Origin of the sequence: Vibrio sp. 1CM2L (genome assembly GCF_023161695.1) — a bacterium.
Lineage (GTDB): Bacteria > Pseudomonadota > Gammaproteobacteria > Enterobacterales > Vibrionaceae > Vibrio > Vibrio coralliirubri.
The window spans coordinates 196,776-312,118 of the sequence record NZ_JALNTT010000003.1 but is presented as its reverse complement, the minus strand read 5'-3'; the positions used below and the strand labels follow the sequence as shown (position 1 = coordinate 312,118).

Annotated in this window: 113 protein-coding genes and 1 other RNA gene (1 of these 114 only partly in view); 46 read left to right on the top strand and 68 right to left on the bottom strand. The window is 44.5% G+C overall.

Annotated features, from left to right (window positions below):
* Positions 1-358: the end of a BamA/TamA family outer membrane protein gene (locus MSG34_RS11475; protein ID WP_248337489.1), read on the top strand. 785 nt of this gene lie to the left of the window's left edge; the window shows 358 of its 1,143 coding nt (coding positions 786-1,143); the start codon falls outside the window, past its left edge; its stop codon occupies positions 356-358.
* A 72-nt stretch (positions 359-430) separates the two neighbouring features.
* Here the strand turns inward: MSG34_RS11475 and MSG34_RS11470 are convergent, their stop codons facing one another.
* The gene (locus MSG34_RS11470; protein WP_248337487.1) at positions 431-868 is read right to left on the bottom strand and encodes a cytochrome c; all 438 of its coding nucleotides are present in this window, start codon (positions 866-868) and stop codon (positions 431-433) included.
* A 208-nt stretch (positions 869-1,076) separates the two neighbouring features.
* On the opposite strand from MSG34_RS11470, the gene MSG34_RS11465 reads away from it, so the two are divergent.
* Positions 1,077-1,721, top strand: a complete 645-nt coding sequence (locus MSG34_RS11465; RefSeq protein ID WP_248337485.1) for a cytochrome b/b6 domain-containing protein — start codon at positions 1,077-1,079, stop codon at positions 1,719-1,721.
* 16 nt (positions 1,722-1,737) lie between these two features.
* Complete coding sequence (locus MSG34_RS11460; RefSeq protein WP_248337483.1) at positions 1,738-2,166, top strand: MarR family transcriptional regulator; 429 nt, start codon at positions 1,738-1,740, stop codon at positions 2,164-2,166.
* A gap of 100 nt (positions 2,167-2,266) precedes the next feature.
* Here the strand turns inward: MSG34_RS11460 and MSG34_RS11455 are convergent, their stop codons facing one another.
* The 4 genes from MSG34_RS11455 to MSG34_RS11440 all read right to left on the bottom strand — a co-directional run bounded on the left by MSG34_RS11455 (position 2,267) and on the right by MSG34_RS11440 (position 5,905).
* A complete protein-coding gene (locus MSG34_RS11455) occupies positions 2,267-3,133 on the bottom strand; it encodes a DMT family transporter (RefSeq protein WP_248337481.1) in 867 nt (288 codons plus the stop codon).
* A gap of 110 nt (positions 3,134-3,243) precedes the next feature.
* Entirely contained in the window at positions 3,244-4,341 is a 1,098-nt protein-coding gene (locus MSG34_RS11450; RefSeq protein ID WP_248337479.1) for an alkene reductase, read from the bottom strand.
* 14 nt (positions 4,342-4,355) lie between these two features.
* On the bottom strand, positions 4,356-4,733 hold the full coding sequence (gene gloA / locus MSG34_RS11445; protein WP_017084654.1) for a lactoylglutathione lyase: 378 nt from the start codon (positions 4,731-4,733) through the stop codon (positions 4,356-4,358).
* Between the two features lie 236 nt (positions 4,734-4,969).
* The gene (locus MSG34_RS11440) at positions 4,970-5,905 is read right to left on the bottom strand and encodes a LysR family transcriptional regulator (protein WP_048609348.1); all 936 of its coding nucleotides are present in this window, start codon (positions 5,903-5,905) and stop codon (positions 4,970-4,972) included.
* Positions 5,906-6,039: 134 nt separating this feature from the next.
* Here MSG34_RS11440 and MSG34_RS11435 point away from each other — a divergent pair, with 134 nt between their 5' ends.
* The 5 genes from MSG34_RS11435 to MSG34_RS11415 all read left to right on the top strand — a co-directional run bounded on the left by MSG34_RS11435 (position 6,040) and on the right by MSG34_RS11415 (position 12,800).
* The gene (locus MSG34_RS11435) at positions 6,040-7,266 is read left to right on the top strand and encodes an outer membrane protein transport protein (RefSeq protein WP_248337477.1); all 1,227 of its coding nucleotides are present in this window, start codon (positions 6,040-6,042) and stop codon (positions 7,264-7,266) included.
* Between the two features lie 1,001 nt (positions 7,267-8,267).
* Positions 8,268-8,879, top strand: a complete 612-nt coding sequence (locus tag MSG34_RS11430; RefSeq protein WP_248337476.1) for a magnesium transporter — start codon at positions 8,268-8,270, stop codon at positions 8,877-8,879.
* Complete coding sequence (locus tag MSG34_RS11425) at positions 8,879-9,868, top strand: biotin/lipoyl-binding protein (protein WP_048614593.1); 990 nt, start codon at positions 8,879-8,881, stop codon at positions 9,866-9,868. Before MSG34_RS11430 ends, MSG34_RS11425 begins: the two co-directional genes overlap by 1 nt.
* Before the next feature lie 328 nt (positions 9,869-10,196).
* The gene (locus MSG34_RS11420; protein WP_248337475.1) at positions 10,197-12,173 is read left to right on the top strand and encodes an alkyl sulfatase dimerization domain-containing protein; all 1,977 of its coding nucleotides are present in this window, start codon (positions 10,197-10,199) and stop codon (positions 12,171-12,173) included.
* 138 nt (positions 12,174-12,311) lie between these two features.
* Entirely contained in the window at positions 12,312-12,800 is a 489-nt protein-coding gene (locus MSG34_RS11415) for a hypothetical protein (protein WP_248337474.1), read from the top strand.
* A gap of 77 nt (positions 12,801-12,877) precedes the next feature.
* Here the strand turns inward: MSG34_RS11415 and cyoE are convergent, their stop codons facing one another.
* From cyoE to MSG34_RS11380, 7 genes are all read right to left on the bottom strand, one after another.
* Positions 12,878-13,750, bottom strand: coding sequence for a heme o synthase (gene cyoE, locus MSG34_RS11410; RefSeq protein WP_248337473.1), 873 nt, complete (start codon positions 13,748-13,750; stop codon positions 12,878-12,880).
* 8 nt (positions 13,751-13,758) lie between these two features.
* Positions 13,759-14,070: a cytochrome o ubiquinol oxidase subunit IV gene (gene cyoD / locus MSG34_RS11405; protein ID WP_016786088.1), complete on the bottom strand. Its 312-nt coding sequence runs from the start codon at positions 14,068-14,070 to the stop codon at positions 13,759-13,761.
* The gene (gene cyoC / locus MSG34_RS11400) at positions 14,070-14,687 is read right to left on the bottom strand and encodes a cytochrome o ubiquinol oxidase subunit III (protein ID WP_016786087.1); all 618 of its coding nucleotides are present in this window, start codon (positions 14,685-14,687) and stop codon (positions 14,070-14,072) included. The genes cyoD and cyoC overlap by 1 nt, the downstream gene beginning before the upstream one ends.
* Positions 14,677-16,764 carry a cytochrome o ubiquinol oxidase subunit I gene (cyoB, locus tag MSG34_RS11395; protein WP_248337472.1) on the bottom strand — a complete coding sequence of 696 codons (2,088 nt, stop codon included), beginning with the start codon at positions 16,762-16,764 and terminating at the stop codon, positions 14,677-14,679. The genes cyoC and cyoB overlap by 11 nt, the downstream gene beginning before the upstream one ends.
* 5 nt (positions 16,765-16,769) lie before the next feature.
* A complete protein-coding gene (cyoA, locus tag MSG34_RS11390) occupies positions 16,770-17,666 on the bottom strand; it encodes a ubiquinol oxidase subunit II (RefSeq protein ID WP_081228834.1) in 897 nt (298 codons plus the stop codon).
* Positions 17,667-18,420: 754 nt separating this feature from the next.
* On the bottom strand, positions 18,421-21,519 hold the full coding sequence (locus MSG34_RS11385) for an efflux RND transporter permease subunit (protein ID WP_248337471.1): 3,099 nt from the start codon (positions 21,517-21,519) through the stop codon (positions 18,421-18,423).
* Positions 21,520-21,527: 8 nt separating this feature from the next.
* Positions 21,528-22,649, bottom strand: a complete 1,122-nt coding sequence (locus MSG34_RS11380) for an efflux RND transporter periplasmic adaptor subunit (protein ID WP_048616648.1) — start codon at positions 22,647-22,649, stop codon at positions 21,528-21,530.
* Positions 22,650-22,885: 236 nt separating this feature from the next.
* Between MSG34_RS11380 and MSG34_RS11375 the strand changes: the two genes are divergently transcribed.
* Positions 22,886-23,500, top strand: coding sequence for a TetR/AcrR family transcriptional regulator (locus MSG34_RS11375; protein WP_248337470.1), 615 nt, complete (start codon positions 22,886-22,888; stop codon positions 23,498-23,500).
* Between the two features lie 18 nt (positions 23,501-23,518).
* Here the strand turns inward: MSG34_RS11375 and MSG34_RS11370 are convergent, their stop codons facing one another.
* Positions 23,519-24,430 (bottom strand): LysR family transcriptional regulator, encoded by a 912-nt coding sequence (locus MSG34_RS11370; RefSeq protein WP_248337469.1) that lies wholly within the window; start codon positions 24,428-24,430, stop codon positions 23,519-23,521.
* 148 nt (positions 24,431-24,578) lie between these two features.
* Here MSG34_RS11370 and MSG34_RS11365 point away from each other — a divergent pair, with 148 nt between their 5' ends.
* Positions 24,579-24,884, top strand: a complete 306-nt coding sequence (locus MSG34_RS11365) for a monooxygenase (RefSeq protein WP_248337468.1) — start codon at positions 24,579-24,581, stop codon at positions 24,882-24,884.
* Between the two features lie 73 nt (positions 24,885-24,957).
* A complete protein-coding gene (locus MSG34_RS11360; protein WP_248337467.1) occupies positions 24,958-25,332 on the top strand; it encodes a hypothetical protein in 375 nt (124 codons plus the stop codon).
* An 88-nt stretch (positions 25,333-25,420) separates the two neighbouring features.
* Here the strand turns inward: MSG34_RS11360 and MSG34_RS11355 are convergent, their stop codons facing one another.
* From MSG34_RS11355 to MSG34_RS11345, 3 genes are all read right to left on the bottom strand, one after another.
* Entirely contained in the window at positions 25,421-25,948 is a 528-nt protein-coding gene (locus MSG34_RS11355; protein WP_248337466.1) for a cytochrome b, read from the bottom strand.
* A gap of 108 nt (positions 25,949-26,056) precedes the next feature.
* Entirely contained in the window at positions 26,057-26,575 is a 519-nt protein-coding gene (locus MSG34_RS11350) for a lipocalin family protein (RefSeq protein WP_050645693.1), read from the bottom strand.
* Positions 26,576-26,725: 150 nt separating this feature from the next.
* Positions 26,726-27,586 carry an AraC family transcriptional regulator gene (locus MSG34_RS11345; RefSeq protein ID WP_248337465.1) on the bottom strand — a complete coding sequence of 287 codons (861 nt, stop codon included), beginning with the start codon at positions 27,584-27,586 and terminating at the stop codon, positions 26,726-26,728.
* A 154-nt stretch (positions 27,587-27,740) separates the two neighbouring features.
* Between MSG34_RS11345 and MSG34_RS11340 the strand changes: the two genes are divergently transcribed.
* The gene (locus MSG34_RS11340; protein WP_248337463.1) at positions 27,741-27,917 is read left to right on the top strand and encodes a hypothetical protein; all 177 of its coding nucleotides are present in this window, start codon (positions 27,741-27,743) and stop codon (positions 27,915-27,917) included.
* Positions 27,918-28,042: 125 nt separating this feature from the next.
* Positions 28,043-29,791 carry an amidohydrolase gene (locus tag MSG34_RS11335; protein ID WP_248337461.1) on the top strand — a complete coding sequence of 583 codons (1,749 nt, stop codon included), beginning with the start codon at positions 28,043-28,045 and terminating at the stop codon, positions 29,789-29,791.
* Between the two features lie 100 nt (positions 29,792-29,891).
* On the opposite strand, the gene MSG34_RS11330 is transcribed toward MSG34_RS11335, so the two are convergent.
* Complete coding sequence (locus MSG34_RS11330) at positions 29,892-30,380, bottom strand: hypothetical protein (RefSeq protein ID WP_248337459.1); 489 nt, start codon at positions 30,378-30,380, stop codon at positions 29,892-29,894.
* A 266-nt stretch (positions 30,381-30,646) separates the two neighbouring features.
* On the opposite strand from MSG34_RS11330, the gene MSG34_RS11325 reads away from it, so the two are divergent.
* Positions 30,647-31,909: an amidohydrolase family protein gene (locus tag MSG34_RS11325; protein WP_050645690.1), complete on the top strand. Its 1,263-nt coding sequence runs from the start codon at positions 30,647-30,649 to the stop codon at positions 31,907-31,909.
* A 714-nt stretch (positions 31,910-32,623) separates the two neighbouring features.
* On the opposite strand, the gene MSG34_RS11320 is transcribed toward MSG34_RS11325, so the two are convergent.
* Genes MSG34_RS11320 through MSG34_RS11310 form a run of 3 tightly spaced genes read right to left on the bottom strand, consistent with a single transcriptional unit; the run spans position 32,624 to position 35,980 of the window.
* Positions 32,624-33,349: a DsbA family protein gene (locus MSG34_RS11320; RefSeq protein WP_048614638.1), complete on the bottom strand. Its 726-nt coding sequence runs from the start codon at positions 33,347-33,349 to the stop codon at positions 32,624-32,626.
* Between the two features lie 10 nt (positions 33,350-33,359).
* Positions 33,360-33,887, bottom strand: coding sequence for a protein disulfide oxidoreductase (locus MSG34_RS11315; RefSeq protein ID WP_248337457.1), 528 nt, complete (start codon positions 33,885-33,887; stop codon positions 33,360-33,362).
* A complete protein-coding gene (locus MSG34_RS11310; protein WP_248337455.1) occupies positions 33,884-35,980 on the bottom strand; it encodes a protein-disulfide reductase DsbD domain-containing protein in 2,097 nt (698 codons plus the stop codon). Before MSG34_RS11310 ends, MSG34_RS11315 begins: the two co-directional genes overlap by 4 nt.
* A gap of 834 nt (positions 35,981-36,814) precedes the next feature.
* Between MSG34_RS11310 and MSG34_RS11305 the strand changes: the two genes are divergently transcribed.
* The 5 genes from MSG34_RS11305 to MSG34_RS11285 all read left to right on the top strand — a co-directional run bounded on the left by MSG34_RS11305 (position 36,815) and on the right by MSG34_RS11285 (position 43,028).
* Positions 36,815-38,059 (top strand): alpha/beta fold hydrolase, encoded by a 1,245-nt coding sequence (locus MSG34_RS11305; protein WP_248337453.1) that lies wholly within the window; start codon positions 36,815-36,817, stop codon positions 38,057-38,059.
* A 186-nt stretch (positions 38,060-38,245) separates the two neighbouring features.
* Positions 38,246-39,817, top strand: coding sequence for an amidase (locus MSG34_RS11300; protein WP_248337451.1), 1,572 nt, complete (start codon positions 38,246-38,248; stop codon positions 39,815-39,817).
* A 59-nt stretch (positions 39,818-39,876) separates the two neighbouring features.
* Complete coding sequence (locus MSG34_RS11295) at positions 39,877-40,875, top strand: DUF2860 family protein (RefSeq protein WP_248337449.1); 999 nt, start codon at positions 39,877-39,879, stop codon at positions 40,873-40,875.
* Between the two features lie 104 nt (positions 40,876-40,979).
* Positions 40,980-41,999 carry a helix-turn-helix transcriptional regulator gene (locus MSG34_RS11290; RefSeq protein WP_048614650.1) on the top strand — a complete coding sequence of 340 codons (1,020 nt, stop codon included), beginning with the start codon at positions 40,980-40,982 and terminating at the stop codon, positions 41,997-41,999.
* Between the two features lie 135 nt (positions 42,000-42,134).
* The gene (locus MSG34_RS11285; RefSeq protein ID WP_248337447.1) at positions 42,135-43,028 is read left to right on the top strand and encodes a DMT family transporter; all 894 of its coding nucleotides are present in this window, start codon (positions 42,135-42,137) and stop codon (positions 43,026-43,028) included.
* A gap of 111 nt (positions 43,029-43,139) precedes the next feature.
* On the opposite strand, the gene MSG34_RS11280 is transcribed toward MSG34_RS11285, so the two are convergent.
* Positions 43,140-44,024 (bottom strand): SMP-30/gluconolactonase/LRE family protein, encoded by an 885-nt coding sequence (locus tag MSG34_RS11280; protein WP_248337445.1) that lies wholly within the window; start codon positions 44,022-44,024, stop codon positions 43,140-43,142.
* Between the two features lie 99 nt (positions 44,025-44,123).
* Between MSG34_RS11280 and MSG34_RS11275 the strand changes: the two genes are divergently transcribed.
* Together MSG34_RS11275 and MSG34_RS11270 are read left to right on the top strand one after the other, a co-directional pair.
* On the top strand, positions 44,124-45,020 hold the full coding sequence (locus MSG34_RS11275) for a LysR family transcriptional regulator (protein WP_248337443.1): 897 nt from the start codon (positions 44,124-44,126) through the stop codon (positions 45,018-45,020).
* 491 nt (positions 45,021-45,511) lie between these two features.
* Positions 45,512-45,733 (top strand): hypothetical protein, encoded by a 222-nt coding sequence (locus tag MSG34_RS11270; protein ID WP_248337441.1) that lies wholly within the window; start codon positions 45,512-45,514, stop codon positions 45,731-45,733.
* 145 nt (positions 45,734-45,878) lie between these two features.
* Here the strand turns inward: MSG34_RS11270 and MSG34_RS11265 are convergent, their stop codons facing one another.
* The 5 genes from MSG34_RS11265 to MSG34_RS11245 form a co-directional block, all read right to left on the bottom strand.
* Positions 45,879-46,892 (bottom strand): manganese-dependent inorganic pyrophosphatase, encoded by a 1,014-nt coding sequence (locus tag MSG34_RS11265; RefSeq protein WP_248337439.1) that lies wholly within the window; start codon positions 46,890-46,892, stop codon positions 45,879-45,881.
* 440 nt (positions 46,893-47,332) lie between these two features.
* Positions 47,333-47,782 (bottom strand): septal ring lytic transglycosylase RlpA family protein, encoded by a 450-nt coding sequence (locus MSG34_RS11260; protein WP_248337437.1) that lies wholly within the window; start codon positions 47,780-47,782, stop codon positions 47,333-47,335.
* Positions 47,783-48,093: 311 nt separating this feature from the next.
* Entirely contained in the window at positions 48,094-48,585 is a 492-nt protein-coding gene (locus MSG34_RS11255) for a VOC family protein (protein ID WP_048609315.1), read from the bottom strand.
* A gap of 246 nt (positions 48,586-48,831) precedes the next feature.
* Positions 48,832-50,208, bottom strand: coding sequence for a nucleobase:cation symporter-2 family protein (locus MSG34_RS11250; RefSeq protein ID WP_172380111.1), 1,377 nt, complete (start codon positions 50,206-50,208; stop codon positions 48,832-48,834).
* A gap of 299 nt (positions 50,209-50,507) precedes the next feature.
* The gene (locus tag MSG34_RS11245) at positions 50,508-51,377 is read right to left on the bottom strand and encodes a patatin-like phospholipase family protein (protein ID WP_050622070.1); all 870 of its coding nucleotides are present in this window, start codon (positions 51,375-51,377) and stop codon (positions 50,508-50,510) included.
* Positions 51,378-51,608: 231 nt separating this feature from the next.
* Here MSG34_RS11245 and MSG34_RS11240 point away from each other — a divergent pair, with 231 nt between their 5' ends.
* Both MSG34_RS11240 and MSG34_RS11235 read left to right on the top strand, forming a co-directional pair.
* Positions 51,609-52,499 carry an AraC family transcriptional regulator gene (locus MSG34_RS11240; RefSeq protein ID WP_082242300.1) on the top strand — a complete coding sequence of 297 codons (891 nt, stop codon included), beginning with the start codon at positions 51,609-51,611 and terminating at the stop codon, positions 52,497-52,499.
* A 171-nt stretch (positions 52,500-52,670) separates the two neighbouring features.
* The gene (locus MSG34_RS11235; RefSeq protein WP_050652334.1) at positions 52,671-53,345 is read left to right on the top strand and encodes a fibrobacter succinogenes major paralogous domain-containing protein; all 675 of its coding nucleotides are present in this window, start codon (positions 52,671-52,673) and stop codon (positions 53,343-53,345) included.
* A gap of 142 nt (positions 53,346-53,487) precedes the next feature.
* Here the strand turns inward: MSG34_RS11235 and MSG34_RS11230 are convergent, their stop codons facing one another.
* Positions 53,488-53,979: a VOC family protein gene (locus MSG34_RS11230; protein WP_016798106.1), complete on the bottom strand. Its 492-nt coding sequence runs from the start codon at positions 53,977-53,979 to the stop codon at positions 53,488-53,490.
* A gap of 472 nt (positions 53,980-54,451) precedes the next feature.
* Here MSG34_RS11230 and ahpC point away from each other — a divergent pair, with 472 nt between their 5' ends.
* Both ahpC and ahpF read left to right on the top strand, forming a co-directional pair.
* Positions 54,452-55,009: an alkyl hydroperoxide reductase subunit C gene (gene ahpC / locus MSG34_RS11225; protein WP_016798107.1), complete on the top strand. Its 558-nt coding sequence runs from the start codon at positions 54,452-54,454 to the stop codon at positions 55,007-55,009.
* 198 nt (positions 55,010-55,207) lie between these two features.
* Complete coding sequence (gene ahpF / locus MSG34_RS11220; protein WP_248337435.1) at positions 55,208-56,800, top strand: alkyl hydroperoxide reductase subunit F; 1,593 nt, start codon at positions 55,208-55,210, stop codon at positions 56,798-56,800.
* A 137-nt stretch (positions 56,801-56,937) separates the two neighbouring features.
* On the opposite strand, the gene MSG34_RS11215 is transcribed toward ahpF, so the two are convergent.
* Positions 56,938-57,537, bottom strand: coding sequence for a LysE family translocator (locus MSG34_RS11215; RefSeq protein WP_248337433.1), 600 nt, complete (start codon positions 57,535-57,537; stop codon positions 56,938-56,940).
* 122 nt (positions 57,538-57,659) lie between these two features.
* On the opposite strand from MSG34_RS11215, the gene MSG34_RS11210 reads away from it, so the two are divergent.
* Entirely contained in the window at positions 57,660-58,145 is a 486-nt protein-coding gene (locus MSG34_RS11210; RefSeq protein ID WP_248337431.1) for an Lrp/AsnC family transcriptional regulator, read from the top strand.
* A 99-nt stretch (positions 58,146-58,244) separates the two neighbouring features.
* On the opposite strand, the gene MSG34_RS11205 is transcribed toward MSG34_RS11210, so the two are convergent.
* Both MSG34_RS11205 and MSG34_RS11200 read right to left on the bottom strand, forming a co-directional pair.
* Positions 58,245-59,615 (bottom strand): L-serine ammonia-lyase, encoded by a 1,371-nt coding sequence (locus MSG34_RS11205; protein ID WP_248337429.1) that lies wholly within the window; start codon positions 59,613-59,615, stop codon positions 58,245-58,247.
* A 26-nt stretch (positions 59,616-59,641) separates the two neighbouring features.
* Positions 59,642-61,183 (bottom strand): sodium/solute symporter, encoded by a 1,542-nt coding sequence (locus tag MSG34_RS11200; protein WP_248337427.1) that lies wholly within the window; start codon positions 61,181-61,183, stop codon positions 59,642-59,644.
* 348 nt (positions 61,184-61,531) lie between these two features.
* On the opposite strand from MSG34_RS11200, the gene MSG34_RS11195 reads away from it, so the two are divergent.
* From MSG34_RS11195 to MSG34_RS11180, 4 genes are all read left to right on the top strand, one after another.
* Positions 61,532-62,836, top strand: a complete 1,305-nt coding sequence (locus MSG34_RS11195) for an MFS transporter (RefSeq protein WP_017104144.1) — start codon at positions 61,532-61,534, stop codon at positions 62,834-62,836.
* Positions 62,837-62,961: 125 nt separating this feature from the next.
* Positions 62,962-63,978, top strand: coding sequence for a nuclear transport factor 2 family protein (locus MSG34_RS11190; RefSeq protein WP_048616719.1), 1,017 nt, complete (start codon positions 62,962-62,964; stop codon positions 63,976-63,978).
* Between the two features lie 248 nt (positions 63,979-64,226).
* Positions 64,227-65,348 carry a porin gene (locus MSG34_RS11185; protein WP_102332992.1) on the top strand — a complete coding sequence of 374 codons (1,122 nt, stop codon included), beginning with the start codon at positions 64,227-64,229 and terminating at the stop codon, positions 65,346-65,348.
* A 198-nt stretch (positions 65,349-65,546) separates the two neighbouring features.
* Positions 65,547-66,572, top strand: coding sequence for a LacI family DNA-binding transcriptional regulator (locus tag MSG34_RS11180; RefSeq protein WP_248337425.1), 1,026 nt, complete (start codon positions 65,547-65,549; stop codon positions 66,570-66,572).
* 68 nt (positions 66,573-66,640) lie between these two features.
* Here the strand turns inward: MSG34_RS11180 and MSG34_RS11175 are convergent, their stop codons facing one another.
* Together MSG34_RS11175 and MSG34_RS11170 are read right to left on the bottom strand one after the other, a co-directional pair.
* Positions 66,641-68,143, bottom strand: a complete 1,503-nt coding sequence (locus MSG34_RS11175; protein WP_248337424.1) for an arylsulfatase — start codon at positions 68,141-68,143, stop codon at positions 66,641-66,643.
* A gap of 9 nt (positions 68,144-68,152) precedes the next feature.
* Positions 68,153-68,542, bottom strand: coding sequence for a DUF4345 domain-containing protein (locus tag MSG34_RS11170; protein ID WP_248337422.1), 390 nt, complete (start codon positions 68,540-68,542; stop codon positions 68,153-68,155).
* A 139-nt stretch (positions 68,543-68,681) separates the two neighbouring features.
* Here MSG34_RS11170 and MSG34_RS11165 point away from each other — a divergent pair, with 139 nt between their 5' ends.
* Positions 68,682-69,452, top strand: coding sequence for a DUF481 domain-containing protein (locus tag MSG34_RS11165; RefSeq protein ID WP_248337420.1), 771 nt, complete (start codon positions 68,682-68,684; stop codon positions 69,450-69,452).
* Between the two features lie 364 nt (positions 69,453-69,816).
* Positions 69,817-70,377, top strand: a complete 561-nt coding sequence (locus MSG34_RS11160; protein ID WP_248337418.1) for a hypothetical protein — start codon at positions 69,817-69,819, stop codon at positions 70,375-70,377.
* 61 nt (positions 70,378-70,438) lie between these two features.
* Here the strand turns inward: MSG34_RS11160 and MSG34_RS11155 are convergent, their stop codons facing one another.
* The 3 genes from MSG34_RS11155 to MSG34_RS11145 all read right to left on the bottom strand — a co-directional run bounded on the left by MSG34_RS11155 (position 70,439) and on the right by MSG34_RS11145 (position 72,352).
* Positions 70,439-70,840, bottom strand: a complete 402-nt coding sequence (locus tag MSG34_RS11155) for a globin (RefSeq protein ID WP_248337416.1) — start codon at positions 70,838-70,840, stop codon at positions 70,439-70,441.
* A 170-nt stretch (positions 70,841-71,010) separates the two neighbouring features.
* A complete protein-coding gene (locus MSG34_RS11150; protein ID WP_050634750.1) occupies positions 71,011-71,391 on the bottom strand; it encodes a VOC family protein in 381 nt (126 codons plus the stop codon).
* Between the two features lie 76 nt (positions 71,392-71,467).
* Positions 71,468-72,352 carry a LysR substrate-binding domain-containing protein gene (locus MSG34_RS11145; protein WP_248337414.1) on the bottom strand — a complete coding sequence of 295 codons (885 nt, stop codon included), beginning with the start codon at positions 72,350-72,352 and terminating at the stop codon, positions 71,468-71,470.
* Between the two features lie 104 nt (positions 72,353-72,456).
* On the opposite strand from MSG34_RS11145, the gene MSG34_RS11140 reads away from it, so the two are divergent.
* A complete protein-coding gene (locus MSG34_RS11140; protein WP_050622083.1) occupies positions 72,457-73,785 on the top strand; it encodes a 6-phospho-beta-glucosidase in 1,329 nt (442 codons plus the stop codon).
* 87 nt (positions 73,786-73,872) lie between these two features.
* A complete protein-coding gene (locus tag MSG34_RS11135) occupies positions 73,873-74,637 on the top strand; it encodes a carbohydrate deacetylase (RefSeq protein WP_248338160.1) in 765 nt (254 codons plus the stop codon).
* Positions 74,638-74,653: 16 nt separating this feature from the next.
* On the opposite strand, the gene soxR is transcribed toward MSG34_RS11135, so the two are convergent.
* A complete protein-coding gene (gene soxR, locus MSG34_RS11130; RefSeq protein ID WP_146491775.1) occupies positions 74,654-75,094 on the bottom strand; it encodes a redox-sensitive transcriptional activator SoxR in 441 nt (146 codons plus the stop codon).
* Between the two features lie 152 nt (positions 75,095-75,246).
* Positions 75,247-76,206 (bottom strand): LysR family transcriptional regulator, encoded by a 960-nt coding sequence (locus MSG34_RS11125; protein ID WP_248337412.1) that lies wholly within the window; start codon positions 76,204-76,206, stop codon positions 75,247-75,249.
* A gap of 130 nt (positions 76,207-76,336) precedes the next feature.
* Here MSG34_RS11125 and MSG34_RS11120 point away from each other — a divergent pair, with 130 nt between their 5' ends.
* On the top strand, positions 76,337-77,149 hold the full coding sequence (locus MSG34_RS11120) for an enoyl-CoA hydratase/isomerase family protein (RefSeq protein WP_081228861.1): 813 nt from the start codon (positions 76,337-76,339) through the stop codon (positions 77,147-77,149).
* Positions 77,150-77,259: 110 nt separating this feature from the next.
* Here the strand turns inward: MSG34_RS11120 and MSG34_RS11115 are convergent, their stop codons facing one another.
* The 4 genes from MSG34_RS11115 to MSG34_RS11100 all read right to left on the bottom strand — a co-directional run bounded on the left by MSG34_RS11115 (position 77,260) and on the right by MSG34_RS11100 (position 81,262).
* Positions 77,260-77,781: an NAD(P)H-dependent oxidoreductase gene (locus MSG34_RS11115; protein ID WP_017071824.1), complete on the bottom strand. Its 522-nt coding sequence runs from the start codon at positions 77,779-77,781 to the stop codon at positions 77,260-77,262.
* Between the two features lie 17 nt (positions 77,782-77,798).
* A complete protein-coding gene (locus MSG34_RS11110) occupies positions 77,799-78,590 on the bottom strand; it encodes an arylamine N-acetyltransferase (protein WP_052879805.1) in 792 nt (263 codons plus the stop codon).
* A gap of 325 nt (positions 78,591-78,915) precedes the next feature.
* The gene (locus tag MSG34_RS11105) at positions 78,916-80,478 is read right to left on the bottom strand and encodes a glutamate synthase-related protein (protein WP_248337410.1); all 1,563 of its coding nucleotides are present in this window, start codon (positions 80,476-80,478) and stop codon (positions 78,916-78,918) included.
* Positions 80,479-80,704: 226 nt separating this feature from the next.
* Positions 80,705-81,262: a DUF1439 domain-containing protein gene (locus MSG34_RS11100; protein WP_248337408.1), complete on the bottom strand. Its 558-nt coding sequence runs from the start codon at positions 81,260-81,262 to the stop codon at positions 80,705-80,707.
* Positions 81,263-81,548: 286 nt separating this feature from the next.
* Between MSG34_RS11100 and MSG34_RS11095 the strand changes: the two genes are divergently transcribed.
* Complete coding sequence (locus MSG34_RS11095) at positions 81,549-82,892, top strand: sigma-54 dependent transcriptional regulator (RefSeq protein WP_248337406.1); 1,344 nt, start codon at positions 81,549-81,551, stop codon at positions 82,890-82,892.
* A 90-nt stretch (positions 82,893-82,982) separates the two neighbouring features.
* Here MSG34_RS11095 and MSG34_RS11090 read toward each other — a convergent pair whose 3' ends face one another.
* On the bottom strand, positions 82,983-84,773 hold the full coding sequence (locus MSG34_RS11090) for a hypothetical protein (RefSeq protein WP_052879801.1): 1,791 nt from the start codon (positions 84,771-84,773) through the stop codon (positions 82,983-82,985).
* A 386-nt stretch (positions 84,774-85,159) separates the two neighbouring features.
* Here MSG34_RS11090 and MSG34_RS11085 point away from each other — a divergent pair, with 386 nt between their 5' ends.
* From MSG34_RS11085 to MSG34_RS11070, 4 genes are all read left to right on the top strand, one after another.
* Complete coding sequence (locus MSG34_RS11085) at positions 85,160-85,546, top strand: DUF393 domain-containing protein (protein ID WP_248337404.1); 387 nt, start codon at positions 85,160-85,162, stop codon at positions 85,544-85,546.
* 222 nt (positions 85,547-85,768) lie between these two features.
* Positions 85,769-87,088, top strand: a complete 1,320-nt coding sequence (locus MSG34_RS11080; RefSeq protein WP_248337402.1) for an AarF/ABC1/UbiB kinase family protein — start codon at positions 85,769-85,771, stop codon at positions 87,086-87,088.
* 86 nt (positions 87,089-87,174) lie between these two features.
* Positions 87,175-87,720, top strand: a complete 546-nt coding sequence (locus tag MSG34_RS11075) for a glutathione peroxidase (protein ID WP_050650313.1) — start codon at positions 87,175-87,177, stop codon at positions 87,718-87,720.
* Positions 87,717-88,184: a DUF3429 domain-containing protein gene (locus tag MSG34_RS11070; protein WP_248337400.1), complete on the top strand. Its 468-nt coding sequence runs from the start codon at positions 87,717-87,719 to the stop codon at positions 88,182-88,184. Before MSG34_RS11075 ends, MSG34_RS11070 begins: the two co-directional genes overlap by 4 nt.
* A 42-nt stretch (positions 88,185-88,226) precedes the next feature.
* Here the strand turns inward: MSG34_RS11070 and MSG34_RS11065 are convergent, their stop codons facing one another.
* The 6 genes from MSG34_RS11065 to MSG34_RS11040 form a co-directional block, all read right to left on the bottom strand.
* Positions 88,227-88,661, bottom strand: coding sequence for an N-acetyltransferase (locus tag MSG34_RS11065; RefSeq protein WP_248337399.1), 435 nt, complete (start codon positions 88,659-88,661; stop codon positions 88,227-88,229).
* Between the two features lie 38 nt (positions 88,662-88,699).
* A complete protein-coding gene (locus MSG34_RS11060; RefSeq protein ID WP_248337397.1) occupies positions 88,700-89,476 on the bottom strand; it encodes a phosphotransferase in 777 nt (258 codons plus the stop codon).
* Positions 89,477-89,525: 49 nt separating this feature from the next.
* On the bottom strand, positions 89,526-90,140 hold the full coding sequence (locus tag MSG34_RS11055) for a LysE family translocator (protein WP_248337395.1): 615 nt from the start codon (positions 90,138-90,140) through the stop codon (positions 89,526-89,528).
* A 126-nt stretch (positions 90,141-90,266) separates the two neighbouring features.
* Positions 90,267-90,584: a hypothetical protein gene (locus MSG34_RS11050; RefSeq protein WP_017631015.1), complete on the bottom strand. Its 318-nt coding sequence runs from the start codon at positions 90,582-90,584 to the stop codon at positions 90,267-90,269.
* A gap of 74 nt (positions 90,585-90,658) precedes the next feature.
* Positions 90,659-92,095, bottom strand: coding sequence for an oligosaccharide flippase family protein (locus MSG34_RS11045; protein ID WP_248337393.1), 1,437 nt, complete (start codon positions 92,093-92,095; stop codon positions 90,659-90,661).
* Between the two features lie 16 nt (positions 92,096-92,111).
* On the bottom strand, positions 92,112-93,038 hold the full coding sequence (locus MSG34_RS11040; RefSeq protein ID WP_248337391.1) for a glycosyltransferase: 927 nt from the start codon (positions 93,036-93,038) through the stop codon (positions 92,112-92,114).
* 295 nt (positions 93,039-93,333) lie between these two features.
* Here MSG34_RS11040 and MSG34_RS11035 point away from each other — a divergent pair, with 295 nt between their 5' ends.
* Positions 93,334-94,482, top strand: coding sequence for a glycosyltransferase family 4 protein (locus MSG34_RS11035; protein WP_248337390.1), 1,149 nt, complete (start codon positions 93,334-93,336; stop codon positions 94,480-94,482).
* 159 nt (positions 94,483-94,641) lie between these two features.
* On the opposite strand, the gene MSG34_RS11030 is transcribed toward MSG34_RS11035, so the two are convergent.
* From MSG34_RS11030 to MSG34_RS11010, 5 genes are all read right to left on the bottom strand, one after another.
* The gene (locus MSG34_RS11030) at positions 94,642-95,415 is read right to left on the bottom strand and encodes a ribonuclease H family protein (RefSeq protein ID WP_248337389.1); all 774 of its coding nucleotides are present in this window, start codon (positions 95,413-95,415) and stop codon (positions 94,642-94,644) included.
* 81 nt (positions 95,416-95,496) lie between these two features.
* A complete protein-coding gene (locus MSG34_RS11025) occupies positions 95,497-95,802 on the bottom strand; it encodes an NIPSNAP family protein (protein WP_017089641.1) in 306 nt (101 codons plus the stop codon).
* 56 nt (positions 95,803-95,858) lie between these two features.
* On the bottom strand, positions 95,859-96,188 hold the full coding sequence (locus MSG34_RS11020) for an AzlD domain-containing protein (protein WP_050634769.1): 330 nt from the start codon (positions 96,186-96,188) through the stop codon (positions 95,859-95,861).
* 2 nt (positions 96,189-96,190) lie between these two features.
* Positions 96,191-96,919 carry an AzlC family ABC transporter permease gene (locus tag MSG34_RS11015; protein WP_248337388.1) on the bottom strand — a complete coding sequence of 243 codons (729 nt, stop codon included), beginning with the start codon at positions 96,917-96,919 and terminating at the stop codon, positions 96,191-96,193.
* Positions 96,920-97,023: 104 nt separating this feature from the next.
* On the bottom strand, positions 97,024-97,857 hold the full coding sequence (locus MSG34_RS11010; protein ID WP_248337387.1) for an AraC family transcriptional regulator: 834 nt from the start codon (positions 97,855-97,857) through the stop codon (positions 97,024-97,026).
* 236 nt (positions 97,858-98,093) lie between these two features.
* Here MSG34_RS11010 and MSG34_RS11005 point away from each other — a divergent pair, with 236 nt between their 5' ends.
* A complete protein-coding gene (locus MSG34_RS11005) occupies positions 98,094-98,432 on the top strand; it encodes a hypothetical protein (RefSeq protein ID WP_017084570.1) in 339 nt (112 codons plus the stop codon).
* Positions 98,433-98,517: 85 nt separating this feature from the next.
* On the opposite strand, the gene ffs is transcribed toward MSG34_RS11005, so the two are convergent.
* Positions 98,518-98,614, bottom strand: an RNA gene (gene ffs / locus MSG34_RS11000) — signal recognition particle sRNA small type.
* Positions 98,615-98,810: 196 nt separating this feature from the next.
* Complete coding sequence (locus tag MSG34_RS10995; protein WP_017058953.1) at positions 98,811-99,554, bottom strand: hypothetical protein; 744 nt, start codon at positions 99,552-99,554, stop codon at positions 98,811-98,813.
* 227 nt (positions 99,555-99,781) lie between these two features.
* Between MSG34_RS10995 and MSG34_RS10990 the strand changes: the two genes are divergently transcribed.
* A complete protein-coding gene (locus MSG34_RS10990) occupies positions 99,782-100,084 on the top strand; it encodes an MGMT family protein (RefSeq protein ID WP_248337385.1) in 303 nt (100 codons plus the stop codon).
* Between the two features lie 75 nt (positions 100,085-100,159).
* Here MSG34_RS10990 and MSG34_RS10985 read toward each other — a convergent pair whose 3' ends face one another.
* Positions 100,160-100,600: a YbaY family lipoprotein gene (locus MSG34_RS10985; protein ID WP_029222253.1), complete on the bottom strand. Its 441-nt coding sequence runs from the start codon at positions 100,598-100,600 to the stop codon at positions 100,160-100,162.
* Positions 100,601-100,768: 168 nt separating this feature from the next.
* Here MSG34_RS10985 and tesB point away from each other — a divergent pair, with 168 nt between their 5' ends.
* The gene (gene tesB / locus MSG34_RS10980) at positions 100,769-101,629 is read left to right on the top strand and encodes an acyl-CoA thioesterase II (RefSeq protein WP_248337383.1); all 861 of its coding nucleotides are present in this window, start codon (positions 100,769-100,771) and stop codon (positions 101,627-101,629) included.
* 133 nt (positions 101,630-101,762) lie between these two features.
* Here tesB and MSG34_RS10975 read toward each other — a convergent pair whose 3' ends face one another.
* Positions 101,763-102,428, bottom strand: coding sequence for a hypothetical protein (locus tag MSG34_RS10975; protein WP_065584123.1), 666 nt, complete (start codon positions 102,426-102,428; stop codon positions 101,763-101,765).
* An 89-nt stretch (positions 102,429-102,517) separates the two neighbouring features.
* On the bottom strand, positions 102,518-102,991 hold the full coding sequence (locus tag MSG34_RS10970; protein WP_017062025.1) for an Lrp/AsnC family transcriptional regulator: 474 nt from the start codon (positions 102,989-102,991) through the stop codon (positions 102,518-102,520).
* Between the two features lie 129 nt (positions 102,992-103,120).
* On the opposite strand from MSG34_RS10970, the gene MSG34_RS10965 reads away from it, so the two are divergent.
* Positions 103,121-104,188, top strand: a complete 1,068-nt coding sequence (locus MSG34_RS10965; protein WP_017064069.1) for a PLP-dependent cysteine synthase family protein — start codon at positions 103,121-103,123, stop codon at positions 104,186-104,188.
* Between the two features lie 98 nt (positions 104,189-104,286).
* Here the strand turns inward: MSG34_RS10965 and MSG34_RS10960 are convergent, their stop codons facing one another.
* The 8 genes from MSG34_RS10960 to MSG34_RS10925 form a co-directional block, all read right to left on the bottom strand.
* The gene (locus MSG34_RS10960; RefSeq protein ID WP_048616802.1) at positions 104,287-104,559 is read right to left on the bottom strand and encodes a hypothetical protein; all 273 of its coding nucleotides are present in this window, start codon (positions 104,557-104,559) and stop codon (positions 104,287-104,289) included.
* Between the two features lie 84 nt (positions 104,560-104,643).
* Positions 104,644-105,192 carry a DUF3332 family protein gene (locus tag MSG34_RS10955; protein WP_248337381.1) on the bottom strand — a complete coding sequence of 183 codons (549 nt, stop codon included), beginning with the start codon at positions 105,190-105,192 and terminating at the stop codon, positions 104,644-104,646.
* A 16-nt stretch (positions 105,193-105,208) separates the two neighbouring features.
* A complete protein-coding gene (locus MSG34_RS10950) occupies positions 105,209-105,910 on the bottom strand; it encodes a hypothetical protein (protein ID WP_193840516.1) in 702 nt (233 codons plus the stop codon).
* A 172-nt stretch (positions 105,911-106,082) separates the two neighbouring features.
* Positions 106,083-106,949 (bottom strand): DUF302 domain-containing protein, encoded by an 867-nt coding sequence (locus tag MSG34_RS10945; protein WP_193840515.1) that lies wholly within the window; start codon positions 106,947-106,949, stop codon positions 106,083-106,085.
* A gap of 54 nt (positions 106,950-107,003) precedes the next feature.
* The gene (locus tag MSG34_RS10940) at positions 107,004-107,501 is read right to left on the bottom strand and encodes a hypothetical protein (RefSeq protein WP_228012682.1); all 498 of its coding nucleotides are present in this window, start codon (positions 107,499-107,501) and stop codon (positions 107,004-107,006) included.
* 80 nt (positions 107,502-107,581) lie between these two features.
* Positions 107,582-108,088 carry a chalcone isomerase family protein gene (locus MSG34_RS10935; RefSeq protein ID WP_248337379.1) on the bottom strand — a complete coding sequence of 169 codons (507 nt, stop codon included), beginning with the start codon at positions 108,086-108,088 and terminating at the stop codon, positions 107,582-107,584.
* Between the two features lie 61 nt (positions 108,089-108,149).
* The gene (locus tag MSG34_RS10930) at positions 108,150-108,815 is read right to left on the bottom strand and encodes an NAD(P)H-binding protein (protein ID WP_248337377.1); all 666 of its coding nucleotides are present in this window, start codon (positions 108,813-108,815) and stop codon (positions 108,150-108,152) included.
* Positions 108,816-109,261: 446 nt separating this feature from the next.
* On the bottom strand, positions 109,262-109,756 hold the full coding sequence (locus MSG34_RS10925) for a hypothetical protein (protein ID WP_048614791.1): 495 nt from the start codon (positions 109,754-109,756) through the stop codon (positions 109,262-109,264).
* A 232-nt stretch (positions 109,757-109,988) separates the two neighbouring features.
* Between MSG34_RS10925 and MSG34_RS10920 the strand changes: the two genes are divergently transcribed.
* Positions 109,989-110,312 (top strand): DUF1244 domain-containing protein, encoded by a 324-nt coding sequence (locus tag MSG34_RS10920; RefSeq protein WP_017094028.1) that lies wholly within the window; start codon positions 109,989-109,991, stop codon positions 110,310-110,312.
* Between the two features lie 208 nt (positions 110,313-110,520).
* Here the strand turns inward: MSG34_RS10920 and vexH are convergent, their stop codons facing one another.
* The gene (vexH, locus tag MSG34_RS10915) at positions 110,521-113,634 is read right to left on the bottom strand and encodes a vibriobactin export RND transporter permease subunit VexH (protein WP_017062023.1); all 3,114 of its coding nucleotides are present in this window, start codon (positions 113,632-113,634) and stop codon (positions 110,521-110,523) included.
* On the bottom strand, positions 113,634-114,710 hold the full coding sequence (locus MSG34_RS10910) for an efflux RND transporter periplasmic adaptor subunit (RefSeq protein ID WP_248337375.1): 1,077 nt from the start codon (positions 114,708-114,710) through the stop codon (positions 113,634-113,636). Before MSG34_RS10910 ends, vexH begins: the two co-directional genes overlap by 1 nt.
* Positions 114,711-115,343: the final 633 nt, after the last annotated feature.

The window sequence follows — 115,343 nt, the reverse complement described above, 5'->3', positions numbered from 1 at the left end:
CAGCACTTACGGGCGACAAGGGCGAAACGTTCAACGAGGCTTTGTTGCCGGGGATCATATAGCCTCGCATATGACCAATCTAGAAATGGAATATCGCTACTCAATTTCTGGCTCATCGATCAATTTCCTAAACAACGTGTCTGTGGTCGGGTTAACCGGTGTCGGCAAAGTATTTGGTGAGAGGCTCAACCCGAAAGACCCATACCATAGCTTTGATGATGGTGACCTTCTATCAATGGTTGGATTGGGTCTGCGTTATCGCCTAATGCGTCAAGAGCGTATCAATGTTCGCATGGACTTCACCTACAACAGCGAAGATGAAGTGTTGGCGTATTTTAGCTTGGGCGAAAATATTTAGATCTCACCAACAACTATCACATCAAGCCTGTCGCGATCCGCACAGGCTTTTGTTTCTAAAAGCATGTCAAAATTACCAACGAGAACGATAAGTACGGTGACACCCTTTGCACGTCTTATTCGCAGAATTTAACCCTTGCTCTGCACTCGACAAGTCTTGTTCAACACTCGCCTGATACAGCTCTGCAAAGCCTTGGTTCATCTGTAACATCAGTTGGTTAAATTTCTCAGGCTTGCTCCAAATCTCCTTTTTTGCCTTACCTCCAGTATCACCTTCAGCAAAACTCGCGTTCAAGACATCACCATGCTCCACCAACATTTCACTTAACTCGCCCACCTTCAGCCAATCCACGTCACTGTTATTCAATTCTGAATCGACTTGTTTACTGACCTTTTCAATAGAGCTAAAAGCCTGTTGACGATTATTTACAACATCCGCTGCGGCTGCAGAGATCATAGGTAGAGCAATCGTTGGTAGTGCGACGATTAAAGCGATAGTGAATTTTTTCATAGTGTCATTCCTCGTGATTAATTGATTGAGTGCTTAATTGATTCAGTGATTTCTTCGTTAATTACTGATTGGTTTCTTAGTGAATTACGGCGTGATAGTTCAGCCGTAATCGATGAGATGCATTTAATTTACACAACAATAGTTGCACGCGCAACTATTGTTGTGTAAATTATTTCCACCAAGCAAATTCGCAAACAGGAAAAGCATTATGAAAATCTGGGATCTACCAACTCGACTTTATCACTGGCTTCAAGCCGCACTCTTTATTGGCCTTGCAGCATCAGGATTTAACGGACAAGACCCCCATGTTTACTTGGGCCTCGCACTGTTCAGTTTAATTTTATGGCGCTTGGTTTGGGGAATCGTCGGCAGTGATACCAGTCGCTTTTCTCAATTCATTAGCTCCCCGAAATCGGCTTGGAATTACTTACGTGGAAAAGCTCGCCCAAAACCGGGACATAATCCGTTGGGTGCCTGGATGGTGATAGGAATGATCACGACTCTGTTTATCCAATGTATGACAGGGCTTGTTATTGCTGGTTTCTTTGATGCGATTCCAGGCTCGGAACTCGTGATTACTGATGCCGCATTCGATGTGTTATGTGCGGTGCATGGCATTGCCGCTCGCATGTTAGTGGTCTTTGTCGTACTGCACTTGGTGGCTATTATCATCTACAAACTGCGTTCAAAACCGCTGGTTCTTGCCATGATCACAGGCAAACAAAACCATTCAGCGTCAACGGATTATTTCAGAAATAGCAGTCAATTGGCTTTTTCATCAAATAGGAAAGCGTTGTTGGTGCTAATTGCATCGGTATTAGTTACGATGACAATAGTTGTAATATCACAGTAAAATTAGGTAGCGAAAGATGCCGGAAGAGTTTGATAGACCAAATAGCTTTGGTTGGCTGGTCAATGTGGTCGCCAATAAAGCGACCAAAGATTTCGACACGGAATTAAAAAAACACGGGCTCACCATAGCATTATGGCCAACCATGATGTGCCTTTGGGAAGAAGAAGGGCTTACACAGCGTGATATCGCGGCAAAGTCCAAAGTCGAGAATTCAACAACGACACGCACATTAGATAAGTTGGAAAAACTTGAACTGGTGGAACGCAGAGCCGATCCAAACAGTCGTCGTTCTTTCCGAATCTACCTAACAGAAAAAGGTAAAGCACTTGAAGAAGAACTCATTCCAGTGCCAGTTCGTGTTAACAAAGCGTTGATGAGCGAGTTAGACGCTGAAGAGCAACAACAAATGATCATGTTACTTAAAAAAATGGTCGCGGCAATCTGATCTTACCGCGTTCACTGCTTACCAAGCTTAGTACTTAGAAATTATTGCTTTCTAAGCGTGCATTAAAAGACAACCCACACTCGGCCTTACGCCGAGTGTTTTATTTTCGTCTCGACCATTTGATATAGCAAAACAGTGAAGCAATGATCACCGCCCCACCGAGCAGCTTCTGCATCTCAACACTTTCACCAAGCACACTCACACTTAACAGCAGCGTCCACACAGGCTCAAGAATCATGATCAATGCCGCCACTTCCATGTTCACGGAGTGCTGACCGACCGTTTGCAGCAAGTAACGAATAGACGTTGCGATCACCGCAGACACAATAAACCAGAAGACTAAGGTTTTGGTGATTTCGAACTCCGGCTGAGCAGTCATAGAAGCAAAGGCTAAACCACTCAAACCCACCACAAACAGTTGCACACAGATTGATGCGATAGGCTTGATATTGGTAATCACACGCTTGTTCATCACAAAGTGAACAGACAACAACATCGATGCTAGTAAGAAGTAAACCTGACTCTGCTCAACATGCCAGCCGTTGCCCAGAGTCAGCAGAAGCATGCCGATAATCGCGATCGGGAAAGACATCCAAAACGCGCGATTAGGCTTAACTCGAAACAAAATCCAAGACACAAACGGTGCAATGATCATGGCTAAGCTCATGATGAATGCCCCTTCCGACAAGCTTTCAGTCACCGAAACTGCAAACACCCATACCTGCAATGAGGCAGACAACAACAAACCCACACCGCAAAGAGATAGAATCTGCTTAAGCGAAAGCTTACGAATATGATGAATACAAAATGGCAGAAGAATAAGACTCGCGACGAGGAATCGCACACCAATGAACACTGGCCCAGGCATTTCTAATACCACCAGCTTAGATGCAATCCATCCCACCCCAGCTAGCAGGGTGGCAAATAGAAGGTAAAGCTCTCCGCGCATCGCTTTCACGTTCATCATTTTACTTAGTCCAATAACAAAAAAAGCAACCCGACTCTGCAAGGTTGCTTTTTATAAACATTCAACAGGATCAAGATACTATCTCAATACTCTGCTTCAGGCAGCTGTTTTTAGCCTGCGTATTCTGGGTAATCTGTTAAACCTTTTTCAGCACCACCGAACAATGTGTTTGGATCGTGCGCCGCAAGTGGGTAACCATTTTGAATACGAGCTGGTAAATCTGGGTTCGCTACGAATGGACGACCAAAGCCAACCATGTCAGTTACGCCTTCAGCAACGGCCTTTTCGCCACGCTCGCTATCATATTTACCCGCATAAATAAGGACACCATCATAAGCTTCACGAACTGCCGCTTTGAACGCTTTTGGCGTTTCAGGTGCATCGTCCCAATCAACTTCTGCAATGTGCAGGTAAACAATTTTGTAAAGGTTAAGTAGTGCTGCCGCTGCTGTGTAAGTCTCTACTGGTGTAGCGTCAACCGTACCATTCAACGATGTGAACGGAGCAAGGCGTACACCAACACGGTCAGCACCAATCGCTTCAACCATAGCTTCAACCACTTCACCTAGGAAACGTAAACGGTTTTCAATTGAACCACCGTATTCGTCAGTGCGGTTGTTTGCTTCAGAATCGATGAATTGGTTGATTAAGTAACCATTCGCTGCGTGAAGTTCGATACCATCAAAGCCTGCTTCAACCGCATTCAAAGCCGCTTGGCGATACTGTTCAATCACTGCTTTGATGTCTTGTTTCGTCATCTCACGAGGTTCAACCACATCAACAAAGCCCGGTTCATCAGTACCGTTATCGATGAATACTTTTACGTTTTCTGCTTTAAGTGCAGAAGACGAGATTGGCTGTTCACCGCCGATGTTATCTGGGTGTGTTACACGACCTACATGCCAAAGTTGAGCGAAGATAACGCCCTCTTTTTCATGTACGGCATCAGTCACTTTTTTCCAACCAGAAATCTGCTCGTCAGAATAGATACCTGGAGTCCAAGCATAGCCTTGCCCCATAGGTGAAATTTGTGTGCCTTCCGCAATAATCAAACCTGCAGAAGCGCGTTGAGCGTAGTAAGCCGCCATCATGTCGTTTGCTGAATTACCAGGTTGAGTTGCGCGAGAACGCGTCATCGGTGGCATAACAATACGGTTTTTAAGCTCGATATTACCAAGTTGAATTGGTTGAAATAGTGCGTTTGTCATTGTTATATCCTCGATTAACCTAGTTGAATCAGTTCGATTTGGTAGCCGTCTGGGTCAGTAATAAAAGCGATATGAGTTGAACCGCCTTTCACTGGACCCGCTTCGCGAGTGACGTTGCCACCTAGCGATTTGATCTTGTCACATGCTGCGTAAATATCTTCTACACCCAATGCCAGATGACCAAACGCGCTGCCCATCTCGTACTCGTTAGTATCCCAGTTGTACGTTAGCTCGATAGTCGTGCCGCCTTGCTCGTAGCCAACAAAAACCAATGTGTAGCGGTAGTCTTTGTTTTCATGGCGTTCAAGTTCCTTCATTCCCAATACCTTGGTGTAGAACTCGATAGACTTGTCTAAATCAGTAACTCGGATCATTGTGTGTAGGAATTTCATATTTCGCCCTTGATACTTTAATCTCAGCCTCGTTCAGAAGCTAAGTAGTGTTCGTTTAGGTTGACCTTGAGGCCACCTACTTCTCTGTTGCTAGGTATATTACTGAACACACACAAATCAGTGAAATTATTAAATATTCTCATTTTAATAATTTTTTGTTATTAACATATTGTCTAGTACCAACTAAGCGACACAAAAAAGGGAAGCCAATACTCCCCTTAGATTTAGACTCTCAATTAAAATCGCAACCGCCTATCTTTAAGCGCCTTCGACATTGAATCTGATGTACTGATGACTTGTTCTCTGAACCATTTATGAGCGGGGTCGCTGTTCTGCTTCTTCAACCAAATCAGATAGTGAGACATCGGCTGATATTCAAAGGGTGGCTTGAACAGCTGCAAACTTAACTTTTCTTGGAACTGCACGGCCATAGATAAAGGCACCACAGTGATGTAATCGGATTGGCTACACAGCAAGATATTACTGAACAGCGAGCGTCCATGGAACACGATTTTACGCTGGGACAGATCCAAAGAAGTGTAGTGATTCAAACTGCGAACTTTACGTCGTGTTCTGTCTAATACGGCATGCTTTTCACTTAGGAACTGAGCTTCGCTGATTTCACCTTGGATTCGCGGATGATCAGCTCGACACACGATCACAAACTCGCCTTCATAAAGTGTTTCACTGACGATACTTGGGTGTTCAGGCACCACAATATCGATCATCGCATCGAACTCTTGAGTCAAAAGATCTTCATAAATGCGCTCATCACTGTCTGGTTGATCAAAGACTTCCAGCGACAAGTTTTGATTAGGAAGCTCGGCGAAACTATTGAGCAGTACCCACTGTAAGTGCTCAGGTGCAGAAATAACAAACTTACGCTCAGAGGATTGCTCATCAAAATTAGCCATCGACTGAAACACGCCATTGAGTTCATTGATCGGCGCTTTAATTTGTTCATACAAGCTTTGCGCATAAGATGTAGGCGCAACACCTCTTCCTTTGCGAACAAAAAGCTCTTGGCCAATCTCTTTTTTTAGGCGGGCTAATGCGGTACTGATGGTCGATTGATTGGTACTGAGTTGATCCGCAGCTTTACTTAAACTGCCCTGCTCCATCACCGCAGAAAACACGGCAAGTAGATTGAAGTTGGGGATGTCGTTGCTCATATATCATTACTCGTTAGGCGACCATGAGCACCATGCTATCGTAAAAACGATAGAATGAAATAAGAATCCCTCGTTTAAAGTCCCAAATTGAGACACTAACATCCCGCGTAATTAGTTTCTTAATAGGCTTCCCCATGAAAAAACACTACCTTGCCATCACTATTGCGATGATGACGAGTAACGCAATGCTTTCAAACCCAGCACAGGCTGCGGCTCACCTTCTTCCTGAACTTGGTTCTCTCAACGCCAGTACCGCAGGCGCAGGATCGGCAGCGTTAACTGAAAGTGCGTTAACCGCATGGACTAACCCTGCCGCTATGTCTCAGCTAGAGAACCCTGAACTCACCGTCAATCTGGCCGGCCTCTACACAGACATCAACTATTCAGACACAAACCCAACAGAGCGTTTTGACAGTAACATTGATGCTGGCGGTTGGGCTCCGGTAGGAAGCTTCTACTTTGTTGCCCCTATCAACGACAAATTTCACGCTGGTTTTGCTTTGGCTTCTCAAGGTGGTTCGGGAATCGATTATGGTGATAACTTTTCTGGGCAGCGTTTATTAAAGAATGTTGAATTCATGACTGTTCAACTGATGCCTTCGATATCTTACAAAGTGAATGAGCGGTTTTCGCTGGGTGCCTCTGTCAATGCGGAATACCTCACTGCGAACGGCGAGTTGAATCCTTTTATCGGCACTGGCGACATTGGGTCTGAGCACTTATTCGAAGCAGACGCGGATGATTTCACGGTTGGATACTCTCTTAGTGCCTTTTACCAACCGAACGAAGAACACCGTTTTGGCTTTATGTACCGCTCTGAACTTGCTCATTACGGTGAGGGTGATCTTCAACATTCGGCTAGCGACACCAAACGCGATGTTGGGCTCGACTTTATCATGCCTCAACACATCCAAATTAGCGGCGTGCACGCCGTCAATGACCAATGGGACATGCTGTGGAGTGTGACTTGGTATGACCTATCAACATGGACAGACCTCACGCTAGACATCAATGATAACTCAGTAAAAGTTGTCGACCGTAACTTTGACGATGTGTGGAACCTAGCCATAGGTACTCATTACCAAATCACCCCAACATTACGACTAGAAACAGGCATCAGCTACGAAACATCTCCTCAAGATGACGCAACTCATCAATATATGGATCTTCCTGTAGGCGAAACCAAACGTATTGGCGCAGGTGCTACCTATGCGCTCAATAAGAACTGGGAACTACGCGCTTACTACGATTACATCGATCTTGACGAGCCTGAACTGAATTATGCGAATGGCCGCGTTGTAGGCACTTATGACAACAGCGCACACTTCTTTGGTATGCAAGCGAACTATCGCTTCCTGTAAAGCAGCCGTCTCGACCTTTCCATCGATTATCTATGAGTTACGCACAGAGCTTGATTCATGGCTTCACTCGTGCACTACATCAAGGCCTAGCTATCCGCTAGGTCTTTCTCTATCTGGTCTTCAACTGCAATGTTTCATCCCCATTCAACATCGCATTTGATTGGGTTAGATTACATATTCAATAGAACATAAACAATACGATATTGTCTCGTTTATCATGACACAGTGTTCAGCGACATTGAGATATACATTTGAGGAATTAAAGCTACAATAATTCGAATCCAGCACTCAACCGTAAGCAGAAACGTATTTTCCCAGTGCTCAAAAAACCTATTATCAGTTATATGTCATCCATCATTCGCTTCTATTACTCCCTTTATTGTAAGAAGCGTGTAAAAATATGAATTCCGCCAAATTGCTTATTGATGCTTTTATTAGTCATTTCATTGATCCAAACCAAATTAACTAACGATGTTTTAAAGCCGAATTTGAGCGCTAGCAAATAATTCAATCTACCGATTTAGAGTAATAGTGACTCATCGTAATTACGATATTATCAAATCGTAATTCTGGGTAGATACTGCTCAAAACTCTTCCTATTATCCTGCTAACAAATCAATTCTTAGCCCAAACAGAATGCTGACAAATGTTTTACAACACTATGTCAATTGCCATGGAAGATCCCCTCGACAGACGAGGTATTACACGTAAAGAAGACAATAGCGAAAAGAACGAGCCTAATATTTCGTTCGACAGTGCATCGTCATTCAACCTGCGTTTCAGGCTAACAATAAGAATTGGTTTGTAAGGAAGCATATTCGCTTCTTGATACCGAGAATCGGTTGTCTGGATTGAGTAGTATCACTTTAAATACCATCTATTACTTTTGTTTATTATGCGCACCAATCTACCCACATAATAGACATCTACTTTTTAAGATGTCGTTAAAAGTTAGACTTCTAGGCTGCAAATTCTCTCTTCTTATTGATGTAGGTTGAGATATGAACTTTATTAAAATCGTTTTCCAGAAAATCTGGGCCGTTGTGATGGTCTTGATTAAATTCTGCCTGTTTATGGCAGTGATGTTTGCTGGAGCATGGGCTCTTGCACCATTAGGCACTATCCATTCTAAAGACATCGACATGTCTCAATTCAACAATCATCCCAATGAAATGATGATGAACTTCTTCCAGATGGAGTCCTTCTCTGGTTACTTGTTCTCAGTGACCATTGCTGTGGTTTTAGCCGGTGTTTACGGCATGTGGCAGTTGCATGAACTGGGTGTACATAAAGCAAAAGAGCACAAAAGCGCTCACGTTCAGATCGTGTTTGCACTGTCACTTTGCGGACTCTTCATCAGCAAAACATTCTGGGTTATCGCTTTGGTTATCGCATTGGCGAACTGGAAACATATTGGTCAATCACTGAGTGATGTGATTCGCCGTGGTGTTCAGCCTAAACAAGATACGACCAATACAAAGACTGCCACAGTCCAAGTATCACCAGAACAATCGGTAACAGAGCCGTCTACAGTAGTGCAATCTTCAAAAGAACAGGCTTCAGAAGAAAAGACTCCAACAACACCATCCGCTACAGAAAAAGAGGTCGCATAATGAAAGAGATGATGATTCCATACATCCTAATTGTATGGTCACTGTTTGCGACAGGCGCACTTAAGAAGAACTTCAAGAACTACACATGGGCTGCCATTGGCGGCGTAACGATTCTTGCGGTATTAGCAGTAATCTCTCGCTTGTGGGCACCCGTTGATTTAACCAACTCAACCACAGTGAAAGCACCACACGCGGTAATGTCACCAATCTTTGGCCAGCAGATCGACCAAGTGCTTGTTGAGCACAACCAAATGGTTAAAGAAGGCGACGTAATTTATACACTCGTCGACATCGACTCAGCCGCAGACAAAGCAAAGATCGAATCTTCAATTGTTCAGAAAGAAGAAGAGATCAAGCAAATGAATCGCGACTTAGAGCGTGCTGAAACGTCACCTGAAATCTTCAATATGCGTGACGTAGAAAAGTACGACTCTGATCTTCGAGTGCTGCATGCTGAACTTGTGTCGTTAAAAGCCGATCTACAAAAAGTAAATTGGGCGCAAGAGAAAAAGACCATTAGAGCTGAGTTTGACGGTCAGGTTTCGATAGTGAACATTGCTGAAGGTTCTGTTATGGGTAACATGCACCTCTACAACACCAGCAAAAAATTCCTTGAGATGCGTATTTCAGACCAAACTTACAACTATGTTCAAGTTGGAGACTTCGCTGAGTTCTTCGTTGATGCATACCCAGGTCACGTGTTCCGAGCAAAAGTACACAGCTTTAATGCCGGTACTGGTGAGTCGAGCATTTCTCCACTTCAGGGGCCACAAAGTGTCGGTCAACACGTAGTAAGAAACGGCAATGGTTTAGGTCGTACTATCGTACTTGAGATCATCGAACCAGAAGGTTACAACATCCCTATTGGTTCAACTGGCGCGGCTTGGATCTCGGCTGAGAAGCCGCATCCGTTCTGGGGCTTCATCGATGTAATCGGCGCAGCAACGGTCCGCCTACAATCTTACAAGTCATACCTAGGTGCTTGGTAATACTTAAGCTCTTAGTAAACGATTAGCTCTTGGTAAGCAATTAAATATTCAATGATGTGACTGTTATTCACTCGTATAGCAGCCCCTCATGAACTAGCGACTAATTGTAAAACAAATGCCCCGAATTTCGGGGCATTTTTATATCTGTCACAAGCTCATTTGTGAATTGATTCAGATCAAAATTAATCGCCAATACAATTATTTAGTAAATAAATCATCGAAAAAACGATATATTGAAATCTTATTAGCGCGTAGATAGCGACCTCCCCCACCTCTATCATTTGGCTCAAGAAATCCAATTCCTGTATCCAAATATAAGGTCACGACCATGACTAATACATTCAAAAAAATGGCGCTTCCTGTTGCTATCGCGAGCACTCTACTTGCTTCTGGTTTTGCTTCTGCAACGCCAACTGTAGAAGCGACATCGAAAGTCGGCCAAGAACTTCAGACGGCAAATGCTGCGCAATACCAAAACATTGATCTTGATGCTCGCTACAAGAGCGAGGTTCTATTCGAACACAAATCAAACCTATTCTGGGGCAAAGGCGAACGTATCCAAGTTGTTTCGAAAACGGGCGACTCACTGGCTTACACAGAAGAGTCTGATAACGTTCATCCAATCCTCACCAAGCATGGTCGTAAAATGGACCAAGCAATCATCAAAGTAGATGACAACGTATACCTTGGTTACGGTTTCGGTCTAGATACACCCGTCATGATTGAAGGTACGGACGGCATCATCATTGTTGATCCAGGCGAGTCGGTAGAAATGGCTCAATCGGTTAAAGAACAGTTCCGCACAATCACCGACAAGCCGGTTAAAGCAATCATCTATTCTCACAACCACATCGACCACATCTCTGGTGTACGTGCATGGGTGACTGACGAAGAAGTGGCATCAGGTGAAGTAAAAATCATCGCTGAAGAAGGCCTAACCGCAGCAGTGGCTAACTGGTCTTCAAACCTAGGTACTCTATTTGGTCATCGTACTTCTTACACAGGTGCGAAGCACGTAGAAGAAGGTGAGCACGGCACAGTAAACGACGGCCTTGGTCCACGCTTCATGCAAGGTGCTATCTCGTTCATCGAACCAAACCTGCTTGTACCAAGCCAAAGCCACATCGAAATCGAAATTGCTGGCGTGAAAATGCACATCGAGAACGTGCCATCTGAAACTAAAGATGAGTTAGTGGTTTATTTCCCAGATCAGAAAATCCTGCACGCGGCTGAAGTACTTCAAGGTGAGAACTTCCCTAACCTTCACACTATCCGTGGTACTAAATTCCGTGACCCATCAATGTGGTTCAAGGGCATCGACGTAATGCGTAAGTTCGACACTGAGATCATGATTAACTCTCACGGTCGTCCTGTTGAAGGTAAAGAAGCAGTAGCTGACGTACTAACGGCTTACCGTGATGCGATTCAATACACGCATGACCAAACTATCCGTTACATGAACAAAGGTATGACGCCAGACGAGCTAGTTGAAGTAGTTAAGCTTCCTAAGCACCTTGCAGAACACCCTTGGTTAGGTGAACACTACGGTACTGTTGCACACGCCGTGCGTCAGATTTACGTAGGTTACAACGGTTTCTTCGAAGCGGATCCATGGCAGCTAGAGCCAATGGCTTACGAGCAACGCGCTAAAGCATTCGTAGAGATCATGGGCGGTCGTGACAACATCCTTACGACTGCACAAGCAGCAATTAAGGCTGAGAACTACACATTTGCAGCAGAAATTCTTTCTTACCCAATCACGGTAAACAAGCAAGATATGGAAGCTCGTGAGATGAAAGCACAAGCTTACAAAGCATGGGCTGCAGACCAAGTGAACATCAACTGGCGTAACTGGGCGCTTAACGCGGCGGCTGAACTAGAGAACAAACGTGACTTCTCTAACATGATCAGCTTCGCTTCTGTTGACGTTCTTACCGCGCTACCAAGCAAGCAGATCTTCGACATGATGACTTCAACGCTTATCGCAGAAAACTCGTTAGACGTAAACATGATGCTAACGTACAACTTCTCTGATACGAACGAAGCATTCACTATCGAAATCCGTAACGGTATTGCTCAGTTACACGAAGAAGCAGTGAAAGGCGCTGACGTTCAAATCGACACCACTCGCGCAGTATTGAACCAGATCTTGATTGCAGGTCCAAACGCTCAACAAGTGATTGGTACCAACCTACAGTCTGGTGCATTCAAGTTCTCGAACGGCGACCTCAAAGGCTTCGGTCAATTCATGAGCTACTTCGATAAGCCAATGACTCCAGAAGAGATCATGCTCATCGTTCGCTAACTCGCTATCAATCGACTCGCTGACCGCTTCACATGGACGACAAACAAATACAGGGACCCTTTGTGGTCCCTTTCTTTATCGTCAGGTTCGGCTTCTGGCGTCAGATTCTTAACCCTGTTATAGGTCTCGATAACCATTATGTTAAAACGATTTGCTCTGATTCTTTCGCTTACCTCTTCACTCACGTTTGCCTGCGGTCTTCACCAAGAGACAGGGTTTAGTTTAGTGACAGAGCCCGGTTCGCTCGAGGTGTTTGGCAGCATCATCACAGCCAGACAAGACGATGAATTCAACAACCTCAATAAGCCGGATCACTTTCGAGTCTTTGCCATCAAAGCCGCGCTTGCGAAACCTTACCCAAACAAAATTGAGTTCAACTTATTCGAAGCAATTAAAGGTCATTACAGCCAAGTGAAACTTGAGAAGGGCGTCGATGTGTCAGGCAGAGACACTTTGCCTACCGAGGAAGATCTATTACTGATTACGGAACTCGATGTGTTCGATGCGCTAGCAACGAGCACCATCTCTTGGGATCACGCGATACTAAACGGCTTAGTGATCATCAACGGCCCACAAGATAAACGAGAACAGCTTGAAGATTGGCTTGGTGATATTTTTGAAGGGTAATAGCTTAAAGCGGGACAGATAAAAGGTCGTCAAACCCTCGGACTTCCGAACATTGAGGGTTCAACGACAAACTTAAATCAAAAAAGCGTAGGTAACGGAATCAACTCCAATCCCAGCACGCCACTGATGCTCATCACCACCAGCAGTGACACCTTAAAGACCGTCTTTGACCACTGGATGTAGTTGAGGCAATCGACTTTGCGGAATGTCACTTTGGTCCACATAAAACAGACTGCTGCCGACACCGCTAGGTATTCATAACCTGCTTCTCCGAGTAAGAACAGCGCTAAAGAGACTGCGCCAAACGCCACCACATAGGCTTTCATGTGTTGATGCGCTTTGTCGACGCCCTCTTTCACCGGTAACACGGGAATGCCTGCATCTCGATAATCTTGTATGCGGAACATCGCGATCGCGTACGAGTGTGGCATTTGCCATAAGCAGAACATCACAAACAACAATACTGCTTCAAGGCTGATGTAATTAGTCACCGCCAAGTAACCCACCAATGGCGGAACCGCGCCCGAAATACTGCCGACTAAAGTGCCGTAAACCGATGTACGCTTGTACCACATGGTGTAAAAAAAGACGTAAAACACATAGCCAAGCAACACCATGACCGCAGAGATCGGATTAGCGAACTGAAACAGAAGCGCTGTGCCTGAGAGCAGTAAAACCAAGGCATAAACGAACGCTACGTCTGTATTGATGTTGCCCTGAACCAATTCTCGATTTTGTGTGCGCTTCATCTTTTGGTCGATGTCTCGATCAAAGATGTTATTCACCACACAACCTGATGCAATCACAAGTCCCACACCCGCTAATGTTGTGACTAACAACATCGCATTGGCTGGTTCTGTTTTTGCGGCGAGGAAGAACCCCGCCGCAACAGAAATCAGGTTGCCGAAAATGATGCCCGGTTTGGTGATAGACAGATATCTTTTCAGCATACCCTAGCCTACAACTTCATGTTGACGTTCATGTTGTAGATGATCCATACCGAGCCAGCGATAAGAATCAATACAACAATGGCGGTAAACATCAATGACACCAAGTTCCAACGTCCATCGGAAGATTTCGCTTCCATGTGCAAGAAGTACTTAAAGTGGACAAAGATTTGTACCAGCGCACAACCGAACAAGATCACATAAGTTTCCGTGCTTGGTAGCGCATGTGCCCACACGATGTAGAACGGAATAATGGTGAGAATCAGTGACGCAATAAAGCCTTTCACATAATCCGTTGCACCGCTATCTAGATGCTGTTCCATTACATCACCCCCATTAAGTACACGATGGTAAATACACAAATCCAAACGATATCAAGGAAGTGCCAAAACAAGCTTAAACACTGGAAACGCATCGACATGTTGTCGTTCAATCCTTTGGTTGAAAGCTGGTGATACGCCACCGCCATCCAGATCAGACCGAACGTTACGTGCAAGCCGTGTGTGCCAACCAAGGTAAAGAATGCTGAAAGGAACGCACTCTCTTGAGGACCATAGCCTTCTGCAATCAAATGGTGGAACTCATACACTTCCATACAGATAAAGGCTAAGCCCAATACGAAAGTCACTTTGATCCATCGCTTCAGTCCTAAAACATCTTTACGCTTCATCGCAATCATGCCAAAGCCAAAGGTGATACTACTGAACAGCAGCATCATTGTTTCGACAAACACGAACGGCAGTTCAAAGATGTCTTTACCTGTCGGCCCTGCAATTGATCCACTCTCAAGCACGGCATACGTCGCGAAAAGCGTGGCAAACAGGACACAGTCACTCATCAAGTAAACCCAGAAGCCAAACAACTTGTTGCCCGCAGCTTCGTGGTGATGATCATGCGAGTGTGCAAGATCATAAGTGTGTGACGGAGTATTAGCTTGCATACGTCGTCTCCAAATCATCTTTATTGTCGTTATTACCACTATCAACATCACTGTCAGCGCTGTTACCACGACCAGAATGGTCGCCTTTCACTGACTGTTTCTTCGCTTCTTCAAGCTGTGCACGTCGAGCCGCTTCAATCGCTTTGATCTCTTCAACTTCCACGTAGTAATCTACATCGTCGTTGTAGCTGTGTTGAATACACGTCACCACGATGCCTACTAAACTTGCAGCCGCGAGCCACCAGATGTACCAGATCATTGCGAAGCCAAATGCCAACGCCCATGCAGACACATAAATGCCTGTCGGTGTGTTCTTCGGCATGTGAATACGTTCGTATTCTTCTTCCTGAGTTGGATCAAACTCGCCACTTTGCTTTTGATACCAGAACGAATCGATCTCATCGCCCTTAGGCAGTTTTGCAAAGTTATAGAACGGCGGTGGTGAAGACGTTGCCCATTCAAAGGTACGTCCGCCCCACGGGTCACCGGTTAGATCTCGGTTTTGGTCGCGGTCACGAACACTCACGTAAATCTGAACAAACTGACACACCACACCCATCGCAATCACGCCCGTACCTGCAGCCGCAACCGCCAGTAGAGGGAAAAACTCAGGGTTAATGTCTTGGCTCAAACGACGCGTCATGCCCATAAAGCCCAGAGCGTAAAGCGGCAAGAACGCCATCAAGAAACCGATGATCCAGCAATAGAATGCGCGTTTGCCCCAAAGCTCGTTCAGAGTGAAGCCGGTCGCTTTCGGGAACCAGTAACCAATCGCTGCAAAACAACCGAAGACAACGCCGCCGATGATCACGTTGTGGAAGTGAGCAATCAGGAATACCGAGTTATGCAGAATGAAATCCGCACCCGGAACCGCCATCAATACGCCCGTCATACCACCTACAGTAAAGGTGATTAGGAAACCGACCGTCCACATCATTGGTGTGGTAAAGCGGATACGACCTTTGTACATGGTGAATAGCCAGTTGAAGATCTTAACCCCGGTTGGGATAGAGATAATCATGGTCGCGATGCCGAAGAAGGCATTCACATTGGCGCCAGACCCCATGGTGAAGAAGTGATGCAGCCAAACCACAAACGCTAAAATAGTGATAGCCACCGTCGCCCATACCAGCGAGGTATAACCAAACAGTTTTTTACGAGAGAAGGTTGCAGTTACTTCAGAGAACACACCGAAGATAGGCAAAATTAGGATGTACACCTCAGGGTGTCCCCATGCCCAAATCAAGTTCACATACATCATCACGTTGCCACCAAGGTCATTGGTGAAGAAGTGCGTACCGATGTATCTATCCAAAGTCAGTAACGCGATGGTGACCGTTAGGATTGGGAAAGAGATGATGATCAGGATGTTGGCACACAGAGATGCCCAAGTGAACACTGGCATCTTCATCATTGGCATAGATGGAGTGCGCATGCGCAAAATAGTCGCGAAGAAGTTCACACCCGTTAACGTGGTACCCACACCGGATATTTGCAGTGCCCATATCCAATAATCGACCCCGACTCCCGGGCTTGCCTCAATGCCAGACAGCGGCGGATACGCCAACCAACCCGTACGGCCAAACTCACCCAGGCCAAGTGACATGTTGGTTAGGATAATACCCACCACAAACAGCCAAAAGCTCAAGTTATTCAGGTAAGGGAATGCAACATCACGAGCACCAATTTGCAGCGGTACGATGATGTTCATCAAACCAATAACCAATGGCATCGCGACGAAGAAAATCATGATCACGCCGTGAGCCGTGAAGATCTGGTCGTAGTGATGTGGCGGTAAATAGCCCGTCTCACCAGCTGCAGAAAGCAACTGCTGACTGCGCATCATGACCGCATCAGCAAAACCACGAACTAACATCACCATCGCAACCGCAATGTACATGAAGCCCAGTTTTTTGTGGTCTACAGACGTAAACCATTCATTCCAGAGGTATTGCCACTTACCGGCTTTAGTGACCGCGTACACCACTAAAGCCCCCACCAAAGCGATCATGGTTAAGGTGACCAAAATAATGGGTTCGTGGTAGGGAATTGAGTCTAGAGTTAATCTTCCAAACATTACGATTATCCTTGGGTTTCCGGCAGACAGTTCATTGAACCAGGGTGCTGGGTCACGACATCAGTGAATAAAAATGGTGGGATACTAGAAAACAGCGTCACAGGTTCAGCCACACTTGGCGCGGCCAATGAACGGAACTGCTCCCAATCTTCAATACGATCAGGACTTGCTTTCACTTTCTCTACCCAGTTTAAAAACGCCACTTGATCAGGCATGGCCGATGCGGTGAATTTCATCTGAGAGAACCCTTTGCCACTGTAGTTCGAAGCAAAGCCTTTGAAGTCCCCTTCGTGGTTTGCAATCAAATTCAACTTAGTCACCATTCCCGGCATCGCGTAGATCTGCGAACCAAGACGCGGGATAAAGAACGCGTTCATGATGTTGTCTGAAGTCAGCTTAAACGTCACCGGAACATCTTTCGGGAACGCAACATAGTTAACCGTCGCAATGTTTTGCTCCGGATAGATGAACAGCCATTTCCAGTCCAGAGAGACCACTTCGATCACCATAGGTTTAACGTCACTTTCTAAAGGTTTGGATGGCTCCAGTTCGTGTGTTGTTCGCCAAGTGATGGTGGCTAGAATCGCAATAATGATGATTGGAATTGTCCATACCACTATTTCAATTTTGGTTGAGTGTGCCCAGTCTGGTGCATACTCTTCCGTGGTATTGCTTTCGCGGTATCGGTAAGCAAAGTAGATGGTCATCAGAATTACTGGGATGACGACAATCAACATCAGCAACAGAGCCGTAATAATCAGCTCTTTTTCCTGAACGCCAACGCTACCTTTTGGGTCGAGCAATGCGGAGTTACATCCTTCGAGCATAAGAATGGTTCCCAGCAAACCAATCTTCGACAAACTTGTCCTCGATAAAATGCGTTTATATCTTGAAGCTTCCATTAACTTTCTCGATGGTTATCCAGCCTCAGAACGAACGCCTAAGTACTGGTTGTCATGATCATTAGAATATTTATGTGTTGAGCATGTGAAACGCCGCATCTCAAAAAGCAATGCAATAGAGCCCGTTACCGCTGAGTTAAAACCACACAGAAAACATGACTTAATTGTTACACTTTGAAATACATTGTTACATTTGGCGCATTATGAAGAGTTGAATTTGAAAGCTCACCAAACAAACTTGGAAACTAACCTTCCATTTATGGATGCGAAAACTAAGAAGTAGAAGAGGATTAAGACACACACCAGCAGCGTGCTACATGGGTGGAGCCAGTGCTGACAAGGGATTTAGAAAAAGCAGATAAACACTCGCGCGTCACCAAAGCTCAGGGCAAGTTCAAGGTACATTAGAAAGAGCGAATAAATAGAAGTGTGACGCCCGTCAAGATTGTGAATTCACATACCATTTACAAGGTATTCACTGGTTAGATTATTCAAAATACCCACTCATTCACCAGAAAGATAACCAATCATTCATCGATGCACTAATGTGACGAATTGAAAGAATATAATGACTAACAGAAAGAATACTATGGCTAACAGAAAGGATAATTTGACTAATTGAGGGCGTAATCGCGGTGAAAAGAACAACAGAATGGTAGGAATTGGGATGAATTTATCGAGAATAACAACACCATAATCGAGCCAGATACGGCTCGATTATGGGCAATTGAAGAGCAGTTAAATTGAAAAACAGTTACGCAGCTTGAGTCGCGATGGTTTTTCGCTGATTTCGAGTCATCAAGTGATAAACCACCGGCACAAAGTAGAACGAAATAAGTGTGGTTAACACCGTACCGCCCACAATCGCGACCGCAAACGGAGGCCAGAAACCACCGCCAGCAATGATCAATGGCATAAAGCCGCCCACGGTTGTAATCGTGGTTGAACTGATATGTCGAGTACATGACATCACAGCTTCTACCACCGCATCGACATTACCTGATGAAGCTTCTTTATCGAGTTTCAATTCGGTCAGAATGACAATGGCCGCGTTAATCGCTAAACCTGCAATCCCGAGCATTGCGATGATCACCGTAAAGCCGAACGGATAACCGAAAATCCACACCGACAACAACCCTAGACCACCCGCCAATCCTGCGACCATGAAGATGATGCTGCTCATTCGGAATGAGTTAAACGACATCACCACCACCAACACCATCAATACCACCACGACTGCGACGTTCGAGATCAAGCTGTTGACTGAATTATCTCGTTCAGCAGATTCACCACCAAAACCAATCGTATAGCCCGATGGCATCTGATAGCTTTCTAGGCGTTTTTGGAATTCATTGAGCACGGTTTGAGGTAAGACACCCGCTTCAATATAACCCTCAATGGTATTCACACGCTGCCCGTTACGGCGGGTGATTGCACCCCGACTTGTGGTCAGTTCAAGCTCAGCCAAGGTAGACACATTGATACCCGTAGAATAGACATCAGAGCTTATCGGCAAACGAATATTACTCAGGTGAGCCAAGTTTTCACGCGCATCATCCGCAACACGAACACGGATTGGCACCGACTCACTCCCCTCAATCACAGAGCCACTTTCACGACCTGTCAGCGTGGTTTGCAACATGCCAGCAAACTGGTTCAATGAAATACCATTCAGCTTTGCGGTGTCTTCATCGACTTTCAACCACACCTTAGGCGTACCCGGTTGCAGCGTTTCCCTTGTGTGCGTGACATGAGGAACACCCGCCAAAATTAGACGAACATCTTCACCAATCGCTTTTAGGGTATCGAGGTTTTCACCGTAAACTCGCAGTTCAACTGGCGCAGTAAATGGAGGCCCTTGGTTGAGCTTACGTACCAAGATTTGTGCTTCCGGCACCTCTTCATCCAACACCTTTTGCAACTGTGGAATTAGCGCATTGGCTTGGTCAAAGTTCTCTGTTTTGACCATCGCTTGCGAGAAGTATGGCGCATTATTTTGCCTTGCTTGCAGGTTGTAATAGAAGGATGGGAAGTTTGCGCCCACGAGCCAATCGATACGCTCCACTTCGGGGTAACGATGAATGATGTCGTCTATTTTTTTTGAGGTATTTTTAGTGGCATAAATGCTTGCTTGAGGCGGCATGTAAACCTGAATCTCAAACATGTCTCGGTCTGATGGCGGGAAGAATTGCTCAGTCAGCTGAGACATACTCCAGTAGCCAGTAAACGGAACCAACAGCACCAAAGCAATCGTGATGATTGGATGCGTTACGCCAAAGCGGACAGAAGATGAGAACCAGCGCGTCAAAGCCGGAATTCTTAATCCAGTCATGTACCAATGGTGCTGGCCTTTCTTGTCGACATCACTGAGTTGTTTGGGTAGTAGTTTGGTCGCTAAGCCTGCAATTAAGGTGTGCGAGATTATGTAAGAGCCGATCAACGAGAAAGAAACGGTAATCGCAATACCACCGACGAACTCACCCGATGCACCCGGCATCAAGATAATCGGGGCAAACGCCAACACGGTAGTTAAGGTTGAGCCTAATAACGGCACCCATAAATGCTTCAATGCATTCATGGTCGCTTCAGCTCGCTGTTGCCCTTTTAAACGATACGCTTGAATGGTATCGACCATCACCACCGCGTTATCCACCATGATCCCGAGCGCCACAATTAGGCCTGTCACCGACATTTGGTTAATCGGCACACCGGTCATTTTCATGATCGACAGGGTCAGTAATGAAGTTAACGGCAGAGAAATGGCGACTAAGATCGCGGCACGTACGCCTAAAGTGACAAACAGCACAATCAAAATCAGACCGAAACCGATCATCAAGCTCTTGCCTAAATCGTCTAAGCGAGTTTCGGTATAACCTTGCTGATTAAATAACACCGTCACCTTAACGTTACTTGGTAACTCTTGCTCAAATTTACCAATCAGAGCATTGGCTCGCGACGTCCAGTTATCGACTCGCAGATCAGGATGCATTCTTGCCGCGACAATCACTCCCGGCTCACCATCAATAATCGCAATTTGGTCTTGTGGGGTTTTCTCACCACGTTTCACAGAAGCAATGTCTTCCATGCGGATAATGTGACCATTGCTATCGGTAGCTATTGGGACTTGCTTGATACGTTCAATGGAGTCCAGTTCAGACTCAATTTCCAAACCAAAACGGGAATAGGCACTGACCAGTTCACCCGCCGAGTTCTTGGCGTCTGCCCCTTCGAGCGATTCAGCGATATTGGCACTCGAACGCCCTAGAGCAGCGGCATCGGCCGTACGTAAACTGATTTGAATCTCTTCTTGCGGCATCCCGTATTCATCAACAAATTCGGTACCCGACAAAGTTCGTAACCGCTTGGCGAGCTCTTTGGCATAACGGCCCAGCGTTAATCTGTCAGGCTCGCCTGCACCAGACCAAGTTAGAGATGCGATGGTCGTGAAAGCATAGGTATGGTCGCTATCGAGATCAGGAGATTGAGCACCCGCAGGCAAAATGGATTCGATGTCAGATAACTTGTCGCGAGCTTGAGACCAAACTGGCTCAGGCTCGGTGATGGTGTCATTCAATTCTAAGGTGACAATAGACACGCTCGGCCTAGAGGTTGAACTTACCAATTTAACTTCACTTAGCTCACGCAGCTTATTCTCGATAACCTCTGTAACCAAGGTTTCTACACGCTCGGCACTGGCGCCGGGGAAGCTGGTTGTGATGTTCGCGTAACGGTTGATGATTACCGGATCTTCTGCACGAGGCAACGTCATGAACGCAGAAATACCACTCACCATCAGCAGTGCGGTCATTAAGATAAGCAGTCGAGTGTTGGAAATAGTCTCTATAATTTTCATACTATTACCTACTCAGCCGCGCTGACTGGTTTCACGATTTGGCCCGGAACTAAGCGATGTAAGCCACTGGCAATGACCTGTTCACCGTCTTCAATCGCCCCACTCACGTATGCTTGTTGATTATTGGCAAACAACACCTGAACACTTCTACGTTCAACCTTGTTGTCTTCACCAATCACAAAGATGTTCCACACACCGCGCAATCCATCAATCAAACCGGTTAATGGCACCCAGTAACCTTGCTCTTCAATCTGTTCATCGAATTTAAGGTAGGCAAGTTGCCCTTCTAATACCGACGATTTTTCAGGAAACAGGTAACGCAAGCCGACACTACGAGATTGAGTGTCGACCATTGCGCCGGGATTCAATAGCTCCACGGCATACTCTGTGCGCCCAACTCGGATGTTTGGGGAAGAAAGTGAGGTGACTTTTTGCATTTGGTGAGCAGGAATACCAATGAAGGCCTCTTTGCCCTCAGAAGCAAGCAGTGTAAGAGTTGGATTACCGACATTCACCACATCTCCGAGCGAGACATAGCGGGTAGCGATGGTGCCAGAGTATGGCGCAAGCACTGTCGATTTAACCAATTTCAGTTCGTTGCCTTTCACTGATGCATCGATGCGTAGCAAGTTCGCCTGCAATACCCGTTGCTCACTGGTGAGAGAATCAATCTCCGCTTCGGCACTGAAGCCTTTGGCTTTCAATGAACGTTGACGCTTTAAGTTAGCAGCAACAAGACTCAACTGAGCTTTCACTTCTTCAGCCTGCGCTTTCAGTTGGCTAGACTCGGTTTCTAAAAGTTGAGTATCCAATCGGATCAACGGCTGACCGGTTGTGACTGTGTCACCGACATCCACCAGAATCTCATTGACCTTGCCCGCCAATTCAAAACCCAAATTAGCCTGTTGACCCGCCTTTACCACACCGACATATTCACGTTGTACGGCATACGATGGAGAGCGTTCCAAAGCGACAGTTTCCACTGTTAAGACTGTCGACGCTGCACTATTCGATTCCACTGCAGCATTATCTGCATCGGATGCTGTCTCGGCTTGTGTATTTTCACCACACCCGACAAGAAGAGTCGACAACGCCACTGCTACTGCGCTTCCCTTCATCAATTTATACATACTTCCTGTTCCTATGCGGTACTCAATTATGTTCTTTTTTTAGACTAACCAAACCAAACTAGACTGTCTAGTTTGATTGTGTTAAAAATAAGTTTCATGGTTAATGATTGATAAAACCATCACAAAAAGCATAATGCTTAGCGCCAAATGCGATACCTATTACTGAGTATCAATAGGCGTTAAGCAAACAGACAAGCTAGGTAACGACCCAACACCAAGTAACGAGAAGCAAGCACGTGACAAAAATCATCAAGAGTGAACAGAAGAGATCGCAGATCTTAACCGCAGCAAGTAAACTTTTCTCTGAACATGGCTTCAAGATCAATATGGATCAAATAGCCAAAGCAGCGAATGTTTCCAAGCAAACGGTCTACTCTCACTTTAAAAACAAAGACGAGCTTTTCGAAACCTGCATGCAAACCAAGTGTGCCGAGCGTGAACTCAGCCCTTCTGCTTTTGATATGAATGCCACTTTGGAAGAAGAATTGGTGAAGTTTGGTGTGAAGTTTCAAGATTTGTTACTTGATGAGCAGTCCAGACAGACCTTTCAAAATGCGGTTAGCCAATCCAACACGCACCCAGAGATCGCTTCGATCTACCTAGAAACAGGGCCGCAAAAAACTACCCTTTTGCTTGCCGATTATCTGCAAAGCAAAGTGGAATCGGGTGATTTAATCTTATCGACATCAAGCTCGCCGATCATTGCAGCAAGACAGCTCCTGCTGATGTTCCATGGCAAGTCGGCGTATTGGGGATTCTTCGGACTCGAAAGCGGTGAGTCTGAGCAAGAGAGACTCCTCTACACCAAAGAGTGTGTCGCGCTGTTCTTAAACGGCAATCAGCCTCGTTAATCTTAAAGTATTAAACCGTTAGCCAGCCATAGAAGCTGACTCAAGCAACAGTTCATAGAAACGTTTTGCGGCTGGGCCTGTCTTGGCCCCTTTTGGCAGAGTCAGATGCAGCGGAACGTGATACCCACTGCCATTTTCGACATTGAGCACCGTCAGCTTGTTCCCACCTCGACTTTCCACAATGTGCTTTGGTAATCGGCAATAACCCACGCCCTGCTCTACCGCGCCAAACGCATGGTCGAAATTATCCACCGTAATACGCTGACTCGACTTCAACCAACCCACATCCTGTTTATTCCCTTGGTTTTTAGTACCTTGACTGGATCGTGCACCTAAATCCCTCACCACAATTTGTGGCAAAGACGACAATTGACTCAACGACACAGAAGCAACACTTGCTAACGGATGTGAACTTGCGACAACAGGCTCCATCATAGTAAAACCAAAAGCCTCAGCAGAATGATTAGTGACAGGGAGATTAATGATGGCAACATCAGCGAGTTCTTGAGTGACCATTTCAGTCGTCTTAGACAATGACGTTTCCATCACTTGAATCGATGTTGTGCTGTTCTCCGCCATAAATTGCGCCATCGGTCTGTATAAACGTTCAAGACAACACAGATGATCCACGGCGACCACGATTTCAGACTCGACGCCTTTCGCCAGCTGTTCACTAATGAGTTCCAACTCTCTCGCCTGTTCCAACATGCTGCTTGCACGGCGCAACAATGATTTTCCATCTTCCGATAGCACCGCCCTGCGACCTTCAACTTGCACCAAAGACACACCCAATTGATCCTCCAATTTTCTCAAAGCATAAATCAGCGTGGTATGGCTCTTATTCAATTGCACTGCCGCCGCTTGAATGCTGCCTGCACGGTCAATTTCGTAAAGCGTTTGCCATTGGTCTAGGGTGGTCTTCAATCTCATCGGTCTAAAATCCTGACAGTTAATGGCAATATTATGAACTTTTCTGTGTGTTTTTTACAGGTAATATGAGTTTCAACAACAAACGAGAATAGCTTGTTTGTCTTGAACACCTATTTGCTAAACAGAATTTATTAAACGGAGAAACACCATGAAACTACTACAAGTTGATTTTGAATTTTCAGGCCCTTTCGGTGAAGAGATGTCAAACGCACTAGTTGACCTAGCAAAATCTATTAACAACGAACCTGGCATGATCTGGAAAATCTGGACAGAGAACGAAGCAGAAAAACTGGGGGGCGGCGTCTACTTATTTGAAGATCAGCTGAGTGCTGAAACCTATCTGGCGATGCATGCAGCTCGATTGAAAGACATGGGGGTGGAGGAAGTGCGTGGTGTGATTTTTGACGTCAATCAGCCCTTAACTACCATTAATAAAGGCCCAATCAACGCTTAACGCATCGCTCACTCAAGTATTGAGCAAAGAGACAGATTAGCGATATCACCAAGTTGAAAAAGAGATCGACACAATGAACAACAAAACATTCTTGAGCCTACACGGCATCATTTACGCAGGGTTTGCCTTCGCGCTGTTTTTCCTACCCACCGTTATGTGGCCAATGTACGGCGTAGAGATCAATGATAAGTACGCTTACTTTCTCTCTCAACACACCAGTATATTTTTGGGTGGTATCGCTGCAATAATCTGGCTGCTTAGAGAGATTGAAGCGGGGATCAGCGCCAAAAAACTCATCCAAGGCTTGGTTGTCACCAATATGCTGGGTGCGATCATCACATTGTATGCGGCGTTTACAGGAATATTTGTTGGCTTCGGCTGGAGTGATCCGGCGTTCTTCCTGTTTCTATCAATACTGAGCGTGTTGCAGGTTCGCAAGCAAGCTTAACTAGCCAATGAGTTCAGATAGCACAAACAAAAAAACACTCGGTATATGCCGAGTGTTTTCGTATTAAATCGTTCACTTTAACGTCAGGCTATGAACGACCAAGCATACGACTTAGCGTGCCATCTTTATCGACAAACTGATGCTTCAATGCGCCTAATACATGCAGAGTAAGTGCCACCATGATCAAGTTCACTGAGTTGACATGAACGAAAGAAGCCGCAGACTGTAACCATTCGGTTTTTTCACCAGCAGCGATAAGCTCGAACCCGAACACGTCTAATGCACGTCCACCTGCAACACTCATCACAGCGCCAGAAATTGGCATCGCCAACGTCACTAACAACAAGACATGGTGAATGCTTTTCGCTGCGATTTCTTGTGCTCTCGTCAATACGGCAACACTCTCAATTGCGCCTTCTTTAAAACGCCATACCAAGCGTGAAAGTGCGACAACTAAAACAATCAAACCCAACGATTTGTGCAGCCCCATTAACTCGCCTTTTTCGGGGCCTCGCGGCATGCCTTCAAATTGAAGTCCAACAACAAACACGACAAGGAACAAAATACCGGTAAGCCAATGGAAAACAACAGTCTTTTTCGATAACGATTTACTCATGATGACCACTTTATGTCTCTAATAATGACGCTATTTTCGCCTAATATCATTACACTTTATAGGGTAAATAAGTAAAGTTAGGTAAAGACCAAAAGAAGCCCAAAATCGTTACTTTGTGTGCTCGACAAAAATCAACTCGTCAGTGTTGAAGCCACGCTCTTTAGACATGCTTTTGAACTTCTCCATCACCTCTGGCGCAACTTCGGGTGTTCTTGAAAGCAGCCACAAATAATCGGTGTCTGGGCCAGAAACAAACGCGTATTGGTAGCCCTCTTTGTCCAATTCAAACACCACATAAGCGCCGTAGAAAGGGCCAAAGAAAGACACTTTCAGATAGCCTTGTTCAGAGCCTTCAACGAAGTACGCTTTGCCTTCTGCTTCGTTCCATTCACCCTCTTCCGCCGAATAGCCTCGGTTAATCACCTTCACCCCGCCATCATCACGCAGACTATACTCAGCACTGATGTTGTCTAAGCCACGCTCAAACGAGTGATCCAAACGAGCCACTTCGTACCATTTCCCTAAGTATCGATCCAACTCGAACTGTTGAACGGGCTTAACCGTTTCGGGCATGCCGACACAACCACCCAATAAGATCACGCTAAGCAACAATAATATTTTTTTCATCCTAACCTCGGCTTGTTTTTATTAGTAATGCGAGTAAGTCTCGTGAAAACATAAACTTACATCCTTGGCAATACGTTAAATCCATTTTTATAGTTCACTTAACTGTAATTTATTCAGAATCTTATGTGAATCGTTTAGTCTGCGAATAAATCAATGGCGTTTCATTGCTATTCGATATTGAGTCGGCGTCACCTGTTTATAGGATTTAAACTGACGATTGAAGTTGGCTTGGTTGTCGTATCCCACTTTCTCCAAGATCAAACTGACCGGCAATGATGTATTAATCAGTAAGTCGCACGCGACGTTCAACCTGATCTTTTTAAGTCGTTGACTGAAGCTCTCTTTATAGTGCTTTTGAAATAAACGCCTAACACTGCTCTCACTGATGTATAAGTGACTGGCTAAATCGTTAATCGAGATATCTTGAATAAAGTGATTCATTAAGAAGGCTTCGACCTTGTCTAACTTATCGCTGATCTCATCACCTTCATTGTCCTTAAAGATCGGGTTGATCAACTGCACCACTTCTTGGTCATCAAGTAATACCGAAAACAATGAGAATAGGGTGAGTAACTGTTGGTGTGGCGGTTTCTCCATCACCCTGTCTAGCAGTTCAGTCGCCTTCTCTGCCGAGCTGGGAGAGAACTGCAATCCTTTCTTTGAGCCTTCCAGCAGCGCACGCAACGGTTCAAGCTCTCGACAACTGGCTATCAATGGCTCTATCCAGTCTTTACGAAACCAAATCACATGCGTTTCACATACTCGTTGGTCATCCGTGCTGTCGTCCGAATAAATAGCATGGGGCAAGTCCGGCCCAACCAAAATCATATGGTTATGGAACACATCGCTTTGGTGATGCCCAATAAAACCATGGCCATTAAAGTGACGATGAATCGCTATCTCATACTCTTCATGTCGGTGCCAACCATAGCTTTTACTGTTCTCGACAATTTTCTTATAGCGCCAAGACATGCCAACTCGTTGTGGCACTTTTTCCAAGTAACCTTTCATTACGATACTCAATGACCTTTTAATATTGAAAGTATACGTAACAAACCACCCAAATCAGCACATTGACTGAAAAGTATTGAACATTGCACTGACGGTACTCTTCTCTTCGTCTCCGATAAATATACTGCAAGTGAACTTAATCAGGAGAGCAACTATGGACACTTTATTATTAAACATTCGCGATATGATTCTTGCCACACGTCAGCAGTGGATCGGCGAGATCACCTACAACCACAATATTAAGGGTGACCACACCTGGAAATTCTATGGCTATAACTCTTATGACGAATATAAGAAAGATCTACGTAAGAGCCTAAGACAAGAGTCGTAATAAAAGGCTTATTTAAACCACAATTCATTGATTAATCGCGGTTTTTATTTGTCATTCATGTAGAGTTTCACACTTGCCACTCGCTTTCTATACTTACTAAACAGTGGAACATGGAAGACATAATAATGAACAAAAAGCTCACTCTGTCACGCACTGCATGGATAGCATTACTCGCAAGCTTATCGGCCGTAGCGCCGGTGCTTGCACAAGCCAACACTATTGTTCAAACACAAACAGCAGTTCAAGCGCAAACAGCCGTTAAAAGCCAAAGTGCTGACCAGATCTTTATCAATGCTGATATATACGGGCATCGTGAGTCGGACTCGATCGTTACCCACAAAGGCAAGATCATCTTCATCGGTAACCAATCACAGGCGCAAACTTTTCAAGGACAAAGCACTGATGTCATTGATCTAGGCAATGCCTTTGTCTTACCGGGATTCATTGACAACCATAACCATGTGTTTGAAGCCGCCTCAGAGCTGGGTGGCAATTGTGAACTCGACTCTGAAGCGACGCTGGAAGAGCAAATCCCCTACTTAGAAGCGTGTAAGATCAATGCTGATACCGATGGCAGAGGTTGGCTAATGGGTTATGGGTTTTCTTTGGAAGCGACTATCGATAGCGACTCTGACTACACGCCACTAGAGATCATCGACAGTATCTTCCCAGATCGCCCAGTTGTGATCATGGAGCAAACTTCACACTCGATGTGGGTCAACTCCAAAGCACTAAAAATCGCTCGAATCAGCCCACAATCTCCAGACCCACAAGGCGGTGTTTATTTAAAAGACCAAGACAGTGGTAAGCTCAATGGCATCTTATTAGATAATGCTGGCGATCAACTGATGGAGATGGCTTGGAACAGCCAAAGCGAACTGTTTGAGCAAAGCTACCAAGGGTTAATGTTCGGACTTGAGGAAGCGGCAGCCCACGGCATCACCACCATTGGCGACGGTCGCATGTATTGGAAACGAGGTTGGTATGACGTTTGGCTAGAGGCTGAGCAAAATCAAGACTTAACGGCACGTGTCTCGATGCGCCCTTGGGTGTACCCATCGATGGCAATACCTTCTCAACTAGAAGTCTTTGAGAAGATGTATTCCGACGATAAAAGCCGTCTGTTACTTGTCGATCAGGTGAAAATGTACAGTGATGGTATCTTCATCAACGGCACCGCCAAAACGCTCGCCCCCTACTTAGATACTTATCTACCCCTCTCTCCTAATGGCTTGAACTATATTCCGCCAGAACAAATGAAAGAGTGGCTAACTGCACTCGAAAAGATCGGCTTTAGTGCCCACATTCATGCCATTGGTGATGGAGCGGTTCGTGAATCGCTTGATGCGATAGAAAGTATTCGCAAGCAAGGTTCAACCAAACCCTACACCCTAACCCATGTCGAATTAATCAATGATGAAGATGTGCCACGCTTTCACCAATTAGACGTGACTGCAGATTTCCAAGTCGGCTCTGATTACGTTGCAAGGCATCAACACCAATGGGTCGAAGCTTTTCTTGGTGCTCGCCGTGCCAAAGCCATGATGAACCTCGATGCAATCCTCAGAACCGACGCCAATATCACATTAAGCAGTGATTGGAACGTACACGACATCAACCCTTTGGTCGGCATCGCGAACAGCTTAATCATGGGCAAAACCGGCCTAACCGATATCTATACCGCCATCGACGCTTACACGCTTAATGCAGCCAAAAGTCTTGGGATTGAAGACGTAACAGGCTCTATTGAGGTAGGGAAATCCGCTGATTTCGCCATTCTCGACCGCGACATCACCACAGTTTCAGCAAGACAAATCGCTAAGACTCAAGTGTTGATGACGGTGTTACGAGGAGATGTGGTTTACGAAAAATAGAGCCAACCGGCGCATCGAATTAGTTATCGCAACACAAACGAAAACGAGCCAGCTTATTCAACTGGCTCGTCTGTTATTCACATCTGTATTTTATGTTGTGTTACGCGTTGGTCTCTTTAAGCGCTTTCATATTTGAATCTTGTTTGTCATCCAGAGCAAAGTAGATCTTCGATACAATCACTTCAGCAACCAGAATCGTAAATACCACAGCGAAGAACGCTACCACGCCGCCCCAAGGGCCTGTAAAGCTCACCTTATCTCCGAACAGAAGGTTAATCGCTTCTAACATCACGAATTTTGAGCCCACCAGGATAATGTAAGTGGTGATTGCTCGGTAAACCTTAGGCGCGGTGCCTGGCTTGCTTTTGAAGTGCTCGGCAATCTTGTGCTCTAAACCAATAGAGAGCTTCAATAATAGTTGCAACAACAATGCCGCGATCAAGGAGATAGTGAAAGACTCTATGCTGACGAAGTCCCAGTACTCATCGAAAAAGTTAAGCACTACTAAGTCCACCAGCACGGCTAACGTGTAACCTACGAATAGACGTTGTGGTGTGTTGAACCCGTAAACTTTGTCTGATTTAGCCATTCTGTCTCTCTCTAATCTAATTTGATAAGTCGCCTTGATTTGAAATACATCTTAGCGTTCGAATCGAAGCAAAACTTACCATTTCATGACACCGCCAACATTCATTCCTCAAATTAATAATTCGATAGAAATCCCCTTCCTTCTCTTATAGCGATAGCAAAAACACACCCAATTCATCACTGTCACCAAATGGCCATTCTTCAAATGCTGCGCCCCATAAGATGACTCCATCAGCGACACACACTCATTTCCAAAAGGTGCAGACTATGAAAAAGCTAATCACTAACGCGAACGTATTTAACGGTGTTGATAACAACTTAATCGAGAACGTATCGATCCTCATCGAAGATAACTTGATCACTCAGATTGGAGAGATTGACCCAACGATTGCCGATGAAACGATTGATGCTCAAGGTGGCACGGTCATGCCAGGCCTGATTGATGCACACGTTCATATCACGCTATCTGCACCATTCAATGTGATTGATACCATGACGCGTGAAGAAGTGGCGATTCGCTCGGCGAAGATTTCAGAAGAGATGCTGATGCGTGGCTTTACTACCATTCGCGATGTGGCGGGTAATACGCTTGGCCTTAAAAACAGTATCGACAACGGCTATGCCACTGGCCCACGCATTCTTCCTTCGATGGCGGCTATCTCGCAAACCTGTGGTCATTCCGATTACCGTCAAAACCAAGCACAAGAGCGTTTAGCTAACGGGCATGAAGATTCACCAATGATGAAGCTTGGAGCAATGAAAGTGGCAGATGGTCGTTCAGAAGTCTTAAAAGCGGTTCGCGAACAGTTATTTATGGGCGCTTCTCAAATCAAGATCATGGCGGGTGGTGGCGCATCTTCAACGTTTGATCCGCTAGACACATTGCAATTCACATCTGAAGAAATGAAAGCCGCGGTCGATGCCGCTTCCGATTACGGCACTTATGTCGCTGCGCACATCCACACCTCTGATGCGATGCGCCGAGCGGCAGAAGCTGGCGTGATGTCTTTCGAACACGCCACCATCATGGACGACGACATTGCCGAGATCATTAAAGAGAAAGGCATTTGGGTGATTCCTTCTTACTTTACCTCTTCATTGATTGCAGAGCGCAAGATCCCGCTGCCGAATGAAGAGACATACCGCAAGACAGAACGTGTAGGTAAAGCCATGTTCAAATCAGCAGAACTGATTAAGAAATACGACATTCAGAACATTGCTTTTGGTACTGACTGTGTGGGTGAAACCAACGTTCATGCGACACAATTGAATGAGCTTGGTGCGATTGAGCAAGTATTCGATACCATCACCGCACTTCGCATGGCGACATCAAACTGTGGACGCCTGTTCGAAATGTCGACTTACCAACACCCATACCAAGAAGGCAAACTTGGTCAAGTGGTTGAAGGTGCTTATGCCGACCTATTGATCATCGATGGCAACCCACTGGAAAGTGTTGCTTGTGTGGCAAACACAGAGACACAAAAACTGATCATGAAAGACGGAAAAGTGTATAAAAACACGCTTTAACCTCGAAAAGCGCTCGTCTATTCACCATAAAAACAACAAATCTAAAGCAAATAACCGAGACGACGAACTTGGTTGTTTGCTTTTTTTTTGGATCGCCTAAAACTGCTCTCACCTTCCATTGAAAATCTTAGATATTCAATTCATTCAATTCATTCAATTCATTCAATTCATTCAATTCATTCAATTCATTCAATTCATTCAATAAAACATATAAATTCACTGCCATGCTACGAGTTATTTCCCACTCGATGAATTAATTTACACTTACGTATTAAAAACCATATAAAAATTAAAAACAGAATATCAAACTGTAAAATTCAGTATAAAACCCTCTGATTATTTCTAAAAAAACACAGAGAAAATGGAATTATTTCAGCATAGATAGCTCTAACTAAATGTTAAGTGATAATTTATCTGGAGGTGCTATTTTAATATAACTTTGTCAACCCCACGCCCTTAAATTGCACATAAGACAATTTATAAAAGTAAATACTATTAATCATTTTTTTTGTAATCAGGAATTAACAATGAGACTGTTGTTGTACTCGACATGTGGTGTTCTCAGTTTTCTAGGCATATTTGGACTAGCTGCGTTATACATTGTTTATTAATTTGTAAACTACTTCTGCAAATTAATATTCAAATAAGAAAAAGCCCTAATCAATAGGGCTTTTTATCCATCAGAAATAATAATTAAGTTATCGTAAATTTATTCTATTTACTTTTCTCTTCTAGCTTAGCCTTTACTATTGGATATAGTTTTTCGTATGGCAAGTAACCGGGGAGCAATGTTCCATCAATTAACATCGCTGGTGTACCTCGAACACCCAACCTCGTAAACAAGTTATAGTTTTCAGCAACTTCAATCGCTATTTCGCTGTCTGAAGAAACATAATCGGTGGCTTTGTTCTTCTTCGCTACTTTCATTATCGAACGAACGTTGTGAATGCCAGGTTTACTGATCAACATCTCTTCAACTGCTTTGTATTTTTCTTTGTCATTGTTCCAGACATTGAGTCCAAAGGTTGCTGAGTTCAGTGGTGAATCTCTCTCTTTTAGAGGGATATAAATATTTATTACCTTGATGTCATTAGGAAACTCATCCGCTATTTTCCGAAGAACAGGATCTAACTTTTTACACCACGGGCAACTAAAATCAGTCATGTTTACGATCGTCAGTTTTGGATGTTCGGAACCATACCAAGGGTGGTGTGGGTTGTTATAAATAAAGTCATGGCTCTCAGCCAACGTTTTATCGAAACTACTTTGTTGATCTATGTAAGCAGCCAGACTGTCATGAACCGAATCGATAATACCTTCATTCGTTTCTAACATTTGCGTTATCTCGGCAATCTTTTCTTGTTTTGTCATTGCGTAAGTGACGGGAGAGAAAGCCAGTGTAACTAATAGTGTGATGATGCTTTTTGTTATGAATTTCATATTTTTCCCATTAATACTTAGCTAACCAAAGTCGGGCTGCGATACCTATTGGCGTAGTAATTCCTGAAGTAACACTTGTTACTTTTCCATCATTAATAACAATGAGTGTTGGCGTTAAGGAGATCCCCCAATCGCGTGCTATTTTTCCTTCAGTATCATTAATGTTGTCGTAGCTATACCCTTTAGCATTCATGTAACGTCGAACTCTTTCATCCTTACCCGAAGTCAGTGATACACCAACGACGGGATAGCTTGATGAAAACCAATCAACCACTGGCGTCACAAATTTGCAGGCCACGCACCATGTCGTCCAAAAATAAACTAATACCGGCTCTTTCTTACTCATTTCAATTACATCTATCGGCTTACCGGATAACGACATTCCGACCATCGGCGGAACGTTCTGCATTGGAACATCTTTTGTACGCCAATAATCAACACCAAAGACCACAACCAACGCGAACAAGGTATACAGTAATGCCGATCTCAACTTCTGCTTTTTGGTCTGAGGTTTTGCCTTAGGTTTTGTTCTAATCATTCGTCATCACCTCTTGCCTTCTCAATGGCTTCCATCACCGCATCACTGGTTAAGATGACAGGAAGCTCAATACCTTCTGGAACATTAGGGCCATAAACCATATTGAACGGAACACCGAACCGGTTGTGATCTTGTAGGTATGACGTGACGCTATCACTAGGTACAGTCCAATCCCCCTCCATCGGCACTACATCACCTTCAGTCAATGCGCTGTAAACAGGATCTTGTAAGAGAACCCCGATCTTGTTTGCTTTACAAGTCACACACCAATCAGCAGTGACATCAACAAAAACCACTTGGCCATTAGCAACATGTTCATCAATGACTTCGGTAGACAACGCTTCCCACTCAGGTTCTGGTGGCAGCATTTTAGATGTTGCTTTCTCGACAAATAACGAGGCAGAGATAACACTCAACAGCAGCAAGGCAACAGCACCCGCAGTCTTGATTCCATGCACTTGAATCAATCTGACAAGCAATAGGCAAACACTGACCGCCAGTATTGCGTATAACCACAATTGAGGGACATGAGGTCGAAGCAAGCTAAAGAGCCAAACGCTAGTGATTAGCATCATTCCGCCGAACAGGTATTTAACACGGTTCATCCATGCCCCGGGTTTAGGCAACGCCAAAGCTATCGATGGGAATGCAGCAACGAGAATCCATGGAAGCGCCATACCAACGGCAAGTGCTGTGAAAATGCCAAACATCGTCGGGATAGTAGTGGCGAGAGCAAAGGCGACGGCTGTTCCAAGAAATGGAGCAGAGCATGGCGTAGCCAATAGCGTTGCGAACATACCTTGAGTAAAGTGTCCGACGTAGCTACTGTCGCCCTTGGTTGCCATCCATGTATTTGCATTCGATGAAAGACGGATTTCGAAAAGCCCTAACATATTGGCGCTGAAAAGAGCGGTGACGATAAACATCCCACCGATAAACCAACCGTTTTGGAACTGAATTCCCCAACCGATAACGCTGCCTGAAACTTTTAACACAGCCAAGAAAGTGGCTATTAGCCAGAAGGATGCGAGGATGCCACTTGCAGATGCAAGGAATTGGAACCTAACTTGTTTTCTTGCCATGCCTTGAGCAGAAATAACCCCACTTAGTTTCATTCCAAGCACAGGGAATACACAGGGCATGATATTGAGAATCAACCCACCTAATAGCGCTAAAAGCACCATACTAATCATAGAGCTGTTGCCTACAATGCCGTTGGTAACAGTGGTTGGATATTCTGTGATGAAGTCTTTGTCTTTGATGCTTACACGGATGTGCTGGTTATTAAGATCGGGTGTGCCCATCCAGCTACTTACATCGTAAGTCGCAATAACTTGGTTACCTTCAATTTCAATGTGAGGAATACCAAAGTCAGCATCTTGCATTTCATCTGAATCACCATCCACGATTACATCGGGTGCAGTCCAGCCAATTTGATGTGTAGCAATAACTTGAAGTTGCGACTTGCGAGCATCCCAAATCGTAGATGTACCTTCTACAAGCGGTGAATCTTTCGGCACTTCACTCATTGCTTTGGCGTAGACAAGCATCGCGTCGTTATCCACGGTCATCTCACTTGGGTTAAACACCAAGTTGATATCAAAATCCGTGAGAATACATATGGTGGTGCATGAAGACATCGTCAGCACAGCATTAAGCTCAACAGGTTTGTTCATATCATCAATATGAAGATTCATCGGGAAGATGATGTTGTGCTTGTAACCTAGCGTATCTATGCCGAGCAAATTGAAGCGTTGGGGAAACTTCCAAAACCATTGCAGTTGCGAAACGTTCTTAGAGTCGGCCCATTTAATTTTGGGCGCAATGCCTCCTTCGCCAGGACTTCTCCAGTAAGTTTTCCATTCATCAGAAAGGCTCACTTCCAGATAACCCGCCGCGGTTTTATCTTCTTTATTAATTTGTCCTGTCATGACAAAACGCGTTTCTACATACGGATGTAACTTGTTTTGCATCCAACCCGTTGTAACAGGAGTCAACGATTCGCTCGCACTTGCGTTCACAGTGAATGTTGAACACAGCGCAACGAATAGCCAAAGCACAACAAAGTGCAATGACATTTTGCTTTTAGGCATGTCTAATTTTTCCTTAAAAAATGAATAATATGAGTGTTAGTTAAACGCTCTTATTCTCATTCTTTAAAGACACAGACCTTGAGATGGATGCGCCTACCCTTGTGAAGGATTGGCTCAGTGAATGGAGGGAAATACGGGACAGTACTTAGCAGCCACAATACGACTACAACGAGTATGAAGTACGTGAATATAGCTTGATCATTGACTTGGTGGTGATCAAAATTTATCAGGTGTTCTGATAACTCACATTTGTGGACGGATTGGTCGTCTTGAGATTGAGATGCACCCTTGATAAAACCGCCACCATCATCAATCTGGTTTACCTGCAGGACATTAGAAATCGCAGAATCACTGTTTTCATAGTTTACTTTGCAACCTTGGATAAAACTCATATTACTGGCGAGACAGAAACAGATAACCCAACCCACTAATAATAGTGCGCTACGAGTTAGCTGATGTGTGTTTCGACTTGAGATCATATCTAAACTGCAGATGTCTGGTGATGGTAAACGTAGCAATACGACTTAACTAAAATAATAAAGTTCAATTTTTTTCGCATGGCCGATAATTTTCATGAATCAAAGCGATTGAGAATCGTAAAAATCGTATACCAACAATCAGTATCGAAAAGACAATCTCTATAGCACATCGGCATCAGCCATAGCGCTGTCGAGTTGCATGGAATAAATAAACTCGAATCAAAACAGGACATGATCAAGAACACGTATGACCTAACTCTCTGTTTTCTTGCTAGTATTAAATTCATGCTGTTTGTTTATGTATAAGATTTGTTGATTGAATGACGAAGCTTGTTGATATGGGGATGAGATTGGAATGAGACGATTACTGACTGCACGCTTACTCAGTACAGTGCTGTTACTCAGTTCAGTGCTATCAGGGTGCAGTAACTTTAGAAACCTATCTAATGAGATACAAGCTATCGACTCCATAACCAATCAGTACACCATCACCTTGAGTCAACCGGCCTCAGATTCTGCCGTGGTGATTGAACAAATCAAAGACATCAATAAAAGCGAAGTGGATGGCTACGATGGCATCATAGACAGCGACAGTATTCACTTACAACTATCAAATAGCATCCATTACCTACTCGTCTTTGAAGATAAGAATCAAGACCTAACCCTACAAGCTGATGAAGCATTCAGTGTGGTTAACCTGCGCGATCACCAAGACAAATCGACAATCGAAGTATCACTTGCCATTAATGAGAGTGATGCCCCAAGAGCGTTTGTTGATCGTTCATTGTCCTCACTATTGAAAATAGAGTTAGACCTCGTCGATATAGGCACCGTGGTGAATTTAACAGATTCTCCCTTTGAGAAAAGAAATGCAAAGCTTGGCATGTGGCAGCCGCTGACCTTCTTACTTGAAGATAATGCTGGGCTCTATTTTCTATCTGAATATGACCCAAATAAAATCCCAATCCTATTCGTACATGGAATCAATTCAACGGCTTTAGATTTCGCCCCTCTCATTGAAAAAGTGGACCAATCTAAATACCAAATATGGGTGTTTAACTACCCTTCAGGTCTGTCTCTGTCTTTGAATTCGAAAGGCTTAAATAACCTATTCCATACAGTTGTGACTGAATATAAGATCCAACAGTTGCATGTTGTTGCCCATAGTATGGGTGGCTTGATCGTGACTAACAGTATTCGTCAGTGTCGCATTGGGCAGTTATGTGATTTTATTAGCAGCGTAACCACCATCTCTTCGCCGTTTGGTGGTGTCGAGTCAGCTAAGCAAGGGGTGGAATACTCTCCCGTGGTAATGCCTGCTTGGGTTGACTTAAACCCAGACGGCCAATTTATTAGCGACTTATTTGTTGAAAACAATCAAATCCACATTCCCCACTTTTTAGCCTTTGGTTATAACTCGGGTGATCTGTTTAATACCAACAGTAACGATGGCGTCATCAATTTATCAAGCCAGTTATCACGCCCCGCTCAATTGAACGCCGACCAAATTCGTGGTTACAACGAAAACCATCTCAGTATTTTAGATAATGATGATCTGTTTGAAGACCTGTCGAGCTTTTGGCTAGCAGCCGAGCAATAACCCCTCCCTATACATAACCCGACAAATCAGTTGGCGTGAATGGTATGAACATTGGCGGTATTTGCACTGCAAGCCAACACACCAATCTTTATTCTACTCCCATAAATCAGCACATGGAGTGACGCTAAGCCTAGCGAGCTAGGTTTCGAAACAAGGATAGTGACTTTCTAACTTGGGATAGAAACGATGACTATCAATGAATTAAAACGCAGAGATTTTTTCAAAGTTATGGGGAAAGGTGCAGTTTCTGCTGCGGCTATCTCTCTGCCGACCTTAGCGAATGCAACACCAACTTCGCCAACCAATTTGCCTTCAGATCACCAAACCGTTGATTCGCCACTGGATGCGACTGAGATGGCGAATCTGATAAGAGACAGAAAAGCCTCGCCAAAAGAATTCGTACAAGAAGCTATCTACAAAATTCGCCAGACAAACGATCAAGTTAATGCGGTTGTTTCTGAGTGCTTTGACTTAGCGCTAGAGCGTGCAAACTCGTTTAACCCGAATTCACCCTTTGCTGGCGTGCCTTTCTTGGTGAAAGACTGCGTTGATGTTGTTGGGCTTGAATGCACCCTGGGTTCGAAGCTGAACCAAGGCAGAAAACCTAATGCGACCTCTTGGTTTATTCGTGCGACTCAAAATGCAGGGCTGAACACCATTGGCATGACGAACATCCCCGAGATGATGACACTAGGCTGCACACAGAACTCCCTTTATGGCGCGACGCGCAACCCATGGGATCTAAGCCGAGGTGTTCACTCATCGACTGGCGGTGGCGCAGCAGCGATTGCAGCTGGCTATGTACCCTTAGTGCACTCTACTGATGGTGGTGGTTCTTCTCGTATGCCCGCTTCGGCGACTGGAATCTTTGGTTTTAAGCCAAGTCGAGAATCTTTGATCTCAGGACTAACTGACGGTTCAACAAACGAAGGTTTTACTCATCAATCGTTTATGTCGAGAACCGTTCGTGACGCTGCTTTGGCAGTTTCAGTCACAGAGCATCATACAAAAAATAATTTTGAGACGCCTTTTCCTCGAACTCCAATAGGAATGGTTAATGCTTGTCTTAACCGTCAGATAAAGATTGGCGTCACCCTCAAAGATATCCACGGCAGGCTTCCTGATGAAGATACGCTCGCAGCCATTCGTTCTACAGTCTCTTTGCTCGAAAGCCTTGGGCATATCGTTATCGAAGTTGAGCAACCAATCCAAGATGGCGATGTGTTCATGCGTAACTACATGGGCGTATTTGGCAACAAGATGGCAAGCTTTGCTGATCAATTCGACCGCCTAGGTATGCCGCTAGAATCGATGCCAGACAAAGTGAGCGACAACGTCGTCTATTTAGCTCGTACGATGCAAGCACGCTTAAAAGCCACTCCTAGCTTGTATATCGACTCTCAAGAACGATGCCGAAACTTCGCGACCAATCACAACCGAGAGTTCTTTAAAAACATTGATATATGGCTCACCCCTTGTGCAAACCATGTTCCTTTGGACATCGAATATTTCGACCAGAAAGCGCACTCCGGCAAAGAGATATGGGCACGTTCAGAGAAATTAATGTCCTACACGCCAATCGAAAACGTGGCAGGCAATCCGGCAATGTCGGTTCCCTTGTATTGGAACAAGCAGAACCTTCCTGTTGGTAGCCACTTTTCCGCAGCAAGAGGCAACGACCGCCTGCTATTTGAATTGGCCTATCAACTAGAACACGCCAAGCCTTGGGCAAACAGAAAAGCCCCTATTGCGCTTTAAAAAGCAATTCACTTTCAAAACAGTTCAATTTAGAAAACCATTTAAGTACGAGTCTTTTGATGAAACATATTATTTTCCTATTCTTGGCAAGCCTGACGCTTGCGCCACACTCATTCGCAGCTCTAGCACCAAGCGAAGGCTTCAGTGGCAACATGACCTTCCTAACTGGCTTCACCGCAAACTCAAGTAACCTCGATGTTGGTCAAAGCAACCATCAATCTCAAGCTGATTTAACGTCGTCGGGTAACACGGAAGCCGAGGGAATGGTCGCGGTTTTGGGTTCGGTGCAATACACCTTTGGCGCTTTGAATCACAAACAGTTTTTCTTAGGCACCTCAAGAGACGACATCATCACTGGTACTCTGGCATTTGAAATTGGATATAGGCAGCAAGTGGAAAGCGGTATGGTGGTCGATTTTTCTATCTTGCCGACTCTGATATCAGGCGAAGTATGGGATGACCCTTATGCTATTGACTCAAATAGGAAAGAAACCGACCTCACAGGCACTGTGGTTCGAATGCAGCTTTCAAGAATAATGGGCTCGAACTTTAATCTCGATGTCGCTTCTGGTGAGTCAGACGTTAAAAAAGAAAACACCGGTCTAAAGGGGCTTGGTTTAACTGACGAAGAACGCGCATTGATGATTCGAGAACGAAAGTACTTTTATCTCAAGTCTGGTTACCAGTACTTCTTGAAAGACGGGTCAGGCATTCTCACCCCTTCAATGAATATTTTCTCTTCAGACTCTGAGGGTGATGCACTATCGTTCTTGAGCCTTGGCGCGGAAATCAACCTAGCGAAAAGATACGGAAATCATGGTCTTGCTTTAACACTCAATGCAGCAAAACGCAGCTATGATAAAGAGAACCCAATCTTTAATAAGACACGTGAAGACAAAGACTTTGGCGCCTTCGTTGCTTATGAATATGCCAAGATTTTTGATGCGAAAAACTGGTCTCTGGTATCACTACTCGGCGCGAAGACAACGAATTCGAATATTGAGTATTACCAATCATCGCAATATGTGGTTTCTGTCGGTGTTGATTACAAATTCTAAGGTTGAACTGAGGTTTTCATTGCTTGTAACCCGTAAACAAATCCTTTAATTTGGACATATTACCGAGAAGAACACTCTTCAATCGCCAGTAATAACAGGGAGTTATGGTGGAAAGTTTTAGTACTCAATTGCCCATATTTTGGTTTAAAACTTTAGATTCTGCTATTCAGGCTAGAATTGGAGACAGCAGCGATATCTGGTCGGGAGCAGAGGTCTATAAACAACTTTGCTCAGCCGAATCGATCTCGGCTTATCAGCTTCAAACCGCCATCACCAATATCTACCAACGCTTTGATCATGAACTGATCGACCTATTTGATGAGTCCGCTCGCTACTTCGATGAGCTTGAAATGGGCGCGCCGGTAATGGCCATGCTCACCGCGCCAGATCTCGCCAGCTTTTGCCAACTGCTGAGTCGATACTCTATTCATATACACCCGCTACTAAAAATATTCAGTCGTGAAACCGAGAGTGGTGAAGTCGAGCTTTGGGGCGTCACGCCCGAGTACATTGATGAAACCACACTGATGACACACATCAGTTTAGGGCTCTATTTCAGCATTATGATCAAGCTCGTTCGCAGATACCTTAATGCGCCGAATCAAAAGCTCGCCATTCACATCCATAAGAACACTATCGGTGATGAGTTCTTGAGCATCTATGAGCGTGTCTTTAATGTTGAAATGAAGGAAGGCTTCCCCGCCCGCTATCTCCTTTTTCCTAACGATCTTGTCCAGGCAAAACCTCGTCAATTCCAAGCTGACTTTCATGCAGAGTTAGTACGAATCGCCGACCAACAGATGGAAAAAACGTTAAAAACTAACCTGATCTACAAAGTGAATGAAACGTTCAAAGTGCTCGCGGTGAAAGACACCAACCTAGACAGCGTGGCGAACAATCTTCACATCAGCCCTCGAACCCTGAATCGTAAGCTTAAACAACAAGGTGTGAGCTTTCGTCGTTTGTTCGATAAATACCGACTTGAACTGAGCATGACGCTACTGAATCAAAACGACGGTAATATTACCTATGTGGCTCACGAGCTTGGCTTCTCCGACTCAAGCGCATTCAGTCGAGCATTCAAAAACTGGACTGGACACTCTCCTACTGAACTCAGGTCGTAACAGCAAATCTCGCACCCCATATAAGTAAGCATCGAACGACATTCTTCTTACTTGGTTTTTGTTCTTACATATTTTCGATTCTCATGTATTATGTGCGCCCATAATTGTATGACAAATATGTAGCACTGTTTCTGTATGACCAAAGCCACCAACCACGCGATTTTGCTCTTAGTATTCGCCAACCTACTCGCCTCCTTTTCAGACGTCTCACTCAAAGTGCTGAACGGTGAAGTGCCCACGTTCCAATATGTGTTTATCCGCCAGCTATTGAGCGTGATGTTGCTGCTTCCTTTTTGGCTAAAGCTACCCAAAGAGACGCGCATGCAAGGTGGTTGTCGCATCAACTTCTTGCGGGCTCAATTCATCCTAGTGGGAAGTGGCTGCGCAATGATTGCCATCACACACCTCACCTTGGCGACCGCAAATGCGATGTTCTATGTTGGACCTATTCTTATGCTCCCGCTTTCTATTGTTTTACTGAAAGAGAAGCCGACATCATCAAAAGTGGTCGCGACACTGATTGGCTTCGTGGGTGTGTTAATCGTGTTGCGTCCAGAGCAATTTCACTGGGCCGCTATTGCAGGCTTAGGCAGTGCGCTCGCAATGGGCGTCGGCAATATTTTGATTAAACGTCTTCACGCAGAACAACACATTATCTCGACACTATTTTGGACCAGTGTAATGACTCTGCCGCTGGCGTTGGCTCTTGCTCTGCCTACATGGGCGGCGATTGAATGGCGTCATGTTGGGTGGATTATGGCAATCAACCTATTCGTTCTTGGATACCATGCCCTTGTGGTGGTGGCTTATAAAAAAGCGCCAGCAAACCAAATTGCGCTCGCAGAATATTCGGGGTTGGTGTTTGTGACCCTATTTGGCGTGATGTGGTTTGACGAGATTCCAGACATGCTGACCCTTGTCGGCATTAGCCTCATCGTCATTCCTATGATGCCAATAAAATGGAAGAAGTACTTCAGCAGGCCAAATCAATCGGCCCTAGATATAGAAGCCAATCAGCCTAAGCCTTAATCATCGGCTACATCATTACAGCGCATCGAGCTAACCCACTTTCGACATATTCAAATTAGAAAGGGACCGGTATTTCTACCCGTCCCTTTTTGTCTTCGCTTGTGTCAGGCATTACTTAAGCTTAAACACCAACACTTTGTTGTATGCCGTTACCATCAGTAAGTCTTGCTGTTTCCCGCCAATTTCTAGGTTGCTGATATGGCCCGCATCAATAGCAATGAAGTCTATCTGCTTACCGTCTTTATCGAACACACCCACGCCACCGTGTGCTGCAACAAATAGGTTGTCATCGGCATCAACAGCGACACCATCAACCATAGGTTCAGAGCCAGACTCCGCCTTCACTTGAGCAAACTGCGTCTTATTGCTGAGTGACTCTCCATCAACATCAAATCGGTATACCCAGCCATCAGATGTGTCGGCAACGTATAAAGAAGATTCATCAGAAGAAAAAGCGATGCCGTTTGGTAGCTTGAACTCTCCAGTGATCAACTTTAGATCACCATCTAAATAACGATAAACGCCATTAACCGGTTGCTCTGGTTCTGCCTTTGCTGGGCCGTAACCTTGGATACCAAACGGAGGATCGGTAAACCACACGCTGCCATCACTGTTAACGGTTAAATCGTTCGGGCTATTGAGCAGCTTGCCGTTATAAGTTGCAGCGACAATCACTTTCTCTCCGTTGCCCTCACGGTACGACAGCTTTCTATCATGACGAGCAGCCCACAGGTTACCTTTGGTATCAATATCGAGACCATTGGCATAGCCAGAATTGTCATCAAACACGCTCAACTTGCCGTTAAGATCGTAAGAATAGGTTGTGTTATTTGGGATATCGCTAAACAAGAAACGTTGATGCTCCACATCCCATGTTGGGCCTTCAACAAAGCCGAATGAGTCTCCAACCAGTGTTGGGTTGCTTTCTACAACAGAGGCAGCTGAAACATTCATAGAGGCAGCCATTGCAGCGGTAATAAGTAGTAATTTGTTCATTGTTCTTCTCCTTTCTGTTTACGTTTTGAATCTTAGTTTCTTGAAGGAGTGAGAAAAACAGTACAAAATGACTTCACTGTTTACTAAATGGTGTTAATGATGAATTTGATTTATATGCAGACCTTCTTGACTGTCGCCGAAGAGCAAAGCTTCACCAAGGCCGCTGAAGTATTGGATGTGTCGAAAGGTTTGGTGTCTCGGCATGTACAACGACTCGAAGAAACATTGAATTCTAAACTGTTTCACAGAACGACTCGTTCTATCAGCCTCACGGAAGTGGGTGAAGAGTTGTATTCGAAAGCGAAGCAAATTCAACTATTAGCAACTGAAGCGGAAATGCGTGTCTTAGACATGACGCAGGAAGTAGCAGGCGATTTAAAAATTACCGCACCGATAGAGTTTGGGCGTGCGCTTTGTCGTCATATCATCCCTACTTTCAAGCAAGAGTACCCAAAAGTGAATTTGATTCTCGACTTTGGGCCGATGAAAAAGAAGATAGAGTCTGGCGACTTCGACATTGCTTTTAGAGCCTACGATGAACTGCCTAATGATGTGATTGCCAACGATCTCGGGCACATCCGCAATGTTCTCGTTTGCAGTGCGGATTACGCATCGACTAACCCACTCGCCACCACTAAAGACATCCATAAATGCAGCTTCATTCTTAACAGTCAAAATGAACGCTGGAATCAGCTGGAGTTGATCAATGGCGAGCAAACCTACCATGTTGAAGTAACCGGAAGCGTTAGCTCGAATACCTACAGTTCAATTTTAGAGTTAGCGATGCAAGGGATAGGTGTCGCCAGCTTGCCGTTCTATCAAGTTGAAGAGCAGCTCAAACAAGGTGAGCTTATTCACGTGTTCCCAGAATGGTCGATAAAAGCCCAAAAGCTAAGCCTTATCTATGCTCAAAGAAGAGTAACACCGCAGAAGTTGGTCACTTTTAACCGAGCGGTAAAAGAGTGGTTGGAATCGAATAACGCATATACGTTGTGAGTCTTAGAACGTTGAATCTTTCAATTGGAACGCATGTGCGTTCCATTCATATCAGGCTCAATCACACTGGTTTCGATAACTGATTGGCTGCCGTGTTTTCGTCGATTTTGAAACACCCTCCCCCTCTAACTCCCCCTCAAGTTGAGTTCATCACCCCCTCTAGATTGACGACCGAGGGGGAGAATCTTCTTTGGCGCTGAACGTACTGCTGCACATGTCACGATCGGTATTCTGTTCCTCCCCTTTCCACGAATCATAATGGATCGAAGATGCAGATTAAGGGAGGTTAGGAAAGAGTTTAAGGTTGGATCAACACGGGGTTGCCCAATTAGATATTCAAGTGTCTATTTTTGGTACTTGTAATGAATTTTTCCCATTCATCTTTAGATGGAACAACTCACGCTCTGTAAACACCGCTTGTCGCAATTATAAAAACTATAGATAAAGCAGCTTTATCATAGAACTTAAAATAGCAGCACAAGGAAAGAATCATGAATGGTAAAAACATAAGAATAATTTTGAGATGGGTGCACATAGCGTTAGCGCTATTTGTTGGTGCGGCGTTTTATTCCCCCTTAGGAAGCTATGAAGCATATATTACAGCGACGCTATGGGGTCTAATACCCGCGCTTGCTTTAACAGGTGTTGGCATGTGGAAACAGTCGTCAATTATGAAAGCTTTGAAGCCGATAAGAAAGAAAGCGCACCAGTAAGAGGGAAAGATTACGCAAGAATCAGTAGATCTCGCGTTTGTTCTTTTGGTGGCTAACTCATTGCAGTCCAACCCCAATTCAACACCACCCAAAAACAAAAAGGGATTGGTATCTCTACCAACCCCTTCTAAAGCTCTCTTAAAACTTACAAGCTCTCAATTGCCTTTTGTACCGCAGGGCCAATCTGACGCTTACGCGAAGTGACGCCTTCTAACGTCAGCATATCGCTGGTTGGTTCAGCGTTGAAAGCCGACTTGATGACTTGATAGTCGCTTTCATCTACCCACAGTAAGTTTGCTTCTTTGTTCTTAGTGTCGGTGATGGAGAAGAACAGATGATCTAAGCCGTTCTCTTCTTTATAAGACTTCATCGCTGCCAAAAGCTCGTCTTTACGATCAATCAGTTGTTGAGCCGTTAGCGTTTCAGCGACACCAATACCCACCTGTTTGCCACCGTATTTAAAGTTTTTGTAATCCAGCGTCAGAATGGTTTCAGAAGAAAGATGACTGAGATCCGACTTAGCAATCAGCATCTGTTGGCCGAAATCTTCGATATCTGAAATGCCTGCAACTTTTGCCAGTTTCTCTGCGTACTCACGGTCATGCTCAGTCGTGGTTGATGATTGGAATACCACGGTATCAGAGAGAATTGCACCCAAGCCAACACAAGCAAGGTGTTTAGGTAGGGTCACATCCAGCTTTTCAGCATTGTCAGCCAAAATTGTCGCAGCCGATCCCCAACCTCGAATATCCATCTCGACAATTTGTGGTGTGTTAATCGGTGAGCCACCAATTGCGTGATGATCAACCACAGCAACAATAGATGATTGGTCAATGGTTGGCGCTAGCTGAGTGACCTGATTGAAATCCACCAGCCCCACGCGGTATGAAGAGTAATCTGTCTCTACGCGTGGTGATTCAGCGTTACAGTAGTTCAAGATGAAAGTGGATTCTGGATTAATCGGCTCTGGCACTGTCGCTGTACCGCCATAGATATGAGCCGCGAGCATCGCAGACATTACCGTGTCGCTGTCTGGGCTAAGGTGTCCTGTCCATACGAGATCTTCACTGTTTTCATTAGCAGATTGTTGCAAGCTAAACGCAAAACTTGCTGAACTGAAAGACATAATTACGGCTGCAACGACAGGGGTTAGCTTCACGGGTATTTCCTTATTTGAATGCGATATAGAAGCCCATAAGCTAAACACCAAAAATTTCAGAACCGTGTCAGCGATATTTCAGATTTACTTCAGTGAGTAACGAAATGTAATTTCCCCTAGGCTTTCACTGTTAATCACACCAAAACTCAACTTGGATTAGTTCAGCTTTTCATTATTTCACAATGAATTTCAATGAACCCTAATGATAAGAAAGCTAAGACACTGATTTATTGATCACATAACATCATCAACCCACATACTAAAAAATAAGATAATCTTATTAAAAATGGATTATCGAAAGGCACAAAAGGCTACAAATCAGCCTTATTGAGTAAGTATAAATGTGCTATTTATTCATCGAGATCGAGGTTATTTCCTCCCCTTTCCCATTGCTGGTAAGGGATCGGAGATGTACACCAAGGGGAGGTTAGGAGGGGATTCTAGTGCTTGTATCGAAAGGTGTTGCTATCATCAATAATCTCAATTTTGACTTTTACTACGCCTTTCTTAACGTCACCAATTTGAGAAAATGCTTTGTGGGAAAGGTCAATCACTCGGCCTTTTACGTAAGGGCCTCTATCGTTAATTTTGACATCGACTGACTTTTTATTGGCTGTATTGGTCACTCTCACGATAGTCCCAAATGGCAAGGTTTTGTGAGCGGCTGTATAAGCATTTTTATTATACGTTTCACCACTTGCCGTCAGTTTTCCGTGGAATTTATCGCCATACCAAGAAGCCACTCCCATAAGCGCATGTGAATTGGCATAGCCCTTTGTTTTTGAAGTATCGACGGCCGCATGTGACGAGCATCCGGCAAGCAAAGTAATAAGAAAAGCGGCAAAGATAAGGTTTAGTTTTTTCATGCTATTTGAGTAGATCTTCTTCATGTAATGTTTATCTATTTTCATTGTAGTGCGGTTCAGCAGTATTAAGCTGAGTATTGTGAGTTCTCAGCGAGGGCTATCACCAATGTGATTCCGCAATGTTTTCATGAAGCACGCTCGCTTCAGTCATATTCATGAAAGGTTTTATCTTCAAAACGTCAACTTTAACAATGTCTTAAATCTGTTGCTTTATTAACCGCACCATATGATGGAGCACTTAAAAAGCACACAAACAAAAAAAGGATTGGTATCTCTACCAATCCTTTTTAGGGGGTGTTTCGGTTTTTCTACCTTATGCCAGGTAGATAACGTTATTACTCGTAGTCAGTCGCGTACGTGTCTTCGTATGTGTGCGAGTAGAATTCGAACAGGTTGCCAAACGGGTCTTCTAGGTAAACCATTTGTGCTTGTTTTAGTTCGTCTTCTGGGTGGTAACGCATGATGTCCATACGAACCTTACCGCCAAACTCTTCAACACGCTTAATCGCTGAATGAAACTGCTCTTTTGGAAGCTGTAGACAGAAGTGGAAGATACCTAAGCGAGAGAAATCTACTTCGTGACGCTCTTGGCGCTCTTTCATTTCGAACAGCTCAACACCGATGCCATCAGATGTTACTAGGTGAGCAATGTTGAAACCTTTGAAGCCTTCACCGAACACAGCGATACACATGCGGCCGATTGCTGATTCGCGCTCTTCCATCACTTTGGTGTTGTTCATTACGACTCTTAGACCTAAAGCTTTCGTGTAAAACTCGACTGCTTTGTCCATGTCGCCAACCATGATGCCTACGTGATTCATTTTCATAACTTTCTCCAAATTCGTTTTTAATTCTGTATTTTTCGAAGACTGCTTCGGTCTTCCGTTTCGATGGAGAGAGTATATGGAGATACGCTGATTAACTGAAATTATCATAATTTATATTAATGATAATTTTATGTTATCTACCAAGCTAAGTGAGATGCCAACACGTCACACAATAAGTTAAAGTTGAGAGCCACATATGTCATGTGGCTCTAGTTAAACATCCTTAGTTCAGCACGAAGAAGCCCGTTACGCTTTACTGGTATGTACGACGTTCGAAATCGGCTTGGCTTTAGTTTCAGGCACCAAAGACATCAACCCGGTAATCACAAGCGCGGCAATACCAGACATGGTTACAGGTGAGCCAAATATGCTTTGCACTAGCTTGGGTGCTTCTTTCAATAAATCTGGTACCAGCATGACACCAAGTCCTAAGCCTAGTGAGATGGCAATCGTCATGATTCTGCGACGATCCAGTTTCTCATTGGCGATGATTTTGATGCCCGCAGCAGCAACCGTACCGAACATCACTAATGTAGCCCCGCCCAAGACTGGCTTTGGAATCGTCATTAATACCGCACCTAAGATGGGAAATAGCCCTAACAGAAAAAGAATCGCGGCAATGAAATAGCCGATGTAGCGACTCGCGATCCCCGTAAAATGGATCACACCGTTGTTCTGGCTGAAAGTCGTGTTCGGAAAAGTATTGAATACCGCAGCGATAAGTGAGTTCACGCCATCACCCAGCACGCCAGCCTTGAGTCGATTGAGGTATTTAGGCCCTTTAACCGGCTGCCCTGAAAACATGCTGTTGGCGGTAAGGTCACCCGTAGTTTCTATAACAGTAATCAAGTAAATAAAAGCGATAGGCAGGAAGGCTTGCCAATCAAAAGCGAAGCCATATTTAAATGGGACAGGAATACTCAATAGCGGTTGAGAAGCAAAAGAAACCATAGACGCTTTACCCATCAAAATGGCAACGCCCCAGCCAACAACCAACCCAACTAAAATCGACGACAACCTAACCATATTATTGTTGCTCAGGTTAAGCGCGACTATGGTTCCGAGGACGATAGCACCCAACATCAGATTGCTTCCAGAGCCAAAATCTTCGGCACCAACGCCACCAGCAATATCTGTGACGCCAACTTTAATCAAAGAGATACCAATCGTGGTGATAACGATTCCGGTCACAACAGGGGTGATCACCACTTTCAGCTTTTCGATAAAACGCGAGAGGACGATTTCGACAAACGCACCGAAGAAACAAACGCCAAAAATGGTCGCCAGCATTTCATCCGGGCCACCGCCATTCGCTTTAACAAGAAAGCCCGCCCCAAGCACTGAGCCTAAGAATGCAAAGCTGGTTCCTTGGACACAAATCATCCCTGCACCAACTGGCCCTATTTTTCTGGCTTGGATGAAGGTACCTACCCCAGACACCATTAATGCCATGCTGATCAAATAAGGAATGTGTTCACCTAACCCTAAAACGCCACCGATAATAAGCGTGGGGGTGATAATGCCAACAAAACTGGCTAATACATGCTGCAACGCTGCGTAACTGGCTGCTTTAACTGATGGTCGGTCATCCAATCCGTAGATCAATTCACTGTTCTGTTCCATGTGACTTCCTTAATGTATTTTTCATTGTATACAATTTACATAAAGGCAATAGAGCAACATATATGCCAATGGTTTAACATTATATTTATCAATCAGTTAAGTTTTCCATCAAGGATATGCTGCACTAAAGAGCAACATTGTCGGTTTGTTTTAGTGCAGCCGATGGTTTATCCGATGTTCCTAAATTAAGCCCCACAAACACAAAAAAGGATTGGTATCTCTACCAATCCTTTCTAGGACGTTTAAATCTCAGTTAACCAGAGTTTGAGCCAAACAGTGTTTCAGCAATATCTCCGCCGCTAGATGGAGAGCATCGCCTTTATCTCAGGCATCGCCTCTTTTGCAGCCAGATAACCCGCTTGTATCGCTTGTTCTTTTTCATTAAAAGCCGCACTTCCATTCGGTTCATAGTCCAGTCTAATGACCACATCGGCACTGTTTAGCTCTTGCTCAGACAGACGACAGCTTTGCATGCGAAAAGCCGCAAGCGTAATCTTGCTCGCCGAGACTTCTGGCGTGATTTGATTGTGACAATAGATATCAACGGCTATCACCTTTTTAGCACCGAGATCTTTAGCCGCGTAAACAGGCACAACACTAAAAATACCGCCATCAACTAAGATATCACCTTGGTTTTCAACGGGTACAAATGCGCCGGGAATGGTTGATGAGGTTTGAACAGCATGCCCCGGGTTACCCGAACGAATAATAACGGTCTCTCTCGATGTCAGATTGGTCGCGGTAAGCGCGACAGGCATTGGCATATCAGACAGGTCATCATACGTCACTTGGCTGTTTATCCATTCTGACAAGTTCTTGCCATTCACCAAGCCTTTTGAAGAAAAGACAAAATCGGCGATGTCAGACATGCCAACTTTCTCTATCGCGAGTTCCATCTCTTCATAACTCAGCCCTGAAGCATATAGAGTCGCAGCAATCGAACCCGCAGAGGTGCCGCTCACCACATCAGGGGCAATGCCCTCCTCTGCCAAGGCTTTGATCACGCCTAGGTGCATAAACCCACGAACGCCACCACCGCCAAACGCAATACCGAGTTCATGCTCACCCGTTTCCGTAGAAGGTATTGCATTGAGATCGTTATAAACATTAGGTGTTGAGCAGGCCATCAAAGACAGCGTAACCAATATGAGAATGAAGCTTTTTAACATGTTCTTTTTCCAACTCTTTATTTTAAAACCACTTATCTCCACCAAGCCTTATCGTTATAACGACCAGACCCAGATTGAGCTTTTGATAAAGCACGAAAGCAGTTTGCATGCACCTATCAGCGGTAGTATTGTTGTCTGAAGTTACTATAACTCTCACAGAGATTCATAAATAGGCGAATTAATCTCAAAAATATGCCTATTTGTATCAGATCGAATTTACGGTGCAGGTTAATGAAGCAGAAAATTAAGCAGCTAGTAGAAAGTCGCATAACGGAGGATGGCATGCTCGAAACGGGCATAAAGGGAGTTCGCCTATTTAAGGTGACCCAAGCTATTCCGTGTGCTCCAGCCGTCTATGAACCAACACTAATCGTGATTTTAAGCGGCAGTAAAGAAGCAATATTGGATGGCGATAAGTACATCTATGACAGCAGTCAGTACTTGTGCTGCTCAGTATCCATGCCTGTTGAGGCGGGGACACCAGCAGCGACACCTGAAAATCCATTGTTAGGGGTAGCTATCTCACTCGATACCAAAGTGATGACCGAATTAGCCATCGCAATGGAGAGTGTCAGCGGCGCAGTTAAGGTCCCTAAAGGTAGCCCACAACCTCAAGGGTTATCACTCGCCAATTGGGACGACACTTTTTCTGATGCTCTACTTCGACTCATTCAGCTAGGAGACGATAAAGCAGGAACGGCCATTCTCGGCGAGAGTCGTTTAAGAGAGCTCTATTACGCTGTCTTACAAGGCGAGGCTGGTCTTTCAGTGCGAGGCGCATTTGGCATTGGCAATGAAATTGCCCGCTCAATTGAGTATTTATCGTTGAACCTGACAAAGAACGTCACGATTGATGAGCTTGCATCGCATGTAGGGATGAGCCGAGCGGTATTCCACCGAAAATTCAAACAAGCGACCCGAATGTCACCGATCCAATTTATGAAGTCGATGCGCTTGAATAATGCGGCGATGAAGATAGCTGCGGGTAAGAATGTCAATGAAGCTGCGATGGCAGTTGGGTACGTCAGCTCTTCTCAATTTAGTCGTGAGTTTAAGCGTGTGTATGGCCAGTCACCTAAGCAATGGAGCCAATCAAAACAGCTGATTGAAAACATCGCATAGCAATAAAACAAACTGACTATCAAATCTCTCCACCATACTAAATGAGATAAATAGGCATGTTTTAGAGAGTATATCGCCTATTTTAAACTCAACATGAGAGTTAAAGTAACCCCATAAGATTACAACGGGTTATTCATCATGAAAAAGCTAATTTCATCTATAGGAGTCAGTATGGTTATTGCTGCCACATCATCAGCTAACGACATCAACAAAGAGTTATACCAACTGACGGATACGGTTCAAGACGCGGAAGGTAACACTTATCGCACCGTTACTATCGGTGAACAGGTTTGGTTAGCGGAAAGCCTGAGAAGCACTCAGTTCCAAGATGGTAGCCCGGTAAGATCTGGTGCGATCCCAAAAGATGATCAAGAAAACCTATTAAAATACGGACGCTTATACAATTGGCATGATGTTTCAGATCAACGAAACCTTTGCCCAGTCGGCTGGCGAGTGGCGACCGATGAGGATTGGAAAAAGTTAGAGCTGGCCATCGGCATGCCTGAAGAAGAAGTACACCAAAACGGTTGGCGTGGGGGTGAGCAAAAGTTAGGTTTGCAACTCAAAGAAGCTCAAGCAGATGGACCATTTTCCAAAGTCGACCCATCTATTGTCAATAAACAGAACTTCTTTGCTAGACCTGCAGGCGTAAAATGGAATGGTTGGTATATCACTGAAGGTGCTTACACCGAGTTCTGGACCGCGAGCAGCGCATCCGACAAGAAAGGGATTATCCGAACACTTGCTTACGCTTGGTGGAATACGCATAAAGGTGAAATACGCAGAGCAACAAGTTCAAAAGACTATATGTTCTCGGTTCGATGCGTAAAAATCGAAGACCAATAACCCGTTATTGTGGCTGCTGTGGTCCCTGCCAACAGCACATCTCCCCTTCCCCAAAAAGCACAAACAAAAAAGGATTGGTATCTCTACCAATCCTCTTTAGGGGTGTTTCGGCTTTTCTACCTTATAGAAGGTAGTAACGCGATTACTCGTAATCAGTCGCGTACGTATCTTCGTATGAGTGAGAGTAGAACTCGAATAGGTTGCCAAACGGGTCTTCTAGGTAAACCATTTGTGCTTGCTTCAACTCGTCTTCTGGGTGGTAACGCATGATGTCCATACGAACCTTACCGCCAAATTCTTCAACACGTTTAATCGCTGAGTGAAACTGCTCTTTTGGAAGCTGTAGGCAGAAGTGGAAGATACCTAGACGAGAGAAATCAACTTCGTGACGCTCTTGACGCTCTTTCATTTCGAACAGCTCAACACCGATACCATCAGATGTTACTAGGTGTGCAATGTTGAAGCCTTTAAAACCTTCACCGAACACAGCGATACACATACGGCCGATTGCTGATTCGCGCTCTTCCATCACTTTGGTGTTGTTCATTACGATTCTTAGACCTAGCGCTTTCGTGTAAAACTCGACTGCTTGGTCCATGTCACCCACCATGATGCCTACGTGATTCATTTTCATAACTTGCTCCAAATTCGTTTTAAATTCTGTGCTTTTCGAAGACTAGCTTCGGTGTTTCGTTTCGATGAAGAGAGTATAGGCACATGCGTTAATTAACTGAAATTATCATAATTTATATTAATGATAATATTTTGTTATTTACAGTTTGGTATAACAACTCAACTCACGTAAAGAAACCATATCTACCTTTACCTACATAGACACATAGATACGCACACCAATAGAGATAAGCCCAATATAGAGAACAGCCTAAAGAGCATAGCTACTCAAATTGGGGATTGCTGATGTTTGATGGCTTTTGTTAATCGTTTTTGTTGATAGCTTTTACCGATAGTCTTTTCCTTTCGAAGATAGGATTCGCCTATTGAATCTATAGAAATGTCCGATTTCACTAATTTTCGGTGGCAATGCAATATATCTACATCGACGCGGGATAGCGTTAAACACTACAAATTAGAAAGAGAGTCAAATCATGATCAACACAGAAATCAAACCATTCAACGCAACAGCATTCAAAAACGGCGAATTCGTAGAAATCACTGAGCAAGACGTTAAAGGCAAGTGGGCTGTATTCTTCTTCTACCCAGCAGACTTCACATTTGTATGTCCAACTGAGCTAGTTGACCTGCAAGACAAATACGCAGAGCTTCAATCTCGCGGCGTAGAAGTTTACTCAGTATCAACTGACACTCACTTCTCTCACAAAGCATGGCACGATACTTCTGACAAAATCGGCACTATCGAATACTTCATGGTAGGCGACCAAACTGGCAACATCACAAATAACTTCAACGTTATGCGTGAAGGTCAAGGCCTTGCAGACCGTGCAACGTTCCTAATCGACCCTGAAGGCGTTATCCAAGCAATGGAAATCACAGCTGAAGGCATCGGCCGTGACGCAGAAGACCTACTACGCAAGGTTAAAGCAGCACAATACGTAGCCGCTAACCCAGGTGAAGTTTGCCCAGCTAAATGGAAAGAAGGCGAAGAGACTCTAGCTCCATCTCTAGACCTAGTAGGCAAGATTTAATCTAAGCCTAGCTAACAAGAATAGCTAAACGGTTCTACAGGCGCGCTTCGGCCCCCCTCCTAAAGGGCAGTCGCGCGCCACCCTTTCAAAACATCAACACCACAATATTTGCCGACTTGCGCCCCCTTTTTATTTTCCTTTTTCAGCAAGAAGGTATTGGTCAATACCAAGACACAGAATTTAAGAGCAGGCACGATTATGTTAGATCAAGCAATGAAGCAGCAGCTAAAAGCATACCTAGAAAACCTAAAAACCAATGTTCAGTTAGTCCTTAGCCTTGATGGCAGCGACACCGCAAACAAACTTCAAGATCTGGCGAATGATATTGCGTCTTTAACCGACAAAATTGAAGTGACTCGCGATGACAGCGCAAGCACTCGCAGTCCTATCATGCAGGTAGTGAACCAAGAGAAAGGCACCGCGATCGGTTTTGCCGGTTTGCCAATGGGTCACGAATTTACGTCACTGGTTCTAGCACTGCTTCATAGTGGTGGTCACCCTATCAAGCTTGAAGCGGATGTAATCGAGCAAATTAAAGAATTAGATCAAGAGCTTAATGTAGAAATCTTTATCTCTCTATCGTGCCAAAACTGTCCAGAGGTGGTTCAGGCATTCAACATGATGTCGGCGATTAACCCTCTGGTTAAGACAACGATGATTGATGGCGCAGCATTCCAAGACGAAGTGAAGTCTCGCGACATCATGGCAGTACCAAGCGTGTTCGTTAATGGTGAGCTATTTGGTCAAGGTCGTATGTCACTGGCAGAGATCCTGAACAAGGTTGATTCAGGCGCAGCAGAAAAGAAAGCAGCGAACCTAAACCAACAAGCACCGTTTGATGTATTGGTTGTCGGCGGTGGCCCTGCTGGTTCTTCAGCGGCAATTTATGCAGCACGTAAAGGCATTCGCACTGGTGTGGTTGCTGACCGATTCGGTGGTCAAGTGATGGATACTATGGCGATTGAGAACTTTATCTCAGTGAAAGCGACCACCGGCCCTAAGTTAGTGGCAAGCCTTGAAGAGCACGTAAAAGAGTACGGTGTTGAAGTGATGACTGAGCAGCGTGCTGCAAACATCATTGCGGCAGAAGACACTGAAGACGGTTACATCCACGTAGAGCTAGAGAGCGGCGCAACACTACGAGCTCGCACGGTTATCACAAGTACTGGTGCTCGCTGGCGTGAAATGAACGTTCCAGGTGAGCAAGAGTACCGCAATAAAGGCGTAGCTTACTGCCCACATTGTGACGGTCCATTGTTCAAAGGTAAGAAAACAGCGGTTATTGGTGGCGGTAACTCAGGTATCGAAGCGGCGATTGATTTAGCGGGTATCGTTGAACACGTAACTGTACTTGAGTTTGCAGACACATTGCGTGCCGACCAAGTACTTATCGACAAAGCAAACGCAACACCAAACATCGAAATCATCAAGATGGCTCAAACAACGCAAGTGATTGGTGATGGCAACCGTGTAACCGGTCTGGAATACAAAGACCGCAACACAGAAGAACTTAAACAGATCGAACTTGCGGGTATCTTTGTTCAAATCGGTCTGATGCCAAACAGCGAATGGTTGAAAGGTTCAAAAGTTGAGCTGTCACCACGCGGTGAAATTGAAATTAATGCTCATGGCGCAACATCAATGAAAGGTGTGTTTGCCGCGGGTGACGTAACAACCGTACCTTACAAACAGATCATCATTGCGATGGGTGAAGGTGCAAAAGCAAGCTTAGGTGCATTTGACCACCTAATCCGTAACTCAGCTCCAGTTAAAGAGGCTGAAACCGCTTAACCTTATACACTGAAAAGCTTAAAGCTTTTAACTCAAGTTCCTTAAATATTTGTTAACTTAATTCTTTACTGTTAACGACTTAGTCGACATTTAGACGCCACTCCTATGGATTTAGGAGTGGTTTTTTTCTTTGAAATTTATGCCGGTTGATAAAGCATAAAGGCAACCACCATCGCTAAGCTTCCACCCAAGCAACGGTTCACAAACATCATCTGTTTTGGTGATTGCAGCAACTTTTTAAGCATGGTGCCGCAATACGCCCACACCAACATGCACGGTACACCGGTAATCACCATACCCGCGATAATAGTCACGACTTGAATCAAGTAATCTGCGTTCGGAGTAATGAACTGTGAAAACACGGTCAATGACGCTATCCAACCTTTAGGGTTTAACACCTGCACCAACACACCTGACATAAAACCTGAACGATTGTCGATGGTGCTTTCTTCGATTTGCATGTTCGCAATCGACCACGCCATGAACAGCAAATAAGCCGCACCCGCGTATTTCAAAATGTTGTATAGCTCTGGGTAAAGGGTAAATAGGCTCACCAAACCGACACTAGAACCTGCCAGTACGATGATGATGCCAACAGCGTTCCCAGAGATAAAAGGTAAAGTCGCAGCAAATCCATAACGACTTGAAATCCCAAGTAATGCGATATTGCCTGCCCCAGGGGTAATTGCTATTGATGTTGAAAATAGCAAGAACGCCAGCATTAATTGAGAGCTCATCTCCTCTCACTCCTAATAAGTAAAGTATTTATAGGGGGAGAGTTTACAGATTCGACTAGGAATTAAATTGCTATATAGGCTAATATTAATCCAAATTTGAGCAAGACTTTTCTAAAATAGCCATGAAACAGAAAGAATCCACCAAAGAAGTATTAGATGACACAGATATCGCCATCTTAGAACATATCCAGCAAGACGGACGCATGAGCAACAGCAAGCTCGCAGAGCAGGTCAACCTCAGCGAAACCCCATGCTGGCGTCGTTGGAAACGCATGGAAGAAACAGGCTATATCGATGGTTATGCCGCCAAACTGAATCGTAAAAAATTAGGCTTTCATGTGGCTGGTTTTACTCTTGTGACCTTGGGTAACCATGAAGTTGAAAACACAGAACCGTTCGAAGAGTTTGTCGCGGTAACCGATTGGATTCCTATGTGTCACTGCATTGCAGGCGGCGCCGATTACATGGTGCAAGTGTTGGCGAAAGATTTGGAAGAGTACTTTGAGCGCATTAGCTCGATCAGACGAGTGAAAGGCGTGAGTGCGATTCAATCGAACATCTCGGTGAAAGAGTTGAAAAACAGCTATCGATTGCCGCTTTCAGATTAGCTCCCTAAAACACATCAAACAAAAAGCCCAGCCGCGATAGATTTCTAAAGTCTAAAGCTCTGGGCTTAACGTTATTATTTACTGGGTTAACTGGCTTAGCTATTCACAAGGGTGAGCCAGATGGATCAAGGCTAAGCCACCGAGTGATGTTTCACGATACTTCTTGTTCATGTCTTTACCCGTTTGATACATGGTCGCAATGACCTTATCTAACGAAATCAAAGATTTACTGTTACGCTTCAAAGCCATACGTGATGCGTTGATGGCTTTCATCGCGCCCATCGCATTTCGCTCAATACACGGCACTTGAACCAAGCCACCAATTGGGTCACAGGTCATACCCAATGAGTGTTCCATTGCGATTTCCGCCGCAATACAAATCTGCTCATTGCTGCCACCGCGTAGTGCCGTTAAACCAGCCGCTGCCATAGAAGACGACACCCCTACTTCACCTTGGCACCCGACTTCCGCACCAGAAATTGAAGCGTTGGTTTTGTACAAAATGCCAATCGCACCCGATACCGCTAAGAAGTCTTTTAACTGCTTGGTATCCAACTCTTTAATGAAGCGATGGTAGTACATCAACACGGCAGGAATAACGCCCGCTGCCCCATTGGTTGGTGATGTTACCACTTGGCCACCAGCCGCATTTTCTTCGCTAACCGCAAACGCAAACAAGTTAATCCAATCCATGATTTCCATTGGATCGTTTTCAACCGCCGCATTCGCTTCTAACTTTTTCAGTAGATTAGGCGCGCGGCGTGTCACGTTCAAACCACCATCAAGAATGCCTTCGGTTTCAAAGCCGCGTTCCATACAACGACTCATCACTCGCCAGATTTGATCCGCTTTCTCTGAAATAATGTCAGAGCCTTCGAACTCCGCTTCATTTTTTAGAATCATGCCACCGAGGCTCATCCCACTATTATCGGCTTGTTGCAGCATTTCATCGGCGTTTTTGAATGGGAAAGGGACTTCTACTGCTTGGGTTTGAGTACCATTTTGCAGTTCATCAGCAGTTGCGATAAAACCGCCGCCAATCGAATAATAAGTTTCATCGACAATCACGTTTCCACTTTGGTCGAACGCAGTAATCATCATGCCATTTTCATGCAGAGGCAGATTGTCTTTGTGGAACAACATATCGGTTTCGTAGTTGAAGCTAATGTGCTTGGTGCCCGCTAAATCCATCTCACCACTGTCTACGGCATGACGCATTGCTTGGTTTGCGCTGGTGATTTTGATGATGTCTGGCTTATTGCCGAGTAGCCCCAATATTGTAGCTCTGTCGGTGTGGTGACCTATGCCAGTCAATGACAAAGAACCGTATAAATCCACCTGAACACGCGTCACTTCAGCGATTTTATCAGCGATTAATTGTGTGAAATGGAAACCCGCAATCATTGGGCCGTTGGTGTGAGAGCTCGATGGCCCCACACCAATTTTGTAGATATCAAAGATCGATAACATAGATATACCAGTAAAAAATCGGTCAATTAAGAAAGAGCGGCATAAAGCCAATCAGGGATAACAGTACAAGCTGCAATCGTCACAACAGCGAACACCAACAAGCCGTAATGACTCGCGGTGGGCTTTGCAAACAAATGCTTTTGCTTGGCTATAAATTCATTTTGTTGCTCGGTTACCTCTCCCCAGAAGCGGCTCACAACAACACCTAACACTAAGAAAACCACAGTGCCAATCAAGGCAAACCAAGGCCAAGCTATTCCGCTGTATTTGGCGATGAATACGACGGCCACACTGCCAATACTGCCCGTAATTACGCCTTTCTCGTTTGCTTGTTTGAAGAACAAGCCCAAGATGAAAGAGCCAAGGCGAATACCAACAAAAATGGAGGTCAGGCTCGCAATCGTTTTAAGTACCGATTCATTAGAAACCGCCAACAAAGCAGGTACAACAACCGATGCTGCAGCAACCAAGCTCATTTTTCTAGCCACTGATTCATAGTGCGCGTCAGAGGCTTTCTTACGGAAAAAGCGCTTGTAGAAATCGAACGTTGCGACCGTCGCCATAGAGTTATAAGTGGAATCCAGTGTCGACATGGCCGCTGCCGAAAGTGCTGAGATCACCAAACCAACAATGATTGGGTTGGTATGGTTAAACACAAAATCGAGAATCACTTCATTGCTGTTTTCAAAACTGCTGTCTTGATAAAAGACACTTAACAGTACCCCCATCACAGCAAAGAACAGATAAACAAAGAACGCGCCGTAGCCACAAAGTAACATCGACTTTTGCGCTGTTTTAACACACTTAGTCGCTAACGTTCTTTGAATAATCAGTTGGTTAGTACCATACACACTCAGGTGCAAGAAGCTCACAGCCACTACGCCTGCCCACAATGTGGTATCGACGCCTAAGTCAAAATCGAGGTTGATGATATTCAAATGTTCAGGAGACAACACCTCGCCCGCATCGATTTTCATCAGCAATAAAACAAAGATCGCAATGCTGCCGATAATCAACACTGCAGACTGAAGCATGTCAGTCCAGATTACTGTCGAGATACCACCCGCATAGGTATACAACGCAGTAAATACGCTGATGTAGATGATCGCCTCAGAGATACTCACCGGCAGCACTTGCACTAAAATCAGGGCAACCGCATACAAAATAACCCCTGCCGAAATACACTGAACCACAATGAACACGATGGAATTGATCGTGCGAGCAACAACGCCAAAGCGGTGCTCTAGGTATTCGTAAATCGAGGTTAGGCCGAGCTTGTAAAACACCGGAACAAAGAAAAGCACAGTGAAAAAGATCACTATTGGATAGTTCAAATGTACGCTCATCGCTTCCATGCCTGAGCTATAAACCCAGCCCGGCATGCCAACGAACGTCATTGCGCTGATGTAGGTTGCAAGAATCGACACACCTGCCGTAAACCAACCAAACTGTTTTCCACCAGTCGAAAAGTCGCCACCGACGCTATAGCGCCTATTAACTAAGTAGCTGATAAACAAAGTAGTTAGTACATAAAGAGCAATAACCACAAAACTTGAGTACGTAACCATTTTTAGATTCCGTTTATTGTATGTCGCAAATCATTCGCCGCCAATAGTACTCAAAAATGGATATTTTCCCTCAAAAACCCACAGTAAGTGTGACTATTATCACTAAGATAGACGATTAAACACTCAAATCGCCCCACAAAGCACAAAAACGCGATAAAATGAGATCCAGATCACCAAAACACACAAAATGGGTACGCACTCATTTTAAAATTGACTTTGATCACGGATCTAATAACCACAAAAATTCTATTATCTCTCCCGAAATGAAGACGGTGTGATGAAGCTAAAGAATCAACACACAATAATTAAAACCAAAACCACCCTATATAAAATAAAGGTTTATCGGTCATGACCATTAAAAAACACATGAGCGAAGTTCCTATGATTCAAAGGGTAGCCGCATATCTAGCAATTCTAGTGGGTTACTTTTTTTATTGTTATAACTTTGTAATTATTGACTACGTACGCCCATACATTGTGGAAGAATATGCTGGTATTAGCCTTTCTGATACCGCTCAGTTCTACACTTGGCAGTCGGTTGGTGCTCTGATTGGTGCACTGAGCTGTGCATGGTTCGCAACCAAGTTCGGCAAGAAGTCCACACTAGTAGCAATTACGGCATTAAACGGTGGTGCAACCATCATCAACATGATGTTTACCGACTACGCCACTTGGGCCGCAATGCGTTTCATCATTGGACTGTCTTTAGGTGGTTACTTCACTGTAGCTGTATCTTTGATGATTGGCCTATTTACACCAACGGTTCGCGGTAAGTTGACTGCTTTTGCTTCTTCAATGTTCTCTGTTGCTTTAGTGGCAATGGGCGCTTACGCAGCCTTCATCACAAGTGTTGATGCACCTTGGCAGAGCCTAATGTGGGTAGGTGGTATTCCACCGCTTGTAGCAGCAGCGTTAATGATCTTTGTATTACCAAGCGACAAAACAGTGATCGCCTACGGTGAAGAAGATCAACAAACAACAACCAATGCAGCTGGGGAAGTAACCGAAGCTAAAAAAGGTTCTTGGGGTGAGATGTTAAGCAAGCCTTACCGCAAAATTACGATTACTTGTTTACTTCTTTCTGGTCTTAACTTCTACGGATTCCAATTCTTCGGTGGCTTTGTAACTACCTACCTGAAAGATGTTCGTATGTTTGATGGTGCAACCATCGGTTTGATCTTCTCTATCTCAGCATTTGGTTCACTCTTCGGTGCTTGGTTCTGGGGATGGGCAGCAGATAAGTACGGTCGTAAGATCAACGCGTTCGGCTTCATCCTCGCAGGTATCATGGTTTCTATCTTCTTTGTCGCACCTGGTGACATGATGATTGGCGGCCTAAACATGCTGGCTCTTCTAGGTCTTATCTACAACTTCGGCCTGTCTGCTTCTGCAGTATGGGGCGGTTACTTCTCTGAATTGTTCCCAGCACGCTTGCGTAGCTATGGTGCAGCTTTATTCCATGGCGGTCGTATTATCGGCATGTGGGCACCAATGGTTCTTATCTTTATCCAAGAGCGTACCGACCTACAAACAGCAATGTGGGGCTCACCAATCGTATGGATTATCGCCGGCCTACTATGGCTAACACTGCCTGAAACTCTTAAAGGTGGCGTCTTCGATAAGAGCAAAAAAGCTGAAGCAGCAAAAGCTTAATTCGACACTCATACGCTGAAGTTCAATTACGAAAAGTTTAAAGCCGGCTGATAAGTCAGCCGGTAACAAAATCCAAATCGAGTCCTGTTCCGAATGTTGACTCGACAACACAAAGAGAAATTATTATGTCTAAATATCAAGAAGCGAAACGCATTGTTCGTGAATACTTCGATGCAATGGAAAACGCAACTCACGAGAACGTTGCTGAAGTTTTAAAAGCACACACTTCTGAAGATTACTTGTGGCGCGGTGTTTACCCATTCCGTGAGCAAGAAGGCGCACAAGCAGCAGCTGACGTATTCTGGGCACCAATGATGAAGTCAATGACTCGCATGCAGCGCCGTCAAGACATCTTCATCGGTGGTAACAACGAAGTTAACCCAGATGAGATTTGGGTAATGAGCATGGGTCACTTCATGGGTCTATTCGACGCTGAATACCTAGGCATGCGCCCAACTGGCAAGATCATGAACGTTCGCTACGCAGAATTTAACTGTGTTGTTGATGGCAAAATCACTAAGACAGGCCTGTTCCTAGACCTACTAGGCATGATGGATCAAGCGGGTTGCTACCCACTTCCACCATCAACTGGTAAGCACTTCGTATACCCTGGCCCACGTAACCACGATGGTCTGCTATTCGAAGACGCGGCTCCAGAAGAAGGTGTTGCGACACTTGCTCTAGTAAACAAAATGGTTGATGACCTGTCTGCTCTTAACGACAGCGGCGCGATGGGTTGCCCACCAGAAGTACTAGCGAAGAGCTGGTCAAAAGACATGATTTGGTACGGCCCATGTGGTATCGGCGCGTCTTACACAATTCCTCGCTACCAGCAACAGCACCAACTTCCTTTCCGTAACAACCTGAAAGACAAGAAGTTCAACGGTCACGTCTGTCGTTTCGCTGAAGGCAACTTCTCTTGTTTCTTCGGTTGGCCAAACCTATCAAACACACCAACAGGTGGCTTCCTAGGTATGACTGGCGGTGAAGTACGTGCAAACATGCAAGTAGTTGACGTTTACTACCGTGACGGTGACAAACTGTCTGAGAACTGGGTTCTTATCGACCTTCCTTACTGGCTACAGCAGCAAGGTCTAGATGTGTTCGAACGCACTTCAACCATCATGAACCCAACGCTGTAATCGATACGCTTTAATCCAAAAGATTGAAACGAAATAGTGGCAACCTAAATAGACATCTGATTTAGGTTGCTACGCTTACTGGGGGACCCTTCTCGCTCCCAGTAAGTGCTCCAACCAATTCATTATTGCTCCACTAATAACTGAATCTACTAGTGCCTCATGGATGGGGTACACCCTGCCAAACCATTACCAATATAACGGGCTTGAAAGCACGGTGGCTTTCTACGGCCTGAATAAAGAGAATTACAATGAAAAAGTCGATTCTTTCAGCAGTGATCCTGACAGCACTTACCTCGGGTTCTGCTTTTGCTGCACACACTTTTACCAATGACGCGGGCGATAGCCTTACTTTAGACGGTCGTTTTGACGTTCGTTACCAAGATAAGGGCGGCGACCACAACGGTGAGTGGAACAGCGGTAGCTCTCGTTTCGGCCTTAAAGGTCAAATGGGACTCGATAACGGCTGGACTGGCTTTGGCCATGCTGAATGGGGTTACAACTCAGGTGCTAACGGCGACAATATTTACGACCGACTTCTATACGCAGGCGTAGAGCACGACAAATACGGCAAGATCGCAGCAGGTACTAAGCAGTGGTCTACTTTTTATGACGTAGCATGGTACACCGACTTAGGTCGTGTCTTCGGTACTCGCGGCTCAGGTGTTTACAACCTTTCTGACTGGGGTATTGCATCTGGTACAGGTCGAGCAGAAAACTCCATTACTTACCGTAACTCAATCAACGACCAAGTAAGCTACGGCTTCACTTACCAAACGACACGTGAAGATGTTGCACTGTCTGGCTCAGATCGTAGTTCAAATTCAGGGACAGACAACCGCTCAACAGCAACTTTGAAGAACGGTATGGGTGCGTCGATCACTTACAAACCATTTAATGGCGTAACACTTGGTGCGGCTTACCACCAAAATGAGCTAGAAGATCTTTCAACGAGCGTTGAAGGAGCTAAAAATGGTGACAACATGCGCATCATGTTATTGGGTGCGAACTACAGCAACGGCGGCTTCTACGCAGGTGCAACTTTCCACGTAGGCGAAAACTGGGAGTCTGTTGAAACTTCAACAACAAACAACGTACTGATGGATACGCTAGGTGGTGAAATTTACACGTACTACCACTTCGACAATGGCCTACGCCCTACGTTGAACTACAACTACATGGAAGATCGTGATGACCAAACAGATGGCTATGAGCGTAACCTGCTTATTCCTGGTGTTGAATACCACTTCCAGAAGAACAAATTCCTAGTTTGGACTGAATACCAATTCGACCTAGGTAAAGATCAGCTCGTTGGCAATAAATTCGAAAACAGAGACGACCAGTTCGCTGCAGGTATCCGTTACTACTTCTAACGCCCAGTTAGTCGATTCATAAATTCTTTAAACAAAGCTCTGCTCTTAACGCAGAGCTTTTTTGGGTCATACCCAGAATAATATTCAACACTCTCTATTAACCCTTATTTTTCATCCTATCATGGCATATTGTATTTTTGAGTACGTACCTAATTATGTTACTCTATGCACAATCAATTTGGTTCAAAAGTATGGTCTATGAGCTCTCCAAAACACTCCACGGCGTCAAAGCCAACCGTCACCTCTAAAGATGTCGCTAAACTTGCTGGCGTTTCTCAATCAACTGTATCTCGTGTATTTGTCCCGGGCAGTTCAGTGTCTGAAAAGACCAAGCAGAAAGTGTTCGATGCAGCAAAATCGTTGAATTATCGTCCCAATGCCTTTGCCCGCAGTCTGACGACAAATGAGTCCAAATTGATTGGCTTAGTTTTCCCAGATGCCGACTACCCTATCCACATGAAAACTCTGCAGCTTATCTCTACTGAGCTACAAAAGCAGGGTTACTCTGCGGTATTGATTCCTTGGCAAGTTGATGGAAACGACAACCACTCGATTCCTAATATCTTCCAATACCGAGTTGATGGCGTAATTGCTGCTTCCGCGACCTTTAATAAGTCGCTTTATGAAGAGTGTGAAGAGTTCGACATCCCTATCGTTCAGTTCGCACGTGTTGTTGAAGGGACGAAAAGTAGCCATGTGGTGAGCGACAATTACGCCGCTGGCCAAGTCGCCGCTCAGCATTTACATAGCGTAGGAACAAAGTCAGCGGTTTACCTGACAGGTAACGTACCAACCTACACCAACGGCGAGCGCCAAGTGGGTTTCTGCACAGAATTTGAAGACTTAACTGGCAAACAGGCTCGTGTTATTGAAGCTGACTATGACTACCTTGATGCTCTAGATACCATTCGGACTCTGTTTTCAGAACCCACACATCCTCAAGCGATTTTCTGTGCGACAGATAACCTTGCGATGGCGGTAATGGATGTAGCGCGCTTAGAGTTCAACCTGCGTATTCCAGAAGATCTTCAAGTGATTGGTTTTGATGATATCCCGCAGACTCAATGGTTGAACTACCAACTCACTACCTTCAAGCAAGATTTCAGACGCCTTGCGCGTGAATCAGTGAAAATTGTCGTTAGCCAGATTCAAGAGCAAGACACAAGCTTGGTTAAGCTGATGGTGCCAGTGAAGTTTATTGAACGAAACACGACACTAAAATAGAACCAACGTTAAGACGCATTCAAATAAAAATCCCGCTCAGTGTGAGCGGGATTTTTTATGATATTTAACTAGTTACCTACACCACCGGTCTTCTCTGCCGGAGAATCAGGCGTCACTGGAGGCCACTCTTGGAAGGTTGCTAGATGTTGTTGGACTGCAGCTTGTGCAGGACCAAATGCCCACATTTTTTGCCCCATCCACTTCAAGTACATGCCCGACTCTTCCGCCGCTCTCTCGTATGGGTCACGACGTAAGTTAAACAGTAATGGTGCATTTAACGCTTCTTTAGGACCACTCCAACCGTGATTTTGCACGATGAAGTGCGCCTTCCAATCACCAACACGAACCGCTTGCAGCTGATCTCGTTCGTAGTAGTAGATCTCTTTACGGTTTGATTCGCCTTTCTCAGTCAGCATATCCACTTGGTTGTAGCCATCAAGGTGCGCTTTAAAGCCATCGTGACCTTTCAGCAGTTTTTCTTTTAGATCCGTTGGACCACCAGCCGCAGCGACCAGAGTGGGTAACCAGTCCATACCATCAAAGATGCCATTGCCTACAGTACCCGCAGGGATTTTACCCGGCCAGCTAACCAGTGCAGGAGCTCTTACGCCACCTTCCCAAGTTGTCCCTTTCTCACCGTGGTAAGGTGTCATACCGCCATCAGGCCAAGTCATGATCTCAGGGCCGTTATCGGCAGTGAAAATGATTATGGTGTTGTCGGCAATACCGAGTTCTTCCATCTTCGCCATCATCTCACCGACGTGATCATCAAGATCTTTCATGACCACTTCTTGAAGTCCCCAACCATTTTGGCCAAGCATCGCTTCGTATTCAGGTGACAGGTGCGTCCAAACGTGACCGCGTGATGGACAGTACCAAGTGAAGAAGGGCTTTTCCGCTTCCACCGCCCTTTCGATGAAGTTGATTGCGTGTTTATTTACTTCATCGTCGAGTGTACGCATACGCTCGATCGACAATGCACCATCGTCTTCGATCGTTTGACCACCTTTACCGTCTGATCTTGCGTAAATAACATTACGAGGTGCAAAGGCATCCAAAGAGCCATCTTTTGGCCAATCTGGATCTTCGGTGTATTCCATTGCATTCAAGTGATACAACCAACCCCAATACTCATCAAAACCGTGCATTGTCGGTAGGAATTCATCTCGGTCACCAAGGTGGTTCTTACCAAACTGACCCGTAACATAACCCATGGTTTTAAGGATTTCAGGAAGCGTTGGTGTGTCAGCAGTTAAACCAACTGGGCCACCTGGCAACCCGACTGAGTGCATGCCTGTTCGTACAGGAAGTTGACCCGTTAAGAATGCAGAACGACCCGCCGTACAAGAAGGTTGAGCGTAATAATCAGTCAGAAGCATGCCCTTTTCAGCAATACTATCGATGTTTGGTGTTTCACTACTCATCACACCATTGTGATAAGCACTCAGGTTTGAGATCCCAATATCATCCGTGAAGATAACAAAAATATTCGGTTGCTCTTGTGCTGACCATGCCGATAGCGAAAAGCTACTCAACACACTCATCACAACAAGGTGGAAAATCCTTTTCATAGAATGTCCTTATACTGTTTCAGATTGCTCTTTGTGAACCATTTTTATTCCTACCAAACCAAAGCCAAGCTCCAATAGTAGATAGACGACAAGTAGCCAGTGAGGCATGCCATCTATCAACAAGCTAATGACTCGACCGGCAGCCAAACCCAACATGAAGACCACCAAACTGTAGAGTGCTGGCAGTCGGTATTTCTTTAGTAATGCCCCTGCTATCCAAAACAGAGCCAACGCTAAGTACAACCCCATCACAGCACGAAAGATATGAGTGACATTGATAGGGCTAGCATCAATTCCGAAAAGATAATCAAGGGAGACAACGGGGGCATAACCGTACGACAACGCAATCGGTGTTAAACCCAAAACAGCGACGAACAAAAAAATGCTTTGTGGATTCATATCCTTACTCTTTTAATTTGGCTCTTTTCAAAAAACATAGTCTACAATCAGCAATATACAAGTTGCATATGTGAAAAATGGATAGTTAAAACACACATTCACATTCGTGCTATTTCACATCGAAGATAAGGATATCAATATGGCTAAATGGCGTTACCTACTCGCATCAGCATTGGCTGCCAGTTCAACCGTAAATGCTCAGGAAGCAAGTGAACAAGCGGACACAAAAAAGTGGCAACATAGCTTCGAAATTTACGCGCTTGCACTCAATATCCGCGGAGACAGTACCATTGGTGGCTTGTCAGCAGATGTCGATGTTGATCCTGCATTCATCATGGATCATCTTGATATGACCGCAATGGTGCGTTTAGAGGGTATCTATGACAATCAGTGGGGCTATTACATTGATTACAGCTTCATGAAGTTAAGCGGAAAAACAAACTCAGTGTTAGGTAGCAACCTAGAGGTATTGAGGGGCAACCTTGATATCCGACAAGGTGTTTTAGATGTGAAGGGGTTTAAGCGCTACCAATACGATTTTGGCACGATTGATTATCTGTTTGGGCTTCGTTGGTGGGATAACGACATTGATGCCAAGCTTTACGGTTCAGGTGGCAATCTAAGTGCAGACCGATCACTCGATGAAGATTGGGTTGATTACCAAATAGGTGTGAGATGGATAACGCAGCTCAATAAGGATTGGAAGTTTCACGCAACCATTGATGCAGGGCTTGGTAGTGACACAAACTTTACCTCATCCCTCTTAACTGGCGTGCGATACCAGATAAACAGTTGGTCTGACTTAAATGTTGCCTACAAGTCCACTTGGGTTGATTACGAAAACAAGGGTACCTTTGAATACGATACCGCATCGCAAGGGTTCCTGATTGGTTGGGCTGCTCACTTTTAATCCAATTATCGTAACGTGTTAGAAGCTAGGCCAACCCAACGTTGATTACTTGGATTTAATGTCTATTAAAACGTAATCCTCAAATGATTCTGATCTCTGGCGATAACCTCGTCGCCAGAGGTTTTTCTTCGTGAAACATACACCGCCCTTCCTCAAAGAAAACCCATAAAATCATCAAGTAACACCTGAACATCGTTCATTTAACCTATCTAAAAAATTGTAATTTTAGATCATGGAAATACAGGTTTATATCTTGAGATATTTAATCTTCATTTAATCGTTCCCGCCCCATTCGAACAGTGTTTTTTATTTTGAAAATATCGCTAGAATCCTCTCCCGAAATTTACAAACCAGAGTGAAAACAATGAAAAAATTAATCTTAACGGCTCTTACGATTGCCTCAGTTACCGGCATCGCATCAACTTCAGCTTTTGCATCAAATGAAATGTACGCATTGGGTGGTTTCGGGATGGATGATGGCGATGTCGGTGGCCAATTCACACTTGGTAGCCAAGTCATGCAAAGCAACTGGTATGTTGAATCAACGTTGCTTGTTATTAGCACTGATGAAAAGGATCTTAAAACAGAGCAAGAGTTCGATTCTTTAATGCTTTCATTAACACCTATGTATAAGCACAGCTTCAGCGAAAACTTCGCTGTTTATGGTAAGGCGGGCGCTTTTTACGCACACTCAGATACCAAATTGGTGTTCCTATCTAGCGATAATAATGAAGTCCGCAAAGGGTCGCATGGTGATCTTGGCTTAACTTACGGTATCGGCGCAGAATATAAGTCACTAAAACCAGTTTTCGGCCACTCCAAGTTTGTGACTCGAGCTGGATTTGATTGGTATGAGTTCGGAGGAAGTACTGGTTGGTATACCACTGAGTCGGTACTAAGTATCCAAGCAGGCTTTACCTTTTAATTGAGTAGAAAAATGAGTAAGCCTCTCGTTAGACGAGGCTTACTTTGTTCCACATTTTGGTTCAGACTACGCACTCTTTCTTCATGATAGTTAAGCCAGCTTCGAGCGTTTCTGTCCAAGCTTGTTCAACGCTTTCATCATAGTGAGGATCGTATTTTTTAACTGTATTGAGTAACGAATTGAACCACTCGTTGAGCTCTTGCTCAGAGATATCCATTCCTAAATCTTTATGTCGCTTCCCAAGCTTTTTCACCGAGTTTCGTACGCTCGGTAGACCAGCAGAGTTATAGATAAGAATGATCGAGGCTTTAAGCATCTTGGTTTGTTGCTCTAACCCTATCTTTTCAAAACGTTCTGAAAACCTTGGATTATGCTCGCAAAAATCCGCCAAAAACGTTTCGAGAAATTCTTGGTCAATCCGGCAGCGCTCAAAGCTTTCATAAAACAGTTCGTTCGATGTCATCTAGCTGATCCTTTGCAAAATTTTGAGTCTTCAGGAAGCTAACAAGTTCAGAGCCGCAACTTCGCCAACTCCGAATCATCAATATGATCTTAGTATACGCCACTGTGGCATAAAATGAACGATGACATAAGGCGAACTGTGGCATAACGTATACTATGACATAAAGCGAACTATGGCATAAAGTGAGTTGCACAGATCTTGTTTCCATCAGGGTCTCGCAAATAAGCCATGTACAAGCGACGCTCATCAGAACCTCTCGCTCCGGGACCGTTTTCAATGCTGATACCGCCATTTTCGACGCCAACCCGATGCCACTCATCTACAACTTCAGGAGAAGACGCAAGAAAACCCACCGTCATGCCGTTGCCGTGAGTCGCAGGCTGACCATCAATCGGCTTTGTTAAGCCCAACACGCCCGTTTGGCTAACGTAAACACAGCGCCCTTTGGGATCAACAGAACCTTCGCTATAACCAAGCACTTTCATGATTGGGTCATAAAAAGCCTTCGCGCGTTCAATATCTTCGGTACCGAGAAAAACATGGCTGAACATAACTAACCTCTTCTTTTATTGAAAGAACCACCTAAACTAGACCTATAATTCGTGTTTGTCTAGGCATGCTATTCGGTCACAACTGTTGCTTAACCCATTGAGCAAACACCTGAAACTTAGTTCGCTGCTCCATGCCTTTCGGACACACTAAATCATACCCTTTGCCCGACTCAATGCTCACAAGAGGCGCGACCAACAAGCCTTGTTCAATCTGCGGCGTCATAAACTCTAACCGCCCTAGTGCCAGCCCCATCGATAATATCGCCGCATCCATCGCCAAGCGGTTATCGCTGTAATAGTCACACTGAAGTGCGCAGTTGGTATCACTTTGAGCTTCATACAGCCAACGTTGCCAGGCAGTGATATCGCCACTGTGAATGAAACGAACATCGTCTAAGTGTTGAATGCCTTGGTCTAGTTTGAAGCGTTTCGCGTATTCAGGGCTGCACACAGGGGTTCTTACTCCACTGAATAATCGCTCACTGTAATGGTTTGGGTAATGGCCTTCGCTATAGAAAATTGCCACGTCATAAGGTTCAAACTGGAAGTCTGACTGGCTCTGTTTAGTTTGTAGTTTGATGCTTAGATTCGGATACAAGCGTCTGAATTCTGGCAAGCGCGGCATTAACCATGATGAAGCAAAATAAGGCGATGTCGCGATGTACAACTCCCCACTTAGCTCACCCGTTTGAATATCCACGAGTTCGGAAAAGATAGACTCAAACGAGACGTTCAACATGGATAACACGCGCTGACCTTCTGGTGTCAGTTCGAGCTTTCTTGTCTTGCGCACAAACAGATTGAACTTCAGTTGTTGCTCCAGTTTTTTGATGCGATGGCTGACCCCTCCCTGCGTTAAGAAGAGCTCATCGGCGGCAAGCGTAAAGCTTAAATGTTTAGCCGCAACACTAAAGGTGTGCAGCAGTGACAGCGTTTGTTGGCGATTTTCGAACAGCCCCATGCATTAACCCCACTAATTCATAAGTCGTCATAACTGGTTTGTCGGTATATATAACCATCATATAAATTAAAACAAGTAATCTACAACATTGAATGGTGAACAGCATGCAACAGAATCAAAAACTCAAAGTAACCGTGATTGGTGGTGGCTCAAGTTACACCCCAGAGCTCGTTGAAGGACTGCTCAAGCGCCATCTCGAATTACCTATTTCTGATCTGTGGTTGGTCGATATTGAAGAAGGCATGGAAAAAGCAGAAATAATCGCGGCGCTCACCAAGCGAATGATAAACAAAGCAGGCTGTGAGATTAATGTTCACCTAACCACGGATCGAAGATCAGCCCTGAAAAATGCGGATTTTGTCTGCTCACAATTTCGCGCAGGAAGAATGGAAGCCAGATTACGTGACGAGAGGGTTGCTCTGAAATATCGCATGATCGGTCAAGAGACCAACGGCTTGGGTGGCTTCTCTAATGCTTGCCGAACCATTCCGATTGCACTCGAGATAGCGAAAGAGATGGAAGAACTGTGTCCGAATGCGTGGTTACTCAACTTCACCAACCCATCAGGCATGGTAACGGAAGCACTGATTAAGCACTCAACTATTAAAACCGTTGGTCTATGTAACGTTCCCGTCAACATGGAGCTAGGCGCGGCGAAAATGCTTGGTGCAGAACGTAAAGATATGACGATGCAAATCGCAGGATTAAACCACCTAGTATGGGCTCGTAAGGTGCTTCATAAAGGTGAAGACAAGTTGACAGAACTCATCGAACAACTCCTTGGTGGTAACGATCAAATGATGCCAAAGAACATCCCTCCTTTTGAGTGGGACGCAGAACTGATTCGTTCTCTGAACATCGTTCCTTGTGCTTACCTACGTTACTACTACCAATCCAGAGACGTCTTAGACAAAGAGTTTGCTGCGTCTGAAAACCGCACCAATCGCGCAGACTTAGTTGCCAAGGTTGAACAACAGTTGTTAGAGATCTATAAAGATCCCATGCTCGATACCAAGCCTAAATTGTTAGAAGAACGTGGTGGCGCTTATTACTCTGAAGCGGCCTGTGAGCTGATGAGCAGTATTCACAACAACAAACGTTCTATCATGCACGTCAACACTCGCAATAATGGTGCGATTCAAGGATTACCCGATGACTGTGCGGTAGAAGTAAGTTCGGTAATCACCAGCAGTGCGATCCTGCCACTGAACGTTGAACCTTTTGATAGCGATACGCTGCGCTTGATTCAGCAGATGAAAGAGTTTGAAACTCTGACCGTTAAAGCGGCGATGACGGGTGACATCGCAACAGCAAAACGGGCTCTGATCTTAAACCCTATCGTCGATAGTGGTTCGCATATCGACGAGGCTTTGCAAGAAACCATTCGCGAGAACTTAGACTTCATGCCTGCGTTCGCTCATCGACTCGCTTAATGTGGCATTTTGTTAGCCGCCAATAAGCTCAGTGATAGCAAAGCTCGTTCAAGATATTGAATCCAAATTTTTTAATAAGAGGTCATGATGAAATTGATACTCAACGCCGATGATTTCGGCCTCACTGAAAGCGTGAACCACGGCATCGTCGACTGTTTCAAGGCGGGTTTGGTTAAGTCGACCACCATCATGATGAATCAACCGGGTACACAGCACGCGATTGAGCTCTATCATCAAGGTTCAATCCCTGAAGTTGGCTTGCACTTTACGGTCACCGCAGGCAAGCCACTGACGCCACCAGAGCAGGTTCCGAGCTTAGTCGACGAGCACGGCCACTTCTTGAGCAACGTTACTCTGTTCGATAAATCAGATGTGAATGAAGGTGAGGTGATGCTCGAGCTCAACGCGCAATATCAAGCCGCCCTCGATGCGGGCTTAAAGATTAACCATATCGACAGTCATCACTTTGGTGGTGTGTTTAAACCTCTAAAAGTAGTGTTTACCCGCACAGTGAATCGCATTGGTTTGCCAGTTAGACGAATCGATAACATCCTAAGTGGCCAAGATGCACTGCGAGTGCCAACGCCAGATGCTTTCGACATGCGTTTCTTTGACGAAGGCGTATCACTGAATGGCCTGCAAGATTTATTACTGAGCTACCAAACTATGATGCCTTACGGTGTGCTTGAGTTAATGTGCCACCCTTCATCAGTGGCAAGTGAACAGCTCAAGTCCCTATCAAGCTACAGTGATAAACGCGTCGATGAGCATCAACTTCTCACTAACCCAGAGCTAAAACAGTGGCTAGCTGACCATCAGATTGAGTGCATTGGATTCGACGAGCTCAGATAGGAACCTTAAGTCAGGGCTACTCAACGATCCGTTGTGCGCCCTGCCCTTGGTCATGCAGAATATCTTCAGGGTTCAACAATTGGCACTTCTGCATACTCAAACACCCGCAACCGATACAGCCTGTTAAGTTCTCTTGTAACGATTTAATCTGCGCCATTTTGCTGTCGAGTTGCCCCTGCCACTTCTTAGCAACGCGCTCCCAGTCTCGCTTAGTCGCGGTATGGTTCATCGGCAGTGTCGATAACTCTTCGGTGATCTCTTCCAGCGTGAAGCCTATCGACTGCGCGACTTGGATCAACGCAATTCGTCTCAACATCGCCGACTGATAACGGCGCTGATTTCCGTTAGTACGAATCGAAGCAATCAACCCCTTGGTTTCGTAAAAACGTAACGCCGAAGGAGCCACGCCACTGCGCTCTGCCAACTGGCCTATGCTGAGGTATACGATGTTTCTCATGATCTTTCACTTCCTGTTTGAATAGCCGTTTCATCCTGATAATGACCAGTATAATAGAGTTCACTTTAACTTGACGTTTTGGTTCAAATTTAGGTTTGGACTAGGTTACAAAATACGCCGAACAAAGAAACCTAACGTATTGATTCTCTGAGCTATGATTTTGTTCGCTGATTACCATACATGTTGTCAAACCCGGGAATGCCTTGCTCCCACACAGGCTTATCTTCACCAACAATGGTTTTCAATGTATCAATGAAGAGCTTGGTTTTTATGGGTGCATCTCGATGTGGGTACACCGCATAGAAAGTGCCAAAGTCATCCAAGTTTAAGTGAGTCATTATAGGCACCAACTCTCCACTGAGCACTTCATCTTCAATCATCTGCGCCGTGACGACCGCCAGAGTACTGCCGGTTAACGCACTCTTGGAAATCATCTCAACGTCATTCACTTTATAAGCGGCATTAAGCTGGAAATGCTGCGCTTGCCCCTCTTGATCGACATAAGAAAACTTATCGATCAACAACCCCGGAGCGGCATAGATAGTCGCAGGTAATGACTCGAGTTTTCCGATGGAGTTGATCTCGCCATGCTGAGCAATGAACTCAGGTGAAGCAACAATCAACAATCGACTTCTGGCTATCTTGCGGCTGATTAGGCTAGAGTTTTTGGGCTTACCTATACGGAAACCAATATCAAACCCTTCTTTAACCATATCGACGATTCGGTCTTCGAGTCTCAATTCAAACTCAACATCTGGATACTGCTTCTGGAAAACCGCAATCGCCTGCTGAACATATTGTCGACCAAACATAGTAGAGCTGGTGATTCTTAATAATCCTCGAGGCTCTGCATGATAATTTTGCGCCAAGCGTCGAGTATCGTTCAACAGTGCACGAAGCTGATGCGCTTGATTGACCATCTCATTGCCTGCAGCTGTCAGAGATAACGAACGAGTGGTGCGATTGAGTAATCGAACATCCAGCTCTTCTTCAAGACGGCTGATCTGTTTAGAGATAACGGAACGGTCGACGTTTCTTTGCTCCGCCACTTTGACAAACGAACCCAGCTCAACCACTTCAAGTAACAATAATAAACGACTCGATATATCCATAATGCCCTTTGTTGCATTTAAAGCACCAATTAAGTGCCAATATGACTATTTTTCTCATCTTATTACAAATCTATAGTAGCTGCACATAACGGAGACAACATTCAGTCCCGACCTAATAGAGGAACACCCCATGACACTACTATCTGTGACTAATCAAAATGGCATCGCAACGGTATCAATCAACAACCCACCAGTGAACGTGCTGACTTTCGACTTGATCAACGAGATCAATGCCTTTGTACTTTCATTGAAAGATGATCGTGAGACTAAGGTTGTGGTCTTTAAATCATTACATGAGAGCTTCTTTCTGGCTCACCTAGATCTCAATGTGATCAACGGTACACAAGGTGGACAAGCCGGTTCGATTGAATTCAATCACATGATTGAGAACATTAAAGCGATGAAACAAGTCTCTGTCGCGGTAGTTGATGGCGTAGCTCGTGGGGGCGGTAATGAATTTGTGATGGCGTGTGATCTTGCTTATGGCACTGAAAACTCGGCGTTCGCACAACCAGAAATTCATGTAAACATCCCAACGGGTGGCCAAGGCGCAGTGCAATTTGCAAGACGCATGGGCAAAAACAAAGCGCTGCAAGCTTTGCTGCTTGGCAACGATTTTACGGCTCAGCAAGCAGAAGACCGTAACATCATTACGCAGTTCGTACCGAAGGCTGAGCTAGAGGATTTCTTAGCAGCGACACTCGGTGTGATCAGTCAATTAGAAGTACGTGATATCGTGATGTACAAAGAGATCATCGCAGCCTCAATCAAAGATGAGCAAGCGGGCGCTGAGCTAGAACTGCGTTACTTCTTAGAGCGCGCAAAAGAGCAAAAAACCGCAGCAATTATCGGTGCGTTTCTAAAACATGGCGGACAAACTGAGCGTGAAGCGAAAGACATTCAAGGTATCTTCGTTGACACCGCAGCAGAGTTATCACAATAGACAATCACGCAATTAAATGGCCATCGCTTGATGGCCATTTATGTATCTAACTATTTATTTATCTATTTATCTGCGCACCGATGTTGTAATTATCTCACTCACTAAAGCAGCTAAATCTGACTCATGATCGATTTCAGGCTCTCGGCCATTTCAGCATTGATGATCTCACCCGTTTCTACATTAAAGTTGTCGTAGAAACTTGGCACCGACATCGACCCCTTCACATCAGCATCGAAGTAAGGTGCCGAATTTACCGCAGACGACAACACAGAGCTTGCGCCGCCTGGGCCTGGTGATGTGGAGAGCATCACAACAGGTTTGCCTTGATACACTTTCATGTCGATTCGTGATGTCCAATCAAACACATTCTTAAAGGCTGCGGTGTATGAACCGTTGTACTCTGCAAAAGAGATGACAACAGCATCTGCTTCGCCAATCTTGCTGAAAAAGCGCTGCGCGTGTTGATGAACGCCGGACTCTTTTTCTCTGTCTTCACTGTAAATGGGCATCTCGAAATCATTAAGATCGAGCACCTCTACTTGCGCGCCCTCAACTAAGCTTGCGGTGTACGCTGCCAATTGTTGGTTAATCGATGCTTTACTGTTGGTAGCGCCAATCGCTAATACTTTCATTGTTGATCCTAATTTGGTTAGAAACATTTCTCTAAAGTTTGAAAAGGCACATTTGGCGCTAAACCAAAGTACGTTTGTAATGCAGCAAGGTACGCTGGCTCGTCTTCAAGTAACCACTCTTCTGTTGAGCCATTTTTGCTAATTTTAATTTTCTGGTTAAGCAGCGTGACAATCCCACCTTCGATCGGCAGTGCCGCAATACAGTTTGATGTAAAAATGGATTTCGGACTGTTTGAAGTGAAGAAGTTGCTCGACTCTAGGTCGTTGGCACCCACATACGTCATGTCTAGGCTGTAGACGTTCATCCACTCATCACCCTGCTTTATCTGCAGTAAGAAGCCATATCGTTCGTCTTCGATAAAACGAAAAGTTTGTAAGTCATTAGACTGCTCAATATTGGTTTCAATCAGCAATGGAGCACGAGGGGTAAAGGTGCCAAAGCCCGCATCCACCAGCCACTGTTTGCCTTCAATCGTCACCAATGTCACTCGATGGCTACGCCCTGTAGGCTCTCCTGCTAGGTGTACTCGACCAAGCAAGGCTCTCGCTTCAAAGCCCATATGAGTTAACACATTCAGCAACAACCCATTAAGTTCTTGGCAATAACCACCTCGCTGATTAACCACCAGCTTTTCATGCAATGCCTCTTGAGACAGTTGAATAGGCAGCCCCTGAACCACATCAAAATTCTCGAACGGAATGGTTCGGTGTTGATGCCTATGGATCGCTGTTAGGTTTTCGATCGTGATGTCATTGGGTTGAGATAAGCCGATTCTCGAAAAGTATTCAGTTAATTGATTCTGTTCCATGTCCTAGCCCTTGATGCATTGTTCTCGCCTTATTGCTTCTTTCTTTCGTTTCTTTAGAGCTAACTTCTAAATGTTCAGTTTTTACGCATGTCGCTTTTAAACATGTAGCTCTTAAAGTGATAAGACGATGAGTTGTGTTTTTAGATTGGGGATGATGATAAAACCTCAAGTTAACTTGAGGTAAAGCGATATTTTCAAAAAATAGGAAATAATTTAAAAATACCTATAAAGCAGTTAATTACGAAAGGTTAAACATAGATTGGCATTACTCAGACAAAAATAAGCACACCCAAAATACAGTGAGTGTGCTTAATCGAAATACTATTTACTTAAGTTGGTTTAATGGACTGACACCAGAGTAAGCGACTCCGGATAGCTCGGCCATTTCGCGATTCCATGTTGCCAGATCGTGAGGGTTAAACTGATTCAAATGATCATGACCGCACGCTCTCGCCATCACTTGCATCAATTCAGTCGAAGCTTCGAAGAAGTTCTTCAATTGATTCGATGCCTTCTCGACATTTAACCGTTGGCGTAAATCGGCTTTTTGAGTCGCTATACCCGCCGGGCAATTATTGGTGTTACACATTCTGGCAGCAACACACCCAATAGATTGCATGGCACTGTTTGAGATAGCGACTCCATCAGCTCCAAGCGCCATCGCTTTTACGAAGTCCATTGGAACACGAAGCCCACCAGTAATGATTAAGGTGACTCTGTCACTTACGCCTTGTTTATCTAGATAGGCTCTGGCACGAGCAAGCGCTGGAATGGTCGGCACACTAATATGATCACGGAACATTTCTGGCGCCGCCCCAGTACCACCGCCTCGACCATCCAAGATGATGTAATCGGCACTGGCATCGAGTGCGAACTGAATATCCTCTTCAATATGATTGGCACTCAGCTTGAAGCCAATTGGGATTCCGCCCGTCACTTCTCGAACTCGGTCGGCAAAATTTTTGAAATCCTCGACGGTTTTTAGATCAACAAAGGTGGGTGGGGAAATCGCGGCTGTGCCCGCTTCAATACCGCGTACCTCGGCTATCTTGCCAATGTTCTTCGCCCCCGGTAGGTGACCACCTGTTCCGGTTTTAGCCCCCTGCCCACCTTTAAAATGAAAGGCCTGGACATTTTTGAGCTTAGATTCATCGTAACCAAATTGTGCGCTGGCTAGTTCGTAAAAGTAACGTGAGTTCGCCGCTTGCTCTTCGGGTAACATTCCGCCCTCACCCGAGCAGATCCCCGTTCCCGCAAGTTCCGCGCCTGTCGCTAAAGAGATTTTCGCTTCTTCAGACAAAGACCCAAAACTCATATCAGAAACAAATAAGGATATGTTCAACTTGAGTGGCTTTTTCGCTTTTGGCCCAATAATAAGCTCAGTACCGACGGGCACATGTTCCAATAACGGTTTGGTCGCCATTTGTGCAACCATCACTTGAATATCATCCCAGTGAGGCAGTAGATATCTTGGAACACCCATTGAGGTCATTGGCCCATGGTGACCCACTTTGGATAAGCCATCTCGTGCCAATTGATGAATGAACTCAACCGTGGGCTCTTCTTTGGTTGCAGAAGCCGCAGGTGAGAGATCGGGCGTTGCCGCTTGGATATGAACATCAGGGCCTTCTTGACCCACTTGCTCAGCAGTAAACTGTTTATGGGTGCCATCGCAAAAAGGGAGGTTGTTCGAATACTTACAGCGGCACAGATAAGCGTCGCCGCTTTCCTCGGCCACGAAACTCTTTGGTTTGAAGCCCGTTCCTGCATGAGAACCATCACAAAACGGTTGGTTTTTCGATTTGCCACAGGTACAGAAGTAATACTCCTCGCCTTCGGTTAGCTCGACCTTAACGGGTTTGTTATCCGCTATTACTGGATTCTTCATAGTTCGCTCACCTTTTCTTTCTTATGATTTGATGACTGAAGCGATGACTTGCTCACAAGAGTAAAGTAAAGGTGAGATACGCGGCGAATTCAATAAATGAGCCAGTGAAAACAAGCTTAATAGACAGCCTCAAAACAGAAATCTTGCTGACTCAACACAAACAAAAATGGCCATCAAATCGGCAGCCATTGTGTTTTAAATCTGAGTCCAAGCTAAACGAGAAGGGTTAATCAAATAACTCGATGACCAGCTTGTTGTCTTTAATCATTAGATTAGGTTCCGATGACTTGATCAATGACTCTTGAACCTTGTTGCTGTCCAATTTGTAAACAGGTGACTGGGACAAAGCAAAACCTATCATAGAAACGGCAGGCTTAAGTAACTTCTCTATCTCAGGAGAAAGCTGCTTTCCCTTTTCCTCAAATCGTTCAAGACGCAAAGACTTTAAGTAGACCTCACCACTCTCTTTGTCGTATTCGGGAATCGCGCTGAATTCAATATCCAAATCTAGCCCCATGTTTGGCAAATTAAACACTTGAACCTTTGCATTGGTATTCGCCAGAACAGACACACGCTCGGCATCAGCTCGACCAATTTGCACTGCTAAGTCATCGACAGCCACTTGCGCATACATAACGTTTTGCACACCGACTTCTTGTTCTAACATCACCGAATCTTGCAGGTAGTTCGTCATGTCTTGTTCAGTAACGCTGTAGCTAACACAACCACCTAGCACCAGCGCAGAAGCTGCCAAAATGAATTTTTTTGCTACGTTAATTATCATCAATATCAGCTCTTTATCGTTAGTGATTAGCGCGGAGTTTACTGTGTGATCATCAATAAACAAAACAGTAAAAACACGATATTCGTGAATACCTTTAATTAATAAGCATAAATATCAGTAAGTAAAGCACCAGATTAGCTTTCCCGCTTGAGATAATGACACTTGTCAGCCAAACGCCATCAGATTTGTGTGCTCGAATTAATTGAATTTTGCTTCTAAGCTTATGGATATTTAGGGGGCTTACTGAAGGTTTCATCATGGAGTCGAAACATGAAGAGTGAGCACAATGCCATCAAAAAGAGTATCACCTGAGCCTATAACTCGTTCTGTGATTCTGTTATGCAACACCGCATGCCTGCACCATAGTCAGTGGGTAGGAGAGCTGCGTCTCCATAACTGGGAAGCTCAAGTTGCAGAAACGACCGAACAGGCCATTCACTTACTTGATAGACGCAGCGAAAGCTACGCACCAATTGTCGTTTCTTGTCTAACATCATCCTCAATCGACAAACAGTGTGAGCAAATATCAGCGTTAAAGGTTCACTCTCCAAGTTTAAAAGCAATCGCTATCTGCAACCAACCACCAAGCCGCAACTTATCGCTCATTAAGCAAACCTTTTGGGATTATTACCACCTACCTATTGATACAGAATGGCTTTGTCGAAATTTAGGGCATGCGTATGGCATGGTCGACACCAAGCAAACTAAACCTAAGCCTGCCTTGTGCCATGAATGTCAATTGGTAGGTCAATCCAGAACCATCCAACAACTTAAAAAGAAGATAGCCAAGATCGCTAACAACGATTTTCCAGTGCTGATTCAAGGGGAAACCGGAACTGGAAAAAGCCTATGTGCGCGTTTAATACATGAGGCCTCAGCCCGCAGTCAAAAACCTTTCATCGCTGTAAATTGTGGCGCAATTCCACAATCCCTGATTCACTCAGAGTTATTTGGCTTTGAAAAAGGCTCGTTCACGGGTGCAAACAAACGCTACGTCGGACATGTGGAAAAAGCGAATGGTGGCACACTATTTTTGGATGAGATCGGCGACCTTGAGCTCTCACTACAAACTTACCTGCTCCACTTTCTTGAAAATAGTTCGATAGAACGACTCGGCAGTAATAACCAATTGCCCGTAGATTGCCGTGTAATTTTCGCCACCAACGTCAATATCGAACAAGCCGTTGCTGCGGGTAAATTTCGAAAGGATCTCTTTCATCGCATCAATGTACTTCCATTAGACCTAGTACCACTCAATGATCACAAAGAAGACATTGAAGATTTGGTTCGATTTGAACTGAAGCACAATTACGCATCCAAAACCAAACTGCCTAGTGACACCCTTGAGCAAATGAAACAGTACCATTGGCCAGGCAATGTCAGAGAATTATTCAACTGCATAAAAAGAGCGATTGTTCTTTCTAACTCAAGCGCCCTCTCTACTCGTCATATGGGGATTCAATTAAAAGACGCTTCGCCCGATACCGAGAGTGACGCACGACTTTCTTCAAAAAATGTTCGTCGAGTGATTCAGCAACACCACTACAATATTTCCCAATCTGCTAAAGCGTTGTCTATTTCACGAACAACCTTATACAAGCTGATTAAAAAACATCAGATAGTAATTTAAGTCGCCTAACTAGCTAACTAAATAACTAATAAAGCAGCCTAACGAATTAGGCTGCTTTAAAGTTTAGTTGTACTCAATTAATGAAAGTGCTTATGGCTCAGGAACAGTGAATGGACAAACATCACAGGTTGCAATGTTCGATGTTTCCATAAATGCTTCTTGTAAGAACAGCGAGTCAAACGTTGCTGTCACTTGATTAGATAGCATCCCTGCAGTTCCGGTTGGTAACACATTTGGTGCATAAGTTTTACTTACTTGTGTACACACTTGACCAATCGCATCACCAAAGTTCGGTATCCACTCTCCTTCACCCGTTTTACAAGCAAACAGCTCAGGGTCGGCACTTAATGCACTACACATATTGCCAGCACCACATGTGGTCACATCCTCAAGATCATCACAAGGTAAAGCAAAGTCGAGGTAATAACTGCTGTTGACTACTTCAGTAGGTAAATCAGAACGGCTCAAAGAGTCATCCTTAGAATCCACCAGCGATTCAATGGCCAATGGGATATCACCGGTATTACATATTTCAACATCATAGGTTTTCTTAAGCACAACTTGACCGCCATCAACCTCTAAGAAGCTATTACACACCTTAGAAATCTCAACCATCGGGCTCAAGTCTATTGGTGGACAATTGTAGGCCACTGGCGCTTGAGCATTCACGATAAGCCCATCAAGATCCACCGAACCATCTATGACACCGACAGCACCATTATTTACAGACAAGTAATTACCCATGAATGAGAATGACTCACCGACACTCCACACTTCATCACCATTACCAACCACTGGAAGCGCGCCTAAGATTGGTGACTCCGATAAAAAGGCCACTTCGTAATCCCCATTGGTGCCTAACGAACCTGGACCAGTATTGGTTACCATCACGGTGTAATCGATGTTAAACATGCCATCAACCGTAAAGCTGGTTGTGTTACAAGTCGCCGCTATGCTGATGCTGCATAAACTGAATGAACCGACAACGAAGTCAGCCAAAGATGCATCAATCGAACGAGAAGCTCGTGACTCAACTAAGAAGCTACTGAAACAAGGAATGTCGCTGATACCAAACTCATCGTTCAACAACGCAGATAAATTCAGACGTCCTTCAACAAAGCTCTCTGTCGGAATAGAGGTTGTTTCACCCGTTTTCGCGAGGTAGTCCCAACCTTGTACATTAGGTAGCGGTATTGCCCCGATAGAGTCATCATTTGCAATCGCACATATCTTATCGACACCAACAGCGCCACTGCCACATCTAGCTCCCACAAAATCATTCGATTTAGGATCACCGTCTGTTTGGAAAATTCTCGTCATGTTGTCGGTGACATCGCCATTATTTAAATCCCACTGCAACACTTCTATATACGGATTACCGCCACTCGCTTGTGGGAATGAAATCAGCACAAGGATGTCTCCATTGACATGTTGCCCAACAAAGTCGCCTTTGGTTTGTCCATCCGGTAACCCTACTTGGTCTTGTAGGAACCAGAAGCCAATGTACATATCACCATTGTTCGCATATCGGTCTGCACCAAAGTAAATTAGCAAATCGCCTTCGCTTTCAAAGGCAGCGGCATACGCATTGGTAAAGTCATCTTTTGGTTGTGGTGACGCCGTACGGAACGCCCAATCCGTAATGTCGGAATCATCTTTTGATCCACCCTTCCAAAAGATTTGGTCGATACCATTACGGTCTTTTTCGAAAAATTCTGCAATCCCAACCATGCTGTTGGGATCATTTACATCGTCCCAATCAATACCACTATTATCACTGGTCGCATTACCATCAAGTTCCATCACATCAACAGTAGCCCACGCCAACTGGGGGCTACTAAACAACAAAAGCACACTAAGTAAATAATTTATAACCTTCATGTTCTCTCTCCATTTGTTCATACTTATGCTTTTAGGGTTTTCTGCCTTGCCCAAATTGGAGAAAATCCTTTAGCAATTCGTAGGTTCGATAGAGCATATTCCAAGCCAAGTTCAACTAATTGATTTGATTGATGTTTATATATTGACGGAACACCTTTATTGGACGCTTTGTTATCATTTGTCCATAGACCAGAGATTTGCCCAAACAATCAAGGACTTGGAAGGATGAACAAAGTGTCTAAGTCAGACATCTTTAGAGCTTTGATACGAGGAGAGTGATCTTTAAAAGGTACAATCACGTAGCCATTGCTAGATTATTGAATAACAAGCGGTTGAATTGACGGGTAACGGGAGCTTCAGATCGTGAAATGATAGGTGAACAGACGATGACACAACTTACGATATTCTACGATGGGACATGTCCATTGTGCGCAAAAGAGATGGCGGCACTTGCCAAGCATGATACCGAGAATAAGATTCAAACCATCGATATCTACAGTGAAGCCTTTTCAGACTACCCTCAGATTGATGCCGACGCAGCCAACACCATTTTGCATGCACTGGATGAGAATGGAAAACTGCTGCTAGGTTTAGACGTGACCTACCAAGCGTGGCGCTTAGTAGGAAAAGGTTGGCTATACGCCCCTTTACGTTGGGCGATATTCAAGCCAGTGGCCGACTGGTGTTATCTTCGGTTTGCCAAGAACCGATACAAAGTCTCTTTCTGGCTAACTGGAAAGTCACGCTGCAATGGTAACAGCTGCACAAAATAGTACTTGGTTAAGACATACCACTTGCGACTTTGTAATACACCACACCAAACAGCGCAGCAAAAACTAAAACGGTAACCGCGACTTTTAACCAAATAAACTTCATGTTTTGTCCTTTAAATTCTGTTTACTGTTTCGCGAGACAAGTTACCACAACAAAACATTCGGTTGGGTAATGATTTATAGAACTTTGTAGTGAGTCTTGATAACTAAGTGAGAACCTTTATGTCGGCAAAAGAGAGAAACCTTCCCACTCATCGAATTTCTAGATTCAGTAAGTTTGCCTCGCTGGCAACAAGGGTCGCGGGTAATGTGCTAACGGAAGGTACCAAGCAAATAGCACAAGGCAACAGGCCTAAAGCAAAAGACTTACTGCTAACGCCACAAAACATTGCTCGTCTAACCGATCAACTTGCACACCTGCGCGGTGCAGCAATGAAACTGGGGCAGATGCTATCAATGGATGCAGGCGATGTCTTAGAACCTGAATTAGCCGACATTCTTTCTCGCCTGCGCTCAGACGCAGATCCTCTGCCAACAAAGCAGCTCAACCAAGTGTTAGAAAGCGCGCTCGGGAGCCATTGGAAAGCCGAATTCCTTTCCTTCAACTTTAAACCTATTGCCAGCGCATCTATAGGCCAGGTTCACCAAGCCTATAGCGATGCGGGAGACAAACTCGCCGTCAAAGTCCAATACCCTGGCATTCGAAAAAGCATCGACAGTGATGTGGACAACGTTGGTACATTGCTCAATATCGTAGGGTTGATACCAAAGTCAGTCGATTACAAAGGCTTGCTAGAAGAGGCAAAAAAACAACTACATGATGAAGCCGACTACGCTCGTGAGGCTGACTATGCGACTCGTTATCAAAATGCATTAAAAGAGCACTCTCACTTCGTCGTGCCTAAGATTCATACGCAAATCTCATCAGAATCGGTGCTCGCCATGGACTTCATTGAGGGCATTTCGATAGAGCAAATTGAAGGTTATGATCAAAGTACTCGAGATTTTGTGATGCACAGCTTGCTCGAACTCATGTTCAGGGAATTGTTCGATTTTAAGATGGTGCAAACCGACCCCAACTTCGCCAATTACTTGTATGTGGAACAAACACGACAGATTGGCTTATTGGATTTCGGTGCCACCCGTGAATACAGCGACCGCTTCAGTGATGGTTATCGCATGGCTTTCACATCTGTAGTCAATCATGATGAGCAGGGGTTAAACAAAGCCCTAGAGCAAATTGGATTTTTTAGCGAGACCATCCTCCCAGACCAGCGCCAAGCGATTCTCAACTTAGTGACTATGGCGTGTGAACCCATGCTTGTCGATGAAGATTACGACTTCAAAGCCAGTGGTTTAGCACAAAGGCTTCGTGAAGCAGGCACCATACTCAGCATGGAACAAGAGTATTGGCACACACCACCAGCCGATGCGCTGTTCCTGCACCGAAAGATCGGAGGCATGTACCTGCTGGCATCTCGCCTTGGAGCCAAGGTAAACATCAGACGCTTGGTGGAGCCCTATTTGCTAAGCGACAGCTGATACTGGAGCGATTCTGGTCTTTAAAGTGATCATTTTAAGTCGCTGAACAGTAATAACAGTTACGCCAACTAAAATGAGTCAGACTTATGAAACATTCACTGCTGTGCTCCACCGCCCTAATCGCGAGCCTAACAAGTTCATTCGTTTTTTCAGCAAGCTGCCCTGAGATACTCAACGGCAAACAAAGGCTGTTAAATTCAAACGAAGAAATTGAGCTGTGTGAAGAGTTTCAAGGCAAGACTTTATTAATCGTGAATACGGCAAGCCAATGCGGTTTCACGCCACAGTTCGAACAACTTGAGCAGCTTCACCAAACGTATAAAGATGAAGGGTTCACGGTTGTTGGTTTCCCAAGTAATGATTTTCGCCAAGACAGAGGAAGCGAGGAGCAATCCGCTAAAATCTGCTACCTAGATTATGGTGTGACTTTTCCGATGATGGCGCGCGCTTCACTCTCTGGGCCAGACGCAAACCCAGTCTTTGCCGAAATCCAACAACAAGCCGGTATCAAACCGAAATGGAATTTCTACAAGTTCTTGGTCAGCAAAGAAGGCAAAGTGATAGCAACCTTCCCGAGTTCTACATCGCCAACCAGTAGTACCCTCAAAAATGCGATAGAGCAGCAGTTATGAGGTCAGATTACTTGGACACAACTCAAACACGCAACACCATGGCCAAGCTCGGTTATATGGGTTTAATCCCCTTTTTATTCGGCCTACTGTTATCACTCACCGACAGCCAAGTTTTTAGCTTAAGCGGAGAAACACTCTTCATCACCTACAGCGTGGCTATCTTGAGCTTTTTGTCGGGCATTTTGTGGGGCAATGGGATAGAGAACTTCGAAAGCCAATCCAGCAAGAAGGCTTTGATTCTCAGCAATGTTATTGTGTTGGCTGCATGGCTAGCGGTGTTACTCGGTGAGCAGCAAGAGTTCCTCACCACTCTGATTCTTATCATTGGCTACATTGCGGTTTGGCGAGCGGAAAGGTCCATGAGAGAAGAGAACCAAAGTGAAGGCCCCGATGGCTATTTTGATATGCGAACCCGACTGACCTCTAGCGTGGTGTTGATGCACGGTATCGTGATGTTGACCTAAGCGTTGGATGTCTGCACCTAGATAGACAAAATGAAACGGGAGCTAGACGATGAGCTGCATGACCAAACGAGGCTCATCGTCTCCGAAATAATTGCTCTCTTCCTTGATGGTCACGAACCCCATCGACAAGTACAGCTCACAAGCCGAGTTGTTATTTGGATCAACAGTAAGCAACAGCTTGGAATCTTGGGGCAAGGTTCGTATCGCCTGCTGCATCAATGAACGGCCAATCCCCATGCCTCGGTAAGCAGTATCAACAGCCAGTGACAAAACCCAATACTCTTGTTGTTTGTCGGTTGGCGTCATTAACACATAGCCCGCAACCTGCGAATCTTGTTTCGCCACCAACAAGCCCTTCCCCCAGCAATCAAATGCCTGACGAAAGAAAAACAACGGATAGGCGTGATCGCCAAACAAAGCATGTTCCAATTGGTAAATATTAGCGAGCTCTTGTTTTTCCGCAGAAACAACATTCATACATCGACCTTAATAGATTAACTACAACCGCCCTTCAGCTACAAGTGACCTTCAACTGAAGCCAGCCAAGTTGGCAATTGCTCTCTAAACCAGTTGATGTACTTGGAAGCTTGTGGGTTGTTACGACCGACTAATATATTCGTGACTTCTATTACGATCCAGCTTTTAGCGATGATCAATTGCCTTATTAAATCTTCTCGGGAAGTCAGATTGTTATGAGGTAAGTACTGGTCAACAATAAACTCATAGTCAGACAAAGTCCCCATACGAGAAACGAGCGGTGCCAAATCGATAGCTGGGCAGCCATAACCAAAACGCTCCCAATCAAATAACACCAGCTGACCGTTATCTCTTCTTCCCCAATTTCCCTCGTTCGCATCGCCAGAGACCAAGGTTTTCTGGTCGAACAAAGCACCACTCAATTGCTGGATACGCAGTAAACTGTCTTGAGTCACTTGAGGTAAGTTCAGAGATATTAGTGCAGCTTCAGTGGCACAGGTACTCCATCTATGCTCTTTCACTGCAAAACTCGGCGAATATTGAGACTGATGAATACGAGATAGTTGCTGATACACCTCTGAAGTCGTTTGAAGCTCATTTAGTGTTAAAGAGTGAGGAATGTGCTCGATGAAGAGAGTATCTCCCTCCACCGCCAACAATGTAGGGCTATGAACACCAGATAAATGTTGCGCGGCATATTGATAGAAAGAAGTCTCAACCTCACCCGCACCTTGCTTTCGAATACAAGGTACGCCATTACGATTTACAAGAGTTACCTTAGCCGAACCCATTTTAGATAGGTCTTTGTTGCTCATTGAATACCGTCCTCACTCTGTCCACAACAACTGCTCTAAATTCCGAGAACTACTGACGACTCACCAACAGATTAGCACCGGATAGAGCAAGAAAAACTGAGCACGCTTTGTTGAAACGCTTCGCCATTTGCGGCTTGGAGAACCAGTTTCTGAGGTATAAACCAAAGGCAGCGTAGATAGATATGGCGAGTAGCTCTAACACTAGGAATGTGCCACCTAGAATGAAGAACTGTGTGTTTACATTGGCTGAAACATCAACGAATTGAGGCAGAAATGCGGTAAAGATAAGTATCGCTTTGGGATTACCAGCTGCAAGGGCGAACTCTTGTTTAACTAGACCAAACCAGTTTTTATTGCGTTCGATGCCTACGATAGGGCTGGCTTGTGAACGCCATAAGTTGAACGCAATCCAAAGCAAATACATGGCACCAAACAACTTGATAAGAAAGAACAAGGTCTCAGAAGTATAAAGCACCACGGCCAAGCCAGACGCCGCCAACGCAATCATTCCTGAGAAAGCAACGATTCTACCTAACCCTGCTATAAATGCGGCTTTAAAGCCATAGCAACGGGCATTATTCATCGACAAAAGATTGTTTGGGCCAGGCGTCATGTTCAGCGCAAAGCACGCTGGAATAAACAGCAGCAACTTCCATATTTCCATCGGGGTGTCCTAGTCGTCATGTATTACGTAATTGAATCATAAAATGCGATAGAAGCTTTTATAACAGTATTTTAAGTACTTTGTAATAGGACAAAAAAGCGCCTCTCGGTATATATAACCTCTCAGCTAGTTCTCAAAGAATTTTTCATACTCTGGAGTCGATAGGTTTTCAGCAACGCCCATTTCACCCAAGAAGTAGATTGCGCTGGTTATCGTATCTATCGTTGGGTTCGATTCGCGTTCAGGAAAATCCCCCGCAGAAGAAACTGATTGTGGTTCGGATATTGAACTACAGACAAGGCTGCTACAAACGCTGTGTTGCGTTTCCAGAGATGAGAGCTCTGGGGCATCAAAATGGTGAGACAATAAATCTTGGCTGACAAGCTCAGCAGAAGCATACGATAGAGTTGAGCAAAACGCTGAAAGTACAATCCACTTATTCATATATCTTTCCATAGTTAGCATTCATTGAATTTATAAATACTATCTAACCCAGCCAATAATGAACAGTGTTTTATTTAGTTTGCGTGCGAATGCTTTCCCGGTGTGAGCTTATCAAGTAGAGCCTGGGGGATAACGATCACCGAGTATTTCACAAAGACCACCAGCGTGATTAAACCAACAGCAGAACCCAGAATAAAGTCATGAACATCAACCAAAACCAACCCCAAAAGTTGATCACTAACTATCGCCACTAATGCGATACTGACTGCCATGACCCACTTGCTATGCTCGTAAGGCAACGGTTCCATCATTTGGCTTACAATATACAAAAGCATGAGTCGCACAATATAAGTCACGCAAAGAACAGTGATAACACCCCACACTCCATAAATAGGCGCTACCGCAAAATAGCCTATGGCAGCCAATACCGCACAACTACTTTGTATCCACATCTGTGATTGACTTGAGTCTCCACTGAAACAGCCTAAGTTGAGGTAGTCTCCCGCACTTTTAATAACCGCAATCGCTAGCAGTGCGACCACAATAACCCCAGCCTGATGATAGCTGCTTGGTAAAATAAGAGAAATGAAGCCTGGAACAGTTAAGATCATCAAGCCCCCTAACACTATGGCTAGGTTAACTCCGACTAAGGCTCTGTCTGCACACATTTTTCTGCCGCCGGGTTGCTGAAGCATGGCGACTCGGTTTGGAAACCACCAAAGCGCATAAGGTTGCAGCAGCAAGCCTAGAATTAGCGCAAACTTACCACTAACCGCATAAACGGCTAACTCCTCAACCCCAACAAAACTTGCCATCACCCAGCGATCTAGCCCGGTGATCATGTAAATAGAGGCACCGCCAACCAAGGTTGGTAACCCAAATTTCAAGATCTTTGCTGAATATTGAAAACAACCTAAGCTGCCCATCTGCTGCCATTGATAGCTAACGAGACACAACATCAATAGTACACTGGAAGCAGCAGCAGAAATCAGCACGCCATCAATGCCATAACCCGCTTCAAGCAGTACAAACGTCATAACAGCTTGCACACTCGCCTTCATTACATTGAGCATGCAAAAGCGCTTAGCCATCGCATTCATTCGCATCAGTGTTAGCGGGATAGAAATCGCACCATCTAACATGGTCGGTATTAACAGAAGTAGAATCTGATAAGGTTGGAACTCGACGGGAAGCATCAGTAACAACAACGGCATACTAAGAGCAATTAAAGCCCCTCCAAGCACACAGACCAAGACACTCAACGTGAAACAGTTCGAGACCAGCTTTCTCTTTTCTTCACCCTCAGCAACGCCAACATATCGATACATGGCTTCAACAATGCCAAAGCTAAATAAGATCGTCCCGATGTCAGCCAACAAGACGATGGCTTCTAAAGAACCGTATTCAGCCAACGTCATCTTATGAGTGATATAGGGGATCATCACGAGCGAGATACCTTTCATCATCACAATGCCAATGGCGTAATAGGCAGACTGTTTTAGTGACCCCATAGCAGACACCTATTCCTTACAATGCAGGCATTAGGAAACTCTTACAGTCTCCAAGAAGATGTCGTAACGTTCGTTTTTGCGGAGCCAAAACTAGCGAGCGGATACTGTATGAAATGGCCAATCGGTTTTGTTGTAAGCCTCGGTAATAGTCAGCGTAGCCTTCCAGTATTCTCGCCTTTGCGATTTTGAAGCTGGACGTCGGTAAGTTCCATCTCAGACAGTCATCTTGGTAACGTTGAAGAATGGTTTCGATAGACTGCAAATTTCTCAATTTAAGACTTTCAGTTTGGGTAACGGAACTCGCTCTCATCAAGTAACCAACCTGCACGGAGTTCAACACACCGATCTGATGGCTTTCACTCATTCGAAGCCACAGTTCCCAATCTTCCCCATACTTAATGTCAGCATTGAAACTGTCTGTTTGAGAAAACACATCCGCTTTTACCATGACCGTCGATGTTCCAATCACATTGTTTTCAATGATGAACTCCAACGGGTTCTCGATATTGATGAACAGATCGTCTTGGTCTTGAAACTGCGACCAGTAACTAAAGCAGTCGACTATCACTTGGTAATCTTCAGTAAGGTGTTCGTAGTTAGTAAAGCTCATCGCGAGATCTGGGTATCGTTGATGAAATTCGAGTTGGCGCTCAATTTTTTCTGGAAACCAGAAGTCGTCCGCGTCTAAAAAAGCGATGTATTCACCGGTCGCCTTTTCAATCCCTAGGTTTCTAGCTTGAGGCGCGCCAACACCCAAAGTGGATAATTTAATGATGCGTTCATCATGGATTGACGCGAGATACGTCGACGTTCCATCGTTGCTGTTATCGTCAATAATGATCAACTCCACGTCTTGATGAGTCTGCTTAAGTACGCTGCCAATTGCCTTCGGCAGGTAATCCAAACAGTTGTAGGTAGGGATAACAACACTTACTTTAGCCATAATGACGCCCTCAGAATTATACGTTATATGGCTGACGTTGCATGTTCTATGCCGAGAGTGTATTGCTATGAAATCACTTTTAGATCAGTCGCCTACGCAGACACTCTCAAAATGACGAACAGGGTGATCAGACATGAGCGTCAAAACTCCAATTTGATTATCAATTTGAGAAAATGAGCGACTTCTTGGGGGGTAACCTTCGGAAAACCATCGAAAAGCCCTCCAAAACTACGATTTTATCTTGGTTCGTATTTTGCTTATTTGACTTTAATAGCATTAGTCAAAGGAGCAAAAAATGAAGAAAGTAGCATTTGTGGCGCCAACCTACCCTGTACTCAGTGAGACCTTCATTCAAACAGAAGTCGACTCAGTGAAAGCTTGTGGACACGATGTTTGCGTGATGGCATTTGAGATAGAAGAGAGTGAAAAGTCATTTGACTATGACATCATAAAAATTGGTAAGGATGTTCGGGCGGGTAAGATAGCCAGCATCAATTGGTTTGGCTTTCTCCGGGCGGTATCCTTTGTTTCCAAGCAAACCAGTATGCCCAAAAAGTCACTGTTCGCTTATGGGTTTAAATTAGCGCTGCAACTCGCGGAAAACGACGTCGAACACGTTCATGCGCATTTCTGTCAGCACACCACAGCTCACGCCATCGTCGCGGCAAAGCTGCTGAATATCACCTGTTCGTTCGTTGCTCATGGTCATGATGTTTACGAGTTCGCTTATGATATTGAACATAAGATTTCATCGAGTGATTTTGTGGTTGCAGTATGTAAAGACATGCTCGCTGACTTCAACACCATGGCAAAAGGAAACATTAAGCTCCTGCACTGCGGAGTCAATACCAAACAATTCCAACTCAACCCAAAAACCGAAACGAAGCAACTTCGCTTTGTTTTCCTTGGCCGGTTAGTCGAGCAAAAAGGCATCCACCATCTTATTGATGCATTAGCGCCGATTGCCGAACCTCTCGATATTCATCTCGATATCATCGGTACTGGCGATTTAGAGCAACAGTTAAAATTGCAGGTCAAAGAGCAAGGGCTCACTCGAAACGTGACATTTCTTGGCGCTAAACCTCACGAGTGGGTCAAAGAAAAACTATCGAATTATGACAGCCTAATCGCGCCCTTCTGTTTTTCAGAAACTGGGTGTGTGGATACAGGGCCACTGGTTTTAAAAGAAGCGATGGCCGTAGGCACACCCGTCATTACGACCAACATCATGGGATGCAAAGAGATCGTCTCACCAGAGACAGGTTTTGTGGTTAGCGAAAAGAACGTGGAAGAATTAAGAGAAGCGATTGAGCGTTTCGCGCAGCTAAGCAGTAACGATAAAGCATCGATGGGGTTAAAGGCACGTGAGAGAGTTAAAGACAGTTTTAATTCGATCAAACAAGCTCAGCAATTATCTCGTTGGATAGAGAACCCAGCTCAATAAGGATTAACTCAGACAGCTATGCCTCACAAAAACGACTGAGCACCACAAGATCAAAAGAGCGCTACATTGATTTGAAATGTAACGCTCAACTTAGCACTGCTTAATGGTAGCAACTTATGCTTTCAGTAACTTTCATTAGCTTTTCATTAAGAAGCCTAGCTAGCCGGCTCGAAGTGCCAAAATAGACTCAATATCTTCGATGTCACGATATTGAGCTAGCTCCTGCTCTTTCGATGAAATAGCCACAATCGACATTCTATCGGCCAATTCGTTACCTTCAATACCAACGTGTCCGTTCACATGGTAGATGGTGATTTTTGAAGCCAGTTCTTGGTAAAGCGCATACGCAGGCTTAATAATATCGAGGTTTTTGATCTCGCCGCCCGACTTAGTCCAGCCCTTTTTCTCCCAGCCCGTTGCCCACTTAGTAATACAATCAATTGAGTACTTAGAGTCACAATAAATCGCAACAGAGAGGCCTGCGTTTAACTTCTCTTTCGCGAGAATAAACGCTTGCTTAAGCCCATGTAACTCGGCGGTATTGTTGGTACCAACAGGCTGATACAAGCCATACCACAATTCTGTTAATTGGTTGTTTTGGTATACCGCTAAACCCGTCCCCGCTTCACCAGGATTTGGCTCACAAGCACCATCGGTAAAGATCTTGATATCAAAAGGCATATCTGTGATTTGCTGCTCCGAAAGAGGCGGCACCTTCACTTTCGTCGCCTTACCCGCAGAGCTTGGCTTTGTCGCTGTAGAACCTGACGCAGACGACGTTTTACCACCGAAAGCAGACTCAGCCTCACCTAGTGTTGGAAACGATTTATATCTCGCCCCTGCAAAGCCATCGACTTGGGATTTACACTCGTTCCAAGTGGTAAAAATACCCGGTGTGCGACCTTTCCAAACCACATAATATTTCTTAGCCAAACTAACTCCTTACCAAAACCTAAACACACAAACAGTGAATCAGTACATTAGATGCCACCACGCTATACGTTGCAAGGTCTATCACTCTAAAACAGGTCTAAAAAAACTGCGTTCATAACTCACGATGCAATCAACTTCGTCTGCAAATTCAAACGCTTTAATACACTCAGCATCGCTCAGCGACTTAACCCGATATTCTTCATAGGCAGCCAGACTTTCAAAGGTAAACAGTGCTAAGGCAATATTGTTCGCCCCTTCCGACGGTAAGAAATAACCATTGTGTTGGCCCCCGAATTTAGCAACCAGAGGAATCCACATTTTTGCGTATGTCTCGAACTCATTTACCTTTTTAGGATCAATCACATATCGAACATAACAAGTAATCATATTTATCCAGCCCTTAAATAATAGGAGAAACACAAAGCCTAAGTTGACGTTGAAGCTCACGAGAAAAGGTAATCAACTGCGACAAGGTTATAGAACAGAAACACCGCCATGCTGACGCCGATAGTCAGTAGCACATTGCCTGTTTTCCAAATCAGCAAGCCAGTCACCAACGCACCTATCAAGTAAGGATTTTCAAGGCTTGGCCAAAATGTTTGTTCTGGTGCAAATACAATCGGCCCCCAAATTGCGGTAAGCACAGCTGGGCTTGAATAGCGTAACAGGCGACGCGTGGTTTGATTTAATCGAAGCGGGATTGCTGGCTCAAGAAACAGATACCGACTAAAGAAAACAATCGCAGTCATGAGGAATATCGTTAACCAAATCATCTCTATTTCCCCTCCACGATTGTCTTGTTACCGTTGTTTCGCTCTTGGAACGACTCGCTGAAAAAGCCCGCTAACATACCGGCGATCGCTGCAATCATTAGCCCGCCCTCAATATTGTTAACCGACATGGCAACCGAAGTGACCAATGAAACCACAACACACACCACGACGGGTAGAGTTCGGATTAATGGGAACACCAAAGCGATAAAGGTTGCTGCGACCGCAAAATCGAGCCCAATCTCATTAAGCGAAGGAATTTGGCTTCCCGCGACAATGCCGACAAAGCTCGCAATATTCCAAACGAGATAAAAACCGCCGCCTACACCCGCAGCATACCAGCGATTAAATTCTTTCTGAGACTGCCCACTACAAATCGCGAACAGCTCATCGGTGAGCCAAAATCCGAGTAATAGACGCCAACGCGCAGGAAGATGGCTGATTTTGTCACGCATCGATACGCTATACAGAAAGTGTCTTGAGGTGATGAACAGTGTGGTCAACAACATAGTGCCTAAACCAATACCCGCTTTGAACATACCCGCAGCGACAAGTTGCGCTGAGCCAGCAAACAAAATAGCCGACATCGCTTGCGCTTGAAGTTGATTCAATCCGGCATCTATCGCATATGAACCGGCTAGAATTCCCCAAGGGATTACCGCAATACTCAAAGGCATTCCCGCTAAAACGCCTTTCCATAACTGTGTTCGTATATCCATTGTTTCACTATCCATATCATTCTTTTCTCTCTTTACATTCGCTATTCAATGTAAGAAGAGTGGAGTCGGTTCGATTGTACAAACTTGCTCGATTTCGCGAACCAATTAAGGTGTCCGATTTAGAGCATTTTAATGTATTGCCCCGGCGTGTAGCCATTGGCCTTTTTGAAGTGTCGATGAAAATGGCTTTGGTCGTGAAAGCCACACTCTTGCGCGGTGTCTGAAATGGTATGCCCTTGTTTCAATAACTTACGCGAAAGCCTTAACCGAGATTGGATTTGATACGCATGTGGCGGAAGACCAAACTCTTTTTGAAAAGAACGCACTAAGTGAAACGGACTCAATGCCGCTAACTTAGACAGCTCCTCTAGGGACGCATCGGCTTGTGGAAAATCATCTAAGAACTCTTTCACCAAGACAAGCTGGCGCTGAGTTTTTCCGTCGAGTTGAGGGTTAAGCGGCGATTTTCCGTGTCGGCTAATCAGTTTAACCAACATCCCGTACATCAAGGTTTCTCTTAACAAGCGATTGTCAGATTCATCAATCGTGTTAAAGACCAACCTCAATTGATTGGCGAGTTCAGGGTCTTCAACAACCGCTCTTGGGAAGTAAGGCGCGCCGTAATTCGGTAGGTTAAGCTCTTGAGTGATCTTGACAAGTTGTTCTGGGAGTGGATACATGGCTCGATACGCCCAACCGCCTTCAGTAGCAGAGTGACCGCTATGAACTTCGTCGGCATTGACCAGAATAATCGCATTTTGTGGCGCAATATGATGCCCGCCAGTTCGATAGAAACGCTGAGCGCCCTGCTCGATAACTCCCAGCGTGTAGCCCTCGTGACTATGGCGCGAGAAGTTCTGCTTTTCGTATTCAGCATTAAGAATTTCAAGGCCACCGAGCTCTTCGGTTATCTTATATTCGGCCTTTTCTTTAGAGTGTTTCTTGTTCTCCATAACAATTCCCAAGCCTGTTGATTATCGAGCGACTTATCAGTCTACTCTATAGTCTCCTTCAACTTTTGTACAAAATTGCGCTTTTGTTTGTTAATACCGTTTTTGTCGTTGGCTTAATAACGCTTTCTAACTGGGAGGAAAGTCTTGGTCTATAACTAGTTGGCAAAAAATTGACAATAATTTAATCATACACGCCAATACTGTCTTCAAATCATCGGCAACAGACCTGATACAACATGAAAAATACACTGATCCTTTTCTTTTTCCTGAGCCTAACAGGGTGCACTCATAACCAATCAAAAGCACTGAGCATGAACTCCTCGTCGGTTAACACATACCCGCAATCGATGTCGAACCTGCAACTGTGCGACACCTTGTATTACGGGCGTTCAAGCAACCAAACACTCGCAGCTATTGGCAGTGAATTCAATCGAAGAGGGTTATCAAAAAGTTGGTGTGACACCGAAACCAACAAGCTCTATCTAACAAAGACAATTGATTGGGTTGCTGACCAAGTAGAAGACAAAGAAGATTCAGAGGAAGAAGCGTCGGCTGTTGTGCTGCCTGCGAATTAAGAAAGATGAAACGTTCTTGAACAAGAAAAAGTCAAACTGCAGATAGCAAAAAGCCGCTCGTTAAGAGCGGCTTTTTCAAGGGGTGGGAACCCAGCCACATCCCGGCACACAAGTCACTCGCTGCGGCTGCTCCCTTCCAGGCCTGACCGAGTTCACGAGCTATTGTTGCGGGAGGACCAGGCCCCCATAGATTCGTTTTCTAAGAGGCTTGCCTCAAAGAGTGATTGGATTATTAAGCATCACAGCAACCATTGCAAGCCCTTCCACCCTATTTTTGAACAATTGCGGTCTAAGTGCTTATCCTTTATTCAAACCATTAGAAAATCGCAGGTAAATTCACCATTTACCCGCATTTGGAAGATTTGGATTGCAGTAGAACTAGATATCGATGTCTTCGTTATCTTCTGTGCGAATGATGTAGTCTGTCATCCAGGCTGTACCTAATAGACACAACCACACCACAAAGACTGGGCTTGGTACTTCGATGCTTGGAGTAATCACCAGAGCCGCAAAACCGACCGTTGGCAGTGTCCAACACAGTAGTTTATTCCAGCGGAAGGTTTTCAAGCGCGTCAGCGTTTCCATCGATGCCATGATGCCCGTTATACACAAGGCCACCAAAGCAGCATATGGTAAATCGGCTATCCATAATGGAAGTATTAAGCCTAATGACCACCAGCTGTGTCGGCTGGCAGGCTTAAGGTGATTTGCCGCCCACCAAATCACGATGATTGATAAGGTTTGAAGTGTGGTAACCCATGGGACGCCTTCAAGCTTGCCTGCTGATTGCGTGACCATGATCCCGACCTGCAAAGTCGTCACAATCAAGCCGGAAATAATCACGACCGACAAACTACTGCGTCTTGAGAAGACCACCATCAATAGCGGGAACAGTACCCACGCACTGACAGACAGCGTGATGGGCTGCAAAGGAAGGGTTAGACCATAAGTGGTCATGGAAACAAGCAAAGCTAATCCTGCTATGCCTCCCTGCGGTAAAATCCATAAAGCAGGAATTACCATTGCAAGCACTGGGATATCTCCCTCACTTAAACTGATTGCTCTCGCGCAAACAACCGCTAATAATGTGGTGATCAAGAACTGAAACGTTGTAAATACCATAGCCCTCTCCTTCTACCGATCCGTGGTACCATACCAATCGTAGTAATTAACTGGTCACTCTAGCTTGTTAAAAAACTCGATAACTTCGTTAGATTTTTTGATTGTAGAATAACTACTTATCAAAACTTCTTATCAAAAAGAGCGGCCTTGCTCTCAAGCTTTTTCCCTGCGCTATTTTTGAACACTTACTTACTGTGATTGGTATTTATGAACTAGGAACATTTAGTATGGACCAATTTTTGAGCCAAATCTTTGCTGTGATTCACCAAATTCCATATGGAAAAGTAACAACTTATGGAGACATAGCACGTTTTTCAGGATTTCCGGGCTATGCGCGCCATGTTGGTAAAGCGCTGGGTAACCTGCCAGAAGGTAGCAAACTGCCTTGGTATCGAGTGATAAACAGCAAGGGTGAAATATCTTTAAAGGGTGATTCGTTCGACCGACAAAAGCAGCATTTAGTTAAAGAAGGGGTTGAGGTGAGTGATGCAGGAAAGATTAATCTCAGAAAATACAAATGGCAGCCCTAGAGCTGCCACTAATCGCTAATTCAACTGGCTAAGTTAAGCCAATCAAGATGCCTTAACAGTGGCATCGATTTCTGATTAACGAACACCAACCAAACGTAGGTCTGCTTGCTGTGTATTTTCTACATCAGTAATTACTGACTTAATAGTGTCAGTAGTGAAGCGCAGTTTACCGTCAACGTGAATCGTTGCGCGCATGTTGTAACGGTGGTTAGCTTTAATCTTGTTATTGTCGTAGCTCAGCTCGAATGCGAACGGCACTTGCTTACCGTCAGTGGTGAACTCTTGAGTTGCGATAACTGTCGATGGTGCGTCAGCAAGTGAGATGTCTTCTAGCGTAACAGTCACCACGGCATTCTCTGGCAATGCAATTCTTTCACGGTAGCTTACTGTTCCTGAAATCACTTGAGTGTTCTCTGCAACCACTTCCTGAGAAGCGTTCGTTTCTGATGTTGCTTGGCAACCAACAAGTAGGCCAAACGATACTAAAGACGTAATAAGAATTAGAGCCTTTTTCATATTCAATTTCTCTCAACATGTTTGCCGGACTCGGCAAATCTACCCACCAATTATAAGAGAGCTTTCATATTCTGTCTTGAAACCCTATGATTTATTGACAGATATCTGACTAAGCTAAATGATTAACACCATAATCTGACACCCATTTTACGAAGAGGAATGCTGGCGATGAGTCAACCTTTACAAGAATTACTAAGTTTACTTCAGCTAGAAAAACTGGAAGAAGGTTTATTCCGTGGGCAAAGTGAGAACCTAGGCCTACCACAGGTATACGGCGGTCAGGTATTGGGACAAGCGCTTTCTGCTGCTCGTTATACCGTTCAAGACGACCGTAGCGTTCACTCGTTCCACAGTTATTTTCTGTTTCCCGGCGACCCTGAAAAGCCAATCATTTACGATGTTGAGAACCTACGAGATGGACGCAGCTTTAGCACACGCCGTGTAAAAGCGATTCAAAATGGCCGCCCTATTTTCTATCTCACCGCTTCTTATCATGGCGATGCGCCAGGTTTTGAGCACCAGATTTCAATGCCTGACATTCCTGGACCAGAGAACTTCGCCTCAGAAACAGAATTAGCGAGCCACATTGCGGAATTCCTACCAGAGAAACTGCGCAAAACCTTCTGTGGCGAAAAGCCGATTGAAATGCGCCCGGTGACGGTGGTAAATCCACTGAAACCTAAGAAGACGGAAGCGAAACAATACCTTTGGGTAAGAGCAAATGGTGCGATGCCAGACAACCAATTGATTCACCAATACCTGCTTGCTTACGCTTCGGACTGGGGATTCTTGGTGACGGCGCTTCACCCGCATGAAGTCTCTATCATGACGCCAAATTTCCAAGTAGCAACGATTGACCATTCAATCTGGTTCCACCGCCCATTCAAAATGGATGAATGGCTGCTTTATGCGATTGAAAGCCCAACGGCGGCGAACACTCGCGGCCTAGTGCGCGGCGAGATCTTTAACCAGAGAGGTGAGCTCGTAGCAACAGCAGTACAAGAAGGTGTGATGCGTTTTACTAAGTAGCGCTCAAATAAATAGCGAATAAACGCTTCTTACAAGCCCCAAATACGCACAAACAAAAAGAGGCTAGGTTCAATACCTAGCCTCTTTCTTTAATGACGCTTAAGACAACCCGTCACATAAAAATCAATAAAACCTACTCAACTTCTAATGTTGGCTCAAACTCGCTCTGTACTCGCGTTTTGATGCCATCACCTGCGTCACGCAGTAAGTTAAATGGCGATAACACTACGCCTTTCACCGCGCCCTCTGCGGCTCCCTGAGCGAGCTCTTTACTCTTATCCGCTAACAAATTAGCTTGTGCCAAAATACCTGGGACTTCCGCTCGTAGCATTTCAGATTCCGTGACGATGACAGGAATAGTCTGTTCGCGGTAAGACTTACTTTCAGCGAGCATTGGTGGCATTACGTCTACGCGGTATCTCTTTAATTCAGTTAATGTTGGAGGAATAACATCGGTTCTTACCTGCTCGACTTCCGTTCGAACATTTTTGACTTCATCTAATATCGCAGGGATTTTGTTGTCGACCGAGGCTACGGTTTGATTCACGTCATCGATCGTCTTTCTAACTTCTTCGACAGTGTTTAATACCTGAGGAGCAAGATCGCTGACATGTTCTGCAAGCGCTAATAGCTCTTCTACTTTAAGCCCCTTGGTGAGGCCCGATATGTCTTCGATAACTTGCGGGTAAGTATCAACGATTTCACCGACTTTATTGGTAAACGAGTAGATGGTGTAACCCAAGTAAAAAATGGCGACCGCCAATACTAGCTGGATAGCGGTAGATACTTTTGCAAACATGAATAATCCTTTTCTTTATCGCAGAGGCGAGATCTAAACTGAGAAGATATCTAAACTAAAGCGATAGTTAATCTATTACTAGGCGCAGCTTAAAGCGGCAATGCTGTCGTGTACTTCAACGGTTCCATCGCAAACGTCGAGGTCACATTGGAGATACCATCAATGCTATTCACCAAGCGCTTATAGAAATCATCAAAGCACTTCATGTCTTTAACCTGAACCTTCATCATATAATCATATTCGCCAGCCATGCGATAGAACTCCATCACTTCTGGAAATTCCGACACAGTATTCACAAAACGACCATACCACTCATGAGAATGATCACTGGTTTTCACTAATACGAACGCAGTAAAGGAAAGATCCAGTTTTTCTGGGTTCAGCAGTGCGACTCTTTTCTCAATAATGCCGTTCTCTTCGAGGCGCTTAAGCCTTTTCCAACAAGGCGTTGTGGTGAGATTGACCGCTTCAGAAATATCGTTCAATGACAGGGTGCTGTCTTCTTGCAGTAACCCTAATATTTTTTTATCTACGGCATCTATCACACTTTCACCAAATCGCATTTAAAGAGAATAATTTTCTACAATTTAAGCAAAACAAAGCAAATATGGCAAAGTTTTTCTCTCCGATTATGGATAAATTAGAACCATACCAATTACAAAGAATTCCTACACTCGATCAGGAGAACGCTTATGTGCACTGACCATCAATGGATTAACAACGCGATTCGTAAAATTGAAGCGGACTACCAACGCTCAGCGGATACGCACCTTATCAAGCTCGATCTACCAAGTATCGAAGGCATTGATGTTTACCTTAAAGATGAAAGCACACACCCTACAGGCTCTTTAAAGCACCGTTTAGCGCGTTCTCTCTTCTTATACGCTATCTGTAACGGTTGGGTTGGTCCAGAAACAACAATCATTGAATCTTCATCGGGTAGCACCGCGGTATCTGAAGCGTACTTTGCTCGCCTACTTGGCCTGCCGTTTATTGCAGTAATGCCAAAATGCACAGCGAAGAAGAAGATTGAGCAGATTGAATTCTACGGCGGCCAAGCGCATCTTGTTGACCGCTCAGATGAAATTTACGATGAGTCTCGCCGTTTAGCAGAAGAATTGAATGGTCACTACATGGATCAATTTACTTACGCTGAGCGCGCAACCGACTGGCGTGGTAACAACAACATCGCGAACTCGATTTTCAATCAAATGCAGATGGAAGATCACCCAGTTCCAGCTTGGGTAGTAATGAGCCCAGGTACTGGCGGTACTTCAGCGACGATTGGCCGTTTCATTCGCTACCAACAACATGAAACTAAGCTTTGTGTTGTCGACCCTGAAAACTCTGTATTCCACGAATACTTCCAAACAGGCAATGCGAACGTGAAAGGCAGTACATTCAGCAAGATTGAAGGCATTGGTCGCCCACGAGCAGAGCCAAGCTTCATTCCTGGTGTGGTTGACGAAATGCGCAAAATTCCAGATGCAGCAAGTATCGCAACGACACATTGGTTATCTGACATTCTTGGCCGCAAGGTTGGCGCATCAACCGGGACTAACATGTACGGTGTGCTTCAGCTAGCCAGTGAAATGAAAGCACGTGGAGAAAAAGGTTCTATCGTGACTTTACTGTGTGACAGTGGTGAGCGTTACCTAGACACTTACTTCAATGACGAGTGGGTAAATCTGAATATCGGAGACCTACAACCTTATGCAGCGAAGCTAGAAGCTTTCTCGCAAACGGGTGAACTGGCTTAGGTACATTAACTAACAAGTTTACAATAACAAAAAGGACGAAGTTAACTTCGTCCTTTTTCTTTATAACAAGCCCCTATTAAGACACTTATTAATCGCTATCACTGTGTTATTTTTGTCACTACAGACAAAGACGCATTATCACTATAAGTATCTACAAACAAAAATCCTTCCAGTTTAACTTTACCTTTTGTGTTAAACAGAGTTTCAAACGCATTATCAATATATTTATCTAATGAACAACATGACACTAGAAAATTATCTGTTTGCACTAAAAAACTACACCCCGGATAAGACATATCATCGACAGGTTGAATATTCTTTTTAGTAAGGCTACTTTTTACAATAAAACCAGTCACGCCAAATTGATTCATATTAATATCCTGAAAGCTTGATTATTAATCGTAAATATTTAGAAATAATAGGCGAACAATAAAGTTCACTTTAACAATGGATGATTATGAGCTCACTTCAAATGCTTCTGATAACACCTCTACAGAGGTTTCAGAGACAAACTCACCATCAACAAAGTACTTAACGTTTGCACCTTCCTTCACGCCGGTTACCGTTGAAGAAGTGCCGTCAACATAAGTCACTTCCATCTCAATAGTATTTTCGTCAATGGTTCTTATGTGACTGTCTTCAATGTTGTGGTACGTCAGAGGATCAATCGGTGCATCACGCAATGAAGGATCAAGATCGCTATTAATATCAATCATTGTCTCGACTTTACTATCAAAGATATGCGGAGTGCCGTCGAAAGGGTTTGACCCCGTCCAGAACTCAATTGAGTTAACAACGAAGTAATCTGCCAATGTTGTAAAGCCATAAACGGGTACCAATAAGAAGTTAACACCGCCACGTGCATAGCGGTTATCAACAACCTTTATGTTGAACTCCATTAACTTTTTAGTCGTGAAATTGCTACCGACACAACCGCTAAGAATTGGGGCAAGTAACAGGATACCCGCAAGCTTGATCGAACTATTTTTACTGAAGATTTTCATTTCATCTACCTACGACTTAGAAATAGTAACCGAATTCAATACCAACAGAGGTATCGTCAAATTCATACATAGTTACGGATGCATTCACATCAACATTGCCGTTAGTCCAACCCAGCGCATTTTCAAACACAGTGTCGACATCAGAATCCAAGAAGTAAGTAAAATCACCGCGGTAATACATGTTACCAAATGGCACCAAAACGCCCGCTTCTAGGTCAAAGCCGTCGCTCACATCACCCGTTGAATAGTTGGCACCCACGTTCCATGCACCAAAGCCAGCATCAGCGACGTAGTTACCACCGACGGTAAGATTGTCGTAGTCTCCAGAGATATTCCACTCACCATCAATAACAATGTTATTTGAAATATTGTATTGGCCAGATAGTGTAATGACATCTTCTCTATCATAATGGTCATTTAATTTATCATTACCAAAGTCAATATCAAGAGTATCGTAGCTTAAACCGATGCTAGCTTTATCATTAATACCGTAGGTAGCTTCAACGCCTATTATATTCACGTCATATCGATCAAACTCTTGTGTATCGTATCCAGCTTTAATACTACTCTGAACATTTCTGACATCTTGATTGTGATAATTATTTTCAGCTTGTACCTCTTGTTCTACATTTTCTGAATTCGTTGTATCGTTTGCAGATACTACACTAGAAAAAGAAATAACAAATAAAGAAGATAATGTTAAAAGTTGTGTTTTCATGATATTCCAATGGTTAAATTTCAATGCCAAAATGGCAGTGTTAAAATTAGGCTATTAAATTAGCCGTTGTTTTTAGGCAATAAAAAGCCACGCCATAATTTTAAAAACATGGCTTTTTATTAATGTGAATTAATTAGATGTTAATTATCGATATAAATCGTAAGGCGATAGATTATTTTTCTACCGCACCGCCGAGAGTTTTACCCAATCGAAAGTTGATGACCTTATGAGAAATTGCATTGTCCTGATAATGGAGTTCAGACATGTCGACAATATTATTGTAAGCAACCGTCACTTGACCGTTTTCTTCAGTCACTAATACTTTTTGGCCAAAAGCATCCAATCCAATACTTGGGAAATCGGTCATTGCTTTTGCACCTGGCGCTGGTCCACCAAAAACGAGCAGGGTCGCATTAGGTAATGACTCACCAATCGCTTCTGCTCTAGCCTTAAAATCCCAGTTCATAAACCAAACCGTGTCACCTTGAGCAAGAACATCTCGTTTAATATTGTTCAGTGTCGTTTCAAAATCATACTCTGATACTAATGTTTCAATGCCGTAGTTCTTTGTTAAGCCTTCGCTCTGAACTGGTGCAATGTTATCTAGCTCATTAGTTAGCGATGCCGTTTTTTCTGCGTACTGCTCAAGGGCTTCGTTATCCATTATTCCGTGTCGCTTTTGAATAAACTGAGCATCGGTATAAATTACTTTTTGCTCGCCATTTTCAACATAATTCAAAACACGAAATGGTAAATCGAGCCCTACTTGTAAACTGTCTTTGAGCAACTGAGTATTCAGCTGGTCGTCGGTATAAAAGTCCACTCGACTTGGTGCTAAATATTCATTTGCCTGTTCAGCTAATCGAGAATGGTCGATAGTTAACACTTTATCTAACCCGTTATCTTCAGCGTTTTTATCAACAATGAGCACACTCTCATCAACGGCATTTAGTTGAGATTGATGAGCGTTCTGATCAACGGTCGTTTCGCAACCTAGAATGGGCAGAACACACAAAGCAATTAAAGACAGTTTTTTCATAGATAACCTCTTTAGAGTTTGAAAATGATTGAAGACAAAACGAAACAATCAAATCTATTGAATATTATGATCGGAAACAAAGTCTTCAAGAACTGAGTGGGCGCGCTTTAGGTCACCATCATTCAAATGGACTAAGTACCCATACAGCGCTTTTTCATGCTCTACCATATAAGTCATTTCTTTTTCATAACCGACTGGGCTGAATGCTTGAATATCCTTAAGCTGATGAACAAATCGCTCTGCGCTGCCCTCTAAATATCTCGCCCCTAAATATGGCATCACTTTCAAAGACAACGTCACTGTTTTAGCAAAAAACTTATCTTTACAATGAATAGTGCTATCAACACCGTATTGTTTGCGGACAGGGTTCATCACAATGGTATTGTGTTGCTCCATTTTACTGAGCAAGTCCAAGCTGTTTGCTGTCATACTGCCTGGCGGGTTATGTTTGAGTTCAGAAAATACCTGTTTACCTAAGTTTCGAAATACCAACTCATACTTAAGTCCCTTCGCAAACTCTCTGTACTCAGCTTTCTCAATTCTCGTCATCATATTTTCTCCACTCATAGCAACGAACGATGGCAAAGTTAACACCATTATCATGAGGAAATTGCCCCACTTTAAGTTGGCTGTTATAGCAAATCATCAACAGGGGTCTCACCTAGCCAGATATTCCTTAAAGCAACACTCTGTTTTGAAGAGGCTTTAGCCTGATACACAACGTCATTGTTATATTGAATCTGCATCGTTTCCCCTCTGTAGATAATGGCAATCACATCGCCTTTAATGAGCGGCATGGATAGGCTATCCACTAGTTTTTGGATATTTGAGTCTTTCATATTAATGCCTGGGTTTGACTCTTCCAGCGCCTCAATAGTGGCTGTTGTTACTTTTTCTTGTGTTAACTTCTCAGGCGTAAACGTCAATAGAAGTGCGCTATCACCTTCTTTGCTTTTCAAGTGACTAATATCGTAATAGTCGACAAACCATAATGTGCGAGTATTTTCTGCGACCATTCGATAATCATCGAATGCCCACGATTCAAATTGCGCCTGCGAAGACTCGACTTTTAGATCGTGACTGAACGCTTCCCCTGCCATCACAAGAGTCATCAACAAAAATGTTACTTTGTATCTCATTGGTATCTCTTCCTACATTCAGGTTTAAACATCGCAGGTACTCGCTCATACCGAGATGGGTCTAAGACGCTAGCTTCATCATGTCGAGAGAATCTAATCTCTCCACCTTTCTTGAGCTCGGAAATGTCAAATGAACCAAAATGCTGTTTGCAATATTCGATGCTTGAATTGGTCGATATTTTTTCATTCTGCCGATCATCATCGGCTTAAGTACCTTAAGAGCACCTTGAAGTAACTTTTCGTCAGTTCTCTTCTCCTGTCGATCCCCTGCTAACGGGCCCGGGTGTAGGAAAGTCGTTTTCTCAAAATCAAGTAATTCAACGTCATTTTCCATCTCCCCTTTGCAGCGAAGGTAATGCGAGCGAGCTTTACTATCAGCTCCAAGACATGACACGACGATTAAGTGCTTAACTCCAAGATCTTTCATGTTTGCTGCGGTCGACACGACTAGGTCAACATCAATTGCACGAAGTTTATCTTTGGTACCCGATTTTTTAATCGTGCTACCTAAAGCGATAATCCCAACGTCCGGAAGATCTGAATTTAAATGGATTGCAGGAACACTTAGATTACTGTCAATTATCTGCTTCAATTTCTGATGCTGCGTATTGAGTTCACGTCGAGACAGTGCGTAAACAGTACTGATATTCTGACTGCCTAATAAAGTGCTCAGCGTTTCTCGTCCAACTAAGCCACTCGAACCAGCAATAATAATTGATCTATTCATATGCAATTCACCGTTTAAAGTTATGTCGTCTCGACGTTGTATACATAATAAACGCAACAAACCGACCGGTCTAGTCAGAATATTGTCAACTTTGTCAGGATTAGACTGATCGGTTTACATATTCGAAGATGAAACGAATTGGCCGCTGAAATATAGATCTGATTAGTGAAGGGTTAAAACGCGAACGCTCGACAAGTTTTGGGGAGACCGTTACTGATACTCCAAGAACCGGTAAGAGCCGATTTAAGTATCAGTATAGATATAGATGACTTGATCATTGAATGAGTCGTTGAAGTGTTTGGTACTTAAAACCGAGCGAGAGCTCAATGAGGATATCTAGGGGGACAAGCTTTCAAATCGCCAATGGCGACGAAACAACATGAACACGTCACGTGTTAGGAGTTAGACTGCGTTTCGCGCGATGAAAATTGTGTAAATTAATCTATTTATTGCTGAATATTCTCAAGAACAGACTCGGGAATAATATTCTCTATCGCCACATACTGACCAACATCTAGGAATGCGAAACAGCTATAAGCCAAGCTACTCCAGCCTAAAATAGACAATGTCAGCATGCCAAATGTTTTCACGCCACTTTGATTCAATCGTTTCGAAACAAAGGTATAACTCGGAATTCCGACTAAGACAGGAGCCAAAATAGCCATCGACAGTTGGCCGTATTGATTCCATTTTTTCATGAATTTTCTGAGTTTTGGTTTAAAGACAGCGCCTTTTTGTTTCTTAAATAAAGTTGAATAGACGGGAGCAATTTTCCAACCTGCATACGCAGCAATCATCGCTGGGATTAAATTAAACAACAGCATTTCTGGGTAGGAGTAAGATAGAAACGCGGCAATAGCAGGCCCTGAATAGGTTTTCCAAAGGCTTAACAGTGCCATCGATAAACCAATAGCCAAGTATGTTTCAAATGCTAATGTCATGCTTTGATCTCCTCTCTCCGGTTTACTGCTTCAATGATCTGATTGTCTAATTTGAAGTGTTGAATGAATAATACACAACACAGACCGACCGGTCTAGTTATGGTTTCTTATCCTATAAGAACCTAGAAATCTGAGGGGTACATACTCAAACCAATGAATGAGTATTGGCGTCAATCTCGCAGCCGTGTAGACTCTAATTAAGGATAATCATTAACTTGAAAAGGAAAGAGTTTTGGCTGAATTCAAATACAAGCAACTAACTCAAGAAGAACAAGACAAGCTAGATGCCGCTTCATTTCGTCGCCTATTATCTCATCTAGACAACAATAAAGACGTGCAAAACATCGACCTAATGATTTTGGCTGGCTTTTGCCGAAATTGCTTTAGCAAATGGTATGCAGCAGAAGCTGAATTGATGGGAGTCGATTTAGATTTAGACGATGCACGTGAACGTGTTTATGGCATGACTTACGATGAATGGAAAGCTAACCATCAACCGAAAGCGACGCCTGAACAATTGGCCGCGTTTGAAGCTCGCCAAGCGAAAAAGAGTTAAGAAATTGGACACCAAATAAGAGTTCGTATCCTGAGCGAAGTTTTATTTTCGATTGAACGCATTCCTACTTTCAATCATCAATATTTAGCAAACAAAAAGCCCAGTAACTGCCTCCAATAGTTGGACACCAGTTACTGGGCTTTCTTTATCAAGCTTTAAACTTAAGGGCTATAACAACTTTCTATAGTCTAGCCCTTAGTTTTACCAACTAACCGTGAGAGGTTCTTCCCACGTTGTCATGGCTAAGCTCTTTATTAAGTTCCGCTTCCACGTGACCCGGAGAGCGTGTTGAGCCAGAAATCAGTCGGTACATCGCAGGGATAACGAACAGAGTAACCAATGTCGCGAAGCCCATACCGAAGAAGATAACCGTACCCACTGCCACTCGGCTTTCATAGCCTGCGCCCGTTGAAGTAATCAATGGGATTGCACCGGCTAGTGTCGTGAATGCCGTCATCATGATTGGACGTAAGCGTCGAGCCGAAGCATCAATGATCGCCTTTTCAAACTCAATACCACGGTCACGAAGTTGGTTAGCAAACTCAACGATCAAGATACCGTTTTTGGTTACCATACCGATCAACATGATCATACCAATCTGGCTGTAGACATTGAGCCCTTGACTCATCAGCACCAAGCCTAAGAAGCCACCAAAGATACCCATAGGTACGGTGAACATCACCACCAGTGGGTTAATGAAGCTTTCAAACTGCGCGGCCAGTACCAAGTACGCGACCAGCATCGCTAGCGCAAATACCACTAAGATACTTGATTGGTTCTCTTTGAAGTCTTTTGACTCGCCAGAGTAGCTCACTGAAATATCACCCGGTAGCTGTTCAATCGCTTGTTCATCAAGGAAATCGAGCGCGTCACCTAGCGTGTAACCTTCCATTAGGTTCGCTTTGATGGTCACCGATTTCTGCTTGTTGTAGTGCGACAAACGAATCGATGATGCCACTTCTTCAATGTGCGTCAGCGTATCGAGTGTAACTAGCTCACCAGACTGAGTTCGCATGTAGATTTGGCTTAAGTCGTTCGCGTTGTTGAAGCTGTTTTCATCGCCACGCAGATACACGTCGTACTCTTCACCACGATCAACGAAGGTCGTTTCACTGCGGCCACCAAGCATGATTTCTAACGTATCTGAAATGTCAGAAACGCTAACACCTAGCTCTGCTGCACGCTGCTTATCTACGGTTACCAATAGCTCTGGTGTTTTCTCAGAGTAATCAATGTCCGCGCCTTCCATCATTGGAGAGTCTTCAGCCGCTTGTTTTAAGAGCTCTGCCCACTTCTGAAGTTCAGAGTAATCAGAACCGCCAAGTACGAATTGAACAGGCTCACTTGAACCACCTTTGAAGCCCGGCATGAACGGGAATACACGCACATCTGGAATGCCGTTCAACGATTTACGAACTTCGTTCAACGCTTCTTGTGCGGTAACGTCACGCTCATCCCAATCTTCTAGGATCATGATTACGAAGCCCGTTTGGTCGCCCGCATTACCACCAAACGCTGGTGATTGAATACTGAATGACTTCAAGAAGCCTTGACCAAGCAATGGCATTAAACGCTCTTCAACGATGTCCATGTTGGCAGACATACGGTTGTAACTGGTTGCATCGGCACCACGAACAAACGCAAAGATAACACCACGGTCTTCTTGTGGCGTCAGTTGCGACGGCACTTGTTGCATCAAGCCATAACTACCGCCCATACACGCGATAATGATGATTGGAGCAGCCCAACGCCAGTTTAGAGCACGGCGCAACACCGCGCGGTAACCAGATTCAAGCTTGCCAAATACGCGCTCGACAAACAGGTTAAAGCGATTTGGTTTAACGTTCGCTTTTAGAATTTTACTGCCTAATACCGGCGTTAACGTTAATGCGACTAGCGACGAGAAGATCACCGACATCGCGAGCAATACAGAAAACTCGGTAAACAACAGGCCAACCATACCGTCCATGAACGAGATTGGTAGGAATACCATTACCAATACAAGCGTTGTTGCGATTACCGCGAAGCCTACTTCACGAGTACCTTTATAGGCAGCAAGCAGCGGTGACTCACCACGTTCAATATGGTGGAAAATGTTCTCAACCACCACGATCGCATCATCTACCACCAAACCGATCGACAAGATAAGTGCCATCAGGGTAATCAGGTTGATAGAGAAACCGAAGTAGTACGCGGCAATAAACGACGAGATCAGAGATACAGGTACGGTTACCGCAGGAATAAGTGTTGCACGTGCTTGACCAATAAAGATGTAAAGCACAAGGATAACCAAGCCACCCGTAATAAAGAGCGTGCTGTAAACCTCAGAGATCGAACGGTCGATAAACACAGTTGAGTCATAGTCGACGGCCAAACGAGTCCCATCAGGCAAGAACTTTTGAATTGCTTCGACTTCTTTATGAACTAAGTCTGCCACCTCAAGTGGATTCGCATCTGACTGAGGCACAATACCCATACTTACGTTAACAACGCCGTCACTCTTAAAGGTCGAGTTCTCGTTTTCTGCGCCAATGTAAACATCCGCTACGTCTTTTAAGTAGATAGGTGTGTTATCAGAGGCACGTTTAACGACTAGGTATTCGAAATCTTCCGCTTCAGTGTAAGAACGAGCAGTACGAACCGACATCACAATCGCATCGTTACGTACTTCACCACCTGGGCTTTCAATGTTCTCACTGTTCAGAGCAGAAGTGATGTCCGAGGTAGTCACGCCACGACCCGCCATCTGAGCAGGTTTCAGCTTCACATACATTACTTTGTACAAGCCACCTGAGATATCCACTGAGCTCACGCCCGAGATCAAACTAAAGCGGTCAATCAACACACGTTCGGTGTAGTCGGTTAACTGCGTTCGGTCCATCTCCGTCGAACTTAAGTTGATGTAGACAGAGGCTTCACCACTACCATTGTTCTTATAAACAATTGGGTCGTCGGCTTCATCGGGCAATGAACGCTGCGCACGAGCTACGGCGTCACGAACATCACTCACACCAGTATTGAGGTCGTAACCAAGCTCAAAAGTAATCGTGATACGCGACATACCGTTACGCGTTGTGGATTCGATCTCATCGATACCACTAATGCCGGATAACTGGTCTTCAAGGTTGGAGGTTATTTGGCTTTCAATGATGGTGGCAGACGCACCCTCATAGCGAGTACTGATCGATACTACCGGGCTTTCAATATCTGGCATCTCACGAACTGCGAGCTTATTGAAAGAGACAATACCAAACACAACCAATAGTAGGCTCAATACGACGGCCGCTACTGGTCTCTTTACAGAAACATCAGATAACAACATTAGTTAGCGCCTTCTTGTGCTTTTTTATCGCTTGCAGCATCAGCCGGGCGATTAACAGTAAGCTCTTGAACCGAGACACCGTCACGCATATTCACGATACCTTGCACCACGATCTTCTGGCCAATTTCGATGCCTTTGTCGATCACGACTTCGTTATCAATACGTGCCCCAAGGAATACTTCTGTACGAGTTGCTTTGTTATCTTCGTCAATAACATAAACGAAGCGCTTCGTACCTGAATACTCAAGCGCTTGAACGGGAATGATTGGCGCTTCTACTGGTGGGAAGTCCATGTCCGCTGCCACTAGCATGCCTGGCTTTAGATAATCATTATTGTTGTCGAAGTGGATTCGAACTCGAAGGTTCAAGGTTTCAGCGTTAATACGAGAATCGATGCCTACTACAGTACCAGTGAACTGAGTGTCGCCCCATGCGCTAGTACGAGCCGTTACTTTCATACCTTTAGACAGTTTAGAAAGGTAGCGCTCCGGGATCTGCAGATCTAATTGCATTACCGATAGGTCATCTAGGGTCACGAGTTCAGTACCTGCTGTCACCATTTTACCGCGGCTAAAGTCGATAAAACCAACAGTGCCCGAGAATGGCGCGCTGATGTGAAGATCTTTCAGATTGGCATTTGCAGCAGCTAAACGAGCGTTGGCAATCTCTACGTTCGTTTTCTGAGCGTCAATTTCAGTTTGCGTGATCGCGTTACGTTTCACTAGGCGTTGAAATTCCGCTAGCTTACGTTGCTCGTCTTTTAGATAAGCTTGTGCTTCTGCAACCGCCGCTTTCGCTTTATCGTCATCAAGCTGAACCAACATCTGCCCTTTAGTGACATCTTGATTGGCTTTAATGTTGATAGAGTCCACTCTGCCAGCCACTTCAGAAGTGATCATTACCGATTGCTCGGCTTCTAACTTACCGACCAACGAAAGAGATTGGCTAACTTGGTGAATATCAACCTGCTCAGTAACAACAGTGACAGCGCTAGGGCCCATACGCTTAGCAAGTACGGCTGGAGACGCCATAAGAATAGACAAGCTAAGCAGGGTTAAAACAGATTTATGCTTCATAATAATGGTCTGCAAGTAAGTTTATACCAATCACAGTGAGTAAGTGGTCAGAAATAGCTTAGGGAAAAGCTTGAGAACAAGGCAGCTCTTTTCAACAGATAGTTTCGATAAGTAGTTATTCTACAATCAAAATATCTGACGCTGTTCTCGAGCATTTTAGCAAGCTAGAATGACAAGTTACTTACTACGATAGGTATTATTATCTATAAATGAAATTAACCGTATTCTATCAACTGATGAATGCTGTAACGTCAAGAAGTGTAAATCTAGATTAAATTCCATTTACGTTTCATCATGTTTTAGAAACATTGAACACAATACAGAAAGCCAGTCACCTCAAGGTGTTACCTATCAGTACGTAAACCTTAGTACAGATGTTCACTTCACGAGCAATATGCGTACTTTTCGCCATCTTTGCCCAAAAAGGCAGCATTTAACACAAAACCATAAGAAAAACCCTTTACAGGTTTAGCGTGTTTGCTATGATGCGCTCCGCACTTGAGAGATGCGTTGGGAAAAACATCTCTTTAGCCTATCCATTATGAGTTAGGAAAAAACACCCTGGAGGGGTTCCCGAGTGGCCAAAGGGAGCAGACTGTAAATCTGCCGGCACTGCCTTCGATGGTTCGAATC

What these genes read in the sequence shown, in the direction of transcription:
- MSG34_RS11470 (WP_248337487.1), bottom strand. Translation starts at nt 868, where the DNA reads ATGAAAAAATTCACTATCGCTTTAATCGTCGCACTACCAACGATTGCT.
- MSG34_RS11465 (WP_248337485.1), top strand. Translation starts at nt 1,077, where the DNA reads ATGAAAATCTGGGATCTACCAACTCGACTTTATCACTGGCTTCAAGCC.
- MSG34_RS11460 (WP_248337483.1), top strand. Translation starts at nt 1,738, where the DNA reads ATGCCGGAAGAGTTTGATAGACCAAATAGCTTTGGTTGGCTGGTCAAT.
- MSG34_RS11455 (WP_248337481.1), bottom strand. Translation starts at nt 3,133, where the DNA reads ATGATGAACGTGAAAGCGATGCGCGGAGAGCTTTACCTTCTATTTGCC.
- MSG34_RS11450 (WP_248337479.1), bottom strand. Translation starts at nt 4,341, where the DNA reads ATGACAAACGCACTATTTCAACCAATTCAACTTGGTAATATCGAGCTT.
- gloA (WP_017084654.1), bottom strand. Translation starts at nt 4,733, where the DNA reads ATGAAATTCCTACACACAATGATCCGAGTTACTGATTTAGACAAGTCT.
- MSG34_RS11440 (WP_048609348.1), bottom strand. Translation starts at nt 5,905, where the DNA reads ATGAGCAACGACATCCCCAACTTCAATCTACTTGCCGTGTTTTCTGCG.
- MSG34_RS11435 (WP_248337477.1), top strand. Translation starts at nt 6,040, where the DNA reads ATGAAAAAACACTACCTTGCCATCACTATTGCGATGATGACGAGTAAC.
- MSG34_RS11430 (WP_248337476.1), top strand. Translation starts at nt 8,268, where the DNA reads ATGAACTTTATTAAAATCGTTTTCCAGAAAATCTGGGCCGTTGTGATG.
- MSG34_RS11425 (WP_048614593.1), top strand. Translation starts at nt 8,879, where the DNA reads ATGAAAGAGATGATGATTCCATACATCCTAATTGTATGGTCACTGTTT.
- MSG34_RS11420 (WP_248337475.1), top strand. Translation starts at nt 10,197, where the DNA reads ATGACTAATACATTCAAAAAAATGGCGCTTCCTGTTGCTATCGCGAGC.
- MSG34_RS11415 (WP_248337474.1), top strand. Translation starts at nt 12,312, where the DNA reads ATGTTAAAACGATTTGCTCTGATTCTTTCGCTTACCTCTTCACTCACG.
- cyoE (WP_248337473.1), bottom strand. Translation starts at nt 13,750, where the DNA reads ATGCTGAAAAGATATCTGTCTATCACCAAACCGGGCATCATTTTCGGC.
- cyoD (WP_016786088.1), bottom strand. Translation starts at nt 14,070, where the DNA reads ATGGAACAGCATCTAGATAGCGGTGCAACGGATTATGTGAAAGGCTTT.
- cyoC (WP_016786087.1), bottom strand. Translation starts at nt 14,687, where the DNA reads ATGCAAGCTAATACTCCGTCACACACTTATGATCTTGCACACTCGCAT.
- cyoB (WP_248337472.1), bottom strand. Translation starts at nt 16,764, where the DNA reads ATGTTTGGAAGATTAACTCTAGACTCAATTCCCTACCACGAACCCATT.
- cyoA (WP_081228834.1), bottom strand. Translation starts at nt 17,666, where the DNA reads ATGGAAGCTTCAAGATATAAACGCATTTTATCGAGGACAAGTTTGTCG.
- MSG34_RS11385 (WP_248337471.1), bottom strand. Translation starts at nt 21,519, where the DNA reads ATGAAAATTATAGAGACTATTTCCAACACTCGACTGCTTATCTTAATG.
- MSG34_RS11380 (WP_048616648.1), bottom strand. Translation starts at nt 22,649, where the DNA reads ATGTATAAATTGATGAAGGGAAGCGCAGTAGCAGTGGCGTTGTCGACT.
- MSG34_RS11370 (WP_248337469.1), bottom strand. Translation starts at nt 24,430, where the DNA reads ATGAGATTGAAGACCACCCTAGACCAATGGCAAACGCTTTACGAAATT.
- MSG34_RS11365 (WP_248337468.1), top strand. Translation starts at nt 24,579, where the DNA reads ATGAAACTACTACAAGTTGATTTTGAATTTTCAGGCCCTTTCGGTGAA.
- MSG34_RS11360 (WP_248337467.1), top strand. Translation starts at nt 24,958, where the DNA reads ATGAACAACAAAACATTCTTGAGCCTACACGGCATCATTTACGCAGGG.
- MSG34_RS11355 (WP_248337466.1), bottom strand. Translation starts at nt 25,948, where the DNA reads ATGAGTAAATCGTTATCGAAAAAGACTGTTGTTTTCCATTGGCTTACC.
- MSG34_RS11350 (WP_050645693.1), bottom strand. Translation starts at nt 26,575, where the DNA reads ATGAAAAAAATATTATTGTTGCTTAGCGTGATCTTATTGGGTGGTTGT.
- MSG34_RS11345 (WP_248337465.1), bottom strand. Translation starts at nt 27,586, where the DNA reads ATGAAAGGTTACTTGGAAAAAGTGCCACAACGAGTTGGCATGTCTTGG.
- MSG34_RS11340 (WP_248337463.1), top strand. Translation starts at nt 27,741, where the DNA reads ATGGACACTTTATTATTAAACATTCGCGATATGATTCTTGCCACACGT.
- MSG34_RS11335 (WP_248337461.1), top strand. Translation starts at nt 28,043, where the DNA reads ATGAACAAAAAGCTCACTCTGTCACGCACTGCATGGATAGCATTACTC.
- MSG34_RS11330 (WP_248337459.1), bottom strand. Translation starts at nt 30,380, where the DNA reads ATGGCTAAATCAGACAAAGTTTACGGGTTCAACACACCACAACGTCTA.
- MSG34_RS11325 (WP_050645690.1), top strand. Translation starts at nt 30,647, where the DNA reads ATGAAAAAGCTAATCACTAACGCGAACGTATTTAACGGTGTTGATAAC.
- MSG34_RS11320 (WP_048614638.1), bottom strand. Translation starts at nt 33,349, where the DNA reads ATGAAATTCATAACAAAAAGCATCATCACACTATTAGTTACACTGGCT.
- MSG34_RS11315 (WP_248337457.1), bottom strand. Translation starts at nt 33,887, where the DNA reads ATGATTAGAACAAAACCTAAGGCAAAACCTCAGACCAAAAAGCAGAAG.
- MSG34_RS11310 (WP_248337455.1), bottom strand. Translation starts at nt 35,980, where the DNA reads ATGCCTAAAAGCAAAATGTCATTGCACTTTGTTGTGCTTTGGCTATTC.
- MSG34_RS11305 (WP_248337453.1), top strand. Translation starts at nt 36,815, where the DNA reads ATGAGACGATTACTGACTGCACGCTTACTCAGTACAGTGCTGTTACTC.
- MSG34_RS11300 (WP_248337451.1), top strand. Translation starts at nt 38,246, where the DNA reads ATGACTATCAATGAATTAAAACGCAGAGATTTTTTCAAAGTTATGGGG.
- MSG34_RS11295 (WP_248337449.1), top strand. Translation starts at nt 39,877, where the DNA reads ATGAAACATATTATTTTCCTATTCTTGGCAAGCCTGACGCTTGCGCCA.
- MSG34_RS11290 (WP_048614650.1), top strand. Translation starts at nt 40,980, where the DNA reads ATGGTGGAAAGTTTTAGTACTCAATTGCCCATATTTTGGTTTAAAACT.
- MSG34_RS11285 (WP_248337447.1), top strand. Translation starts at nt 42,135, where the DNA reads ATGACCAAAGCCACCAACCACGCGATTTTGCTCTTAGTATTCGCCAAC.
- MSG34_RS11280 (WP_248337445.1), bottom strand. Translation starts at nt 44,024, where the DNA reads ATGAACAAATTACTACTTATTACCGCTGCAATGGCTGCCTCTATGAAT.
- MSG34_RS11275 (WP_248337443.1), top strand. Translation starts at nt 44,124, where the DNA reads ATGAATTTGATTTATATGCAGACCTTCTTGACTGTCGCCGAAGAGCAA.
- MSG34_RS11270 (WP_248337441.1), top strand. Translation starts at nt 45,512, where the DNA reads ATGAATGGTAAAAACATAAGAATAATTTTGAGATGGGTGCACATAGCG.
- MSG34_RS11260 (WP_248337437.1), bottom strand. Translation starts at nt 47,782, where the DNA reads ATGAAGAAGATCTACTCAAATAGCATGAAAAAACTAAACCTTATCTTT.
- MSG34_RS11255 (WP_048609315.1), bottom strand. Translation starts at nt 48,585, where the DNA reads ATGAAAATGAATCACGTAGGCATCATGGTTGGCGACATGGACAAAGCA.
- MSG34_RS11250 (WP_172380111.1), bottom strand. Translation starts at nt 50,208, where the DNA reads ATGGAACAGAACAGTGAATTGATCTACGGATTGGATGACCGACCATCA.
- MSG34_RS11245 (WP_050622070.1), bottom strand. Translation starts at nt 51,377, where the DNA reads ATGTTAAAAAGCTTCATTCTCATATTGGTTACGCTGTCTTTGATGGCC.
- MSG34_RS11240 (WP_082242300.1), top strand. Translation starts at nt 51,609, where the DNA reads ATGAAGCAGAAAATTAAGCAGCTAGTAGAAAGTCGCATAACGGAGGAT.
- MSG34_RS11235 (WP_050652334.1), top strand. Translation starts at nt 52,671, where the DNA reads ATGGTTATTGCTGCCACATCATCAGCTAACGACATCAACAAAGAGTTA.
- MSG34_RS11230 (WP_016798106.1), bottom strand. Translation starts at nt 53,979, where the DNA reads ATGAAAATGAATCACGTAGGCATCATGGTGGGTGACATGGACCAAGCA.
- ahpC (WP_016798107.1), top strand. Translation starts at nt 54,452, where the DNA reads ATGATCAACACAGAAATCAAACCATTCAACGCAACAGCATTCAAAAAC.
- ahpF (WP_248337435.1), top strand. Translation starts at nt 55,208, where the DNA reads ATGTTAGATCAAGCAATGAAGCAGCAGCTAAAAGCATACCTAGAAAAC.
- MSG34_RS11215 (WP_248337433.1), bottom strand. Translation starts at nt 57,537, where the DNA reads ATGAGCTCTCAATTAATGCTGGCGTTCTTGCTATTTTCAACATCAATA.
- MSG34_RS11210 (WP_248337431.1), top strand. Translation starts at nt 57,660, where the DNA reads ATGAAACAGAAAGAATCCACCAAAGAAGTATTAGATGACACAGATATC.
- MSG34_RS11205 (WP_248337429.1), bottom strand. Translation starts at nt 59,615, where the DNA reads ATGTTATCGATCTTTGATATCTACAAAATTGGTGTGGGGCCATCGAGC.
- MSG34_RS11200 (WP_248337427.1), bottom strand. Translation starts at nt 61,183, where the DNA reads ATGGTTACGTACTCAAGTTTTGTGGTTATTGCTCTTTATGTACTAACT.
- MSG34_RS11195 (WP_017104144.1), top strand. Translation starts at nt 61,532, where the DNA reads ATGACCATTAAAAAACACATGAGCGAAGTTCCTATGATTCAAAGGGTA.
- MSG34_RS11190 (WP_048616719.1), top strand. Translation starts at nt 62,962, where the DNA reads ATGTCTAAATATCAAGAAGCGAAACGCATTGTTCGTGAATACTTCGAT.
- MSG34_RS11185 (WP_102332992.1), top strand. Translation starts at nt 64,227, where the DNA reads ATGAAAAAGTCGATTCTTTCAGCAGTGATCCTGACAGCACTTACCTCG.
- MSG34_RS11180 (WP_248337425.1), top strand. Translation starts at nt 65,547, where the DNA reads ATGAGCTCTCCAAAACACTCCACGGCGTCAAAGCCAACCGTCACCTCT.
- MSG34_RS11175 (WP_248337424.1), bottom strand. Translation starts at nt 68,143, where the DNA reads ATGAAAAGGATTTTCCACCTTGTTGTGATGAGTGTGTTGAGTAGCTTT.
- MSG34_RS11170 (WP_248337422.1), bottom strand. Translation starts at nt 68,542, where the DNA reads ATGAATCCACAAAGCATTTTTTTGTTCGTCGCTGTTTTGGGTTTAACA.
- MSG34_RS11165 (WP_248337420.1), top strand. Translation starts at nt 68,682, where the DNA reads ATGGCTAAATGGCGTTACCTACTCGCATCAGCATTGGCTGCCAGTTCA.
- MSG34_RS11160 (WP_248337418.1), top strand. Translation starts at nt 69,817, where the DNA reads ATGAAAAAATTAATCTTAACGGCTCTTACGATTGCCTCAGTTACCGGC.
- MSG34_RS11155 (WP_248337416.1), bottom strand. Translation starts at nt 70,840, where the DNA reads ATGACATCGAACGAACTGTTTTATGAAAGCTTTGAGCGCTGCCGGATT.
- MSG34_RS11150 (WP_050634750.1), bottom strand. Translation starts at nt 71,391, where the DNA reads ATGTTCAGCCATGTTTTTCTCGGTACCGAAGATATTGAACGCGCGAAG.
- MSG34_RS11145 (WP_248337414.1), bottom strand. Translation starts at nt 72,352, where the DNA reads ATGGGGCTGTTCGAAAATCGCCAACAAACGCTGTCACTGCTGCACACC.
- MSG34_RS11140 (WP_050622083.1), top strand. Translation starts at nt 72,457, where the DNA reads ATGCAACAGAATCAAAAACTCAAAGTAACCGTGATTGGTGGTGGCTCA.
- MSG34_RS11135 (WP_248338160.1), top strand. Translation starts at nt 73,873, where the DNA reads ATGAAATTGATACTCAACGCCGATGATTTCGGCCTCACTGAAAGCGTG.
- soxR (WP_146491775.1), bottom strand. Translation starts at nt 75,094, where the DNA reads ATGAGAAACATCGTATACCTCAGCATAGGCCAGTTGGCAGAGCGCAGT.
- MSG34_RS11125 (WP_248337412.1), bottom strand. Translation starts at nt 76,206, where the DNA reads ATGGATATATCGAGTCGTTTATTATTGTTACTTGAAGTGGTTGAGCTG.
- MSG34_RS11120 (WP_081228861.1), top strand. Translation starts at nt 76,337, where the DNA reads ATGACACTACTATCTGTGACTAATCAAAATGGCATCGCAACGGTATCA.
- MSG34_RS11115 (WP_017071824.1), bottom strand. Translation starts at nt 77,781, where the DNA reads ATGAAAGTATTAGCGATTGGCGCTACCAACAGTAAAGCATCGATTAAC.
- MSG34_RS11110 (WP_052879805.1), bottom strand. Translation starts at nt 78,590, where the DNA reads ATGGAACAGAATCAATTAACTGAATACTTTTCGAGAATCGGCTTATCT.
- MSG34_RS11105 (WP_248337410.1), bottom strand. Translation starts at nt 80,478, where the DNA reads ATGAAGAATCCAGTAATAGCGGATAACAAACCCGTTAAGGTCGAGCTA.
- MSG34_RS11100 (WP_248337408.1), bottom strand. Translation starts at nt 81,262, where the DNA reads ATGATAATTAACGTAGCAAAAAAATTCATTTTGGCAGCTTCTGCGCTG.
- MSG34_RS11095 (WP_248337406.1), top strand. Translation starts at nt 81,549, where the DNA reads ATGCCATCAAAAAGAGTATCACCTGAGCCTATAACTCGTTCTGTGATT.
- MSG34_RS11090 (WP_052879801.1), bottom strand. Translation starts at nt 84,773, where the DNA reads ATGAAGGTTATAAATTATTTACTTAGTGTGCTTTTGTTGTTTAGTAGC.
- MSG34_RS11085 (WP_248337404.1), top strand. Translation starts at nt 85,160, where the DNA reads ATGACACAACTTACGATATTCTACGATGGGACATGTCCATTGTGCGCA.
- MSG34_RS11080 (WP_248337402.1), top strand. Translation starts at nt 85,769, where the DNA reads ATGTCGGCAAAAGAGAGAAACCTTCCCACTCATCGAATTTCTAGATTC.
- MSG34_RS11075 (WP_050650313.1), top strand. Translation starts at nt 87,175, where the DNA reads ATGAAACATTCACTGCTGTGCTCCACCGCCCTAATCGCGAGCCTAACA.
- MSG34_RS11070 (WP_248337400.1), top strand. Translation starts at nt 87,717, where the DNA reads ATGAGGTCAGATTACTTGGACACAACTCAAACACGCAACACCATGGCC.
- MSG34_RS11065 (WP_248337399.1), bottom strand. Translation starts at nt 88,661, where the DNA reads ATGAATGTTGTTTCTGCGGAAAAACAAGAGCTCGCTAATATTTACCAA.
- MSG34_RS11060 (WP_248337397.1), bottom strand. Translation starts at nt 89,476, where the DNA reads ATGAGCAACAAAGACCTATCTAAAATGGGTTCGGCTAAGGTAACTCTT.
- MSG34_RS11055 (WP_248337395.1), bottom strand. Translation starts at nt 90,140, where the DNA reads ATGGAAATATGGAAGTTGCTGCTGTTTATTCCAGCGTGCTTTGCGCTG.
- MSG34_RS11050 (WP_017631015.1), bottom strand. Translation starts at nt 90,584, where the DNA reads ATGAATAAGTGGATTGTACTTTCAGCGTTTTGCTCAACTCTATCGTAT.
- MSG34_RS11045 (WP_248337393.1), bottom strand. Translation starts at nt 92,095, where the DNA reads ATGGGGTCACTAAAACAGTCTGCCTATTACGCCATTGGCATTGTGATG.
- MSG34_RS11040 (WP_248337391.1), bottom strand. Translation starts at nt 93,038, where the DNA reads ATGGCTAAAGTAAGTGTTGTTATCCCTACCTACAACTGTTTGGATTAC.
- MSG34_RS11035 (WP_248337390.1), top strand. Translation starts at nt 93,334, where the DNA reads ATGAAGAAAGTAGCATTTGTGGCGCCAACCTACCCTGTACTCAGTGAG.
- MSG34_RS11025 (WP_017089641.1), bottom strand. Translation starts at nt 95,802, where the DNA reads ATGATTACTTGTTATGTTCGATATGTGATTGATCCTAAAAAGGTAAAT.
- MSG34_RS11020 (WP_050634769.1), bottom strand. Translation starts at nt 96,188, where the DNA reads ATGATTTGGTTAACGATATTCCTCATGACTGCGATTGTTTTCTTTAGT.
- MSG34_RS11015 (WP_248337388.1), bottom strand. Translation starts at nt 96,919, where the DNA reads ATGGATAGTGAAACAATGGATATACGAACACAGTTATGGAAAGGCGTT.
- MSG34_RS11010 (WP_248337387.1), bottom strand. Translation starts at nt 97,857, where the DNA reads ATGGAGAACAAGAAACACTCTAAAGAAAAGGCCGAATATAAGATAACC.
- MSG34_RS11005 (WP_017084570.1), top strand. Translation starts at nt 98,094, where the DNA reads ATGAAAAATACACTGATCCTTTTCTTTTTCCTGAGCCTAACAGGGTGC.
- MSG34_RS10995 (WP_017058953.1), bottom strand. Translation starts at nt 99,554, where the DNA reads ATGGTATTTACAACGTTTCAGTTCTTGATCACCACATTATTAGCGGTT.
- MSG34_RS10990 (WP_248337385.1), top strand. Translation starts at nt 99,782, where the DNA reads ATGGACCAATTTTTGAGCCAAATCTTTGCTGTGATTCACCAAATTCCA.
- MSG34_RS10985 (WP_029222253.1), bottom strand. Translation starts at nt 100,600, where the DNA reads ATGAAAAAGGCTCTAATTCTTATTACGTCTTTAGTATCGTTTGGCCTA.
- tesB (WP_248337383.1), top strand. Translation starts at nt 100,769, where the DNA reads ATGAGTCAACCTTTACAAGAATTACTAAGTTTACTTCAGCTAGAAAAA.
- MSG34_RS10975 (WP_065584123.1), bottom strand. Translation starts at nt 102,428, where the DNA reads ATGTTTGCAAAAGTATCTACCGCTATCCAGCTAGTATTGGCGGTCGCC.
- MSG34_RS10970 (WP_017062025.1), bottom strand. Translation starts at nt 102,991, where the DNA reads ATGCGATTTGGTGAAAGTGTGATAGATGCCGTAGATAAAAAAATATTA.
- MSG34_RS10965 (WP_017064069.1), top strand. Translation starts at nt 103,121, where the DNA reads ATGTGCACTGACCATCAATGGATTAACAACGCGATTCGTAAAATTGAA.
- MSG34_RS10960 (WP_048616802.1), bottom strand. Translation starts at nt 104,559, where the DNA reads ATGAATCAATTTGGCGTGACTGGTTTTATTGTAAAAAGTAGCCTTACT.
- MSG34_RS10955 (WP_248337381.1), bottom strand. Translation starts at nt 105,192, where the DNA reads ATGAAAATCTTCAGTAAAAATAGTTCGATCAAGCTTGCGGGTATCCTG.
- MSG34_RS10950 (WP_193840516.1), bottom strand. Translation starts at nt 105,910, where the DNA reads ATGAAAACACAACTTTTAACATTATCTTCTTTATTTGTTATTTCTTTT.
- MSG34_RS10945 (WP_193840515.1), bottom strand. Translation starts at nt 106,949, where the DNA reads ATGAAAAAACTGTCTTTAATTGCTTTGTGTGTTCTGCCCATTCTAGGT.
- MSG34_RS10940 (WP_228012682.1), bottom strand. Translation starts at nt 107,501, where the DNA reads ATGATGACGAGAATTGAGAAAGCTGAGTACAGAGAGTTTGCGAAGGGA.
- MSG34_RS10935 (WP_248337379.1), bottom strand. Translation starts at nt 108,088, where the DNA reads ATGAGATACAAAGTAACATTTTTGTTGATGACTCTTGTGATGGCAGGG.
- MSG34_RS10930 (WP_248337377.1), bottom strand. Translation starts at nt 108,815, where the DNA reads ATGAATAGATCAATTATTATTGCTGGTTCGAGTGGCTTAGTTGGACGA.
- MSG34_RS10925 (WP_048614791.1), bottom strand. Translation starts at nt 109,756, where the DNA reads ATGACATTAGCATTTGAAACATACTTGGCTATTGGTTTATCGATGGCA.
- vexH (WP_017062023.1), bottom strand. Translation starts at nt 113,634, where the DNA reads ATGTTGTTATCTGATGTTTCTGTAAAGAGACCAGTAGCGGCCGTCGTA.
- MSG34_RS10910 (WP_248337375.1), bottom strand. Translation starts at nt 114,710, where the DNA reads ATGAAGCATAAATCTGTTTTAACCCTGCTTAGCTTGTCTATTCTTATG.